The organism is Sphingomonas sp. R86520 (assembly GCF_042466285.1).
Taxonomy (GTDB): Bacteria; Pseudomonadota; Alphaproteobacteria; order Sphingomonadales; family Sphingomonadaceae; genus Sphingomonas.
Window position 1 is genome coordinate 2,615,570 of record NZ_JAXHBZ010000001.1, and the last position, 115,343, is coordinate 2,730,912.

Below are 115,343 nucleotides of genomic sequence, written 5' to 3' on the forward strand. Positions count from 1 at the left end.
TCGTCACGTTGGCGATCGCATCCTTCAGCCGGTTGTAGAAATACGTCGCGGCGATGCTGACCCCCGGCGCAGGCGTCAGCGTCACGCCGCCTTCGACCCCGGTCAGCCGCTCCGGCGACAACACGGCATTCGCCGCCGTCGCATCGTTGCCGACGCGGAACGGGCGATACAGTTCGTTGAGCGTCGGCAACCGCCACCCGCGATAGCCGGCGGCGCGCACCGTAATCGCGTCGAGCGGCTTGTACGCGATCCCCGCACGCCCCGTCGTCTCGCTGCCATTGCGGTCGGCGTAGCGCAGATTGGTCAACGCGGTGCCGCCCGCCAGCGGGCGTTCGGACAAATAGCCGCCGTCGATCGACCACCAGTCAATCCGCCCGCCGAGGCTGAAGGTGAAGTCGCCCGCGACCAGGCTGCCGTCGGCGAACACGCCGGTCGTCGTCGTGCTTCCGCCCGCCTCGCGCCGCCGTGTCGGCACAGTGTTCACGAAGGTATAGAGTTCCTGCGTCTTGCCGCTGACGTCGCGGATATCCGAGCCGAGGCGCAACGTGATGCTCTCGCCCAAGGGCGGCGCAATCTCGATCCGTCCGCCAAGCCCGGTCGCCGGCGTATTATACTGGTTCAGCGACTGGATCGCGGTCGTCCGCGTGGCATTGATGCTGTTGAAGCTGCTCGCGAACGCCCGCGTCTGCAGATAGGCAAGCGCCGAATACCCCCAGTTCCCGCGGCCGATCAGGCGGATGCTGGCGTCGGCGCCTTCGCTCTTGTTGTCGGTAAAGTCGCTGCCTCGGTCGCGCCTGTCGGTGAACGCGCTCGCATTCATCTGCAATTCGGTCTTCGCACCGACACCCACGACGGTCCGCAGCGCACCCGAGGCCTGCTCGTACGGTGCCGCCCGATCGACGATGCCGCGGCTTTCCTCGACCGTCGGGGTAAAGCCATCGCCGCGCGCATACGCGCCCGACAACGTCGCGAACCCCGATCCACGAACCAGTGCTGCGGATCCTTGCGCGTCGACCGAGTCGCGGCTGCCGTATGCGACGCTGCCCTGGAACGGCGTCAGTTGATCGGGAGTCGCGCTCTCCAGCTCGACGGTGCCGGCCAGTGCACCGGGTCCCTGGTACCCGCTACCGCCGCCGCGCGTGACGCGGATCCGTCCGAGCCGGCCAGTGGCATACGCCGGAAACGCGATCCATCCGCCGAACGGATCCGCCTGCGGTACGCCGTCGAAGATCAGCAGCGCGCGGCTCGACGCATTGCCGCCGATCCCGCGCAGCGAAATACCCTGGCTGGTCGGGTTGGCACTGCGAGAATCAGATCGGCGGAACTGCTGGAGCCCCGCGACATCGGCCAGCACGCTCTCCAGCCGGTTGCTCGCATTAGCCTGGATCCGATCGCGATCGATCGTGACGATGTCGTACGCACGATCGCCTGGCGCATCGGCAAGCCCGCGCCCGGTGACGACGATGTCAGCCGACTGGTCAGCAGGCGCGACGGTCGTTTGCGCGACCGCGCTCCCGGACGAAATCAAGACGAAGGCGAGCGTGGAGAATGAGATACGGATCATCACCGCCGCATGGCAGCTTTTCCGCTCGCCCGGAATACACCTCCGAGGTCAGGCCGCGCCGAGTTTCGCCGCGTTGCGGGCAATCGCCGCCGCACCCGTCAGAACAACCGCATCTTCCACGAACCCCGTCGGCGTCTGGCCATACTGCGACATCGCCGCCATCCTCGCGCGCCAGCCGGGATAGGATGCCGCCACGGCGGTCAGGCCGCCGACGGCCGCGCCCAGCCAACGCTGACGACGCGGCACGAGCGCGGCGCCCGCGATCGCCGACGTCACGAATCGCGCGGCAAGGCCGATCGGAACGATGCGGTCCGGGGCGGTCTTCTGCTTGTCCCCCGCCATCTCACCGATCGCCAGCGCCAGCGCGCCCGCCGCGACGGCGGGATGCGACAGCAGTTTCGGTGCGCCGTTGTCGGTGGGCAGTTCGTCCCGAGCGGCTGCAATGGCCACCGCAGCGAGCGGCGTCATCGCACGCTGGCCACCGACAAGGCCCATCAGGAAGGATGCGAGCATGGTGATCTCCGAAAAACAGGTTCGTCGCACTAACGCGCGCGGGGCCGGCCGGGGTCCGCCGCCGATCTCGTTGATTCGGCAAGGAAACCGCCAGGCCCGTCGGTCGTTCATCGCGGTATCTTCCAAAGCTTCAGGACACAGATCGATGAGATTCGATGGTAAGATCATACTGATCACCGGCGCCGCGTCGGGCATCGGTGAGGGTGCCGCACGTCGCTTCGCCGCGGAGGGCGCGACGCTCGTACTCGGCGACAAGGACGCGGACGGCCTCGCGAAGGTCGCCGCCAGCCTCGACGGCACGACCGTCGAAACGCTCGAAACCGACGTCTCCGACATGGCCGCTTGCGAGGCGCTGGTCGCCCGCGCGGTCGACAAGTTCGGCCGCATCGACGTGCTCGTCAACGATGCCGGCGTCGACCATCTCGGCAAGCTCGACGAGGGCGACCTCTCCGAATTCACCAAGGTCATCGAGACCGACCTCTACGGCGTCGTCCATATGAGCCGTGCCGCGATCGCCACCTTGCGCGCGAACAAGGGCTGCATCGTCAACGTCTCGTCCGTATCGGGCCTGGGCGGCGACTGGAATCACAGCTTCTATTGCGCCGCCAAGGGTGCGGTCACCAACTTCACCCGCGCGCTCGCGATGGACGAGGCGAAGCACGGCGTCCGCGTCAACGCGGTCAACCCGTCGCTCACCTACACCGCGCTCACCGCGGGCATGAAGGACCAGCCCGACCTGATCGCGAAGTTCGAGGAGCGCATCCCGATGGCACGCGGCGCACAGCCCGAAGACATCGCCGGCGCCATAGTGTTTTTGGCTAGCGCCGACGCGCACTATATAACCGGGGTCAACCTGCCGGTCGACGGCGGCCTGTCCGCCTCGAACGGCCAACCAGCGCTCTCCTGAGCGCGAGAGGATCACCATGACCGACTACAAGAAGACCGAGGAGGCGATCGCCAAGCTCACTCCCGAGCAGTTCCACGTCACGCAGCAGAGCGGCACCGAGCGGCCGGGCACCGGCGAATATCTCAACACGCGCGAGCCCGGTCTCTACGTCGATATCGTCTCGGGCGAGCCGCTGTTCGCATCCGCCGACAAGTTCGATTCGCATTGCGGCTGGCCGAGCTTCACCAAGCCGATCACGCCCGAGCACGTCGCCGAACTCCACGATCGCAGCCACGGCATGGTCCGTACCGAAATCCGTTCGGCGGGTGCCGACAGCCATCTCGGCCACGTGTTCGAGGATGGCCCGCAGGACAAGGGTGGCCTGCGCTACTGCATCAACTCGGCGTCGTTGCGGTTCGTCCCGCGCGCCGAGATGGAAGCCAACGGGTACGCAGCCTACCTGCCGCAGGTAGACGCGGCAGGCTGACGATGACGCGTGACGGTGTGCCGCACAGGCACACCGTCGCGTCTTCGATGACGCTTTCCTTCAGCCCCGGGTGGCGAGCTTGGCACCCAGCGCCGTGACCAGCCCGAACACCGCATGGTTCACGCTGTGCATACCGATCGTCTTCGCATCGGCCTGCCACTCTGGCGGCTTCACGCCCAGCAACGGCCCCGTGATCCAGTGCATCGCCGCATAGAACGCTGCGCCGAACATCAGGCCCGAGACGATGACCGATGCTTCCTCGTCGACCGTCGCGGCATAAACCGCACCCGCCGCCGCAGACAGCAACAGGTGACCGCTCTGCGTGACCGCCTGCTCGCGCGCCGACGGCAGGGCATCCGCGGCCGGCGTATCGATGCCGAGTTTATCCGCCGTCTTGCGTTCGAGCGCGACGATCTCTGACGGTTCCCCGCTCTTGCGCTCCCCCGCCATCAACAGCGCGGTGATACCGAGCCCGGCTACCAAGCCCCCTGCGATCGCGCCGGCCATACGTCGTGAATCCATCGTCTGCTCCTGAAGTTCTGCCGTCCACAACGCGCGGATCGCGATTCGGTCCGCACGGCCTGGCGGCGCGATCATCTTTACGAATCATTGGCTTAGCGATCGGAACAGCAGCCTCCCGAGACTGTTTTGGTACCAGGACCCTTCGCGTCGCCCGCTTCCACCGCGAGCCCGACACCCCGATCCGACGAGGACCATCATGCCGATCCAGACGACCGACGACCTCCAAATCACCTATAACGATACCGGGCCGCGCGACGGGAAGCCGGTCCTGCTGATCCACGGCTGGCCCGACGATGCATCGACCTGGGACGAGGTCGTCCCCGCGCTCAACGCAGCCGGGTTGCGGACCATCGTGCCGACACTGCGCGGTTTCGGCGAAACCCGGTTCGTCGGGAATGCGCCGCGCACCGGGAACAGCGCGATCCTGGCGATGGACATGATCGCGCTGATGGACGGGCTCGGGATCGAGACATTCATGATCGCCGGGCATGATTGGGGCTCGAACACCGCGGAGGCGCTCGCGGTCGGCTGGCCCGACCGTGTCGAGCGGATGGCGATGCTCGCCACCCCGCCCCGTCTCGGCGGCATGCCGACGCCGCCCTTCGAGCAGGCCCAGCGCCAATGGTATCACTGGTTCATGGCCACCGCGCGCGGTGCGCAGGCCGTTCGCGACGACCACAAGGGTTTCGCGCACATCCACTGGGTCAATTGGTCGCCCCCCGGCTGGTTCGACAAAGCGACCTTCGACCGCGTCGCACGCTCGTTCAAGAACCCAGACTGGGCCGACGTCACGCTGCACAGCTACCGCGCGCGCTGGAACGAGGCCGAACCCGATCCGCGCAGCCAGTGGCTTGAGGACAAGGTGAAGGCGACCAAGACGCTCTCCTTGCCGACGATGTATTTCCAGGGCGCGGTCGACGGCGTGAACCCGCCATCGGCGAGCACGGCGGTACCGGCCAAGTTCACCGGCCCGTTCGCGTTCGTGACGCTCAACGGCGTCGGCCATTTCATCCAGCGCGAAGCCCCCGACGCGGTTGCGCGCCATCTCATCCAGCTTTTCACCGGCAATCCCGCCGACTTGTCCGACACCACCGACCGGAGCCTCACAATGTCCAAGACCAAGCCCTTCCTCGCCGGCGCTGCCGCGATCGCCGTCGTCGCCGCCGCGGCGATCGGTGTCGCCAGCGCGCAGACCACGGCGCAGACCAGCGGTCGCCCGCTCACCCAGGTCGCGCAGTTCGATCACCAGGCAACCGGCGTCGCCGTCACCGCCGACGGCCGTCGCTTCGTCAACTTCCCGCGCTGGACCGACGACGCGCCGATCTCGGTCGCCGAAGTGATGATGGACGGCTCGCTCAAGGCCTATCCGGACGCCAAGTGGAACAGCTGGCGCAACGCCAAGTCCGCCGAGATGCCGGTCGGCGATTACTTCGTCTGCGTGCAGTCCATTGTCCCCGACGGCCACGGCAACCTGTGGGTGCTCGATCCCGGCGCGCCCGGTAATGAGAAGATCCTCGAAGGCGCGCCCAAGCTGGTCAAGGTCGACCTCGCCACCAACCGCGTGACCAAGGTCATCAAGGTGCCGCTCGACGTCGCGTTGCAGGGCACCTACCTCAACGACATCCGCTTCTCGCCCGACGGCAAGACCGGCTACATCACTGATTCCGGGACGCGCGGCGCGATCATCGTCATCGATCTCGAAACCGGCAAGGGCTTCCGCGCGCTCGACGGGCACGGGTCGACGCAGATCGACAAGACCGTGAAGGTGATGACCGACGGCAAGCCGCTCGTCCGCCCCGACGGTCGCCAGCCTGCCTTCGCCGCGGACGGCATCGCGATCTCCAACGACGGCAAGACGCTCTATTACCAGGCGCTCACCGGCAAGACCCTCTATTCGATCGACACCGCCCTGCTGCGCGACGGCGTCAGCGAGGCGACGCGGGCCGCGGGCGTGAAGACCGTCGCGCAGACGCACGTCGCCGACGGCCTGTGGATGAGCAAGGCAGGCACGCTCTACCTGACGTCGCCGGTGAACAACGGCATCACACGGCTGGTCGGCGATCATGTCGAGCCGGTGCTGACCGACGCCCGCCTGCGCTGGCCCGACACCTTCTCGGAAGGCCCGGACGGCCGCATCTACGTCACCGCCAGCCACATCCAGGACACCAACTGGTTCAAGCCCGGTGCGCCCGCGTCGCTCAAGACCGCGCTGTTCTCGTTCGCACCCGCAAAGTGAGGCCCGACATGACCTATCTCCGCTACAGCAACGACATCGAGACGATCCAGCCCGACGAGCAGAAATCGATCGACGGCATCATCCAGGGCATGTCGCAACAGACCGAAACCGTCGAGAAGCGCGAGGGCCATGCGGTCCGCGCGAGCCACGCGAAGAGTTCGGCGTGCGTGATCGGCGAACTGATGATCGCGCCCGGCCTGCCGCCCGAACTCGCACAAGGCGTGTTTGCAACGCCCGGCACGCACCCCGTCGCGATCCGCTTCGCGCAAGGGCCGGGCGAGACGCTCGGCGACCGCGTCTCGACGCACCGCGGCATGGCGATCAAGATCTTCGACGTACCCGGCGAAAAGCTGTCAGGCCATGATGCCGACACGCAGGATTTCGTGTTCGCGACGGGCACGACCTTTCCCTCCGGCACCGCGCAGGGCTTCCTGAGCGACGCCAAGAAGATCGGGGCCGCAGTCCCGTTGCCCGAGGGCTTCAAAAGCGCCGTGTCGAGCCTCGCACGCAACGTGAACAAGGCGCTGCACGCGGTCGGCACCGAAAGCCCCAAGGCGGACTTTTTCGGCCACCCGTTCAGCCATCCGCTCGCCGAACCGTATTTCAGCCAATGCCCGATCCGCTACGGCGATTACGTCGCCAAGCTCGGTGCTTTCCCCGCCTCGCCCGAACAGGCCGCGCTGAAGGACTGGGAACTCGACCCGAAGCAGGACGAGGACGGTTTCCGCCACGCCGCCGTCCGCTATTTCGGCGAGCACGACGCAGTATTCGAACTGCGCGTGCAGCTCTGGGCGAACGCGGACACGCAGCCGATCGAAGACACCTCGGTCGACTGGCCCGAGGAGGAGAGCCGCTACCTGACCGTCGCGACGATCCGCATTCCGCGGCAGGAGGCCTATAGCGCCACCCGCGTCCGTTATTTCGACGAAGTGATGACGTTCCGCCCGGCGCACAGTCTTGCGGCGCACCGCCCGCTGGGCTCGGTGATGCGCGCCCGCCTACAGGTCTATCACGCGCTGTCGAAGCTGCGGCACGACGAGAACGGCATCAAGGCGGAAAACACCGCGACGGTCGACCAGATACCCGCCTGAGAAAAGGGTCCCTTCGGGGACCCGGCTTGCGCTGCAGGCAAATAAAAACCCCGCTAGTCCATAGGACTAGCGGGGTTTTCAATGGTGGGCGTGGCAAGGATTGAACTTGCGACCCCTGCGATGTCAACACAGTGCTCTACCACTGAGCTACACGCCCGCCGGAGGGCTCCACTAGCCGCGCTCTTCGCGGCGTGCAAGCCCTCAATGCATGCCCGTCACATTATCCATCTCGAACAGCCGATCCACCTCCGCGACCAGGTCGCGCAGGTGGAAGGGTTTGGACAATACGCGTGCCTGCGGCATCGCCCGGCCGGCCTTAAGCGTGACCGCCGCGAAGCCGGTAATGAACATCACGCGCAGGTTCGCGCACATCTCGCCCGCCTTCTGCGCGAGCTCGATGCCGTCCATTTCGGGCATCACGATATCGGTCAGCAACAAATCGAAGGTCTCGGTTTCGAGCAGCGGGATCGCCGCAGTCCCCCGATCGACCGCCGTCACGGCGTAGCCCGAGCGTTCCAGCGCGCGCGTGAGATACTCGCGCATGACCTGATCGTCCTCGGCCAACAATATTCGCAACATCGATCCTAAGTCCTGGTTTCACGCCTACATTTCGATGAAGGCTCTACGCCGAAATTGGTTAACATTTCCAGGCCGATTGCCGTCGCCGGGCGCGACCTCTAGCGTGGGGCGATGCATCTTTCCTCCTTCGAGCGCCTGGGCGCGATGCCGCCTGTGAGCCCGGTGGTGCTGTCGGTCCCGCATGCGGGGCGTGATTATCCGCTCGCGTTGAAATCTGCCTTGCGCGTACCGCTGGCGGGGTTGCTCCCGCTCGAGGACCGTCTTGTCGATGCGGTGGCACGCGCCGCGCGGACCGACCAGACGGCTATCGTCCAGACCCGCGCGCGCGCCTGGATCGACCTTAACCGGCGCGAGGACGAGCGTGATCCGTTGCTCGACGAAGGCGCACCGACGACCCCGCTCGCCCAGCAATCCGCCAAGCTCCGAAGCGGTCTGGGCCTTGTCCCACGCCGGGCATCGGGCGCGGGCGACCTGTGGGCGCGCCGGTTTACCGACGCGGACGTCACCGCGCGGATCGTAGGCGATCATCGTCCCTTTCACGACGCACTGGCCGCAGCGCTCAAGGCAGCACACGACCGATTCGGCGTGGCCGTGTTGCTGGACGTGCATTCGATGCCACCGCTCGCGCCGGGCGGATCACGAATCGTTCTCGGCGATCGGTTTGGCCATGCCGCCGCACCACGCTTCGTCGAACGGATCGAAGCGACGTGCACCGCGCGGGGTTTTTCGACGGCGATCAACGTACCCTATGCGGGCGGCCATATCCTCGAGCGTCACGCGCGTCCGGCCGCGAACGTCCATGCGGTCCAGTTCGAGCTGGACCGCACGCTGTATCTGGATCGCAAGCTGTACGCGCCCGGTGCCGGATTCGCCCGCGTCGTCGATCTACTGCGCGCGGTATTGGCCGCGCTGACCGACGAAGCCTTGTCCATCCCGTCGGCCGCCGCCGCCGAATAGCCCGCGCCTAACCGATCGCCGCGTCCAGCAGTTCCTCGATCCGGCCCGCCCGTTCGACCGGGTCGGCGATACTCTCGGTGGCAATCCATCGACCGTTCTTGTCGACCAGATCCTCGGTCGGCTTCGCAGCGGTTCGGTTGTATGGGGTAAGCGCGATCGCGGCCGGCCCCGCGTCGATCCGTCGAATCTCTGCTGTCCGGGCGAGCATGCGGATGCGCGCAACCTGTAACAGGCGATGTGCAGACTCCGGCAGGCTTCCGAAACGGTCTTCCAGCTCAGCCTCGAACAGGTCGAGCTCTGCGATGCTCTCGAGCCGAGCGAGCCGCCCATAGAGCGACAGCCTGATCTCGATTTCGGGAATCCACGTCTCGGGCAGGCTCCCTCCTAATTCCAGATGCAGTTCCGGAGACCAATCATCCTGGACGAGTTCGCCGTCGTGCTCGATCCGCGCCAGCCGAAGGGCACGGCCGAACAGGTGCTGGTACAGGTCTATCCCGATCAGCTTCATGTGTCCGGCTTGCGCCTCACCGACCAGATCGCCGGCACCGCGAAGATCGAGGTCGCGCGCGCTGATCGCGAAGCCGGCGCCCAGCCGATCGAAGGCCTGCAGCGTCCGCAATCGCTTGAGGGTAGAATCTGCAATCGTCGCTTCGCCGTCGGTGAGCAGCATAACCTGTCCCCGCCGTCCGCTGCGACCGACCCGTCCTCGCAACTGATGCAGCTGCGACAAGCCAAAACGATCCGCATGATGCACGATCATCGTGTTCGCGCGCGGCACGTCGAGCCCCGCCTCGATGATGTTGGTCGCCAGCAGTACGTCGCCGTCGCCTGCGGCAAACGCCACCATCGCCTCGTCGATTTCACCCGCGGGCATCTTCCCATGCGCCTGAACGACCCCCAGTTCCGGCACCAGCGCGGCGAGTTTGGCGGCGAGTGGCGCCATGTCATCGATCCGCGGCACCACGACGAAGCTCTGTCCCCCTCGCGCGCGCTCGCGTCGCAGCGCGGCACGCACTGTCGCATCGTCGAAGCGCGACACGGCCGTACGGATTGGCTGGCGGCGCGCCGGCGGCGTGGCGATGACCGAGACGCCCTGCAGACCGATCATCGCGGACTGCAGGGTACGCGGGATCGGCGTGGCACTCAGCGTCAGGACATGCCCTGCCCCCAGCGCGTGCAGCTTCGCCTTGTCGGCCGCCCCGAACCGCTGCTCCTCGTCGATCACGACCAGGGCCAGATCCTTGTACGCGACACCTTTGCCGGCGATCGCGCCCGTACCGATCACGACGCCGATCGAACCATCCGCGAGCCCCGCCCGCACGCGCGCCTTTTCCGCGGTACTCGAAAGCCGCGAGAGGCCGGCGACGACAACGCCGCTTCCCTGGAACCGCTGCGCGAAGGTTTCGATATGCTGGCGGACCAGAACCGTCGTCGGCGCCGCGATCGCCACCTGTCGCCCGGCCAGCGCAACCGCCGCCGCAGCGCGTAACGCGACCTCGGTCTTGCCGTAGCCGACATCGCCGATCACCAGTCGGTCCATCGGCTTGCCGCTCGCGAGGTCCGCGAGCGTCGTGGTGATCGCCCGAGCCTGATCGGGCGTCTCGGTGAAGGCGAACCCCGCCGCGAACCGTTCATAGCCGGCGCGGTCGGGCTCGATCGGATCGGTCGTCCGGGCATCACGCTCGACCGCGATCGCCGCCAGATCGCGCGCGCTCTGCGCAATCGCCGCATCGATCGCGCCGCGCCGCTTCTGCCAGGACGAACCGTCCAGCGAGTCGAGCGTCACTGCATCGGCTTCCGCCCCGTATCGCCAGATCCGATCGGCCTCGTGAACCGGCACGAGGCGTCGGCCTTCCTTCGCATATTCCAGGACGATGGCATCGTCGTCGGAATCCGGAAGGGTCTCCAGTCCACGGACCACGCCGATCCCAAAGTCCTCGTGGACGATAACGTCTCCGCACCGCAACTCGCTTTGCAGGCCAACCAGCGTGGATCCACTGCTGGCGATCTCGTCGCCACGCGCTCTGCCGCCCAACAGGTCTCCGCCAGCAACGACTGCGACGCCGTCGACGACGAAGCCCCGGTCGATCGGCGCCACGAGCAGCATTGCGGTTCCGGGTTTGGCCGTCAGCACGTCGGCCCAGCCTTCGATCGGCACGAACGCCGTCTTCAATGCGCGTTCGAGCCGCGGTTGCAGGAAGCGCAGATCGCGCCGCGACCCGACGACGAGCAGGCGCCCGTCTGCAAGAACGTCCTTGGCGAACCGTGCGAATGCTCGGGTCGGATCGCGACGTTCGACGAACCTGGGCGTCATCGCATCCGAGGATGCGAAAGAGACGGCCTCGCGCTTGCCTGTTTCTGCTGCCCAAGCCTTGTCGTCGAGCAGATCCGAGGCTGCACGACGGCGCGGCAACCCGTCCGCAGCGATGGCAAGGAACCGACTACGTCGTTTTGACGCCTCACGATCGAACGCGATCGCTGCGTCGGGTAGATGCGTGAGGAGCGAGACGCCCTTCTCGACCACCGGCTCGGTCGCTCGCCCGATTTCAACCACCTCGACGTCACCCTGGCCGAGTTGCGAGACCGGGTCATATTCGCGCAGGCCAGTGATCTTGCCGTCGGCAAACTCGATGCGGACAGGGTTTTCACGGTCCGCCGGGAACACGTCGATGACGCCGCCGCGCACCGCGATCTCTCCGGGTTCGTCGACCCGGTCATCCGTGAGGTAACCGATGTCTGCCGCGATCTCGGCAAAGGCGTCGGCATCAAGCGGATCGCCGACCGCCAGCCGCGGCGGAGCCATATCGAACATCTCCGGCGACGGATAGCGCACCGCGGTCGCCTCCGCCGTCGTTACCATCAGGATAGAGCCAGACGTATTCTGGATCGCCTCGCGCAGTCGCCGCAATGCCTCGACCCGACGCCCCACGTTGGCGGGCGACGCCGGCGCATCATCACCTGGCAAGGCATCGCTCGACGGCACGTGTACGACGGTCGCATTCGGCGCGAGCGCAGTCGCGATTGCAGCGATCTCGGTCGCGCGCTGATCGTCTGCCGCGACGTAGACGAGATTGCCGTCAGACAACCGCTCGACGATCGGTGCGGCCATGGCCGGCGCCTCATTCTCGTGTTCGACTGTTCGACCTACCTGAAGCACCGATACGCATCCTTCTTTCGAGGATGAACGTGGTTCTCGGCGTACGCGTTCCGGCAGTGCTATCCTCGATCAGTCATTTCGATCACCATTCGAACGACCCGACGACGTCACGTTTGCCGACCAGGAACGCATCCGCCACGAGGCGTAGCGGAGTCACGTCGACATCGCTCGACCGCGATCGCACGAGGTTCGCGAACCTCGCGTAGAGACGCGGATACTCGGCGTCCGGCGCCTCCGTGATCGCGCCGTCGATGTCCAGTATAGATCCGCCCATCCGCAACGTCAGCGTGCCGCCATCGGTATCCACCACGATGTCCCATTGCTGCGGGCCTTCATGAAGAAAATCGAACGTCGCCGTAACCGGAACGGCGCCGCAGGTCAGGCTCAGGTCCGCATAAAGCGGGGACATACGCCCTTCCGGCACGCGCAGATCCGCGCGTTGCACCCCCCAGTCCCCGGGCAGGATCGCGGTTGCGATCGAGAGGGCGTTGATACCGGGATCGAACACGCCGAACCCGCCGGCTTCCAGGATCCAGTCCTGTCCCGGATGCCAGCGACGAATATCCTCACGCCAGTCGATGGTCACGCGCTCGACCGCGCGACCGGTCAGCCACGCTCCCGCGGCCTCGACGCCTGCCGCCTCGCGCGAATGCCAGGTGGCAAACAGCGTCCGCTTCGCAGCGATGGCATGCGCCTCGATCCGGGCGATCTCCGACAAGGTCGCCGCGGGTGGCTTTTCCATCATCACGTCCAGCCCGGCATCGATCGCCGCCATCGCAATCGACGCCCGCCCCATCGGTGGCGTGCAGATCGACACGGCATCCAGCGCATGGCCAGCCGCGAGCAATTCGCCGATATCATGGTAGTTAGGCAAACCATCAACCACCGCGTTACGGCTGACCGCGGCCACGAGCTCGAACCGCGGGTCTCGTGCGATGGCGGGTAGATGCTGGTCTCGGGCGATCTTGCCGACGCCGATTATGGCCAGTCGGATCGGCCGGTCAGACGACACATCATTAGCCATACGAAACCTCATTTATCTTACATATACATTGTAACGCGTGGCCGGGGCGCTATCAACACGTTAACACCTAACCCGACCGAGCGCGGAAATCCCGCTCCGTCAACGGTTTGCAACGGAGCGGACGACATGACTGACAAGATCGACACCGGCTCGACTGGCCATAGTCAGAGCGGATTGCGATCGCGCGCATGGTTCGACGACCCGAGCAACCCCGACATGACCGCGCTCTACATCGAGCGCTACCTGAATTACGGACTCAGTCTCGAAGAGCTTCAGTCGAACCGGCCGATCATCGGGATTGCCCAGACCGGTAGCGATCTGGCGCCCTGCAACCGCCATCACCTTGTCCTCGCACAGCGTGTCAGGGACGGTATCCGCGACGCCGGCGGTATTCCGATCGAGTTTCCGATCCACCCGATCCAGGAGACCGGCAAGCGTCCGACTGCCGGGCTCGACCGCAACCTCGCATATCTCAGCCTGGTCGAGGTGTTGCACGGCTATCCGATCGATGGCGTCGTGTTGACGATCGGTTGCGACAAGACCACGCCGGCGTGCCTGATGGCGGCGGCAACCGTCAACATTCCGGCGATCGCGCTGTCCGTCGGACCGATGCTCAACGGCAATTACAATGGCCAGCGGACCGGCTCGGGCACGATCGTCTGGAAGGCGCGCGAATTGCTCGCGGCCGGCGAAATCGATTACAAGGGCTTCATCGCGCTGGTCGCCTCGTCCGCGCCGTCGACCGGATTCTGCAACACGATGGGCACCGCGACGACGATGAATTCGCTGTGCGAGGCGCTCGGCATGTCGTTGCCGGGATCGGCGGCGATCCCCGCGCCGCACCGCGACCGTCAAGAATGTGCCTGGGAGACGGGCCGGCGGATCGTCGAGATGGTGGCCGCCAACCGCCGCCCCTCCGACGTGCTCACGCGGCAGGCCTTCCTCAACGCGATCCGCGTCAATTCGGCGATCGGCGGATCGACCAACGCCCCGATCCACCTCAACGCGATCGCGCGCCATGTCGGCGTCGAGCTTACGCTGGAGGACTGGGAGAACCATGGCGCGGACGTGCCTTTCATCGTCAACCTTCAACCCGCCGGCGAATATCTTGGCGAGGATTTCTACCGCGCGGGCGGCGTGCCGGCGGTGATGGGGCAATTGCTGGCGAAGGGCATGATCGACGGCTCCGTGCTGACCGTGAACGGCAAGACGGTCGAGGAGAATATCGGCGGGCAGACCACGCGCGATGTGGACGTCATCCGGTTGCTCGATGCGCCGTTGCTCGCCAATGCCGGGCTCACGGTCCTGCGCGGCAACATGTTCGACGCGGCGGTGATGAAGCTGAGCGTCGTGTCGGACCAGTTCCGCGAGATGTACCTCAGCAATCCCGATGATCCCGAGGCGTTCGAAGCGACTGCAGTCGTGTTCGACGGTCCGGAAGATTATCACAAGCGGATCGACGATCCCGCGCTGGGTATCGACGAAAGCTGCATCCTGGTGATGCGCGGTACCGGGCCGATCGGCTATCCGGGCGGCGCTGAGGTCGTCAACATGCGACCGCCCGCAGCGTTGATCCGCGCCGGGATCCACGCGCTGCCGTGTCTCGGCGACGGGCGCCAGTCGGGCACGAGCGGCAGTCCGTCGATCCTCAATGCCTCGCCCGAAGCCGCGGCGGGCGGCAACCTCGCGTTGCTGCAGACCGGCGACCGCATCCGCATCGACCTGCGTGCCAACCGTGCGGACATGCTGGTCGACGGTGCCGAGCTGGCGCGCCGTCGTGCCGCCGTGGATGCGGACGGGTATTTCTTCCCCGTGTCGCAAACCCCGTGGCAGGAAATTCACCGCGACATCGTCGGCCAGTTCGACGGCGGCGCAGTGATCGAGAGCGCGGTGAAGTATCAGCGCATCGCCGAGAAGGGTCTTCCCCGCGACAGCCATTAATCCGCCGGCTTGCCGATCATCGACGCTTCGTCATTCCCGGCCCCCGGGATGACGGAGCGTGGCGGAGATCTACGCGCCTATTCTTCGCCGATCAGCGTCAGCACGTCGCCGATGATCCGGGTCATGGCCACTTTCGCCGCGGCCGGATCGCGTGCGATGATCGCATCGGCCACCGCGGCGTGGTCGGCGATATTGGCCGAACGCCCCTTGATCCGGTTGGTGAAGCGGATCGAGGTGCGCAGCGCCGTTGCGACCACCGACTGAAACTGCGCGTAGAACGGATTCTTCGAGGCGCGCATGATCGCCACGTGGAACGCGATATCGGCCTCCAGCGGGTCGGTCAGCCCCGCCTCTCCCGCTTCCATCTGCTCCAGCCCACTGCGGATCGCCCGGACGTCGTCAGCGTCGCCGTACCGCGCCGCCAGCGCCGCCGCCTCGGGCTCGATTGCGACGCGCAACTGGTTGAAATGCCGCAGCAGTTCGACCGAGAATTTGCGCTCCAGCGTCCACCGCAGCACGTCGGTATCGAACAGGTTCCAGGAACTGGCCGGCTGCACCACGGTCCCCTGCCGCGGGCGAGCGCTGACGAGGCCCTTGGCCGTCAGCATCTTCACCGCCTCGCGAGTCACCGATCGGCTTACGCCGTGGGTCTTGGCGATCTCGGCTTCGGTCGGGAACGGACGGCTTTCATAACGCCCGGTCACGATCGCACGACCCAGCGTATCGAGCATGCCATGCGTAAGGTTGCGCCCGGAGATCGCGAGCACCGGGTAGATTTCGGAATCTGTCAAATCAGTAACCATCGGTGGATGGTTCTGACGCAATACGACGACGCTGTCACCCTGCCAAGCGACACGCTGGACATTAGATATTTGTCGTATAAATATTGGTCGCCGGGCCATCTTCTAGGCTAACCGGATGGAAGAGGAACCGCATGAGCCTGTCCGGCATCGATCTGATCGTCGTCATCGTCTACGCGATCGGCATATTTGGCCTCGCGCAATGGGTATCGCGCGACAAGGGCGGCAAGGCGAAGGACAGCTCCGACTATTTCCTCGCGTCGAAATCGCTGCCGTGGTGGGCGATCGGCGCGTCGCTGATCGCGGCCAACATCTCCGCCGAGCAGATCGTGGGCATGGCCGGCTCCGGCTATGCGATCGGCCTCGCGATCGCCTCGTACGAGTGGATGGCGGCGCTGACGCTGCTGGTCGTCGGCAAGTTCTTCCTGCCGATCTTCCTGCGCAACGAGATCTACACGATGCCGCAGTTCCTCGAACAGCGCTACGGCCCGTCGATCCGCACGCTGATGGCGGTCTTCTGGCTTGGCCTTTACGTGTTCGTGAACCTTACCTCGATCATCTGGCTCGGCTCGATCGCGGTCAACCAGGTCGCCGGGATCAACCAGGACATGGCGCTGATCGGGCTCGGCCTGTTCGCGCTGCTGTACCAGTTGAAGGGTGGCCTCAAGGCGGTCGCGCTCACCGATATCGTCCAGGTCACGCTGCTGGTCGTCGGCGGGCTGATCGTCTCCGCACTGGCGCTGCGCGAACTCGGCGGCGACACCGGCATGATCGGCGGCTTCTACCGGCTGACGAGCCAGGCGCCCGAGCATTTCCACATGATCCTGTCGAAAGACAATGCGTTCTACAAGGACCTGCCGGGCATCTCGGTGCTGGTCGGCGGGATGTGGATCGCGAACCTGAGCTATTGGGGCTTCAACCAGTACATCATCCAGCGCGCGCTGGCCGCCAAGTCGCTCGGCGAGGCGCAGAAGGGCATCGTGTTCGCGGCGTTCCTGAAACTGCTGATGCCGCTGGTGATCGTCCTGCCAGGCATCGCCGCGGTGATCCTCGCGCCCGGTCTCGCCAAGCCGGACCAGGCCTATCCGACGATGATGCGCCTGCTGCCCCCCGGCCTGCTCGGGCTGGTCTTCGCGGCGCTGATCGCGGCGATCGTGGCGTCGACCGCATCGAAGATCAACTCGATCGCGACGATCTTCACGCTCGATCTCTACGCCAAGCGCCGCGGCGCCACGTCGATCGCCGAGGACGGTTCGACCGTGGTCGCCGATCCGGCGGTCGAGCGTAACCTCGTCAAGGTCGGCCGGATCGCGGCAGCGGTCGCGATCGTGCTGGCGATGATCACCGCGCGGCCGTTGCTCGGCAAGTCGGACCAGGCGTTCCAGTATATCCAGGAATATACCGGGTTCTTCACGCCCGGCATCGTCGTGATCTTCATGCTCGGGCTGTTCTGGAAGCGCGCGACCGAGGCCGGCGCTCTGATCGCCGCGGTCGCATCGTTCGCGATCTCGCTGCTGCTGAAATACGCTGCGCCGGAAATTCCGTTCATGAACCGGATGCTGATCGCGTTCGTGATCGCGCTGGCACTGGCGGTGATCGCCTCGCTGGTTCGCCCGCAATCGAGCGCGGCCAACCGCATCGTCACGGGTGACGTCGACTATACGACGACCCGCGGGTTCAATATCGCAGCGGTAGGCGTGGTGATGATCCTCGTCGCTCTCTACGCAACGTGGTGGTGAGAATGCGTTCGTTCATCGCCGTCGACTGGGGCACGACCAACCGCCGCGCGTTCCTGATCGAGGAGGGCAAGATCGTCGCGACGGAGCGTGACGATCGCGGTGCGGCGAACGTCGCGGCGGCTGACTACGAGGCCGAAGTCGCCGGCATACGCGAACGGCTCGGCGACCTGCCGATGCTGCTCGCCGGGATGGTCGGATCGAACATCGGCTGGCGCAGTGTCCCCTATGTCGCTGCGCCCGCCGGACTTGCCGAGATCGCCACGGCGCTCGACCGGATCGACGACCGCACCGCGATCGTGCCGGGGCTGTCGTACCGTGACGGGCTGAACGCGGACGTCATGCGCGGCGAGGAGGTCCAGCTGCTCGGCGCCGTCGCGGCGGCGTTGGTGCCCGCAGACGCGTTGCTCTGCCAGCCCGGCACGCACTGCAAATGGGCGACGGTCGAGGACGGCAGGATCACGCGGTTCACCACCGCCATGACCGGCGAAATCTTCGCGCTGCTTCGTGCGCACGGCGTGCTGTCACGCCAACTCGGCCATCCGGTCGAGCCGGGCGCTGCCTTCCTCGAGGGCGTCGCGGAAGGCGCCAAACGCGATCTCGCTGCCAGCCTGTTCGCCATCAGGGCGCGCGGCGTCCTCGGTCTTGCCGACAACGCGCACGCCGCCTCGTTCGCCAGCGGCCTGCTGATCGGTGCGGATACCGCCGCCCGGATTACAGCGGGCGCAACCGTCCACATCCTCGCCGATGCGGCACTCGGCGCACTCTATGCCAGCGCGATCGATGCACTTGGCGGCCGGTCTCACCATATCGATAGTCAGGCCGCGTTCGTGGCCGGCATCACCCGCATCCAGGATCTCGCCGCATGACCAACCACCGCCAAGCCTTTGACGACGCCTTTGCCAAATGCCCGCTGATCGCGATCCTGCGCGGCGTGAAGCCCGACGAGGTCGAGGCGATCGGCGAAGCGCTGGTCGAAGCAGGCTTCACGATCCTCGAAGTGCCGATGAACTCGCCCGAACCGCTCGACAGCATCGCCCGGCTGGCGCGAACGCTGAGGGGTCGCGCAGTCGTCGGTGCGGGCACGGTGTTGCGCGTGGAAGACGTCGAGGCGGTCGGCGCGGCAGGCGGTACGCTGATCATCGCGCCGAACGCAAACACGCGCGTAATCGCGGCAGCGGCGGAACGCGGCTATGTCGCACTCCCCGGCATCGCCACGCCGACCGAGGCGTTCGCGGCGCTCGAAGCAGGCGCAGCGGCGTTGAAGCTGTTCCCCGCCGAGGCCGCGAGCCCGGCCGTGCTGAAGGCGATGCGCGCGGTGTTGCCGAAGGACACGCGCGTGCTGCCGGTCGGTGGCGTCGTGCCGGAGATCATGGCGGAGTGGCGCAAAGCGGGCGCCGCCGGCTTCGGCCTGGGCTCCGCGCTCTATGCGCCAGGGATGACCGCGGCCGACGTCAGCGCACGAGCGCGCGGATTTATCGAAGCATTGCAGGCGTAACCCTACGGCTACTGCCTTGGCACCGTCACTGGCACTGGCACTGGCACTGGCAACGGCAACGGCAACGGCAACGGCAACGGCACTAGTGGTACTCGCACGGCTAGAACTGGCACCGGCACCGGTCGGTTCTGCGCTAGCACTCGTTGCACTGGCACTACGGCAACCGCAGCCACACACCTCGCCAACCCCGCCCGTCACCCCAGCGAAAGCTGGGGTCTTTTGGTTCGGGTCTCCCGCCCGCTTACCGGGATACCCCAGCTTTCGCTGGGGTGAGGGAATGTGGTGAGTGGCGGCGGCGGTGGCACGGTCGCAGTCTCGCGGCGGCTTGGCGTCGCGGTCGCAGTCGAGCGGTGGCGCGGTGGCGCGGTGGCGCGGTGGCGCGGTGGCGCGGTGGCGCGGTGGCGCGGTGGCGCGGTGGCGCGGTGGCGGCGTCGCAGTGGAGAATGACGATCCATAGCGTAAGACGATGTACGTCGGTGATGCATCAAATGGTCCGCAAGGCCCAGGTTCCCCCCGCTATCGTCTTCGCGGCACGTTGCGGTTAGGGGAACTTGATGATGTTCGCCGACCAGGAACGAGACCTCGCCACGCTGGCCGCCGCCGACCGGTATCGATCGCTCCGACCACGTACGGGCGTCGACTTCGCCTCGAACGACTATCTTGGGCTCGCCGGATCGGACCGACTGCGGGCTGCGATGATCGAGGCTTTGGCGCGCGGCGTACCGGTCGGCTCGGGCGGCTCGCGGTTGCTGCGCGGGAATGCGCCCGAGCACGAGTCGCTTGAGGCGGAGGCGGCACGGTTCTTCGAGACCGAGGCGGCGTTGTTCTTTGCGAGCGGCTATATCGCCAACACGATCCTGTTCGCGACGTTGCCGCAGCGCGGCGACCTGATCGTCCACGACGCCCTGATCCATGCGAGCGCACACGAGGGCATGCGACTGACGCGAGCGACCTGCGCCAGCGCGGCGCATAACGACGCTGATGCGTTCGAAGATGCAATCGCGCACTGGCGCGCGGGCGGCGGCGCCGGTCGCGTATGGATCGCGGTCGAGAGCCTTTACAGCATGGACGGCGACCAGGCACCGCTCGCCGACCTCGCGCGCGTCGCGGATCGCCACGACGCGATTTTGCTGATCGACGAAGCGCACGCGACCGGGGTGTTCGGTACCGATGGGCGCGGGTTGGCCGAAGGGCTCGACGGGCGCGAGAACGTCATCACCTTGCGCACCTGCGGCAAGGCGCTCGGCTGCGAGGGTGCGCTGCTATGTGGCCCCGCGGTCATGCGCGAGTTCATCGTCAATCGTGGCCGCGGGTTCATCTTCTCGACAGCCCCGTCGCCGCTGATGGCGCTGGCGGTCGGCGAGGCGTTGCGGATCGTTGTCGACGAACCGGCGCGTCGGGACCGGCTTTGGGATCTGATCGCGGCGGCCGAGCGCGTGCTCGCGCCGTACGGTGTGGCGGCGACCGGGTCGCAGATCCTGCCGCTGGTGCTCGGCGATGCCGCGACGACGATGCGCGTCGCAGGCGCGATCCAGGCGGCCGGGTTCGACGTGCGCGGTATCCGCCCGCCGACTGTGCCCGAAGGGACGTCGCGGTTGCGGATATCATTGACGCTGAACGCGACGCTAGCCGATATCGATGCTTTGGGCGAGGTCATGGAAAAGGCGCTGCAATGACGATCATCGTCACCGGAACGGACACCGATATCGGCAAGACAGTGTTCGCCGCCGGCCTGACTACAGCGCTCGGCGCGCGCTACTGGAAGCCGGTGCAGGCCGGTCTCGCGGACGGCAGCGATGCGGCTTCGGTCGCGGCGCTCGGCGTCCCCGCAGACCGCGTCCTACCCGAGGCATACCGGCTGACGACGCCGTGCTCACCACATCTCGCCGCAGAGATCGACGGCGTGACCATCGATCCCGACCGGCTCGCGCTGCCCGAAGTCGAAGGGCCGCTGGTGGTCGAGGGCGCAGGCGGCGTGATGGTGCCAGTGACGCGCGACCTGATCTTCGCGGACCTGTTCGCGCGTTGGGGAAAGCCGGTCGTGCTCGTCGCCCGCACCGGTCTCGGCACCATCAACCACAGCGTGCTGTCGATCGAAGCGCTGCGCAGTCGCGGCGTGCCGATCCTCGGCATCGCGTTCGTTGGCGACGCGGTCGAGGATAGCGAGGCGATCATCGCCGCGCTCGGGAAGGTCCGCCGGCTCGGCCGCCTGCCCCGCCTCGATCCGCTGAACGCCGCGACCCTGGCCGAGGCGTTCGCTGCGAATTTCGACCTGGAGGCATTCCGGTGATCGACTCTCCCGTCTGGCATCCCTTTACGCAGCACGGCCTGCACGAGCCGATTCCGCTCGTCACGCATGCCGAGGGCGCGGCGCTCTACACCTCGGACGGGCGGCGGATCGTCGATGCGATCTCGTCCTGGTGGGTCACCACGCATGGCCACGCCAACCCGAAGATCATGGCCGCGATCGCCGGACAGGCCAGCAAGCTCGACCAGATCATCTTCGCCGGCTGGACGCACCAGCCCGCCGAAGACCTTGCGCGCAGCCTGACCGCGATCATGCCGCCCGAGCTTACGCGCGTGTTCTTCTCGGATTCCGGCTCGACCAGCGTCGAGTGTGCGCTGAAGATGGCGCTCGGCTACTGGCTCGACCGCGGCGAGGATCGCCACCGCATCCTCGTACTCGAACACGGCTATCACGGCGACACGATCGGCGCGATGTCGGTGGGCGCGCGCGGGGTCTACAACCGCGCCTATGCACCGCTGCTGTTCGACGTCGGCACGATACCCTTCCCCGCCGCGGGGCACGAACAGGTGACGCTCGACGCGCTGGAGAAAGCCTGCGCCGCACACCCGGCCGCGTTTATCGTCGAGCCGTTGCTGCTCGGTGCAGGCGGCATGCACATCTACCCGGCGCACATCCTCGCCGAAATGCGACGCATCTGTACCACGCACGGCGTCCTGTTCATCGCCGACGAGGTGATGACCGGCTGGGGCCGCACCGGGACGCTGCTCGCCTGCGAACAGGCAGGCGTGATGCCCGACATTCTTTGCCTGTCGAAGGGCCTGACCGGCGGCGCGATCCCGCTCGCGGTGACGATGGCAACCGAGCCGATCTACCAGGCGCATTACGGCACCGACCGTGCGCGGATGTTCTTCCACTCGTCGAGCTACACCGCCAACCCGATCGCCTGCGCCGCCGCCAATGCGAACCTCACCATCTGGCGCGACGAGCCGGTGCGTGCGCGGATCGCCGACCTCGCCGCCCGCCAGGCTTCGCGACTGGAGGCACTCGCCCAACATCCCCGCATCGCCAACGCGCGCGCGATCGGCACCATCACGGCGGTCGAACTGCGCGGCGAGGACGGCTATCTCGCGCAGATCGGCCCACGGCTGCTCGCGTTCTTCGGCGAGCGCGACCTGCTGCTCCGGCCACTTGGCAACGTCGTGTACGTCATGCCGCCCTATTGCATCGACGACGGCGATCTCGACCGGATCTATGCCGCCATCACGGAAGCCTGTGATACGCTCTGACCGCAATGGGACAGCCCTCGCCAACGTTTTTGCTGCAGTGCAGCAACGAATGCCCTATATGGTACGTTCAGACGTGATCGCGGCCGAGTACGCTTTGCGACGAAAGGCTCGATCTTTGAGAAATATAGCCGAGACCATCGCCCGCATGGCGCGTGCCGGTGCGATGCCTTCTTCCCCTTCGACCGGGGCAAGTCGACTGACACCGATGACCGGTTTCGGGACCAATCCCGGCGCGCTGCTCGGCCACGCGTACATACCCGACGACCTTCCGGCGATGGCGCCGCTGGTAGTGGTGTTGCATGGTTGCACGCAGACCGCCGCCGGCTACGACCAGGGTGCCGGCTGGTCGCAACTCGCCGACCGCGAGGGCTTTGCGCTGCTGTTCCCCGAACAGACGCGCGCGAACAATCCCAATCTCTGCTTCAACTGGTTCGCGTCCGAAGACATCGCGCAAACCGGCGGCGAGGCGGAGTCGATCGCGCAGATGACCGACACGATGATCGCGCGCCACGGTCTCGACCGCCAGCGCGTCTACGTCACCGGCCTGTCGGCGGGCGGCGCGATGACCATGGCGATGCTCGCGACCCGGCCGGACCTGTTCGCGGGCGGCGCGGTGATCGGCGGGCTCGCATACGGCACGGCCACCGGCATGTCGCAGGCGTTCGACCGGATGGGCGGCCATGACCGGTCGAGCGACACCGACCTCGCCGATGCCGTCCGCCGCGGCGCGCGCGGCCATGACGGCCCCTGGCCGACGCTGTCGATCTGGCACGGCACGGCGGATACGACCGTCAGCATCGCCAATGCGGAGACGATCGGTCGCCAGTGGCGGAGCTTGCACGGCGCCGTCGCCACGGTCCGCGAAGACCGGACCGCGTCGCGCACCCGCCGGATCTGGACGGCCGCCGACGGCCGCGACGTCCTCGAAGAATGGATCGTACCCGGCATGGGCCACGGCACCCCGATCGATCCCTCGCGCGGCGACCGGCTGGGCCAGGCGGGACCGTTCATGCTCGACGTCGGCGTATCGAGCACCGCGATGATCGCCAAGTCCTGGGGCTTGGTCACGCCCGTTAAGGTGGACGCCGGTGCGGCGTCGTCCCCCGAGCGGGTTGCCAAGATCGCCATCCCGGATTGCGCTAAGCCGGTCGCGGAGACGCCACCTGCGGCACCGACCGGTATCCAGGCCACGATAGAGACCGCGCTGCGCGCTGCAGGACTGATGCGGTAGAGTTTCAGCAGGACCGTCACCCCAGCGAAAGCTGGGGTCTCCCGTTTGGTGGGCGGCGCGACCCGGAACGGGGAGATCCCAGCTTTCGCTGGGATGACGGGGAGTGGGGTGTCCTCTGTCCGTCCCCTTATTCCTTCCCGACCGATCACACGACTTCGATCCTCCCGTGCAATGCGGGCGGCAGGAGTGACATCCGCTTGTGCCCCTCCGCTACTTCGACCTTACGAGAAGGATGGGTAGCAGTCATCGACTTGCCCAAGAACCGCGGTAAAGCCATGGTATGACGACCGCCCTACCCCGCCCCTGGCGCACCGAATTCGCCGCGACGGCGCGGCTCGCCTGGCCCCTGGTCGCGACCAACCTCGCACAGGCGCTGGTCGGTGCGACCGACGTCGCGATGCTCGGGCGGTTAGGCGCCGACACGCTGGCTGCTGCCACGCTTGGCCTCAACCTCTACCTCGTCTTCCTCGTCTTCGGCATGGGCCTTACCACCGCCGCCGTCCCGATGATCGCGCGCGAACGCGGCGCGCGGCCGCATGCAGTGCGCGATATTCGCCGCACCGTGCGCCAGACGATCTGGGTCGCCGCCACGCTCTGCGTCCCGTCCTGGATCATCCTGTGGAACGCCGAGGCGATCCTCGTACACCTGCTCGATCAGGATCCGACACTCGCGCATGAGGCGGCACGGTTCGCGCGCACGGTGATGTGGGGAATGCTTCCGAGCCTGGCCTTCCTCGTGCTGAGGGCCTTCGTCGCAGCGCTCGAACGACCAGGCTGGTCGCTGGTCGTGATGGTCGGGCTGCTGGCGATGAACGCCGGTCTCAACTGGCTGCTGATCTTCGGCCACGCGGGCCTACCCGCGCTCGGCCTGCTCGGCTCCGGCATGGCCAGCAGCATCGCCAATGCACTCAGCTTCGTCGCGATGGCATTGGTCATCATGTATGCGCGACCGTTCCGCCGCTACCGCCTGCTCGGCCGGTTCTGGCGCGCTGACTGGCCGCGATACCGCGCGGTGTGGAAACTAGGCCTGCCGATCGCGGTGACGCTCGGGTTCGAATCGACCGTGTTTATCGCGGCCGTCTTCCTGATGGGGCTGCTCGGCACCGTACCGCTCGCCGCGCACGCAATCGCGATCCAGATCGCCAGCGTCACCTTCATGGTGCCGCTCGGCATCGCGCAGGCCGCCACGATCCGTGTCGGACTCGCCTCGGGCCGCGGCGACCGCGCCGGCATCGGCCGCGCCGGCTGGGCCGCGTTCGCGATCGGCGAGGGCTTCATGGTCCTGACTGCAGCGTTGCTCGTGCTGGCGCCGCAACTGCTGATCGGCATCATCCTTGACGTCGACGCGCCCGCCAATGCGCCGGTAGTAACACTGGCCATCTCGTTGCTGGCGGTGGCCGCGGTGTTCCAGGTTGCAGACGGCGCGCAGGTGATCGGCGCGGGCATGTTGCGCGGGCTGGGCGACACCACCGTGCCGATGATCTTCGCCGCGATCGGCTATTGGGGGATCGGAATCGGGGTCGGCGCATGGCTCGCGTTCGGCCGAGGCTGGGGCGGCGTCGGCATCTGGACCGGGCTTGCCACCGGACTGGCAATCGTCGCAGTGCTCATGATGATGAGGTGGCATGCGCGGGAACGACTGAGCCTCGGTTAAGGCTCCACCCACCGCTTTCTGTCATATTGATGATCCGTAAGTGGTTTCAACGTGTTAACATGTGTTAAACCGCTGGAGACTGACCCATGCCTGATCCAGACCGTCCCGATCCAGAGCAGATCGTTGCATTCGGACCGCTGACGCAACGCGACGTGTTCGCGCTCGGCAATGATCTTTCGCGCGTGTATCCGATCGACGAGGTGCCCTGCTTCGGTACGCTGCTCGGCGCGATCGACGAGGCGGATCGAGCCTTTCGCCGGCAACGCGATGCCAGCCAACCGCTTGCCATCTCCACCCATCAAGGTGCACCATCGGGGCGATAGCGGCGCGCGACACCCGCTGATTCCAGCGGAGACCGACCGATGACGACATTGCCTGCCGAATTGCTGCTACTCGGCTGGTCCACCGTCCTGCTGTTCGCCTATGTCATGATCCAAGGTCAGACGGCGACCCGCGACCGCGGGCTCGACTGGAACGCCGGCCCGCGCGACGGCGAGCAGAAGCCGCTTGGCGAGATGGCCGGTCGGGCCGAGCGAGCGCTAAAGAATTTCCAGGAGACCTACCCGGTCTTCGTCGCGCTAGCGCTCGGGCTCGCCGTCACCGATCGCACCGGTGGGCTTGGTGCGATCGGTGCGGGCGTCTGGTTCGTGGCGCGGATCGTCTACATCCCGCTCTATCTGTTCGGCATCCGCTACGTCCGCAGCCTGAGTTGGCTGGCGTCGATCCTCGGCCTGCTGTTGATGCTGATCCGCTTCCTCTGACGGCTCAGCCGCGTAACGTGCGGATGATCGCCGAGAAATCGAGGCCACCATTCCCGGCCTCTGCGAACGCCTCGTAGCGTTCGGCCGCCTTCGCGCCCATGGGCGTATCCGCGCCAGCATCCTCCGCCGCCGCCATCGCCAGCCGCAGGTCCTTCAGCATCAGCGCCGCCGCGAAACCGCCCTGATAGTCGTGATCGGCGGGCGTATCGGGGCCGATCCCCGGCAGCGGCGCGTAGGTGGTCATCGACCAGCTCTGACCCGACGACACGCTGGCGATATCGTAGAAAGCCTGCGCATCGAGCCCGAGTTTCTCGGCCAGCACGAACGCCTCGCAGGTCGCGATCATCGTCGCGCCCAGGATCATGTTGTTGCAGATCTTCGCCGCCTGCCCCGCGCCGTTCGCGCCGGCGTGGATCACCGCCTTGCCCATGTCCGCGAGGATGACGCGCGCGCGCTCGAACGCGGCAGCGGACCCACCAACCATGAAGGTCAGCGTGCCCGCGTTGGCCGCACCAATCCCGCCGGAGACGGGCGCGTCGACCGCGACCAGTCCCTTGGCCTGTGCGGCGGTGGCAACCTGCTTGGCAGTGGCGACATCGATCGTCGAGCAGTCGATCAGGATCGCGGAGGGCGACGCGACGCCGAACAGCGCGTCGTACACCTCGGCGACATGCTTGCCGGCCGGCAGCATCGTGACGATCGCCTCGGCGCCGTCGACCGCTTCGGCAGCGGACGCGACCGCCAGGCAACCGGCGGTCTCCGCCTTTGCCATCGCGTCGGCGCTGAGATCGAACGCGCGGACATCATGCCCCTTCTTGGCAAGGTTCGCGGCCATCCCGCCGCCCATGTTGCCGAGCCCGATAAATGCGATCCGTGCCATTGCTTAATCCTCTTTAACGATCGTCATCCCAGCGAAAGCTGGGATCTTCATGGGGCTGGCGTTTCGACCGCCAAGCGGGAGACCCCAGCCTACGCTGGGGTGACGTGGTTGATACGGACGGTTGTCTTGCTACTTCCCCGTCCAGTTTCCGGCGCGCTTCTCCACGAACGCAGCCATGCCTTCGCTTTGGTCCGCCGTTCCGAACAACCCGTGGAACAGCCGCCGCTCGAACTGCACGCCCATCGCCAAGCCAGTCTCGAACGCCGCGTTGACCATCTCCTTGTTCGCCAGCACCGCCAGCGGTGCCATCGCGGCGATGGCGGCGGCGGTCTTCACCGCCTCCTCGACCAGATCGTCCGCCGGCACGACCCGCGAGACGAGGCCGGCGCGCTCGGCTTCGGCGGCGTCCATCATCCGCCCGGTCAGGCACATCTCCATCGCCTTGGCCTTGCCGACCGCCCGCGTGAGCCGCTGCGATCCACCCATTCCGGGGGAGACGGCCAGCTTGATCTCTGGCTGGCCGAACTTGGCGGTATCCGCGGCGAGGATGAAGTCGCACATCATCGCCAGCTCGCACCCGCCGCCGAGCGCATAGCCGGCGACCGCCGCGACGACGGGTTTGCGCGTCCGCGTGAAATTCTCCCAGCCGGCGAAGAAGTTGCTCGCGTACATGTCCGCGAAGCCCTGGCTCTGCATCTCCTTGATGTCCGCTCCCGCCGCGAACGCCTTGGCCGAACCGGTCAGCACCGCGCAGCCCTGCGACGGATCCGCATCGAACGCGGCGAACGCGGCGATCAGGTCGGCCAGCACCTGCGAATTGAGTGCGTTCAGCGCCTGAGGCCGGTTCAGCGTAACGAGCGTAACGCCACCGCGCTGCTCGACTAGGATCGTTTCGTATTCGGCCATTCAATCTCTCCAATTCCGTCACCCCAGCGAAAGCTGGGGTCTCCTGATAATGATGAGACCCCAGCGTCCGCTGGGGTGACGTGTTTCTTTCCACTCAGCCCGGCGTCCAAGCCTCATCCTCTGGCAACGGCGCGAAGATCTGGTCGATCACGTGATCGGTCACATCCGCGGGCGTCGCCGGATCCCAGCGCGGCGCATTGTCCTTGTCGACGATCACCGCGCGGACCCCTTCGAGGAAATCATGCCGCTGCACGACATGCGCGCCGACCGCATATTCCTGGCGCATCTCATCCGCGAAGCTCGCCATCGCCGCGCCCTCGCGAAGCAACCGGAGCGACACCTTCATCGTCTGCGGCGACTTGGTCCTGAGCGTGGCCAGCGTCTGCGTAGCCCACTCGCCACCATCGGCGTCGAGCGCCGCGTAGATATCTTCCAGCACGTCGGATGCGAACAGCCGGTCGATCTGATCTTTCTGCGCGAGGATGCGTGCCTCGGGAACCGGCGCCGCCAACGCGTTCAGCACCCCCGCGATATCCTGCGGCGTCTCGGCAATCCGCGCCTTGGCGGCGTCGAGCGCATTGCTAGCCAGATACTGCGTCGCCAACCCCAGCGCGAGGCACTCCGCACCACCGAGCCGGTGCCCGGTCAGCGCGAGATACTGCCCGATCCGCCCTGGCAGTCGCGACAGATACCAGCCGCCGCCGACATCGGGAAACAGTCCGATTCCCGTCTCCGGCATCGCAAACTTCGTGTTTTCCGTCGCGACGCGGAACCGGCACGGCAGCGCCAGCCCGACACCGCCGCCCATCGTGATCCCGTCCATGACCGCGACGATCGGCTTGGCATAGGTGAACAACCGGTGGTTCATCCGATACTCAGCATGAAAAAACGCCCGCGCCTCGACACCGTCGGTCGCGCCCGAAGCGGCGAGCATGCGGATATCCCCACCCGCGCAAAACCCGCGACCCTCGGCATGATCAATCACGATCGCCTCGACCGCCAAATCGTCACGCCATGTCTCCAGCGCTTCGAGCACGCCTTCGCACATAGCCAGATTCAGCGCGTGCAACGCCTTGGGCCGGTTCAGTCGTATCCGGCCGATCGGCCCTTCGATGTTAGCGATGAGGTCGTTCATAAGATCCCCACCCCGGCGGAGGCCGGGGCCCAGTTGGAAAGGTGGATGTAACGGAGGACTGCGAGTAGCCAATTTGCGTCCCCCAACTGGGCCCCGGCCTCCGCCGGGGTGGTGGCTGTGCGGGGGTTCTTCGTACGGGTCATTGCCGCGTCAGTTCTCGGCCGACGATCATCCGCATTACCTGGTTCGTACCCTCGAGGATCGAATGTACGCGCAGGTCTCGCCAGAAGCGTTCGATCGGGTAGTCCTGCAGATACCCATAGCCGCCGTGCAGCTGCAACGCGCGGTCGACTACCGACGAGCCGGTGTCCGTCGCGAGCCGCTTCGCCATCGCCGCGAACTTGGTCTTGTCGGGTGCGTTCGCCGTCACCTTCGCCGCCGCGATGTAGAGCAGCGCGCGCGCCGCTTCCAACTCGGTCGCCATGTCCGCCAGCATGAACTGCGTGTTCTGGAAATCCGCAATCGCCTTGCCGAACTGTCTCCGGTCCTTGGTGTACGCGATCGCCTCATCGAGACATCGCTGCGCCCCACCCAGCGAACACGCACCGATATTCAGCCGCCCGCCATCGAGCCCCATCATCGCGATCCGGAAGCCATCGCCCTCGCCGCCGACCATGTTCGCGCCCGGCACGCGGACGCCGTCGAAGATCACCTGCCGCGTCGGCTGCGAATGCCAGCCGAGCTTCTTCTCGTTCGCCCCGAACGACACGCCCGGCATGTCCTTCTCGATCACCAGGCACGAGATGCCCTTCGGGCCCTCCTCACCGGTGCGGACCATCGTCACATAGACCTCGTTCTCGCCCGCGCCCGAGATGAACTGCTTCGAGCCGGTCACGATCCAGTCGTCGCCATCGCGCACCGCGCGTGTCTTGAGTGCCGCCGCATCCGAGCCCGAGCCCGGCTCGGTCAGGCAATAGCTGCCGAGCCGGTCCATCGTCACCATGGTGGGAAGGTACTTGTTCTTGACCGCGGCCGATCCGAACCGATCGATCATCCACGCCGCCATGTTATGAATGCTGATGAACGCGCTGGTCGAAGGACAGCCATACGACATCGCCTCCATGATCAGCGCCGCCTCGAGCCGCCCGAGTGCGATCCCGCCGCCCTCCTCGCTGACATAGATCGCCGCGAAGCCGAGTTCCGCCGCCGCCTTGATCGTCTCGCGCGGAAAAATGTGCTTCTCGTCCCACTCGGCCGCATGCGGGGTAATCCGGTCGGCGGTAAAGCGCCGCGCCAACTCCTGGATCTCGCGCTGGTCGTCTGTCAGGTCGAACTGGTTCATCATCTGTCCTTCAGCGAGCGGCGCCGGTTCCGGTCGTCCGCTCATGTCCTCTCTTAGCGAAACACCACGGTGCGCTTGCCATTCAGCAACACGCGCCGCTCGGCGATCCATCCCACTGCCCGCGCCAACACTTGAGCCTCGCTGGCGCGCCCGATCGCGATCAGATCCTGCACCGTAGCGCGGTGGTCGACCCGCTCGGCCGCCTGTTCGATGATCGGGCCTTCGTCGAGATCGCTGGTGACGAAATGCGCGGTGGCGCCGATCAGTTTCACGCCGCGCGCATGCGCCTGGTGATACGGCCTGGCGCCCTTGAAACTCGGCAGGAAACTATGGTGGATGTTGATGCACCGCCCGGCCAGCCGATCGACCAGGTCCGCGCTCAGCACCTGCATATAGCGCGCGAGCACCAGCAGGTCGGCCCCGCTCGTCTCGAACAGGTCGATCATCGCAATCTCCTGCGCGGCGCGGTTGCCCGTATCGACAGGGAGATGATGGAACGGCAGCCCATGCCACTCGGTCAGCCCCCGCAGAGTCTCATGGTTCGACACGACCCCGACCGGCTCGATCGGCAGCGCGCCGGTCGACCAGCGATGCAGCAGGTCGTTCAGGCAATGCGACGTCGTCGACACCGCGATCAACACGCGGGGACGCGCATCGGTCGCGACCAATGTCCAGTCGAGCGCGAACGTCTCACCGACCGCGCCTAGCCGCGCGCGCAAATCCGCCTCACCACCGTCCGCCCCTTGGAACACGACGCGCATGAAGAACCGCCCGGTCTCCAGGTCGGCATATTGCTGGCTGTCGAGAATGAAGCCGCCTGCCGCCGCGAGTTTGCCCGTCACCGCCGCGACGATCCCGACGCGATCCTCGCACGTGAAGGTGAGTATCTGCGCACTCATGCGCGCGTCTCGATCAGGTCCCATTGGTTGCCGTATAGATCGGCGAACACGACGACCCAACCATAGGTTTCGCGGCGCGGCTCTTCCCGAAATGCCACGCCCCGCGTCCGCATTGCATCGTACGTCGCGCGGAAATCGCCGACCTCGAGGAAGAACGCCACGCGTCCGCCTGCTGCCTTGCCGGTCGCGTCGACCTGTTCGTCACCGACCGCGACTGCAAGCACCAGGTTCACGCCACCGCCTGGCGGCGCGACACGCACCCAGCGCTTGCCGCCGCCGAGATCGCTGTCCTCCGCCAGCCCGAACCCGAGCATATCGACGAAATACCGGATGGCTTCGTCGTAGTCGCGAACGACGAAGGCAACCGATGCGAGCCGCATCACCCCATCGTCGGAATGACGAACGCGTCGGTGTTGCGCGCCGGGCCGCCGTCCTCGGCCATCGCCGGCAGTGCAGACCCATCCGGCCAGCGCTGCGTGACCGTCTTGACCTTGGTCCAGAACTTCACGCCTTCCATACCGTGCTGATTGGTGTCGCCGAACGCCGAGCGTTTCCACCCGCCAAAGGTGTGATACGCCACCGGCACAGGGATCGGCACGTTGATGCCGACCATGCCGACGTTCACCCTTGCCGCGAACTCCCGCGCCGCATGGCCGTTGCGCGTGAAGATCGCGACGCCGTTGCCGTATTGGTGCTCGCTCGGCAGGCGCACAGCCTCCTCGAAATCGGCGGCGCGGACGATCTGGAGGACGGGTCCGAAGATCTCTTCCTTGTATGCCGACATCTCGGTCGTCACGTGATCGAACAGCGACGGCCCGATGAAGAAGCCCTTCTCATGCCCCTGCAACGCGAACCCGCGGCCATCGACGACCAGTTCCGCGCCCTCGTCGACGCCGGTCTGGATCCAGTTCTCGATCCGGGTGCGATGCGCCGCATTCACGACCGGGCCGTAATGCGCGTCGTTGTCGGTCGACACGCCGACGCGCAACGCCGCGATCGCCGGAATCAGTTTCTCCCGCAAAGCCAAGGCGGTCTTCTCGCCGACCGGCACCACCACCGGCAGTGCCATGCAGCGCTCGCCCGCAGAGCCGAACGCCGCGCCCGACAGATCGGCGACGACCTGGTCGAGGTCGGCGTCGGGCATGACGATGCCGTGGTTCTTCGCGCCGCCCATCGCCTGGACGCGCTTCCCCGCCTCGACGCCGCGGCGGTACACGTAGTGCGCGATGTCGGACGAACCGACGAAGCTCACCGCAGCGATTGCCGGATGATCGAGGATCGCGTCGACCATCTCCTTGTCACCGTGGACGACCTGGAAGATACCCTCGGGCAGCCCCGCCTCGACGAACAATTCGCCGAGCCGCACCGGCACCGACGGATCGCGCTCACTGGGCTTGAGGATGAACGCGTTGCCGGTGGCGATCGCGACGCCAGACATCCACAGCGGGATCATCGCCGGGAAGTTGAACGGCGTGATCCCCGCGCCGATGCCGAGCGGCTGGCGCATCGAATAGACGTCGATCCCCGGCCCGGCGCCCTGCGTGAATTCGCCCTTGAGGATGTGGGGGATGCCGCAGCAGAACTCGATCACCTCGAGCCCGCGCTGGATGTCGCCCTTCGAATCCGCGATCACCTTGCCGTGCTCGGACGAGAGCAGCCGCGCCAGTTCGTCCATGTTGGCTTCGACGAGCCGCTTGAACTCGAACATGACGCGGGCGCGGCGCTGCGGATTGGTCGCGGCCCAGCCGGGCTGCGCCTTCTGCGCCGCGGCGACCGCCGCATCGAGGTCGACCGACCCAGACAGCCGCACACGCGCCTGCACCTCGCCCGAATTCGGGTCGAACACGTCGCCGAAGCGCTCCGCCTTGCTCGCCGCACCGCTCACGAAATTCTCGATCGTCCGCATGGCATCCTCTTCTTGTTGCGTGCACCGTCGGCCATAAGCGTTTCGCAGCCAAGTGTGGCTGTTTGCAGATTCGCTCTGCAGATATGCAGCATAGGGTGAGGCGTTCATGGATTGGGACGATGTCCGGTATTTCCTGGCCCTGGCGCGCACGCACCGGCTCGGGCCAGCGGCGAAACTACTCGGGCAGGACGCGACGACGGTTTCCCGGCGGCTGCAACGGCTGGAGCGGCGGCTCCAGACGACGCTGTTCGAGCAGACCGTCGCCGGCTACGCGCTGACCGAACGCGGATCCGCCCTGCTCGACCATGCCGAGACGATGGAGGCGTCCGCGCTCGGGATCCAGGAAGTGGTCGGCAATGATGCAGGGGTACTCGCGGGACCTATCCGATTAAGCGTCTCCGAAGGGTTCGGCAGCCGCATCCTAGCGCCCCGCCTCGCCTCGTTCACCAACCAGCACCCGCGCATCGCGGTGGACCTGATCGCCTCGACCGGCTTCCTCAATCCGTCGCGGCGCGAGGCGGACATCGCAGTGATGCTCGCGCGGCCGAAGAGCGGCCCGCTGGTGGCGCGCAAGCTCACCGACTATCATCTCGGGCTCTACGCCCACCTCGATCATCTTGCGCGGACGGGGCCGATCGCGTCCACCGCCGACCTGATGCGCCACCGGCTGATCGGGTACGTACCGGACATGATCTACGCCCCCGAACTCCGCTATCTGGCGGAGATCGACGGGCGCCTCGACGCCTCTATACGCAGTTCGAGCATCGTCGCGCAGGCCGAACTGATCGCGGCGGGAGCGGGCTGTGGTATCCTGCCGTGCTTCATCGGCGACCAGATACCGGGCCTGGTCCGCGTCCTGCCCGAAGCGGTGGACATCGCGCGCTCCTTCTGGCTGGTCGTCCACCGCGACGTCCGGCGGATCGCGCGGATTGACCGGTTCATCGCCTGGCTGGACGCGACCATCGGCGAATTGAAGCCGTTGATGATCGGTGCGGGTTCTCCCCGGATTGCCGCTCCGAACTGAGCGCCGTATAGCCTATGTTGCACGGCAGCATCGCCGACCCGGAGCACCACGTTGATCCCCAAACTCTATCACGACATGATCGACTGGATCGGCGACGGTACCGGCCTGCCCGACACAATCCTGCACGTTCACGCGGGCATGCTGCTGCTGATGATCGCGCGGCTGATCACGCGGCGGTCGTTCGGGACGTTCATTCCGTGGTACGTCGTCGCGGCCGGCGAGGCGTTCAACGAGATCATGGACCGGCTGAATTTCGGCTCCTGGCGCTGGGAGGATACCTCGCTGGATATCCTCAACACGTTGCTCTGGCCGACGGTGATCTGCCTCGGGGTGCGATTGCGGCCGATGATCGTGCAGCGGGTGACGGTAAAGCCGGGTTCGGTCGGCAGTGCCTTTGTCCAGCCGGCAGAACCAGTCATCTGACTGATCCCCCGCGAAAGCGGGGGCCCAGTGCCACAAACGATATCGTCCGCTACCCTGGGCTCCCGCTTTCGCGGGAGAACCGAATGTATCGGCGCTTTAACCGAGCGCGATGTAGCGTTGCAGGTGGTAGTCCTCATCGCCGAGCTGGTGATCGATCATGACCAGGCGCTTGGCATAGTGCGACACCGCATATTCCCACGTCATGCCGATGCCGCCGTGGAGCTGGATCGCTTCCTCCGCGACCAGCGCGCCAGTCCGCCCGATCGTATATTTCGCTGCCGACAGTGCCCGTTCGCGCGCCTTCGCATCGTCACTATCGAACGCCGAGGCCGCATTGATGACGGCGGAGTGCGCCTGCTCGATCTCCAGCAACACGGTCGCCATACGGTGCTGGAGCGCCTGGAACTTGCCGATCGGGATACCGAACTGTTTCCGGTCGCGGAGGTAGCCTAGCGTAGCCTCCTTCACGAACTCCATCGCCCCGACCGCCTCGGCCGACAGCGCGAGCAACCCGGCCCCGACCGCGGCATCGACGATCGCACGCCCCTGCCCGTCACCGCCGATGCGCGCATCGCTACCGAGCGTCACGCCGTCGAACGTGACCTCCCCCGCACCGCCGCCCTCGACGACGTTGTAGCCGCGAACCGATACCCCAGCCGCATCGGCAGGAACGAGGAATACGAGCGGGTCGTCCTGCTCGACCGTCACGACGAACACCGACGCGGCACCCGCCTGATGCACGACTGCCTTGGTCCCGCTGAGCGTCCAACCATCGCCACTCTTCGTCGCGGTCACCGGCGTCCCCGCATCCTCATGCGCAAACGCAGCGATCGTCTCGCCCGACACGATCGCGGCGAGCGTCTCGTCCTGCCCGCCGGCCACGGCCAGCGCACGGCCCGCCATCAGCGCGCCCAGGAACGGCTCGACCACCAGCGCGCGGCCGAGTGCCTCGAACACCACCATGATGTCGAACCCGCTGCCGCCGAAGCCGCCTGCCGCCTCGTCGAACAGGGCAGACACGATGCCAAGTTCGCTCAACTGCCGCCAGATCGCCGGATCATATCCCGCCTCGCTGTACGCGCCCGCGTTACGCGTCTCGATCGAGTACCCATCACGCAGTGCCCGCACGAGCGTGTCGGCCAGCATGCGGCGATCGTCGGTGTGTTCGAAGTTCATGTGATCACAGACCCAGGATGGCTTTGGAAATGATGTTCTTCTGGATCTCGTTCGATCCGCCGAAGATCGACAGCTTCCGGTTGTTGAAATAGCTCGGTGCCGCGGTCGCAGCGTCGTCGGGCCCGACCGGCTCGCCGTTCCACCCGGCTTCCAGAGCTTCGGGTATGTAGGGTGCGGCGTAGGAGCCGTACGCACGGCGGGTGAGCGAGGTGATCTCCTGGCGGATCTCGGTGCCCTTGATCTTGAGCATCGAGCTCTCCGCGCCCGGGACCCCACCGCCCGCAACTGCCGCGAGCACACGGAGGTTGGTGGTCTGCATGTTGGCCAAGTCGATCTCGACCCGCGCCATCCTGGCCGCGAACAACGGATCGTCGGCGAGCGCACGACCGCCCTTCTTCTGCTCCTGCGCAACCTCCTTCAGCCGCTCGAACGAGGCGATCGAGAAGCCGACACCAGCGATGTTGGTGCGCTCATAGGTCAGCAGATACTTGGCGTAGGTCCAGCCCATATTCTCCTCGCCGACGAGGTTGGCGACAGGCACCTCGACATCGGTGAAGAACACCTCGTTCACCTCCTGCTCGCCGTCGATCAGCGTGATCGGGCGGACTTCGATGCCGGGCGTCTTCATGTCGATCAGCAGGAACGAGATACCCTCCTGCTTCTTCGCGGTCGCATCGGTGCGGACGAGGCAGAAGATCATGTCGGCATGCTGGCCAAGCGTCGTCCACGTCTTCTGGCCGTTGACGACATAGACGTCGCCATTCCTGACCGCGGTCGTCTTGAGCCCGGCGAGGTCGGAGCCTGCACCCGGTTCGGAATAGCCCTGGCACCACCAGTCGGAACCGTCGAGGATGCGCGGCAGCCACTGCCTCTTCTGCTCTTCGGAGCCATATTTGATCAGCACCGGGCCGAGCATGTTCACCCCGAACGGCACGACGCGAGGCGCATGCGCGAGCGCGGATTCATTGTCGAAGATGAACCGCTGGATGACGTTCCAGCCCGGACCGCCCCACTCCTCGGGCCAATGGTTGGCCAGCCAGCCGCGTTCGTCGAGGATGGCATGCCACTCTTCCATGTCAGCCTTGCGCAGGCGCCGGCCCTCACGGACCAATGTCGACAAGCGAGCGGGCAGTTTGTCGCGGAAGAATGCGCGAACTTCTTCGCGGAACGACTCTTCCTCGGGCGTGAAGCTGAGATCCATGACCATGTGACTCCTGATGTTGGAGCCCATGTGCCACAGTCGCCCACGGAATTGAAGGACCGGTATGGCGTAAATCGTACGATGTGCAGGGAGTATGCCGCAGGTTAATCCACGCGGTATCGTTGCACTTGATCCTCCCCTGCCAGGGGGAGGTGGCGCCGTAGGCGACGGAGGGGAGGACACGGAACAGCTGGTATCGCTTACCTCCCCCTCCGTCTGGCAAGCGCCAGCCACCTCCCCCTGGCGGGGGGGGATAAGATTGTCAGAACCGGTAGCTGATCCACCCCGCCAGGAAGTCGGAGCTCTTATACCCGGCGTTGCTCAGCGCAGGTCCCGCGATCAGATGCTCGTAGCGCCCGGTGAACGACAACCGCGTGGTGAAGGGATAAACCGCCTGGAACCGGATCGTGTCCGCGATCTTGCGCCCGCCGACATTCTGCGTGCCTGCAAACGCCGTTCCGTTCGCGCGGTACACCGCGTCGGTCGTCGTATCGCGCCACGACAGCTGATACTCCGCCGTCACGCGCAGCTTCTTGAACGCGCTGAAGGTGAAATTCGGCGCCAGCGCCATCAGGTTGGTCGGCGTCGCGAACAGCTGATAGCTGTAATAGATGTTGTTGCCGAACGGCGCGAGCGCGTTGCGCAGCGTGCTGTTGCCATACGCCCCGCCCCCGCTCGCATAATCGGCATGGACGCCGACGCGCGGCGCGGTCTTGCCTTCGCCGAGCTGATACGTCTGCGCGAGCAGCACCAGCCATGCCTTGATCGATCGGTCGTCGTAGCTGCCGCCCTGATAGTTGATCGTCCAATCGAGGTTCACGGGTCCGGCGTCGCCGTAGATGTGCACCCCGTAGAAATTGCGCACCTCGCGCGCGGTATCCGTGCCCCATACCGCCGCGCGGTTGCGTAGCCGCCAGACGAACGGATCGACGTAAAGCTTCGATTCGCCGAACAGCGTTTCCGGCACGACGATACCGGTCGAGATGCCCGAGAAACGCCGCGCGTTTTCCGATCCCTCGTCGCCGGTACCACCGGTGCCATATTGCGTCGGCTTGAAATCGAACACGTCCGCACGCACGCCAGCGGTGCGTGCCCAGGCGCGGAAGCCGTTGAAGCCGAAATACAGCGTGTTGTTGTCGCGCGGCACGACCAGCAGGTTCGGTCCGTCGGCGAATGTCTGGCGGCCATAGCGGATCCCGACGTCCACATCGGCGACCGTCCCCGTCACATCGACGAACGCCTGCTGCACCGCCAGCTTGTTGCGCAGGTTCGGCAGCACCGTGCCCAGGTTCTCGCCTTCCAGCGTGCCGTGCGCCAGCTCGCCGTACAGCCTGAAATGCTCGCCGAGATGCAGGTCGGCGCCGCCGAACAGGCGCAGGATGTCCTGCCGTTGCGTCTCGCTGTCGCGCAGATTGGGGTTGGTGACGTGGTTGACGCGCAACCGCGCCTCACCCGACAGCGTCAGGTACACGTCGCCGTCGCCCGCGATCGAGATGAACTTCAGCTGGTCGACCAGATCCTTGCGCTTCTTCGGATCGCGCAGCTTCGACCAGTCCTCCGCCCAGCGCGAATGGTTATAGCCGCCCGAGGTTACACCATCGCCAATCGCGGCATTGGGGTAGCTCTCGGCGATCGGCGAGGCATCGACCACGTTCGCGGCTTCCTTGGCCGGACGGCCGGTGGGGTTCGCAGGCGCGGCCTGTGCAGAGGCGGTGGTGGAGAAAGTCAGCGCCAGAATCGCGGACGCGGCAAAGCCGGCCGCATACGCCGTGCGGCGGATCGTCATCGGGGTCATATCGAATTTCCGGTACAGGACGCGGAGCCGGACGAACCGGCCCCGTAAACGTCAGCGGGCGGGCGCAGCCTCAAGGGGTGCGGGCACGAACTCGGGCAGCTTGCCCGACAGCGCGGCATCGAGCTTGTCGCGGTCGAGACCGCCTTCCCAGCGGGCGACGACGATCGTCGCGACCGCGTTGCCGATGAAGTTGGTCAGGCTGCGGCACTCGCTCATGAAGCGATCGACACCGAGGATCAGCGCCATGCCCGCGATCGGCACCGTCGGCACGATCGACAACGTCGCGGCCAAGGTGATGAAGCCCGCGCCGGTAACGCCCGCCGCACCCTTCGAAGAGATCATTGCGACAACCAGCAGAAGCAGTTCCTGCCCCAGCGTCAGATGCGTGTTGGTCGCCTGGGCGATGAACAGCGCCGCCAGCGTCATGTAGATGTTGGTGCCGTCGAGATTGAACGAATAGCCGGTCGGTACGACCAGCCCGACGATCGACTTCTCGCAGCCTGCCGCCTCCATCTTCAGGATCAGGTTCGGCAGCGCGGCTTCCGACGACGAAGTGCCGAGCACCAGCAGCAGTTCCGCCTTCAGATAGCGGAGCAGCTTGAAGATCGAAAAACCGGTGAGCTTGCCGACCGTACCGAGCACGAGGAACACGAACAGCGCCGAGGTGAGATAGAAGGTCGCGACCAAGGCGCCGAGATTGGCGAGGCTGCCGATCCCGTATTTGCCGATCGTGAACGCGATCGCACCGAACGCGCCGAGCGGGGCTGCGCGCATCAGGATGCCGACGAGACGGAACACGATCAGGCTGAGGCGCTCGAGGAAGTTCAGCACCGGCTTGGCGGGCTCACCGACCAGGCTCAGCGAAATGCCGAACAGGATCGCGATCAGCAGGATCTGCAGGATGTTGCCGTCGGTGAACGCGCTGACCATCGTGTCCGGGATGATGCTCATCAGGAACCCGGTGATCGTCGTCTCGTGCGCCTTGTGCGAATATTCGGCGATCGAGGCGGCATCGAGCGAGCCGACGTCGACGTTCATGCCCGCACCCGGCTGGATCACGTTGGCGACGATCAAGCCGACGATCAGCGCCAGCGTCGAGAAGAAGAGAAAGTACGCGAACGCCTTGCCAGCGACGCGACCGACCGAGCCCAGTTCCTTCATCCCGGCGATACCGGTGACCAGCGTCAGGAAAATCACGGGCGCGATGATCATCTTCACCAGCTTGATGAAAGCGTCGCCGAGCGGCTTGAGCGCCGCGCCGTACGTCGGATAGAAATGCCCGAGCGCCGCGCCGAGCACGATCGCGACCAGCACCTGCAGGTATAGCTGCCCGGTCCAGCGCTTGCGTCGCGGCGTTTCCGCTACGGCATAGGTTTCGGATGGTGTCACTGTCATCTCCTGCACGCGGCGCACTCTCTAAGGTGCGTCCCCAATGTGCGGTTTATGCGCCGTCATCTCCCCATCCGACAAGAGTCACGATAAGCGACTACAACGAGTTGATTTATCGGCATTTTTTATCATACCCGACATTCGACTCACCGAAAGTTGAGCGCAAATCGACATGGCCGAAGATTGCGTTGTGTGGTAATCCGCACAGATGAGTGTCCGTGCGCCTTTTGTTGCTCGATCGTCGCGGCCAGCATCGCCGCGGTCCTCGGTGCGCGGCCTCCCCTTCATCGTTGCGATCATACTTGCTGCGCTGTTCGTCGCTGCATTCGCCCAGGTCTATGCCAATCGGGCCGCCAGCGACGCGACCACCACGGTTCGCTTGCGCGCGCTACAACAGACACGTGACAACCTTCGATTGCTGGAGGCGGCGCTGCAGACGTTCCGCCTCCTGCCGATCATGCTGGGCGAATATCCGGACGTTCGTGCCGCGTTGGCATCAGGCAAGGTCGACGATGCGCTGAACGCAAAGCTCGCGCTCCTCGCCGCGCGAACCGGCGCGCCGGTAATCTACGCTTTGGATACCAGGGGCATCACGATCGCGGCGTCGAACGCCGGGCGCCCGGACAGCTTTCTCGGGCAGGATTACCGCTTTCGCGACTATTACACCAAGGCGATGCGGGAAGGCTCGACGGAGTTCTTCGCGCTCGGGACCGTCAGTGGTCGCGCCGGCGTCTATCTCTCGCGCCGGATTGACCGCGGGGGCGTGCCACTGGGCGTCGTCGTGGTGAAGGTCGAGTTCGAGAAGATCGCGCGTGCCTGGATCCAGGACCACATGGCGACCTTCGTCGTCGATCGCGATGGCGTGATCCTGATCGCGAGCGACCCCGCGCTTCAGTTTCGGACGGTCTCTCGTCTGCCTGCCGAACGCCGCGCTGCCGTTGTCGAGGCTCGCCAATTCGGCAGGTCAACGCTTTCGCCAGCGCCCCTGCGCGTGGCGGGCGACCGCTCGCTCCTGCCTGGCGGAGCGCCGGCGGTCGCGGTATCGCTGCCGGTTCCGGCTACCGGCTGGCGGCTCGTGCATATGGAACCTCTCGACGGTGCATGGCGCATTGCCGTTGCCCGCACCCGCACCGCTACGGCGGTCGTCGCGTTATTGCTCGCAAGCGCGATGCTGGCCGCCGGGTGGATGCTCGCGCGGCGCCGTCGCGCCGGACGCTCGCGCGCGCTGCTCGAATCCGAAGTCGCTCGACGCACCGCCGAGTTGCGCGCGACCGCCGACCGCCTTCAGATCGAGATCGAGCAACGTAAGGCTGCCGATCAACGCTTCCGCCAGGCGCGCGAGGAACTCGCCCACGCCAACCGCGTCGGCTCGATCGGCACGATCACCGCGAGCGTCGCGCACGAGATCAACCAGCCGGTCGCCGCGATCCGCACCTTTGCCGACAACGCCGCCGCCTTCCTCGCACGCGGTCGTCAGGACCGGGCGGAGAGCAACCTGCTCGCGATCGTCGATCTGACCGGTCGGATCGGCACGATCACCGACGGGCTGCGACGCTATGCCCGGCGTGGCGCGGGCTCGATCGGCCCGGTCCCGCTCGACGCGGCGATCGACGGCGTTCGGCTGCTGATCGCCGACCGCTTTCGGGTGCAGGGCGTCGCGCTCGACCTACCGACGGGCCCCGAAGCACGCGTCACCGTCATTGCCGGCCGGGTCCGCCTGGAACAGGTGCTGGTGAACCTTCTCCAGAACGCCCTCGACGCGGTCGGGCGCGTGCCAACCGCCCGTGTCGGCGTCACCGCCGAACGCCGAGGCAGCACGATCATACTTCGGGTCTCGGACAACGGGCCCGGTATCGACCCGGCGATCGTCGACGACCTGTTCACGCCGTTTGCGACCAGCAAGCCTGAAGGCCTCGGCCTCGGTCTCGGCATCGCGCGCGACATCATGACCGAGTTCGGCGGCACGCTCGAACTCATCTCCACGCCGACGGGCGCAACCTTCGAAATGATCCTGAAAAGCGCATGACCGAACAGACCATACTCCTGGTGGACGACGACGACGTGCTGCGCAGCGCGCTCGAGCAGTCGTTCGAACTGGCCGGCCTTGCGGTCATCGCGGAACGGGACCCGGTAGCGGCACTCGCGCGGATCGATGCAGGGTTCGATGGTGCCGTCGTATCGGACATTCGCATGCCGAGAATGGATGGTCTCGAACTCTTCCGCCGCATTTCGACGATCGACCACGAGATTCCCGTCTTGCTGATGACCGGACACGGCGACGTCGCGATGGCGGTTGCGGCGCTCAAGACCGGCGCGTTCGACTTCATTCCAAAGCCGTTCGCGACCGACCATCTCGTCGCTAGCACCCGTCGAGCGCTGGAGATGCGGCGGCTGGTGCTCGACAACCGCCGGTTGCGGAGCGCGGTGGAAGACAGCATCGGCAGCGACCTGCTGATCGGCGACACGCCGGTGATGGTTCGCCTGCGTGACACCATGCGGCAGATCGCGCAGGCCGATATCGACGTCCTGATCGAAGGCGAGACGGGGACGGGCAAGGAACTGGTCGCCATCCTGTTGCATCGCTGGAGCAGCCGGCGGTCGCGGCCGTTCGTCGCGGTCAACTGCGCGGCGTTGCCCGAAGCCGTGGCCGAGATCGAGTTGTTCGGCCACGAAGCCGACGCCATCCCGCAATCGCGGCTCGCACGGACCGGACGGATCGAGGCATCGCACCGCGGCACGTTGTTCCTCGACGAGATCGAGAGCACGCTGCCGCCCTTCCAGGCCAAGCTGTTGCGTGTGCTGGAGGAACGCGAGATCATGCCGATCGGCGCCGCACAACCGCGTGCGCTGGACCTGCGCGTGATCGCCGCTGCCAAACCCGGACTCGAACAGGCGGTGGCGACGGGCCGGTTTCGTGCCGACCTGCTCTTCCGGCTCGACGCGGTGCGATTGCGCGTGCCTCCGCTCCGTGAGCGTCGCGATGACGTGCCGTTGCTGTTCGGGCATCTGTTGCGGCAGGCGGCCGACAGGTTCGGCCGCGACGTGCCGACCGTCGACACGGCCACGCACGCTCATCTGGTCCATCACGACTGGCCGGGCAACGTCCGTGAGCTCGACAATCTGGCCAAGCGACTGGTGCTTGGCATCGGCGACGCGGCACCTGAAGAAGGCTCCGACGTTCCTCTTCCCGCCCGCGTCGACCGGTTCGAAGAGGCGACGATCCGCGCCACGCTACAACAGGTGAACGGCGACGTCCGTTCGGCACTGGCGGCGCTCGGCATTCCGCGAAAGACCTTCTACGACAAGCTGAAGCGGCACGACATCGACGTCGAAGCCTATCGTCCTATGCGGGGCTGAGCTTCGTCGCGAACCAGATCGTATGGCGCGCGCCGCCCTTGCGGGTCGCACGCGCGATGACCTCGTCGACCGCGAAGCCTGCTTCCACGAGGCGGTTGGAGAAGGGTTTGCTCGGCGCCGAGGACCATATCGCGAGCACCCCGCCGGGACGCAGTGCCGCGCGAGCCAGGACCAGTCCGCGCGCGCCATACAGCCGATCGTTGCCGGGGCGCGACAGTCCGTCGGGACCGTTGTCGACGTCGAGCAGGATCGCGTCCCAATCCCCCTCCGCAATCGCCGCGGCGACGTCACCTTCGACCATGCGGGTCCGCGGATCGGTCAGGCTGTCGCCGTGCAGCGCTGCCATCGGCCCGCGTGCCCACTCGATCACCGCGGGGACGATCTCCGCGACCGCCACCTCGGCGTCAGGGCCAAGCCGAGCCAGCGCCGCGCGAAGGGTAAAGCCCATGCCGAGGCCGCCGATCAGCATCCGCAAGCCCGGCCGGTCCCCCAGCCGGTCGCACGCCTGCTCCGCCAGCGCTTCTTCCGATCCGCTCAGCCGGCTGTTCATCAACTCGTTCGCGCCGAGCATGATCGAGAATTCGGCGCCACGTTGCAGCAGCCGCAGTTCGCCACCGTCCGGCACCTGCGCCGTCCCCAGGAGTATGCGCGGGACCATCAGGCGGACCAGGCCGCGATGTCGTCCTGCTCGCCGATCAGCGCGAGCCCGTGCGCGATCGAGGTCAGCTCGCCGCCGCTCATGATCGCCGCATCGCCGAACCGCTGGACGAAGATGTCGCGCACCCGCGGGATCAACGACGAGCCGCCGGTCAGGAACACCCGGTCGATATCGCCGCCGCCGACGTTCGCCACCGCCAGCGCGCGGTCGACGGTCGCCTCGATCCGCGCGACGTCATCGGCGATCCATCCCTCGAACTGCTCGCGCGTGACGTCCGCCTCGATCTCCAGCCCCGCCCCCGCAAAGTGGAAATGCGCATCCTCGCCGCTCGACAGCGCGCGCTTGAGCGAGCCGACCGCGTCGTACAGCGGATAGCCGAGTTCGTTCTCGATCACCGCGATCATCCGCCCGATCGCGTCCGGATCGACCGCGGTCTTCTGCAACCGCCCCAGCTCGGTCATCGTCTTGCGGTTGCGCATCAGCGCCAGCCGCGACCAGTCCGCGAAGTCGGCGAAATAGGCGCGCGGGATCTCCAGCTCCTTGCCGAACGACTTGTACGCGCCACCCTTGCCCAGCATCGGTAGCACCAGCCGGTCGAGGATCCGGTAGTCGAACCGATCACCGGCGATCCCGATACCGGCATGGCCGAGCGGCGTGCAGCGTCGCGCGGCACCCGGCTCGGCCACTCGCACCACCGAAAAGTCGCTTGTACCACCACCGAAATCCGCCACCAGAATGGTCGCCGGCTCGGTCAGCCGCGTGGCGTAGCTATAGGCGGCGCCCAGCGGTTCGTAGACGTAATGGATCTCGGCACCAAAGCCCTTGAACATCGCGTCGTAGCGGGTCCGCGCGAGCGACTCATCAGGCCGCGCACCGGCATATTCGACCGGGCGCCCGACGACGATCCGGTGTGGCCGCGTGTCGAGCTTGCCGCCCGCGTGCGCGATCAGCTTTTCGAGGAACAGCTGGCCCATCTCCTCGAACCGGTATCGCTTGTCGAAGACCGAGGCCTGCTCGAACGTCTTCATCGCCGCGACCGACTTGAACGACTGGATGAACCGGCTGTCGAGCGGGTATTCCATATATTCGGCGATCGCCCACGGCCCAGCATCCGACGCGAGCCCCTTGCCGCTGTCGTCCTGCCAGAAGCACAGCGCCGATCGGAACACCGGGCTCGTCTCGGCCGGCGCTTCGAACGTCACCAGTTCGGGTGTCCCGCCGGGCGTCCCGATCGCCACGACGCTGTTGGTCGTGCCGAAATCCAGCCCCAGCGCGGGGCCGCCAGCGTCCATCTGCATCGCGTCGTCCTTTGATGAACGCGCGCCTATGCCGATGCGGGGTGTGGGATGGCAACCGCTAAAGTCGGTTCCGGGGCAGATGGCGCGTGCTTAGCGACGCTTCAACCGGACCAGAGCCGCATCGAGTGCGGACAGGAAACTCGACCGGTCGGTCTTCGAGAATGGCGCCGGTCCGCCGATCACGTCGCCGCCAGCGCGCAGGTCAGCCATGATCGCGCGCGTGGCGATCGCGCCGCCGATCGAGCTGGTGGTGAACGGCTTGCCGGTGTTCGCCAGCACGGTCGCGCCGGCCTTCACGCAACGGTCGGCGAGGAGAATGTCGGCGGTGATCACGACCGACTTCGCGTCGGCCTGTTCGGCGATCCAGTCGTCGGCCGCGTCGAACCCGTCGCTGACCACGACGCGCGAGATCAGCGGGTGGACGGGGATGCGGAAATGGTTGTTGGCGACGATCGTCACGGGCACCTCATGGCGCCACGCGACCTTGTAGATCTCGTCTTTGACGGGACATGCGTCGGCGTCGACGAGGATGCGGATCGCGGTTGCAGGCAAGTTCGTCATCGACATTTCACGAACCACCCTACCCGTCCAGTCATCCTGACGAAAGTCAGGATCCAGGATAAGCAGAGCGGCGATAATTACCCGGGATCCTGACTTTCGTCAGGATCCCGGAGTTGGATGCGGTTGGTACCGTCCCATCCCCGTTCGCCCCGAGCGAAGTCGAAGGGTGTGCCCCAAACGGGGATGCTTCGACTTCGCTCAGCACGAACGGAAGGCGGGTCGCTCAGCTACGTTCGCGATTACCACGATACGGCGGCTTCCGCGCAGGAGCCGGACCGCCGCGCGGTGCCGCACGGTGCAGCGTCGAGCGTGGGCCGCTTGCATTGCTGCGACCTCCGCCGCCGCCGTCATGCCGTGCACCGCTCTCCGGCGCACCCTGCATCGCCTCGATCGCCACGCCGCTCTCTTCCTCGCCAGCCTGCGCCGTACGCTGGATAGCCGCCGAGAAGCGCGACGCCACCGCGCGCGGAATCTCGAACGCCGTCTCGTTCGGGCCGATCCGGATCGCACCGATCTCGGACTTGGTGATGTGCCCGCGACGGCAGATCAGCGGCAGAATCCAGCGCGGATCCGCGTTCTGGCGACGACCGATGTCCATCCGGAACCAGACGGTGTCCTCGAAGCCCGCGCGCGGCCCCTGCGAACGATCGTCGCTCACCGACTGCTTGCTCTGATCGATCAGGTCCTCGGCCTGCGGCATCGTCGAACGGTGCATGTGCACCAGCGCGGCGGCGATATCCTCCGGCGTCTTCTCGGCCATAAGGCGGACGGCGAGTGCGCGATCCTCCTCCTCGACCTCGACCGGCTGCAACAGCATGCCGATCAGCCGCTCGTGGTCGTTCTTGCGGATGTCTTCCGCGGTCGGGGCGTTGACCCACTCCGCGTTGATCTTCGCACCACGGAGCATCATTTCGACACGACGACGGCGTGGGAACGGCACGATCAGGACGGCGGTGCCCTTCTTGCCCGCACGGCCGGTACGACCCGAGCGATGCTGGAGCGTCTCGGCATCGCGCGGCAGCTCGACGTGAACGACGAGGCTCAGCGTCGGCAGATCGATACCGCGTGCAGCAACGTCCGTGGCAACGCAGACACGCGCACGACGGTCGCGCAGAGCCTGAAGCGCCGCGTTACGCTCGTTCTGCGAATGCTCGCCCGACAGCGCCACGGCGGCAAAGCCACGCTCGACCAAGCTGGCATGCAGATGGCGCACATTGTCACGCGTCGCGCAGAACAGCATCGCCGTCTCCGCCTCGTGGAAGCGCAGCAGGTTGATCACCGCATGCTCGATTTCGGACGGCGAGACCGTGACGGCCTGGTACGAGATATCGCCATGACCGCGATCCTCGCCGACGGTCGAAATCCGCAGGGCGTCCTTCTGGTAACGCTTGGCAAGCGCGACGATCGGCCGCGGCATCGTCGCCGAGAACAGCAGCGTGCGGCGCGATTCAGGCGACGCGTCGAGGATCTGCTCGAGGTCCTCGCGGAAACCCATGTCGAGCATCTCGTCGGCCTCGTCGAGCACCGCGACCTTCAGAGCCGACAAGTCGAGCGCGCCACGCTCGAGGTGATCGCGCAGACGGCCCGGCGTACCGACGACGATATGCGCGCCATGTGCGAGCGAACGACGCTCCTTCGAGGCGTCCATCCCGCCGACGCAGGTCGAGATGCGCGCACCGGCCTTGGCGTAGAGCCACATAAGCTCGCGGCTGACCTGGAGTGCGAGTTCGCGAGTCGGCGCGATGCAGAGGACGAGCGGCTTGTGCGGTGCTGGCAGGCGCTGGACGCCGTCCTCACCCGGTTCGCCGAGCAGTTCGCCGGCCATTGCCAGGCCGAACGCAACGGTCTTGCCCGAGCCGGTCTGCGCGGACACGATCAGGTCGCGACCAATCGCATTGTCCTCGATCACGTGGCTCTGGACGGGGGTAAGCGCGGTATACCCACGCGCGGCGAGCGCTTCGGAAAGAAGCGACGGAATATTTGTAAAAGGCATGTACGTCCTAATTGGTGGCCGGCTTACGCAACGGCAAGGCACTGGCAAGGTTGTCCCTACAGGACTTGACCCGCGGCCCACCCGCTCGCCCATGCCCATTGGAAGTTGTAGCCGCCGAGCCACCCTGTGACATCGACCGCTTCGCCGACTGCATACAGCATTGGTACGCGTTTGGCTTGCATTGTTTGCGAGGAGAGTTCCGCAGTGCTGATTCCGCCCGCGGTGACCTCGGCCTTGGCATAGCCTTCCGATCCATTTGGCGTGAATTGCCAATGGCTTAGCGCACGTTCAGCGTCCTGGAGCTTGCGATCGGTGAGCGCCGAGATTTCACTCGTCATGCCCAATCGCTCGCTCAAAGTCTCCGCGAGTCGGTCAGGAAGCGTGCCGCCGATCAGCTTTCGGAGGGTTGCGCGCGGCGTGGTACGCTTGGCGGCGGGCAGCCAGCCGGACTCGCGATCGGGCAGGAAATCGATGCCGACGGGCTGACCGTTGCGCCAGTAAGACGACACCTGGAGGATGGCGGGCCCGGACAGACCGCGGTGCGTGAACAGCGCCGCTTCGCGAAACGCGGTCTTGCCGGCGGTCGCAACGACTTCAGCGGCGACTCCCGACAGTTCGCGGAACAGCGTCTCGTCGCCGCCGAGCGTGAGCGGGACGAGTGCGGGGCGTGGCTCGACGATCTTCAATCCGAACTGGCGTGCGAGGTCATAGGCGAACCCAGTCGCGCCCATCTTCGGGATCGATGGCCCACCGGTGGCGATGACGAGCGCCGGTGCAGTGACAGTGCGGCCGTCGAGCGAGACACGGTAGCGGCCGTCTGCGTGATCCACGCCGGTGACAGCGCGTCCGAGCGACAGGTCGACCCGCCCCTTGTCGCATTCGTCGAGCAGCATATCGACGATCTGCCGCGCCGAGCCGTCGCAGAAGAGTTGCCCGAGCGTCTTCTCGTGCCACGCGATGCCGTAGGATTCGACGAGCGCGAGAAAATCCTGCGCGGTGTACCGGCCAAGCGCGGACTTGGCGAAGTGCGGGTTGGCGGAGATGTAGCGGTCCGCGGCGGTGTGGACGTTGGTGAAATTGCACCGCCCCCCGCCGGAGATCAGGATCTTCTTGCCCACCTGGTCGGCGTGATCGACGAGCAGGATCTTCCGCCCGCGCTGGCCGGCGACGGCAGCGCACATGAGGCCGGCGGCGCCTGCCCCGAGGATTATCGCGTCGTATTCGGACAAGTGTCGCTCCGTGCGGCCCAGGTCAGCAGCCACCAATTAGAATGTTTCCCCGCGAAGGCGGGGACCCAGACTGGGCTCCCGCCTTCGCGGGAGAACAAGAAGGGGGGGCCGCTGTAGCGCGTTCGGGATCAGCCACATAGATAATGATCTACTGTTGTATAGCCTTCCAACACCCCGGAGAGGCACCTCCCCGGCGGAGGCCGGGGCCCAGTTGGGAGACGCCAGTTACGTAAGTTTCGCCTTGTTACAGCAACCTTTCCAACTGGGCCCCGGCCTTCGCCGGGGTGGTGGCAACGGAGATGGTGACGTGTGGAAGAGCCACAGTCTCCGATGGCGCCGTTGAACATGGCGGAGCGCCAGCCCCCTTCTACTCCCTCTCCCCTCCGGGGAGAGGGCCGGGGTGAGGGGCAGCCAAGCAGTGCACCACCCGGAACAGCCCCTCACCCAACCCTCTCCCCGCAGGGGAGAGGGCTCTTCTTTCACCTTACCGCAGCTTCGCAATATTCAGCGAGTCCTCCTTCGCCCGAACCTTCACCGACTCCTCGCTCCGCGTCAGCGCCTTGGCGATCGCCTTCAGCGCCATGCCCTTTTTGGCAAGCGTGTGCAGCTTCTGGATTTCGTCCTGGGTCCACGCCTGGCGATGCCGTTCGAATTTCGCCTCAGCCATCACTCGATCTCCAGAATTTCGATCGCGTCGGCCTTACCCGCAAACGCAACCGTCTCGCCCACCGCAGCCCCCATCAGCGCGCGCGCCAAGGGTGCCGAAAACGCCAGCAGATCCGCCCCCGGCTCGGCCTCGTCGCCACCGACGATCGAAATCACCCGCTCCGCCCCGTTCATTCGCACCCGAACGCGCGAGCCGATCCCGACCTCGTCCTCTTCGGGCGAAGGCGCAATTTCGGCAGTCGTCTGCCGCGTGTGCCAATAGCGCAAATCGCGAAGAAGCACCTTCCGCGCCTCCTCGTCGGTCTCCGTCGCAACCGCAACCTCGATCGCTACGACCCGCTCGTCGATCAGCTGCAGCCCCCGCGCCGTGACCAGATTAGGGCCCGGCGCGATCGGCTGTTCGAACTTCGGCTCGAGATGTTCCTCGTCACTCTCGCGACGAAACGCGACGCTCATGCCCCGACTTCGAACATAAGGCTTACTTCAGGCACGCGACGATGCCGGCGATCGCCGCCAGCGTCCCGTCGACATTCTTCACCTTGACGACGTCCAGTCCAAGCTGCTCCGCGGGATAGTCGTTCCCGCCCGGGAAGATCGCGTCGCCGATGAACATCATCTTGTCGAGTGCGATTCCGCTCGCGTCGCTGAGCTTCTTCAGGCCATACGCCTTGTCGACACCCTCGCGGGTGATGTCGATCGAGGTCGCGCCGCCCATGTTGATCGACAGACCCGGCAGGCGTGTCTGCAGATCGGCCTGGATAACCTTGCGCTTGGCAAAGTCGGGATCCCAGCGGTGCTTGGCGTCGATCGGCGCTTCCTGGCCGAGCGCGGAGAACGTGATCTGGCTGCCACGATCCTCAATCCGCTCGCCCCAGGTCTTCTCCGGAACGAAGCCCGTCGCTTCCAGCGCCTCGTCGAACGCCTTCAGGATCTTCTGCTTCTCGTCCTCCTCGAACAGCTCGGCATACACCGCACGCCATTCGTCATCGAACCGGTACAGCTTCGTGCCCGTCGTCGGCATCAGCCACAGCTTCGTGCGATCCGCCCGCTCGGGCAACCGCGACGCGACCTGCTTTTCGAACTGCGGCCAGTCGCCGCCCGAGATCACCGCGACGTGCGCGACGTCGAGCAGGTTCGCCAGCGCCTCGCCCATCGGCTCCTGCAAGGGCTGCTTGCTTTCGGCCAGGGTTCCGTCGAGGTCGAAGGCAACGAGGTCTTTCATGCGGGCACTCCGGTGAGGATGAATGTGTCGATCGCGTGAGCGACGCCATCGGCATCGTTCGCGCTGGTGATCTCGTGCGCGACGTCGCGAACGGCTTGCGGTGCGTTGCCCATCGCGATCGCCAGCTTGGCGCGCTTGAGCATCGCGATGTCGTTGGCCTGGTCGCCGATCGCTGCGGTTTCGGTCAACGAGATCCCGAACGCGTCCGCCAGTTCCTCGATCCCGCTGCCCTTGTTGCCGGCCACCGGCGTGATGTCGAGATAATAGGTTTGCGACTGGACGATCGTTGCCTGCGTATCGAACTTTGCCGCGACCTTCGCGTGCAGGTCGCGCAACAAATCCTCGTCGTCGCTGACGAACGTGACCTTGTCCGCCTTGGCGAGCAGAGCGGTGAAGTCGGAGACGATCACGGGGTCCTGCGCCGAGGCCTTGCGCTCGCTGCCGACATGCCCGCCCTGATCGGTGCTGGCATACCAAATGTCGTCCGCGAAGAACCACGTATCCACGGCTGCATCGCCGACGATCTCCATCGCGCCGCGCACGACATCGACGTCGATCATGTGATGCTCGATCACGGTACCGTCGCGCTTGAACACGATCCCACCATTGAACGCACCCATAGGCTCGTCGATGCCCAGCAATTCCGCGATCGGCATCATCCCCGAGCGCGGCCGCGCGCTGATGATCGTGAAGCCGAGGCCAGCCGCCTTAAGCCGCTTGACTGCATCCACGGTAGCGGGCGCGACCTTTTTGTCCTTGTCGACGAGCGTGCCGTCTACATCAGAAACCAGGAGCTTGATCGCGCCGCTTGCTGCACCACTCACTGGGGCATCTCGACGTGACCGCCAAAGCCGAAGCGCATCGCCGACAACAGCTTGTCACCGAACGTGTGCTCGACGCGGCTGCGATAGCGGGCGTAGAGCGCGGCACTCAGCACGTTGGCCGGCACCTTCTCCTCCATCGCCGCGTCGATCGTCCACTGGCCCTCGCCCGAGTCCGCGACGCTGCCGCTATAGCCTTCCAGCGTGCCGTCATTCGCCAGCGCGATCGCCGACAGGTCGAGCAGCCAGGACGAGATCACGCTGCCGCGACGCCACACTTCGGCGACGTCGGTCAGGTTGATGTCGAAACGCTCTTCCTCGACGACATGCTCGCCGGACTTGCCCTTGAGGATGTCGAAGCCCTCGGCATAAGCCTGCATCAGGCCGTATTCGATGCCGTTATGGACCATCTTGACGAAGTGCCCGGCGCCCGATGGGCCTGCGTGGATATAGCCTTTCTCGGCGCGCGGATCGGCCTGTCCCTCGACGCGGCCCGGCGTGCGGACGATCGTTCCCATGCCCGGCGCCAGCGTCTCGAAGATCGGATCGAGCAGGTCGACCGTTTCCTTGTCGCCGCCGATCATCATGCAATAGCCGCGCTCCAAGCCCCACACGCCGCCCGACGTGCCGACGTCGACATAGTGAATGCCCTTCTCGGCCAGTTCCTTCGCGCGGCGGACGTCGTCCTTGTAGAAGCTATTGCCGCCGTCGATGATGATGTCGCCTTCATTGGACTTCGCGGCGATCGCCTGAACGGTGCTCTCAGTCGGCTCGCCAGCCGGGACCATCACCCACCAGATCGCCGGGGTGTCGAGCTTCTCGCGCATGTCGTCGAGCGAGTCCGCACCGATCGCGCCATCGGCGGCGAGCTTCTTCACGGCGTCGGCATCGCGGTCGAACGCGACGATCTCGTGGCCATTCTTCATCAACCGGCGCGCGATGTTGCCGCCCATCCGGCCGAGGCCGATCAGTCCGATCTTCATGGGGAATTCCTTGCTTACCCCCTCTCCCCGCCGGGGAGAGGGTTGGGGTGAGGGGCAGTTGGGGAGGGTAGCGCTCGCGGCTTCCCTCACCCCGGCCCTCTCCCCGAAAGGGAGAGGGCACAGAAGTTTACGCCGTCGCGGGCTGCTTCTTCGCGATCGAGCCGAGCAGGTCGTCGAACGCCTTCACGAACGAGGCGACGCCCTCCTCGACCAGCTTGCCAGTCACGCCATTGAGATCGAGGCCGAGCCGCTCGGCTTCGGCCAGCGTGCGCTTGGCGCCCTCGACATCCTGCGTGATCGTCTCCGCCGCGGTGCCGTGGTCGCGGAACGCGTCCATCGTCTTGGGCGGCATCGTATTGACGGTGTCCTTGCCGATCAGCGTGTCGATATACAGCGTATCGGGGTAGCTCGGATCCTTCACACCGGTCGACGCCCACAGCAGCCGCTGCGGCTGCGCACCCTTGGCGGCAAGCGCCTGCCAGCGATCCGACTTGAGGAAGTCGAGATACCATTGATACGCCATCTTCGCGTTGGCGATCGCGACCTTGCCGCGGACCGCCTTCAGCGCCTCGGCCTCGGCATCGCCCTTCTCAAGACGCGCATCGATCTCCTTGTCGATCGATGAGTCGATCCGGCTGACGAAGAAGCTGGCCACGCTGGCGATCTTGTCGATCGGCTGCCCCTGCTTGACGCGCTCTTCCAGACCCGCCGCATAAGCCTCGGCAACGCGAATGTACGCGTCGAGCGCAAACAGCAGCGTGACGTTGACGTTGATCCCGCTCGCGATCGTCGAAGAGATCGCCGGACCGCCCGCGAGCGTCCCCGGGATCTTGATCATCAGGTTCGGCCGGTCGACCATCCCCCACAGCTTCTTCGCCTCAGCGATCGTTGCGTCGGTATCGTCCGAAATGTACGGCGACACCTCCAGGCTGACATATCCGTCCTTCGCGTCGAGCTTGTCGTAGACCGGCTTCAACGTCTCTGCAGCCGCCTTGATGTCCTGGATCGCCAGATGCTCGTAGCGGTCGATCGTCGCCGCGCCGGTATGCTGCTTGTCGTACTCGGCCAGCGTCGCGTCGTAAGCATTGCCGTGACCCATCGCCTTTTCGAAGATCGACGGGTTCGACGTGACGCCGGTCAGGCCGTCCTCGTCGACCAGCTTCTGGAGACCACCGGCCTCCAGGAACTTCCGGTCGACGAAATCTAGCCATACCGCCTGGCCAAAGCCTTCGAGATCGTTGAGCGCACCCATCACTTGGTCTCCATCACTTGGCGGGCGACCTTGACGACATTGTCGACGGTGAACCCGAACTTGTCCTGCAGCTTGGCGAGCGGTGCCGAAGCCCCGAAGGTCGACATCGTCACGGTCGCGCCATCGAGGCCGACATAGCGGTCCCAACCGATCGACCCGGCCATCTCGACCGCAACGCGCGCGCGCACTTCACGTGGCAACACGCTTTCCTTGTACGCGGCGTCCTGCAGTTCGTAACGATACCAGCTCGGCATCGACACGACCCGGCTCTTCACGCCGTCCGCAGTCAGCTTTTCGTGCGCCTCGACGACCAGCGACACTTCGCTGCCGGTCGCGATCAGGATCACGTCGGGCGTGCCGTCGCTATCGGCGAGGACATAGCCGCCCTTCTCGAGCCCATCGGCGCTCGCGTACTTGGTCCGGTCGAGCGTCGGCAAAGCCTGGCGCGACATGATCAGCGCGGCTGGAGTGCTGGCGTCCTTCAGAACCGCCTTCCACGCCGCGACGACTTCGTTCGCGTCGCTCGGACGGATCGTGTCGAGACCGGGAATCGCGCGCAACGTGGCGAGATGCTCGATCGGCTGGTGCGTCGGGCCGTCCTCGCCGACACCGATCGAATCGTGCGTGAACACCCAGATCGCGCCGACCTCCATGATCGCGGACAGGCGCACCGGCGCGCGCATGTAGTCCGCGAACACCAGGAAAGTGGAGCCGTACGAACGCAGATGCGACAGCGCCATGCCGTTGACGATCGCGCCCATGCCGTGTTCGCGGATGCCGAAGTGGAAGTTCCGGCCGGCGTAATTCTCCGCCTCGAACGAGGGCTGACCCTTGATATCGGTCTTGGTCGACGGCGCGAGATCGGCCGAACCACCGATCAGCCACGGCACCTTGCCCGCGATCGCGTTGAGCACCTTGCCGCCCGAATCGCGACTGGCAACGCCCTTAGCATCCGCCTCGAAGGTCGGAATGTCGGCATCCCAGCCCTCGGGCAGTTCGTCCTTGAGCAACAGGTCGAGCTCGGCGGACAGCTCGGGATAGGCACCGCGATACTTGTCGGTCAGCTCGACCCACTCGTCGCGCAGCTTGGCGCCACGCTCGGCGATCGCACCGTTGAAATGCTCGATCACGCCGTCCGGCACGTAGAACGACTTGTCCTCGGGCCAGCCATACGCCTGCTTGGTAAGGCGGATATTCTCCTCGCCGAGCGGCTCGCCGTGCGCCTTCTCACTGCCCGCCTTGGGGCTTCCGTAGCCGATCACCGAATGCACGACGATGAAGGTCGGCTTGTCGGTGGTCGCCTTGAACGTCTCGATCGCGCGGCTCAGCGCGGCGGTGTCGTTCGCATCGTCGATGTGGATAACGTTCCAGCCATAGGCGTCGAAGCGCAGGCCGACATCCTCGTCGAACGCGAGATCGGTCGCGCCCTCGATCGAGATGTGGTTGCTGTCGTAGATCCAGCACAAATTGCTGAGCTTGAGGTGCCCGGCAAGGCTCGCGGCCTCGGCCGAAACGCCCTCCATCATGTCGCCGTCGCCACAGATCGTGTAGACGTCATGGTCGAACAGCGTGAAGCCGTCCTTGTTGTAGCGCGCCGCGAGCCAGCGCTCCGCGATCGCCATACCGACCGAATTGCCGCAACCCTGGCCGAGCGGACCCGTGGTGGTCTCTACACCGGTGGTGTGGCGGTATTCGGGGTGGCCCGGGGTCTTGGACGACAGCTGGCGGAACTGCTCGATGTCCGCGAGGCTGACAGCCTCCTTGCCGGTCTTGTTACCCTCGGCGTCAATCTCCTCGATCTTGGCGAGGTGGATCAGCGAATAGAGCAGCATCGACGCATGCCCGACCGACAGCACGAAGCGGTCGCGGTTGGGCCAGTCGGCGTGCTTGGGATCATAGCGCAGAAATTTCGACCAGAGCGTGTAGCCGACCGGCGCCAGCGCCATCGGCGTGCCGGGGTGACCGGAATTGGCCTTCTGCACCGCGTCCATCGACAACGTGCGAATGGTATCGATCGCGAGGCGTTCGGGCGAACCGTCCTCGTGCAGGTTCGGGTCCGCCTTGGTGGCAGGGGCGGTTGCGGTATCGGACATGAAGGTAAAGCCTCGCTCTAGACTGTGACCGAACGCCGCGCATCCGATCTGGTTGCCAAGATAGGAAGCCTTTAGGCCGATGCACCCGCCCGTTCCAGTCGCGTAACGATGCCGTCCGTAGCAATATACGCGGCCGCGACCTCGTCGAGGAACAGCCCGTGGCCGAGAATGCCAGGGATCGCGGCGAGCATGGCGGCGGTGGCGCGAGGGTCTTCGAGTGCGTGGAAGTGACAGTCGATTACGAGATTGTCCTGATCCGTCCGATAGTTGCAACGAATCTCCGGCGCGGCGCCCAAGCCGGCAAGCACGCGCATCACATAGCTCCCGGCGAACGGCAGCACTTCGATGGGCAGCTTGGCGGCACCGATCTGCTCAACGCGCTTTGACCGATCGGCGATCACGATCATCCGTGCCGATGACGCGGCGACGACCTTCTCCCGCAACATCGCGCCCCCTGCCCCCTTGATCGCGAAGCACCGCGAGTCGATCTCGTCCGCGCCGTCGATCGTCAGGTCGACGCGAGCGATGTCGGCGAAGTCGAGCACCTCGATCCCGACGTCCCGCGCGAGCACGCCGCTTGCGTCGGAGGTGACCACCGCACGGATTTGCAGCCCCGCGGCAACACGCTCGCCAAGCGCCCGGATCGCGAACGCCGCGGTCGACCCGGTGCCGAGGCCGACCAGCATCCGGTCCTGCACTTCGGCCACCGCTGCAACAGCCGCCGCCCGCTTGTCGTCATCGATCGAAACCATCGGCCCACCCCATCCGTCATGCCGGGCTCGTTCCGGCGTCCACGCTTCAACACATTCGAGAAGGTTTAGTTTGCGGGACTCGCGAGCGAAGCAACACCTTGCGGAGGCCGAAGACGTGCATCGGGTGAGGTGCTCCCTGTCCAGTTCTCCCGCGAAGGCGGGAGCCCAGTCTGGGTCTCAGCCTTCGCGTGGGAACAATCTCGGACACGCCAACCAAGTGACCGACCGGATGCCGCTCACCCGCAATCATCCAGGTTACTCTATCCAACGCTATTTTTCCCGTCCGCTTTTCAACTGACACACTTCTGGTACATCCCCGTGGTTTAGGCCTGCCCACACCTGTTCGCGAGCGGATACCAGACTTGATAGCCACACGATTCACTGCGCGACGGTGCGCCCTCCTCATGGCGCCTGCTCTGGTCGCTCTTGCCGGCTGCTCAGGCGGCGACGACAAGGCGCAAGGGAAGGGCAAGGCTGGTCAGCCCGGCCAAGGCACGCCGACCGTCGGCTATGTCGTCGTCCAGCCCTCCAGCGTCGCAATGACCACCGAACTCAGCGGGCGCACCACCGCGTTCGAGAGTTCGGACGTGCGGCCCCAGGTGACCGGCATCATTCGCCGCCGCTTCTTCACCGAAGGGTCGCTCGTCCAGAAGGGTCAACCGCTCTACGAGATAGACCAGCGCCTCTATCGCGCCGCGACCAACGAGGCGCAGGCGAACCTGCAAAGTGCGCAGGCCAACCAGCAGGCGCAGAAAGTGCTCGCCGATCGCTACAAGCCGCTCGCCGAGATGGAAGCGATCAGCAAGCAGGATTACACCAACGCGATCGCCACCTCGCGCCAAGCGACGGCCTCGGTCGCGCAGACCCGCGCCGCGCTGGAAACCGCACGAATCAACCTGAAGTTCACCACCGTTCCCGCGCCGATCACCGGCCGCATCGGGCGCTCGCTGTTCACCGTCGGCGCGCTCGTGTCCGCGACGCAGACCGATCCACTGGCGCAGATCCAGCGGCTCGACCCGATGTTCGTCGACATCCAGCAATCCTCGGGCGACCTGCTCGCGCTCAGGCGTTCGCTCGGTCAGAACGGCATCGTCCCGACCCGCGCCGAAGTCCGCCTCACGTTGGAAGACGGCAGCGACTATGGTGCCACTGGCTCGGTCGAGTTCGCCGAGGCGCTCGTCAACACCGAGACCGGCACCGTGACGCTGCGCGCGCGCTTTCCCAATGCGCAGGGTCTGCTGCTGCCCGGCATGTTCGTCCAGGCGAAGTTCGCGCAGTCGATCAACCAGCGCGCGTTCCTGGTGCCCCAAGCCGGCCTCGCCCGCGACGCAAAGGGTAACGCCACGGTCTATGTTATCGAGGCGAACAACAAGGCGGTACAGAAGACCGTCAAGGCCGACCGTACGCAGGGCGCCTTCTGGGTGGTCACCAGCGGGCTCAACGCCGGCGACAAGGTCGTCACGCAGGGCCTGTCGAAGATCGCTCCGAACCAGAGCGTGAAGCCAGTGCCCGAAAACGCCGCGCAACGCATTGAAGCGCCCAAGAACGATTCCTCGGGTGGCCAGTCCAGCCAAAAGAAGGCCGGCTAAGCCCTTATGTTATCCCGTGTCTTCATCGATCGCCCGATCTTCGCCTGGGTGCTTGCGATCATCGTGATGCTTGGCGGAATCGCCGCGATCATGAGCCTGCCGATCGCGCAGTACCCCGACGTCGCGCCTCCGCAGGTGACCGTTCGCGCGACCTTCCCCGGGGCCAACGCGCAGACCATCCAGAACAGCGTCACGCAGGTCGTCGAGCAATCGCTGACCGGCATCGACGGGCTGATTTATTTCAGTTCGTCGTCCAGTTCGCGGGGGTCGGTGACTATAACGGTGACTTTCGAGAAGGGCACCGATCCCGACATCGCGCAGGTCCAGGTGCAGAACCAGGTCCAGCAGACGCTGTCCCGCCTCCCCACGCAGGTGCAGCAGCAGGGCCTCGTGGTGCGCAAGTCGAACCCGGACAACCTCCTGATCGTCGGCGTCTATGACGAGACCGACAAGCTGACCAACCAGGACGTCTCCGACTATCTCGTCTCGAACCTGCAAGACCCGCTCGGCCGTATTCCCGGGATCGGCGACAGCAACGTGTTCGGCGCGCAGTACGCGATGCGGATCTGGCTGAACCCGAACAAGCTCGCCAGCTACCAGTTGATCCCGAGCGACGTCACGACCGCGATCCAGTCGCAGAACACCGAAGTCGCCGCCGGCGAGCTCGGCGGCCAGCCGCAGCCCGACACGCAGATGCTCAACGCGACCGTCACCGCACAGTCGCGCCTGCAGACGCCCGAGCAGTTCGCCAACATCATCCTGAAGACCACCAACGACGGCGCGACGGTCAAGCTGCGCGACGTCGCCCGGATCGAGCTGGGTGCCGAGAACTACAACGCCCGCAGCCGCGTCAACGCGCATCCCGGCGCCGGTATCGCCGTGCTGCTCGCGCCTGGCGCCGACGCGCTGAAGACCGCCGAACTGGTCAAGGCGTTCGTCGCGCAGTCCGCCAAGAGCTTCCCGCCCGGTCTGAAGTTCGCCTACGCCAACGATACGACGGACTTCATCAAGCTGTCGATCGACGAGGTCGTGAAGACGCTGATCGAAGCCGTCATCCTCGTCGTCATCGTCATGTTCGTGTTCCTGCAGAGCTGGCGCGCGACGCTGATCCCGACGATCGCCGTCCCGGTCGTGCTGCTCGGCACGTTCGGCGTGTTCTATCTCGCGGGCTTCTCGATCAACACGTTGACGCTGTTCGGGCTCGTGCTCGCGATCGGTCTTCTCGTCGACGACGCGATCGTCGTGGTCGAGAACGTCGAGCGCCTGATGGAGGAAAATCCCGAGATGACGCCTCGGGAGGCGACGATCGAGTCGATGAACGAGATCACCGTCGCGCTGGTCGCGATCGCGCTGGTGCTGTCGGCGGTGTTCCTGCCGATGGCGTTCTTCGGCGGCTCGACCGGCGTGATCTACCGCCAGTTCTCGCTGACGATGGTGTCGGCGATGGTCCTGTCGGTGCTGGTCGCGCTGATCCTCAGCCCTGCGCTTACCGCGACGCTGCTGAAGCAGAAGAAAAAGGACGCCGACGGCAACCCCGAGCAGAGCTGGGGCGAGCGCAAGTTCCCGGCGGTGACGCATTTCTTCCGCAACGCCGGGGACAAGTTCAACACGACCTTCGACAAGGGCATCCGGAAATACTCGGGCGCGGTGCAGTCGGTGATCGACCGCAAATGGCTGTTCCTGCTGATCTACGTAGCGATCGTCGCGTTGCTCGCGGTGATGTTCCTGCGCCTGCCGACCGGCTTCCTGCCGACCGAGGACCAGGGCACCGGGATCGTCCAGTTCCAGCTTCCCGCCGGCGCCACGCAAGGCCGTACCTTCGCGCTGCAAAAGCAGATCGAGCAATATTACTACAAGAACGAGAAGGCGAACGTCGGCACGATGTTCACCGTCAGCGGCGGCGGTGGTGGCGGCGCGAGTGGCCAGAACACGGGGCAAGGCTTCGTCGCGTTCGCACCCTGGGACGACCGCAAGGGCAAGGAGAACACTGCCGACGCGATCACCAAGCGGGCGTCTCAGGCGTTCGCGGGCTTCCGTGATGCGCAGGTCTATTCGCTCGTCCCGCCGGCCGTGCGTGGTCTCGGCTCGTCGAACGGCTTTACGATGGAGCTGCAGAATACCGGCAGCCTGACCCAGGTCGAGTTCAACGCCGCTCGCGACAAGCTGCTCGCGCTCGCCCGTGCCGACTCGTCGCTGACGTCGATCCGCCTGACCGAACTGCCCGACGTCGCCACGCTGCGCGTCGACGCCGACCAACAGAAATTGTCGACGCTCGGACTGACCCAGGCAAACGTGAACTCGACGCTGTCGACCGCGTGGGGCGGCAGTTACGTCAACGACTTCATCGACCGCGGCCGCGTGAAGCGCGTCTATGTCCAGGGCGACGCCCAGTTCCGCGCCTCACCGTCCGACCTGAGCCAGTGGTTCGTGCGCGGCTCGAACGGGCAGATGGCGCCGTTCTCGTCGTTCGCCAAGACCAGCTGGGGCCAGGCGCCGACGACACTGTCACGCTTCAACGGTATCGCCTCGTACGAGATCCAGGGTGCCGGCGCGACCGGGGTCAGCTCGGGCGATGCGATGGCCAAGATCGCCGAGCTTGCCGGCCAGATTCCCGGCACCTCGGTAGCCTGGTCGGGCCTGTCCTATCAGGAGCGCCTGTCTTCGGGCCAGGCGCCGGTCCTGTACGGGCTGTCGCTGTTGGTCGTGTTCCTGTGCCTTGCCGCCTTGTACGAGAGCTGGTCGATCCCGATCGCCGTGCTGCTCGTGATTCCGCTCGGCCTGGTCGGCGCGATCCTCGCGGTCACGCTGCGCGGCCTGATCAACGACGTGTATCTCCAGATCGGCCTGCTCACGACGATGGGGCTGGCGGCGAAGAACGCGATCCTGATGATCGAGTTCGCCGAGCAGGAGGAGAAGAAGGGCAAGCGCGTCATCGAGGCGGCCCTGTCCGCAGCGAAGATCCGACTGCGGCCGATCCTGATGACCTCGTTCGCGTTCATCCTCGGCGTGCTCCCGCTGGCGCTCTCCACCGGCGCCGGCGCGAACAGCCGCATCGCGATCGGCACCGCGGTGGTCGGCGGCATGCTGACCGCGACGATCCTGGCGATCTTCTACATCCCGCTGTTCTTCGTCCTCGTTCGCCGCGGCGCCCGCGACGGCATCGCCAAGCTGCGCGGCAGGCCGACCGGCCATCAGGGTGGCCATCACGACCAAGCCGACGGCGATCACGACGAACCGCAGGGTCCACCCGAACAACAGGGCCCACCTGAACAACAGGGCCCTCACCGGCCGGAGCCCGCATGATGCGCTCGCTAGTCCTGATCCTCGCCGCCTCGACCGCCCTTGCCGGCTGCTCGCTGGCCCCGAAATACGCGCGGACCGAACTCCCTACCCCGCCGTCATGGCCGGTCGGCGACGCCTATCTTCGCCAGTCCGAGGCGGCGTTGCCAGCGTTCACCTACCGCGACGTGTTCAAGGATCCGCGTCTCCAGCAGATCATCGTCCAGGCACTGGCCAACAACCGCGACCTGCGCGTCGCCGCCGCCAACATCGCCGCCGCCCGCGCGCAATACCGCATCCAGCGCGGCGACCTGTTCCCGCAGATCGACGGCAGCGGCCGCTACACCTATTCGGGCGGCGGCAATGGCGCGAGCAGCACCGCGACCAGTGGCACGGGTAGCGGCACGGGCACTGGCGCAGGCACAGGCACGGGAACCGGCACGGGGACAGGAACCGGCACGGGCACCGGCGGCACCGGGACGGGTACCGGGACCGGAACGGGGACCACCGGATCGGTCATCAGCACGTCCAGCTCGCACAGCGCCTTCTCGGTCGACCTCGGCACGACCGCGTTCGAGCTCGACCTGTTCGGCCGCATCCGCTCGCTGACCGGCGCCGCGCTCGATCGCTATTTCGAGACCGAGGCGGCCGCGCGCACGACCCGCCTGACGTTGGTCGGCGACATCGCCGATGCCTGGCTCACCTACGCGTCGGACCGGAGCCTGCTCAAAATCGCGCAGGACACCGTCGCGAGTTCGCAGCGCAGCGTCACGCTCACCGACGCACGCCTCAAGGGCGGCGTCGCACCACGCACCGATCTCCGCCAGGCCCAGCAGATCCTGTTCACGGCACAGAGCGATCTCGCCGCGCAGAAGACCGCGCTCGCGCAGGATATCAACGCGTTGCAGCTCCTCGTCGGCGCACCGGTGAATACCGCCCTGCTCCCTGCCTCGATCGAGCAGGCGCTACCGACCGTCGCCACGTTGCCAGCCGGGCTCGACAGCAGCATCCTGCTGCGCCGCCCCGACGTCGTGCAGGCCGAATATGAACTGCGCGCCACCAATGCGGAGATCGGCGCGGCGCGCGCGGAACTGTTCCCGAAGATTTCGCTGACCGGCATCCTCGGCTTCGCCAGCAGCGCGCTGTCGTCGCTGTTCGCGGGCGGCGCGTTCAACTATTCGGTCGCGCCGTCGATCAGCTACCCGATCTTCCGTGCAGGGGCCGGCGTCGCCAACGTCGCCTATACCAAGGCGCAGCGTGACGCTGCGCTGGCGACCTACGAGAAATCGATCCAGACTGCGTTCCAGGAAACCGCCGACGCATTGGCACGCCAGGGCACGATCGCGGATCAGCTTCAGGCCAACGTCAATTTCGCGGCGGCGGCGCAGGACACGTTCCGGCTGTCCGACGCGCGGTATCGCGGCGGTATCGACACGTTCCTGAACTCGCTCGATGCGCAACGTTCGCTCTACACCGCGCAACGCAACCTGGTCGCGACGCAGCTGGTCGGCGCGAGCAACCGCGTGACGCTGTACCGCGTGCTGGGCGGGGACTCGACGTTGGAAGCGACCGCCAATGGTCCGCAGCCGGTGACGGCGAGCGGGGCGCCGCGACCAGAAGGCAGCTAAGCTCCGGTCAGCCGAGCCCGTCGACATGACCCTCGGCCATCTACACCCTCGGCGATCTGCAGCGTAGCCGTCGACGGGGACGCGAGCCGCCGGGGGCGGATGGACGGTAAATTTCGACGACCTTCAACATCTTACGATATCGGCAAGATATTTAAGTCACATTGGGTGTATGTACGCCCCCCTACCCGTTGCGGATCGCCGAGCGCAGGATCGATCGCCCGCTCCTGCGCTGTTCGGACTTAGCGCGGACCCGCGCGAGCGGGTCGCCGACTTGCTGGATCGCAAGCTTGCCCAGGTCGCGGTGGCATGGCCGTTCGCGGTGGCGGCCCAGATGCTCACCTGCGCCCTGCTGATCGCGATCGCCTTGACGGCGGCGGCGTCGGCTGGCCTGGCGGAGCTCGTCCCGGTCGTCGGCAGCCACGGCGCGATCCTGGCGGTGGTGTCCGCCGCGATGTTGGGCCTGCTGCGCGTTCCTGCCGCGCGAGAGTGGCCGGCGTATCAGCGCAACCGCATCCTGATGTCCGGCGTGGCGGCGATCGCGGCGACGTTGCTGTCGATGCTGTGGGCGAGCGCGCACGTACCGACCGGATCGCTGCAACTCGGATGCTACGTCGCGGTCGCCGGCGCGATCGTCGTCACCGCCGCCAGCGTTCACACCGTGCGCGCCGCGACGCTCGGCTTCGGGATCGGGGTCGTCGCGATGCTGGCATCGCGTGCCGGGATCGGTGTCCCACTGGCCATCGCGGTCGCATTCCTCGGCTGTCTCGTGGTCGCCACTCACCGTCTCGCGCGAAACGATCATGCACTGGACCTCGACCGTGCCGAACAGGCGAGCGCCGGATGCCTGGCGGTCAAGATGATCGCGGAGTTCGAGGGGCACGGCACTGGCTGGTTCTGGGAAGCCGATCGCCAGGGCAGGATCACCTATCTTTCCAGCAAGGTCGCAGACGAACTGGATCTCGCAGGAGAGGCCGTCGGCCAGTCGCTCGTCGACCTGTTCCGCATGGATAGCGATGCGCCGGGTACCGAGCGCACGCTTGCCTTCCACATCGCGTCGCGGACCTCGTTCGCGGACTATTCGGTCTGTGCCGCCGCCGCACCGACGTGCGGGCGATGGTGGTCGATCTCCGGCCGCCCGGTGATCGACGAACTGGGGCGCTTCCAGGGATTCATCGGCTCGGGCCGCGACCTGACCGAACAAAGGAAGTCGGAAGCCGAGATCACCCGCCTCGCCTTGTTCGACGGCCTGACCGGGCTCGCCAATCGCCAGCGGATGCGGCTGTCGCTCGACAAGACCCTCACGCAGAATGCCGGCTCCTACCGCGCGACGTCGCTGTTCCTGATGGATCTCGACCGCTTCAAGGCGGTCAATGACACGCTCGGTCATCAGGCCGGCGACCAGTTGCTCAAGCAGGTCGCGCAACGCCTGCAGCGCGGCGTCGCCGATGCCGGGCTCGTCGGGCGACTGGGCGGCGACGAGTTTCAGGTCGTGCTGCCGGAGATCGACAACCGCGAAACGCTGGCCGCGCTTGCCCGCGAAGTGATCGGCTCGCTGTCCGAGCCGTATTTCATCGGTGGCACGTCGGTGACGATCGGGTGTTCGATCGGCATCGCGATCGCGCCCGACGATGGCGCCGATCCGGAAACGCTGGTCCGCAATGCCGATCTCGCGCTGTACGCCGCCAAGGCCGACGGGCGCGGCATCCACCGTTTCTACTCGGACGACATGCTCACGGGTGCCAGGACCCGCAAGCTGCTGGAGGACGACCTGCGCGCGGCGGTGGCCGTCGGCGCGTTCCACCTCTGCTATCAACCCGTCGTCAGCACGAAGACCACGCGGATCGTCGGCTACGAAGCGCTTATTCGCTGGGACCACCCGGTCCGCGGACTCGTATCGCCCGCCGACTTCATTCCGGTGGCGGAGGAATGCGGGCTGATCGAGGCGATCGGCGAATGGGTGCTGCGGACCGCCTGCATGGAGGCGGCGCGGTGGCCCGGTACCGTCCGCGTCGCCGTCAACGTCTCGCCGATCCAGTTCGCCAACCCGGCACTGCCGGCGCTCGTCGCCAGCGCGCTGGGACAGTCGGGGATCGCCGCCGGTCGCCTCGAGCTGGAGATCACCGAAGGCGTGTTCCTCGACGAGACCCGGTCCTCCGAACAGATGTTCAAGGCGCTGAAGGCGGTCGGCGTGCGGCTTGCGCTCGACGACTTCGGGACCGGCTATTCGTCGCTCGGCTATCTGCGCAACGCGCCGTTCGACAAGATCAAGATCGACCAGTCGTTCGTGAAGGGTGCCGCCGAGCTCGGCAACCGCAACGCCGCGATCATCAAGGCGATCGTCACGCTCGCCGACACGCTCGGCATGGAGACGACGGCCGAAGGTGTCGAGATCCAGGACGAGATCGACCTCGTCCGCGACCTCGGGTGCAGTCACATCCAGGGCTATGTCTATGGCCGGCCGGTCCGTGCGGACGAGGCGTTGCGTCAACTCGGCCTGGAGAACGGCATGGCGACGGCCAGCGGCTTCAAGGTCAGCCGCGCGACCCGGCACAAGATGCTGCGCTCGGCCCGCATCATGATCGGCGGCGTGCGCGGCGACGTCCGGATCCGCGACATCTCGACGTCGGGGGCGATGCTCGACGGGATCACCATCGACGGCAACCCCGACGGCATGGCGATGGAAATCGAACTGGTCGAGGACCAGATGCTCGGCGCGCGCATCCGCTGGGCCCGCGGCGGCAGGGCCGGCATCGAATTCGACGCAGCGTTCAATCTCGAAAGGCTCAACCAGACGCAAGGCTATCGCACCCGCCGCGCCGGGTGAGGCACCGGCCGCCGACGCCGATCGCCGCGCGAGCCCGGTACGGCTCCGCTCCCCGGCGCAAGACCGAACGGCAATGGCCGTCGGCGACGTCGCGGTTCCGCCGTTCGGCGTGCCCTTCCGGTGGTACGCAAACGATCGTCGGCACCGAATCTCCGGGAACCAACCGCCCCTCGCCACCGTCTTTGCCTGATGTCCCATCCTCCGATCAAAGCGCTGGCCTTCGACGTGTTCGGTACCGTGGTCGACTGGCGTTCGGGCATCGCCCGCGACGCAGCCCCCGTTCTCGCCCGCCTCGGTCGCACCGATATCGACCCGCACGCGTTCGCCGACGGATGGCGCAAGCGTTACCAGCCTGCGCTGGAGGAGGTCCGTAGCGGCCGACGTCCGTTCGTCATTCTCGACATCCTGCACCGTGAGGCACTCGAAGACCTGCTTCGCTATCACGGTATCGACCCGGGCGACCTCGGTGAGGACGCGCTGGCGGACCTCACTTATGCCTGGCACCGGCTCGACCCGTGGCCGGACTCCGTCGAGGGCCTGACCCGCCTGAAACGCCGGTTTCCGATCGTCACGCTCAGCAACGGCAACATCGCGCTGATGCTGGCAATGGCCCGCCGCGCAGGCCTGCCCTGGGATGCGATCCTCGGTGCCGAGGTCAGCGGGGTCTACAAGCCGCTTCCCGAATCCTATCTGGCCACCGCGCGGATGCTCGGGATCGCGCCCGGCGAACTCTGTCTGGTCGCCGCCCATCACAGCGATCTCGCCGCTGCCCGCGCCGCCGGATTGCAAACCGCCTATGTCGATCGCCCGATGGAATATGGCGGCCGCGCGGCACCCGATGCCAAGGCGGCGCAGGACTGGGACCATGACGTCGACGGCTTGGTCCGGCTTGCCGTCGAACTAGGCGGATAACGCCCTTCGCTCGTCCGAACCGGTGGCTATCACGGCGATCACTGGCTATCGGGATCGACGCGGACACGGGCGCGCAAGGACTTGAGATGACGAGCAATATCGCGGCGAAGGCGGACTTTCTGACCGGTGGTGGCGAGATGGCCGCCATCATCCGCGCGCATGACTGGTCGCAGTCCCCGCTCGGTCCGATCGAGGACTGGCCGCAGTCGCTGCGGTCGATCGTCGCACTCATGCTCTCGTCCGAATTCGCGATGTTCATTGCCTGGGGCCCCGAACTCGGCTTCCTCTACAATGATCATTACGCGCGCCTTCTGCACAGCAAGCATCCGCAGGCCATGGGTCGGCGGTTCGAAGACGTCTGGGCCGACGTCTGGACGGATATCAGTCCCCTCGTCGCCAAGGCGCTGGCAGGCGAAGCCACGTTCTTCGAGAACATGCCGCTCGTCACCAACCGCAAGGGGTATGACGAGCATACCTGGTTCACCTTCTCCTATTCGCCCGTCCGCGACGAAAGCGGCGCGATCGCGGGGATGTTCTGCTCGACCTACGAAAGCACCGAGCGCGTCCTTACCGAGCGAGCACTGCGCGACGAACGCGAGCGGATGGGCCAGATGTTCGCGCAGGCACCGACGTTCATGGCGATGCTGCGCGGTCCCGAGCACCGGTTCGAACTGAGCAATCCAGGCTATGACAAGCTCGTCGGCCATCGCCCGGTCCTGAACCGTACGGTTGCCGAAGCACTGCCCGACGCGGTCGAACAGGGATTCCTCGACCTCTTGGACACCGTGTATGCGACGGGCGAGGCGTTTACCGCGGAGGGCATGCTCTACGCCGTGCAGGCCGAGCCGGGCGGCGCGGTCGACGATCGCTATGTCGACTTCGTCTATCAGCCGATCCGCGATGCGACCGGCGCGGTCGTCGGCGTGTTCGTCGAAGGGGCCGACGTCACCGATCGCAAGCGGCTCGAGCGCGATCTGCAATCGCTGAACGCCGACCTCGAACAACGCGTCCGCGATCGCACGCAGGAACTGGTCGACGCGCAGGAGGCGCTCCGCCAGGCGCAGAAGATGGAGGCGGTCGGCCAGCTGACCGGCGGCATCGCGCACGACTTCAACAACCTGCTGCAGGGCATCACCGGCAGCCTGGAGATCGTCCAGCGCCGTGTCGCGCAAGGACGTGTCGCAGAACTCGATCGCTTCATCTCGGGCGCGACGACGGCCGCCAACCGTGCCGCCGCCCTGACCCACCGGCTGCTCGCCTTCTCGCGTCGCCAGCCGCTCGATCCGCGCCCGGTCAAGGTCAACCCGCTGGTCGCCTCGCTCGAGGATTTGCTTCGTCGCACCACCGGCGAGCAGATCGATTTCGAACTCGTCCTGGGCGCGGGCGTGTGGACGACGCTCTGCGATCCGAACCAGCTCGAGAATTCGTTGTTGAACCTCGTCATCAACGCGCGCGATGCGATGCCCGACGGCGGAACGCTGACGATCGAGACCTGCAACGCGGAACTCGACGACCATTTCGCCGCAAGCCAGCGCGACGTTCGCCCCGGCCGTTACGTCTGCATTTGCGTATCCGATACCGGCACCGGCATGTCCGCCGACACGATCGCCAAGGCGTTCGAGCCGTTCTTCACGACCAAGCCGATCGGACAGGGCACCGGGCTCGGCCTGTCGATGATCTATGGTTTCGCGCGCCAGTCGGAAGGCTATGCGAAGATCTACAGCGAAGTCGGCGAGGGCACGACGGTCAAGCTGTATCTGCCGCGGCATCACGGCGAAGCGGAAGCCGACGCGGCGCTGCCCGAACTCACCCAGGCCCATGTGACCGACGCGGGCGAGATCGTGCTGGTGGTGGAGGACGATCCCGTCGTCCGCGCGCTGATCGTCGAAGTGCTGGGCGAACTCGGCTATCGCGCGGTCGAGGCACATGATGGGCCGGCGGGGCTCGAACGCCTGCGAACGATGGCGCGGATCGACCTGCTGGTGACCGACATCGGCTTGCCCGGGTTGAATGGCCGCCAGGTCGCCGACGCCGGCCGTGCGCTGCGTCCCGGGCTGCGGGTGCTGTTCATGACCGGCTATGCGGAGAACGCCGCACTGGCTTCGGGCTTCCTCGAGCCGGGCATGTCGATGATCACCAAGCCCTTCGCGATGGAAGCGCTGGCCACGCGGATCCGGACGATGATCGAGGGCTGAGACAGAATACGCGTTTCCCAATCACGGCCACTCCGGCGAAGGCCGGGACCAAGTGGAAAGGCGGCAGTCACAGCGCGCAGCGTTCAGGTGGCGACGTCCCCCGACCGGCCCGCGGCCTCCGCCGGGGTGGTGAAGTCTTGGCAGGGTGACGCTCTCGTTCTGTAAGAGGACGAACGCCCCACTCCCGTTCCCCCGCGAAGGCGGGGGTCTAGTACTTGAGCAGGACGACGTTCGTGTCTCCTGGGCCCCGCCTGCGCGGGGCAACTAGAGCGGTCACCCATATCTGTGCCCCACTTCCACCCCCTCCGCCCGAAGCAACATTTGCCACTTACCATCCCGAAATAATTTTTCGTTCCCGCCTCGTTCCCTTGCACATCACGAACCCCGCAGAACTCCACGCGTCGCGTGGCGGGTGCTCGACGGACCCTATCGCGAACGCGACGAACCGAGCCTTCGACAAGCCTTTCACCCCCTTGCGTCGACTCGCGCTTTGGCACAATCTCTTGGGGTTGCGTTCGGGGGCGGACCCAATCGCTGGTAGAACATCCCTCGCATAGTCCTATGCGAACCGATCATGTGCGCGCCTTCCACCGCCGCGATGATCACTTTTTGTTCTCCCGTTAGGGGCCGTCCGATGGTAGCATGGCGACAGGCGACCGATTCGAACGAATACAGAACACTAGGAGCGGTTTCGATGGATTTCAGAGACAGCAGCCGGGATAGCGACATGACCACAGACACGATCGACCAAGCCACCGACGCCGCCGCAGTAGAGGCTCCCAAGGTCCCGCGCCCGTCGCAGGACAGCCACTCCGTGCGCGCGCAGATCTACCCGGTCGAGGTCGATCACAGCCGCGACGCGCTCCTGACCGAATTCGGCAAGGAGACGCTGAAGGACCGCTATCTGCTCCCGGGCGAAAGCTATCAGGACCTGTTCGTCCGCGTCGCCTCCGCCTACGCCGACGACGCCGGCCACGCGCAGCGCCTGTACGACGCGATCTCGAAGCTCTGGTTCATGCCCGCCACCCCCGTTCTGTCGAACGGCGGCACCGGTCGCGGCCTGCCGATCTCGTGCTACCTCAACTCGGTTCCCGACAGCCTCGGCGGCATCGTCGACACCTGGAACGAGAATGTCTGGCTCGCGTCGCGCGGCGGCGGCATCGGCACCTATTGGGGCAACGTTCGCGGCATCGGCGAGCCGGTCGGCCTCAACGGCAAGACCAGCGGCATCATCCCGTTCGTCCGCGTCATGGATTCGCTGACGCTCGCAATCAGCCAGGGTTCGCTGCGCCGCGGTTCGGCCGCCGTGTACCTCGACGTCTCGCACCCCGAGATCGAGGAATTCCTCGAAATCCGCAAACCCTCGGGCGATTTCAACCGCAAGGCTTTGAACCTCCACCACGGCGTGCTGATCACCGATGCCTTCATGGAAGCCGTGCGCAACGGCGAGGAATGGCATCTGCGCTCGCCGAAGGACCAGGCGATCCGCCAGACCGTCGACGCGCGCTCGCTGTTCCAGAAGCTCGTCGAGACCCGCCTGCAGACCGGCGAGCCGTACATCGTCTTCGCGGATCACGTGAACAAGGCGATGCCGAAGCATCACCGCGAGCTGGGCCTCAAGGTCTCGACCTCGAACCTGTGCTCGGAGATCACGCTGCCGACCGGCAAGGATCACCTCGGCAACGAACGCACCGCGGTCTGCTGCCTGTCGTCGCTTAACCTCGAGACGTGGGATCAGTGGAAGGACGAGAAGGGCCTGATCGAGGACGTCATGCGCTTCCTCGACAACGTCCTGCAGGACTATATCGATCGCCACGAGCCGGGCATGGAGCGTGCCGCCTATTCCGCGGGCCGCGAGCGGTCGGTCGGGCTCGGCGTGATGGGCTTCCACAGCTTCCTCCAGGCGCGCGGCCTCGCGTTCGAGGGCGCGATGGCGAAGTCGTGGAACCTGCGGATGTTCAAGCACATCAGTGCCCAGGCCAACGAAGCCTCGATGCAGCTCGCGATCGAGCGCGGCCCCTGCCCCGACGCTGCCGACACCGGCGCGATGGAGCGTTTCAGCTGCAAGATGGCGATCGCCCCGACCGCGTCGATCTCGATCATCTGCGGCGGCACGTCGGCCTGCATCGAGCCGATCCCGGCGAACATCTACACGCACAAGACGCTGTCGGGCAGCTTCTCGGTCAAGAACCCGTATCTCGAAAAGATGCTGAGCGAGAAGTCGAAGAACTCGGACGCGGTGTGGAACTCGATCCTCGAACAGGGTGGTTCGGTCCAGCATCTCGACTTCCTCTCGGTCGAGGAAAAGGACTGCTACAAGACGTCGTTCGAGATCGACCAGCGCTGGCTGCTCGAACTGGCGGCGGATCGCACGCCGTACATCGACCAGGCGCAGTCGCTGAACCTGTTCATCCCGGCGGATGTCGAAAAGTGGGACCTGCTGATGCTCCACTTCCGCGCGTGGGAGCTGGGCATCAAGTCGCTCTATTACCTGCGCTCGAAGTCGGTCCAGCGTGCGGGCTTCGCCGGCGGTGTGGAAGCGGACAACACCATCGACCTGCGCCAGATCGACGTCGAGTCGAAGGACTATGATGAGTGCCTTGCCTGTCAATAAGGTCTCTCGGCGGTCGAGCGTGACCCCGGCCCGCGACACGCGGACCGGGGGGCGCCTGACGCAACAAACCCCGGCCCGCGCCAGGCGGACCGGGGTTCGGGCAGTCTCGGCGGCGCGTTCGACACGCGCCGCGGGAGGCTCAGGCCTCTTCTTCGAACGTCACCGCCACGTCGGCGTTGGCGGAAAGCCGGACCTTGCCGTCTTCGATATCCGCCACCAGCCCGAGCGAGATGAAGTGATGATGCCCTTCATGGCTGCCCGTGCCCTCGACGACCTGCGGCCCCGAGTCCTTCTTGGTCAGCTTGATGCGGTTGCCTTCGACCTTGTCGACGGTGCCGACATGGACGCCGTCTGCACCGATGACTTCGGCATGTTCCTGGATCTGGGTTGCATCGACCATGGTCGTTCTCCTGTGTTGAGTTCGGGTGCTGAACGCACGCCGCGCGAGTTGGTCGCATGACGTACGGCAGCGCTATCATGTTTGCCGTCGCGGGCGTGCTCGGTCTTGTCGGAATCGCACTTCTCGTGCGGCTCCGCTCGCCGGACGTCACCGAGGGCCAGACCTACGCGTTCCGGATGATCGGCATCATGCTCACCTCGGGCGCGATCGTCCTCGCGATGTCCGCCGCCGCGATGTGGCAATGGAGCACCGCATGACGCCGCGCTCCAGAGCCCACCAGTTTCCCTGATCCGACCAGTTTCCCGATTTAAAACAATCTTCCGAAAGGCCTATCATGTCCCTCCTCGAAGCCCGCAAGCAGTACAAGCCGTTCGAATACCCTTGGGCGTTCGAATTCTGGAAGCGCCAGCAGCAGCTCCACTGGCTCCCCGAGGAAGTGCCGCTTGGCGAGGATTGCCGCGACTGGGCGCAGAAGCTCACCGATCACGAGCGCAACCTGCTCACCCAGATCTTCCGCTTCTTCACGCAGGCGGACGTCGAGGTGCAGGATTGCTACCACGAGAAATACGGCCGCGTGTTCAAGCCGACCGAGATCAAGATGATGCTGGCCGCGTTCAGCAACATGGAGACGGTCCACATCGCCGCCTACAGCCATCTGCTCGACACCATCGGCATGCCCGAGAGCGAATACGGTGCCTTCCTCGAATATAGCGAGCTGAAGGACAAGCACGACTATATGCAGAGCTTCGGCGTCGACAATGACGAGGATATCGCGCGCACGCTCGCGATGTTCGGCGGCTTCACCGAGGGCGTCCAGCTGTTCGCGTCGTTCGCGATGCTGATGAACTTCCCGCGCTTCAACAAGATGAAGGGCATGGGCCAGATCGTCACCTGGTCGATCCGCGACGAGAGCCTGCACTGCGAGGGCATCATCAAGATGTTCCACACCTTCTGCGCGGAACGCCAGTGCCTGACCAAGGCGGTCAAGGACGACATCGCCGACGTCTGCCAGACCACCATCCGTCTCGAGGACAATTTCATCGACCTCGCGTTCGAGATGGGCCCGGTCACCGGCATGACCCCCAAGGAGATCAAGAAGTACATCCGCTTCATCGCCGACTGGCGCATGACCCAGCTCGGCCTGAAGCCGATCTACATGATCGACGAGCACCCGCTGCCCTGGCTCGCCCCGATGCTCAACGGCGTCGAGCACGCCAACTTCTTCGAACAGCGCGCAACGGAGTATTCGAAGGCCGCGACCAAGGGCCAGTGGAACGACGTCTGGGACTCATTCGACAAGCGCCAGACCGCGAAGAAGGGGCCTGTGGCTAACGTGGATATGGGCGACAGCCGGGATATGTTCTCGTTGGCTGGCGTGGCGGCTGAGTGAGTAATATGCTTGCTGACGTTAGATATCAGGTTTTCGTATCATCTACATATGATGATCTGAGAGTTGAACGGCAGCAAGCGACTCAGGCCATATTAGAGATGGATCACATGCCGGCCGGAATGGAGCTCTTCCCGGCATCTGATCTTTCTCAATGGGAGCTTATAAAATCGGTAATCAATGAAAGTGACTACTATATAGTTATAGTTGGCGGTCGTTATGGCAGCATTAGTACCGATACAGGATTGAGTTTTACTGAGATGGAATACGACTACGCGGTGGCGAGCTCGGTTCCGGTACTTGGTTTCGTACGGAAAGACGTTTTATCGATTTCGGCACGCGATTACGAAACAGATGCCGCAAAGCGGCAAAAACTCGAGAACTTCCGGAATAAGGTTTTGAGCAGAATCTGCCGGCAATTCGACGAACCGGCAGAATTAGGTATGCTCGTGATGAAAAGCCTGATGAGTGAAACACGGACCAATCCAAGAGTTGGATGGGTTCGTGCAGATCAAGCACGTGGAAAAGAAGATTTAGCTCGTGAGCAATCTTTGCTTGAAGAAATCAAGCATAGAGACAAAACAATTCGGAAGCTCGAACGAGAGATCCGTGATCGGTCGGTGAGGTTAGAAGGTATATTGCCAGAACAGCTTTCTCAAGGATCTGACAAGTACGGCATCAGCGCGGTATTTCAGAACTCACGGAAGCAGATTACCTCGACCGACGTGCCACTTACATGGGATGAAATCCTGTCCGTGATAGGACCGACGATGTACGGTTATATTGTACGGAGACCACCAGCTGCGTATAATAAGCTGGTCGGACAATACTCTTTTGAAGCAAGCTTAATAGAATATATTAGAACAAAGATAATAAGCGACTGTGGAAATCGGCAAATAACCTTACTTCCTCATCAGATTGATACGATACTCATTCAGCTTAAGCAACTTGGCTTAATCGCAATGACGGAAAAAAAGGAAGATGACGGCGAAGATTTTCGGGGATATTCATTAACCGCTGCCGGTGAAGAAAGGCTTACCCGGATAAAGATCCAACTGCTCGGTGATTCATAATCTTCCCATATATCTATCTGATCTATTCTGCCGGATACCGTCGCCGGGTATGTAAAACCGTCAGCACGTCGATCTTGCCTTCGGAAGCAAGTGCGTACACGATAAGATACGGCAGTCCGACGACCGAAAATTCGCGTGTCCCATCGACTAGCCCTGCACGACCTAGCAACGGGAACTGTCCGAACATCATCGCCGTCTGGACGATGCGGACCACCACGCGTTCTGCGGCCCTTGAGTCCTTCTGGGCAATCCAATCGCGGATCGCGAACAGGTCGTCTCGCGCTTGTGGCGTGAAGTTAACGATCAATCGTCAGGTCGCGTAGCACCTGTTCGACCGGGATCATCGCGGAACGGTCTTGCGCCTGCATCAGCCCGCGCTCAATCTTCGCACGCTTCCAGCTATCATAGCCGTGTTCAACCCTGCCGGGATCGGCTTCCAGCTTTTCGAACTCGTCGACGTGCGTGGCCATGACACTAGCATAGCGTAAATTTCCCCTTCCGTCAGCCCATCCCACACCAGGGCGAGCGCTTGCCGCCGCCATAGTGGCGCGCGAGGCCGTGGCGGACCAGGACCGCGCCCAGCGACACCCCGTCGCGCTCGACGATGCGCAGCTTGCGGCCGTAGCGGTCGACGTCGCGCTTGATCGGGGTCAGCGTGAAGGGGCCGGCGTTGAGCAGTGCCTGCATCTTCAGCGTTGCCGCCTGCCCCAGCCGCGCCTCTCGGGCGCAGCGCGGCGGGTGGGTTTCCGGGGTGTCGATGTCGGCGATGCGGATCTTGGTGCCGGCCATCCAGAAGGTGTCGCCGTCGACCATGCAGTCGATCCGCTTGACGTGGCCGCAGATCGTGAAGCGTGCCGACACCGGCTTCCCGCCCGACAAGGCGGCGGCGGCCGCCGCGACCGTGGATGCGGCGCTGGCGACGCCCGCCGCGGTGGTCAGGGTCCCGGCGGCGCTGGTGGCTGCGCCTGCAGCGGCGGCGGAGGAGGATGACGCCTGCGATGCGGCAGCGTCCGCCGCCTTGCTCCACCCTCCCGGTACGCGGAGATGCCCGGCGGGCCAGGCGATGCCGAACCCGGTCGGCCATTCGACCTTCAACCCCGGCGGCACCAGCGCCGCCCAGTCGATCTGGCGGATCACCGGCACCATCAGGCCTAGCAATACCCCGTAGAACACCAGGCGGAGTTGCAGCATGATGCCCGGCGCGGCGCCGCGGCCCGCGCCGCCGCGACGCGGGGCACCTGCGCGATCGCCACTGAGCAACCGCATGAAATCAAAGACATACTCCATCGTTCCCCGCGCGTACGCGCGCGCGCGAAGAAGTCACCGTGCACGGACCGCGACTTGCGGCGAGCGGAGTCGGAAACGAGGCGAACGCATCGTGAACATCGCATCGCGAGTCCGGGACGGAATCGGCGCGGGATCTACGTACCCGCGACCATGCGAGATCTGGCTGTCCTACACCGGTCCGACATGCGCAGTTCGCGCCATGCCAGCCTTGCCGCAGTCCAGCGTGCAGACGTGCACCAGCCTCCTAGGATGTCTGCCACACTCGCCCTAAGCGTTCCCTCGCGATCATCGTGCGAGCGTTTATACTTCCTATCCTTCACTCAGTAGCGCGCGGCTCCGACCGCTCCCGCGATCGTCGTGCGAGCGTCTATACTTTCTACACTTCACTCTTCGATGCCGATGGACGCCAGACGCACGAAGGGCGGGAAGTGCTGCCACTCCCCGCCCCCGTCACGTCATGCCATACCCGTTACCGGGCAAGGGCTTAGAAGTGCGTGATGATGCCGAGCATCGGACGGAAGCTCTGCGCGTCGCCGAAGGTGTTGACCTCGGCGCGGATGCGGAAGCCTGCGTTGCCGGTGATGCCCTTCAGGCCAATGCTCTGCGGACCGACTTCTGCGCCGATGCCGTAGGTGATCGCGCTGTAGTCGCGGTTGGTGACGCCACCGTTGGTCGAGTTACCCGAGAAATGGTCGAAGTTGACCCACTGGTAGCCGACCTTGCCGTAGATCAGGCCGCTGTCACCAGCGCGGAAGCCGAACCGGCCTGCTGCGCCATATTCCCAATCGATGTTGCCATCGATGCCCTTGATGACGTTGCCTTCAGCGCCGACGAAGACCGGGCCGAGCGGCACGTTCACGCCGAGCACGCCCTGGACCAGCGAGCCCGATGGCTTGTAGCCGCGACGGATCGAGTTGTCGGCGTTCAGCGCCTGCGGGATACCGTGGCCGCGCTCGTTGTCGAACTGCTCCCAACCGCCCATCACGCCGAAATACGGCTCGATGCCGAATGCCTTCGAGCCGTCCGGTGCCGATGCTTCGCCAGGTGCGGCGCTGTTGTCGGTGGGGGCCGGTGCCGACATGTCCTGCGCGAAGGCGGGGACTGCGACCGTTGCGGCGGCGAGGGCGATTGCCAGGGAAAGCTTACGCATGAGTTTGACCTTATACCGTGTGTTGCGTGGAACCCCGGCTGCACGGTGCGCCGGTTCGGTCCAGGCAAGCCAAACAGGCCGGCGGGCACATGGTTGCACAAAAAACGTCACATTCCGGGAACTGTTCCGGAGTGTTGCGTTGCAGCAACGGTTCCTGTCAGTTGGGTGAACGAACCACGGCATCAGGGTGGCATAAACGGCGGAAATGCAGCAGAATCTGGGCACATACCGCTCTGCTTGCCATTAAGCCTTAGTGTTTACGGCCTGGCAACACTCGTCGTGCGATGCACCATTGATGGGACTGTCGCGTCTTTTTCGCAGCCGCTGGTCGGCGCTGTTCTGGGCCGCCGGAATCCTGTGGACTGCCTATGACGTGGCCAACGACGCGCCGGCTCCTGCACCCGCCGCCGGCAATGCAAGCGTCTCGACGGACGCGACGGGCGAAACGTTCGACGCGCACGATCTCGCGGTTCTCGCGCACATGGGCGGGTAACGGCGACGCATCCCTTGCGGATGCGTCGCACGCGGCATTCAGGGCTTCAGCGCGACGTCGTCGGCATCGTCCAGGTCTTCGTCCTCGTCAATGCTGCCATCGTCGAGTTCGTCCTGCACGTCGTCCTCGTCCATGTCGTCCTCGTCCATCGTGACGGAGGCATCGGTCTCGCCGACCTCTTCGGAATCCATGCGGGTTTCGTCGATCGACTCGTCTTCCTTGTCGTCGTCGCCCAGGTCGGGATCCAGGTCGGTCAGCACGATGCCGTCGCTCGGCCCGTTGCGCGTCGCTTCGAGGATCTCGGCGCGCTGGCTCTCGTCATAGCCCTCTTCGTCGTAACCGTCGTCGCCCGAACCGGCACTCGGCACCTGATGTCCGCCCATCGTCACACTCCTCGTATCCAGGCTGCCCGCATGATGCAGGGCTTCCCTATGCGAACGGTGGACGTGCGCGCTGGTTCCTTCAAGCGCGACCGGGAGCGGTAGATGCGGGACGGAACAGCCGCCCGCGCTCGGTGATCAGGATGGCGACCAGCGCGGCCAGGCCGGCCAGCAGGAACCCGCCGACGAGGGGCACGGTCGTCCCGTTGAACGCCTGGCCGATCAGCGCCCCCAGCACCGCGCCGACGGTGACGCTGAGGAACCCCTGCACGCTCGACGCGGTGCCGGCGATCCGCCCCATATTCTCCATCGCCATCGCCGAGAAATTGGAGGTGGCCAGCCCGAAACAGCCGAGCGTCAGGGCCTGGAAGATCGCGAAACTCACCAGTGTCTCGAACCCGATCTCGATCGCGAACAGGTGCAGCAGCGACACCAGAATAAGGATCGACAGCGCGCCGTGGCTGATCAGCCGCGTGCCCAGCCGCATCACGATCCGCGAGTTGAGCAGGTTGCACGCCGCCATCGTCACCGACGTCGTCGCGAAGATCAGCGCCAGCAGCGTCGGACGGTGGAACACGTCGGCCATGATCTGCTGGATCGAATTGAGATAGCCGTACAGCGCCCCCATCAACGCGGTCGATGCAAGCGTATAGCCCAGCGAGTTGCGGTCGACGAGCGTCTGCCGCCAGTCGGCGAGTATCCGTCCGGGCGTGATCGGCAGGATGTTCTCGGGCGCCAGCGTCTCGGGCATCCGCAGGTAGAACCATATGAACACGCCGAGCGACAGGACCGCGATCGTCCAGAAGATCGCACGCCAGTTGCCGAACTGGAGCACCGTCCAGCCGAACGTCGGCGCCAGGATCGGCACGATCATGAACACCATGAACGCGATCGACATGACCCGCGCCATCGCCCGCCCGTGGTAACAGTCGCGGACCAGCGCGATCGTCGCGACGCGCGCCGCGGCGATCACCGCGCCGCCGAGCGCACGCGCGGCGAGCAGAAGCACGAAGCTGCCGGCAAGTGCGCAGGCGACATTGGCGACCGCATACAGCCCGAGCGACCAGAGCAGCACGGTACGCCGCCCATAACGATCGGCGAGCGGGCCGTGAATCAGCTGCGCGACGCCGAAGCCGATCACGAACGCGGTCACGACGAACTGCCGGCCATTTTCGGTTGCGACGCCGAGCGAGTCGCCGATCGCGGGCAACGCCGGCAGCATCGAGTCGATGCCGAGCGCAGTCAGCGACATCAGCGAGGCGACGAGCGCGACGAATTCGACAAAGCCGATGGGCGCGCCGCGCATCGCCGGCGCGTCGGGTTGGGGATCGTTGGGATGCATGATGCCGCCGCCTTTACCTGTTCGGCGCCGCGCGCGAAACCCGCTAACCCCAGCGGCGATCATCGCTGGATCGCCGGAACGCGGAATTGCACGATCTCGCGAAGCACCCTATCTGTATTGCAACGACAACACACTTGGGAGACCCTTATGTTCCGTCCTTTGCTCCTCGCGACCATCGGCCTGTCCAGCGTGCTGGCGCTGTCCGCCTGCAACCGCTCCGACGAAGGGACGACGGTGTCGATCAACGCCGACGGCGGCAACGTGCTCGGTGCGATCAACGGCGAGACCGGCGAGATGAAGATCGACGTGCCCGGCTTCCAGGGTTCGGTGAAGCTGCCGAAGATCAAGATCGACTCGAGCAATTTCGATCTGAACGGGGTGCGGCTGTATCCGGGATCGTCGATCAGAAATCTCAACATCGTCGGTAACGAAAAGTCCGATCACGACACTGGAGGCGGCCTTCGCGTTGCCTTCGCCAGCCCGGCGACTCCCGCCACCGTCCGCGACTGGTTTGCCGAGCGCCTGGGCAAGGTCGGCTACAAGGTTCACAGCGAAGGCGCGAACCTGATCGGCACGACCGACGAGAACAAACCCTTCCGCCTGGAACTCGCCCCCGATGGCGCGGACAGGGCGACCGGCACGATCGTCATCAGCGGGTAAGGGGTAAGACCCTCGATCCTCCCCCGCCAGGGGGAGGTGTCGCCGAAGGTGACGGAGGGGGAGGACAGGGAATAGATGTTTCTCTTACCGCCCCCTCCGTCAGGCTGACGCCTGCCACCTCCCCCTGGCGGGGGAGGATCGTTCGAATTGCGGACTGCCCCAGCCCAGGCATTTGGCACGTCGCCCGCGACCCGCTATATCGGCCCTCCCCAATCCGGACACGAACCATGCTCGACACGCCTGCCGCCCTAGTCCCGACTCTCAGCCTTGCCACCCAAGCGACCGACCCGGACGGCTTTGCCGCCGCGTTCGGCGAATCGTTCGAGCGGTACGGCTTCGCGATCGTCGCCGATCACGGCATCCCCGCCGACCTGATCGAGCGCGCCTGGGCCGAAACCAAGCTCCTGTTCGACCTGCCCGAGGACGAGAAGCGCGGTTATCATATTCCCGGCGGCGGCGGGGCGCGCGGCTACACGCCGTTCAAGACCGAGATCGCCAAGGACGCCAAGGTCGTCGACCTCAAGGAATTCTGGCACGTCGGTCGCGAACTGCCCGAGGGGCATCGCTATGCGGACACGATGGCGCCGAACGTCTGGCCGACCCGGCCGGAAGGCTTCAAGCCGGTCTTTCTCGAACTGTTCGACGCGTTCGACCGCGCCGGCGACAAGCTGCTGTCGGCGATCGCGCGCCACCTGAAGCTCAAGCCCGACTGGTTCGACCCGGCGGTGAAGGACGGCAACAGCATCCTGCGTTTGCTCCATTACCCGCCGATCCCCGCCGATGCCGAAGGCGTCCGCGCCGGCGCGCACGAGGACATCAACCTCATCACGCTGCTGCTCGGTGCCGAGGAAGCGGGCCTGGAACTGCTCGATCGCGCCAATGGTCGCTGGCTGTCGATCAAGCCGCCCGAGGGTGCGATGGTCGTCAACGTCGGCGACATGCTCCAGCGGCTGACCAACAACGTGCTGCCCTCGACCACGCACCGCGTCGTCAATCCGCCACCCGAGCGCCGTGGCCACTCGCGTTATTCGATGCCGTTCTTCCTGCATCCGGCACCGGATTTCCTGATCGAGACGCTGCCGGGCACGATCACGCCGGACAACGCGAACCGCTATCCGACGCCGATCACCGCGCATGATTATCTGTACGAGCGGCTAGTCGAGATCGGGCTGATCAAGAAGTAAGGGCAGCATGTTTCCCCGCGAAAGGCGGGGATCCAGACTGGGCTTCCGCCTTCGCGGGGGAACAACTTAAAGGGGGTTTGGCCCCCCCCCTTTCTCCACCCCGGCGGAGGCCGGGGCCCAGTTGGAAAGGTTGCAGTAACGACGCGCACCGCTTCGTTATCCCTGTCCCCCAACTGGGCCCCGGCCTTCGCCGGGGTGGCCCTTCTCTCGGGACAGTGAAGCGAGGCAAGCCCCCCACCGCTTTTCTCCCGACCTGATACCCAACAACCACGCTTCGCCCATTGGTCCCCGCGCCCGCATCCGCTAGACCGCGCGCGATGCCCCATCTCTATCTCGTCGACGGCTCCGGCTATATCTTCCGCGCCTATCACCGGCTGCCGCCGCTCACCAACAAGCATGGCGAGCCGGTCGGCGCGGTCTATGGCTACACGACGATGCTGTGGAAGCTCGCGGACGAGGTTCACGCCGCCGACGGCCCGACCCACATGGCGGTCATCCTCGACAAGTCGTCGAAGACCTTCCGCAACGATCTCTACGACAAGTACAAGGCGCAGCGTCCGCCCCCGCCCGAGGACCTGGTCCCCCAGTTCCCGATGATCCGCGACGCCACGCGTGCGTTCTCGCTTCCGTGCATCGAGACCGAGGGACTCGAGGCAGACGACATCATCGCCTGCTACGCGAAAGCCGCACTCGCGCAGGGCTGGGAAGTCACGATCGTCAGTTCCGACAAGGACCTGATGCAGCTGATCGAGCCCGGGCTCGACATGTACGACACGATGAACAACCGCCGGCTTGGCGCGGAGCATGTCGCGGAGAAGTTCCACGGCGTCTCGCCCGCGCAGCTCGGCGACGTGCTCGCGCTGATGGGCGACAGCGTCGACAACGTCCCCGGCGTCCCCGGCGTCGGCCCCAAGACCGCGGCCAAGCTGATCCTCGAACACGGCGATCTCGAATCCGTGCTCGCCGCGGCCGACGGCATGAAGAAGGGCAAGCTGCGCGACAACCTGATCGAGCATGCCGAGATGGCGCGGCTGTCGAAGGTTCTCGTCACGCTCAAATGCGACGTCGCGCTGCCCGAACCGCTCGAGGATCTCGAACTCAAGGGTATCCCCGACGCACCGCTGCGTGCGTTCCTGGAGCATCACGGCTTCAAGTCGCTGATCGCCAAGCTCTCTGCGGTCGCCGAAGCCCCTGTCGCGACGCCCACCAGCACCGCCGATCTCGACGCGGACGAGCCCTGCAAGCACGACGATTATGAAACCGTCGTCGACGAAGCTGCGCTTGATCGCTGGATCACGATCGCGACGCATCAGGGCTGGGTTGCGATCGACACCGAGACCACCGGCATCGACGCGACGCGCGCTGATCTGGTCGGGATCAGCATGGCGCTGCATCCGAACCTCGCCTGCTACGTACCTGTCGCGCATGGCGGCACGGATTTGCTCGCGGAAAACCCGGTCCAGCTCGATCGTGCACTCGTGCTAGCGAAACTGAAGCCGTTGCTGGAGAATCCGAGCGTCCTGAAGATCGGCCATAATCTCAAATACGATATGATCGTCCTGGGCCGCGCCTACGCCGCGGATAGCTCAGGGGGCGGCGGCGTGAACATCGCGCCGTTCGACGACACCATCGTGATGAGCTTCGATCTCGACGCCGGGCTGCACGGCCACGGCATGGACGAACTCGCCGCCACGCACCTCTCGCACACCTGCATCGCGTTCAAGGACGTCGTCGGCACCGGCAAGACGCAGCGGACCTTCAACGAAATCGACCTCAAGGCCGCTACGCGTTACGCCGCCGAGGATGCCGACGTGACGCTCCGCCTGTGGCGGCGGTTCAAGCATCGCCTGCCCGCGGAAGGCTCGACCCGCGTCTACGAGATGGTCGACCGCCCGCTCGTCCCGGTCATCGCGCAGATGGAGATGCACGGCATCAAGGTCGACGCCGCCAAACTGTCGAAGCTCTCGACCGAATTCGCCGGCCAGATGGCGAGCCTCGAGACCGAGATCCACGCGCTCGCCGGCGGACCGTTCACGATCGGCAGCCCCAAGCAGCTCGGCGACGTGCTGTTCGAGAAGATGGGCATCAAGGGCGGCCGAAAGGGCAAGTCCGGCGTCTATTCGACCGACGTCACCGAACTCGAACGGATCGCCGCCGACAAGGATTCGCCCGGCGCAGTGATCGCGCGGAAGGTCCTCGACTGGCGCCAGCTGTCGAAGCTGAAATCGACCTACACCGACGCGCTGCAGGCGCAGATCAACCCGGCGACGGGTCGCGTGCACACGTCCTATTCGCTGACCGGTGCGCAGACCGGCCGCCTGTCCTCGACCGATCCGAACCTCCAGAACATCCCGATCCGCACCGAGATCGGCCGCCAGATCCGCGACGCGTTCGTGGCCGAGCCCGGCAACGTCATCCTCGCTGCCGATTACTCGCAGATCGAGTTGCGGCTGGCGGCGCACATGGCGAACGTCCCTGCGTTGAAGCAGGCGTTCGCGAACGGCGACGACATTCACAGCCTTACCGCACAGGAACTGTTCGGCGAGGTCAACCGCGACACCCGCGGGCGTGCGAAGACAATCAACTTCGCGATCCTCTACGGCATCTCCCGCTGGGGTCTCGCCGGACGTTTGGACGTGTCGGCGGACGAGGCGCAGGCGATGATCGACCGCTATTTCGACCGCTTCCCCGGCATCTCGAACTATATCGTCGAGACCACCGAGAGCGTCCGCGCGAGCGGATTCACGACTACCTTGTTCGGCCGAAAGACTCATTTTCCCCGCATCCGATCGAAGGTCCAGCACGAACGCCAGGGCGCCGAACGCGCCGCGATCAACGCGCCGATTCAGGGCACGAGCGCCGATATCATCAAGCGCGCGATGGTCCGCATGGGGCCGGCGTTGCTCGAAGCGGGTCTGCCGAACGTCCGCATGCTCCTCCAGGTCCACGACGAACTCGTGTTCGAACTGCCGGAAGCTGACGTGGAAGCAGCCAAGCCGGTGATCGAACGCGTCATGGCGACCGCCGCCGAGCCCGCGGTGACGCTCGACGTGCCGCTCGGCATCGAGATCGGAACCGGCCTCAGCTGGGGCGCAGCGCATTGAACGCGCAGGGCGGCAGGCGGCCACGTCCGACTGACTCGCACCAGCGCGGCCGGCAAAGCGTTCGCTCCGACCGACGACGCGGCTTTGCCGCGGCGCGACCCGCGAACGGCGCGGCAGCGTGACCGAGGCCACGCAGGATATCGACACGCTCGCCAAGGGTGGTCGGACCAACATCGCGGGCTTCGTCCTCCGCCTCGCCGCGCGCATCCCGTTCCTGTTCATCGCCGGGCGGATCTACGGCCCTGACCTCGTCGGCCGCTTCGCGATCGCGGTCGTGGTCGTCGAACTCGCAGCCTTGCTCGCCACGCTCGGCCTGAAGCGCGGCCTCGCCCAGGCGCTCAGCAGCGCCGAACGCCCGCATGGCTGTGTCGTGTGGGATGCGATGGCAGTCGCGTTCGTCGCCTCGCTCATCGCCAGTGCGGTGCTCTGCACCTTCCCGCAGATCATGTATCCGAACAGCGCGATCACCGGGCTCGACCGGTTCCTGCCGCTGATCATCGTCGCGATCGCCTGGTCCGACGTCAGCCTCGCCGCGCTCGCCTACCGTCTTAACGTCAAGGCCGCCGTCACCGCGCGCGCCGTGGTCGAGCCGTGGACGATCTCGATCGCGGCCTGGGCCTTCTCCTATTTCACGATCCGCGACGGCCTCGTGCTCAGCTACGTCGCGTCGATGACCGCGGCGCTGATCGCCAGCCTCGTGCCGTTCCTGCGCAGCTACGGCATCCCGCGCGGCTGGAAACCCCAGCTCCGTCCATTGTATGCGCTCGCTCGCGCCAACGTGCCGCTCGCCGGTGCCGACATCCTCGAATGGGGCAGCCGCAACGTCGACCGCTTCATCCTCGGCGTGATGTTCGAGCCCAAGGTCGTCGGCATCTACTATATGGCTCAGCAGGTCGCGAGCCTGCCGCAGAAGCTCAAGACCAGCTTCGACCCGATCCTCGGTCCCGTCATCACCCACAGTCTCGCGATCAACGACCGCACGGCAATCGCCAACCAGGTCCGCCAGGTCGCGTTCTGGATCATGGCGGCACAAGGCGGCCTTGCGCTGATGGGCTCGATCCCCGGCGAAGCGGTGATGGGCGTGGTCGGCCCGCAGTTCGTCGCCGGCACCGCCGCGCTCGCGTTCCTGCTGACCGCCGAAGTTCTCGCCTCGACAGGGGCCGTTAGCGAATCTGCGCTCGTCTACATCGCCCGGCACCGCAACCTGATGATCTCGGCAGCGATGCTGGCGTTCCAGATCGGACTGAGCTTCGCGCTGATCTTCGCGATCCGCAAGCTCGGCTACCCGGTCAACTATCAGGCGGCGGGTCCGGCGATCGCGCTGATGCTGTCCGTCGCGCTGACGTCCGTGATCAAGGCCAAGCTGCTCGGCCATCTGCTCGGCGCAAGCGTGTCACCCTGGCGGTGGCCGCTGATCTGGGCGGCGGTCGCGGCGATCGTCGTGGGCGGCGCGTTTACCGCCCTGCCCAAGCGCTACGAGTGGGTCGAACTTGCGATCGGCGAGCCAGCGATCGCGGCCACCTATCTCTACATCCTGTGGAAATACGCATTCGGCCCCGCAGACCGCGCCCTGTTCGGCAAATCGCCGCCTGTCAGCGAGGCCATGCTGCCCAATGCAGGATCGCCGATCCGCTGAAACGATCAGTACGCGCGGGCGACCGCGAATTCGACGGCTTCGATCATGGCGTCCTTGGCGTCGCCATCGGCGAAACCGCCGATCGAGTCGATCGCGCGCTGACCGTAATGGCGGGCCCGGGCGAACGTGTCGTCGATCGCGCGGGTCGAGCGGATCAGGCGGATCGCGTGCTGCAGGTCGGAGTCGCTATCGCGTCGACCTTCGACCGCGTCCTTCCAGAACGCGCGATCCTCGGCTGATCCTCTCGCATAGGCCAGGATCACCGGGAGCGTCATCTTGCCCTCGCGGAAATCGTCGCCGGCGTCCTTGCCCATCGTATCCGCGTCCGAGACATAATCGATCGCATCGTCGACCAGCTGGAACGCGATGCCGAGGTTGCGGCCATACGCGTCGAGCGCAGCTTCCTCGGCGTCCGGACGATCGGCGACCACTGCCGCGATCCGGCAGGCGGCGGCGAACAACGCAGCCGTCTTCGCGCCGATGATATCGAGATAGCGTTCCTCGCCGAGATCGACCCGGCGCGCGGCGGTAAGCTGATTGACCTCGCCCTCGGCGATGACCGCGCTGGTCGAGGACAGGATCTTCAGCGCCTTGAGGCTGCCGGCCTCGACCATCAGTTCGAAGCTGCGGCTGAACAGGAAGTCGCCGACCAGCACGCTGGCGGGGTTCCCCCAGATGATGTTGGCGGTGCGCTTGCCGCGGCGCAGGTCCGAACCGTCGACGACGTCGTCGTGGAGCAGCGTCGCGGTGTGGATGAACTCGACCGCGGCGGCGAGCAGGTGATGCTGCGATCCGGTGTAATCGATGAGCCGTGCGCTCGCGAGCGTCAGCATCGGCCGCATCCGCTTGCCGCCGCCGGCGATCAGGTGCCCGGCGAGTTCGGGGATCAAAGGAATCTCGGACCGCATGCGCCCGACGATGACCGCGTTGACCTGCTCCATATCGCTGGTCACGAGCCTGACCATCGGGTCCAGCGAGGGCTGTGACTCGGGATTGGGACGAAGGGGGTCGAGGCGGTGGACGGTGGCGCTCATCTGCCCGAGCCTCTGACGCTTACCGCCTTGCAAAGCAACCCTTGCTGGGTCTTGCCGACCCCCTTGCCCCCGATCGCGCATCCTCACAAAAGGCACGCGAACCAACGAAAGGGTGCGTGGATGGCAGACGAACTGCTGAACGGATACCGCCAGAGTATCGACAATATCGATGCGGCACTGATCCACATGCTCGCCGAGCGCTTCAAGGTGACGCAGGCGGTCGGGCGGCACAAGGCGACGCATGGCCTGCCCCCCGCCGACCCGGGACGCGAGGAGCGCCAGATCGCCCGGTTGCGACAACTCGCGTCGGACGCACAACTGGATCCCGAATTCTCGGAAAAGTTCCTGCGCTTCATCATCGACGAAGTGATCCGACACCATGAACGGCTCGCGCACGACCACGATTGAGAAGGCAGATTCGTCGCCTTGGTTGGACGCGAGGTGGTGCGTGAGACGATCCGTGACGAAAACGTCATGCCGCCTCCACCTGTCGATCATCCGGACTGGCGCAAGCGGCGTCCGATGAGGGGTGTTCGTCGCATTGTGACCGGCTTGGCGGCGGCGATAGTGGCGGCTGTGGTTTTCATGGCCTGGCTCGGCTATTTCGGCGGACCGCTGTTCACCGACGTACCGACCCGGACCCCTTCCGCCCGCGCGCGCTTTGCCGTCGTCGTCCTGTCGAGCGACATCGGCTTCAACGCCGGCATCGGTCCCGACATCGCGGCGCGGCTGGCAGCGGACGGTGTGCCGGTGGTCGGCGTCAACATGCTCACCTACCTGCGGCGGACCAGAACGCCCGCGGAGATCACGGCCCTGATCGCGCGCGCCGAACAGCGCGCGTTACGGTTGGGGCATACCGACCGCGTCGTGCTGATCGGCCTGTCGTTTGGCGCAGACATGCTCCATGTCGGGCTGGTCGACCTGCCCGCGAGGCTGCGCGCGAACGTGGCGAAAGTCGTGCTGATCGTGCCCGAGAACACCGTGCAGTTCCGCGCATCGCCGAACGAGATTTTCGATTACTGGACGCCGACCTTCGCTGCGACGCCCAGCGCACGGCAACTTACCTGGGCGCCTCTGCTGTGCATTCACGGTAGCGAGGAAGCCGACAGCTTGTGTCCGCTGCTGAAGCAGCCCAATGCCCGGATCATGGCTTTGCCAGGGGGACATCCGCTTCACCGTGATGCCGACGCGCTTTACGCTACGGTCTCGCAATTCATATTCGCGCATTAAGGATCGATCGATGATTCCCGCATTGATGGCGCTCGCTATGGCCGCGACCAGTCCCGCCCCGGCCTCGTCGGTCGAGGGCATCTGGCACAATCCGAAGAACAGTGTGGCGGTGAAGACGGGTGCGTGCGGCGACAGATTGTGCGGCTGGGTGGTTCGCGCGACCAACGAGGCGCAGGCCGATGCCCGCGATGGCGGCACTCCCAAACTGATCGGGACCGCACTGCTGCGCGATTATCGGCGGAGCGGTCGCGGCAAATGGTCGGGGCAGATCTTCGTCCCCGACATGGGGCGCACGTTTGGATCGACGCTGATGCTCGTCGACGCCAACACGATCTCGGTGAAGGGGTGCCTGATCGGCGGCTTCCTCTGCAAATCGCAGATCTGGCATCGCGGTTGATGCCCGTGAGCCGGATACGCGACTGGATCGTCCATCGACGCGGGATGCTGATCGCGTTGGCGGTGCTGGTCTTGGCGGTGCTGGGATTCGCGGCGATCCACAAATTGACCGCCGAGATCCGTCTTTCCGAGGTACGTGCAGCGTTTGCAGCGCTCGGCTGGCCGCAGCTGTCGGTGTCGATCGGGCTGACCGTGATCAGTTACATCGCGCTGACCTTCTACGATACGATCGCGCTGCAGGTGATCGGCCACCCCTTGCGCTGGCGAACGGCCGCGGTGGCGTCGTTCACGAGCTATACGATCAGCCACAATCTCGGGCTGGCGATGCTGACCGGTGGCTCGGCGCGCTACCGTGTCTACAGCCGCGCGGGACTCGACGAGGCGGCGGTGGCGCGCGTCGTCCTGATCGCGGGGGTAACGTTCTGGGCGGGCGTGATCACCGTCGCGTGCCTGTCGATGGCAATCCATCCCGGCATGCTGCCGATCGTCAAATGGACGATGCCGCCGCTGCTGGAGCGGTGCATCGGCATCGCGATCCCGCTGGCGATGGTCGGGATCGTGCTGCGGTACCGGCGCGGCGGATCGCTCGGGTTGTTCGGCTGGCGGTTGCCGTTGCCCAACTGGCAGCAGGCGCTGGCGCTGGTGCTGGTTTCCACTGTCGACCTGGCGGCGGCCAGCGCGGCGCTGTTCGTGCTGCTGCCGAACGCGTCGCCCGAACTTTATCCGGTACTGTTCCTCGGCTATGCGGTGGCGATCGTCGTCGCGTTGATCAGCCATGTGCCGGGCGGGCTGGGCGTGTTCGAGGCGGTGATCATCGCGACGATGCCGCAGGACAATGCGACGATCCTCGCCGCCCTGCTCACCTACCGCATCATCTATTACGTCGCGCCGCTGATCCTGGCGGCGGTGTTGATGGCGTTTCACGAAGGTCGGCAGTGGCGAGGGCGCGGGGCGGGTCCGCTGACGATCGCGCTCCCGCTCGCGCCGCTCCTGCTCGGTGTGCTCGTGTTCATGAGCGGCGCGATGCTGCTCGTTTCGGGCGCGCTGCCCGCCGCGCCCGGCCGCATGGATACGCTGGCGACGATCCTGCCGCTGCCGATCAGCGAGATGGCGCACGTCGCGGCGAGCCTCGTCGGCGTCATGCTGTTGCTGGTGGCCCTCGGGCTGTACCGGCGGCTCGACGGCGCGTTCTGGGCGGCACGGACGTTGCTGGTGGCGGGCGCGCTGCTGTCGATCGCCAAGGGCCTCGATTACGAGGAGGCGACGATCCTGTTGCTGACCGCGGCCGCGCTGCAATGGACGCGCGCGGCGTTCTACCGGCGGACGCGGCTGACCGCCGAGCCGCTGTCGCCCGAATGGCTGGTCGGCGTCGGTGCCGCCATCGGCCTGTCGGTGCTGATCGGGTTCTTCGCCTATCGCCGCGTCGGCTATTCGAGCGACCTTTGGTGGCAGTTCGAGACCAACGCCAACGCCTCGCGCTTTCTGCGCACCAGCCTCGCGGTCGGGCTGTTGCTGATCGGCGCGGCGATCTGGCGGCTGTTCGCGGCGGCGCCGGTGCCGATGGTCCACGACGTGCTGCCCGATGACGTTGCGAAGGCGGCGCTGGCACATGCCGACCGCACCGACGCGATGCTCGCCTTCACCGGCGACAAGCGCTTCCTCGTGTCGGACAGCGGCGACGCGTTCCTGATGTACCAGGTGAAGGGCGCGAGCTGGATCGTGCTCGGCGATCCGGTCGGGCCGAGCGAGGCGTGGTCCGAACTGCTCTGGGCGATCCGCGCGCGTGCCGACGCCGCGCAAGGACGGCTGCTGCTGTACCAGATCGGCCTCAGGATTGTACCGATCGCGATCGAGATGGGACTGAAGCTCGTCAAATACGGCGAGGAGGCGACGGTCGAACTCGACCGCTTCACGCTCGACACGCCCGACATGCGCAGCGTGCGCAAGGCGAGCCGCGTCGCCGAACGTGCTGGCGCAGAATTCGCGGTCGTTCCCGCTGCCGACATGCCCGCGATCCTGCCCGAATTGCAGGCGATCTCCGACTGGTGGCTCGCCGACAAGGATCACGCCGAGAAGAGCTTCAGCGTCGGCCGGTTCGAGCCCGAATACATGGCGAAGTTCGACTGCGCGGTGGTACGGATCGAGGGACGGATCGTCGCCTTCGCCAATATCTGGGCGACCCCGAACGGCCAGGAATTGTCGGTCGACCTGATGCGCCACGCCGAATCGATGCCGCAGGGGGGCATGGACTTCCTGTTCACGCGGTTGATGCTGTGGGGGCACGAGCACGGCTATCGCAATTTCTCGCTCGGTATGGCGCCGCTGTCGGGGATCGAGGCGCGGCGTCTGTCGCCGACCTGGTCGAAGGTGGCGGCGTTCCTGTTCCGCCACGGCGAGCGCTTCTACGGGTTTGCCGGCCTGCGCGCGTACAAGGAGAAGTTTCGCCCAAACTGGACGCCGCGCTACATCGCCTCGCCGGGCGGCACGTCGCTGCTACGCGGGCTGATCGATTTGCAGGCTTTGGTGAGCCGGTAAGGCTTGGCCGACGCAATTGTTCATCCGGAACCAGTCGGCGGGCAAGCAAGCCTGTTTCCCCGCGAAGGCGGGGATCCAGCCTGGGCTCCCGCCTTCGCGGGAGAACAAGGAAGGGTGTGCCGCCGCGAATTGGTGGCTCGCCCTTAGAAAGAATACGCGCCAACCGGTTCCGGGGACCACCGATCCGCGCACCAGATCCTGCCGATTTCGCGCCACCGTGGATGCCGGAACCAGTCCGGCATGACGAAGAGTGCTTTAAACCGAATATCGAACTGTCCTAGGGCTCTCCCATGAGCTTCCTCCTGGCAATCGAAGGCGCCGACGGCGCGGGCAAGGCGACCGCCTCGGCGTTGGTGGTCGAGCAACTGCGCGCCGCAGGCCGCACCGCCGACGTCGTGTCGTTCCCCCGCTATACCGAAACGGTCGGTGGCTGGGCGCTGGGCGCGATGCTGGCGGGGACCTTGCCGCGTGGCACGTCGCCGAAGGCCGCGGCAGTGCTGTACGCGCTCGACCGGATGGAGTCGCATGGCCATCTGATGGCGACGATGGCAGCGAACGAGGTCGTGGTATTCGACCGCTATATCGCGTCGAACATGGCGTATCAGGCGGCGCAGGTGCCCGCTGACGAGGCTGACGCGATGATGGCGTGGATCGCCGACCTGGAGACGGGCTCGTTCGCGCTGCCGAAGCCCGATCTGTCGGTGTATCTCGACACCCCCGCCGCGATCGCCCGCGGGCTGATCCTGAAGAAGCGCAAGCGGTCCTACACCGACGATGCGTTCGACGCGTACGAGGCGGATACCGGGCTGCAGGACCGGGTCCGGACGAACTACGCGGCGATGGCCACGGCCGGGTTGCTGGGCCGCTGGGCGACGGTGTCGACGGTAACTGACGGCGCGTCGCGCTTGCCCGCAGAGATCGCGGCGGAGATCGTCGCCCTCCTTGCCTGACGCCGCTGCCCTCCACCCCGGCGAAGGCCGGGGCCCAATTGGAGAGGTCGCAGTAACGGCGTGAGACGCCCGCCAAGCGTCGTCCCCCATTTGGGCCCCGGCCTCCGCCGGGGTGGTGTACGGTTGCGCGTGCGCGCGTGTGTCACAAATCCCCCTATTCGTTTCAAAACTTCTCGTTATGTAGCTCGACTATATAACGAAGGGGTGATGACAATGCGCGGACGTGATTTCGGGCGGCTGAGCGCCGTGCTGCTGGCATCGGCATGCCTGCCGACGATCGCTCAGGCACAGACCAGCGCAGCCAATCCGGAACAGACGCGCACGGAGGGCAGCATTGCTCAGCCGAGCAGCGAGGCGGATACCTCGATGGAGGTGATCGTCACCGCCCGCCGCCGCGCGGAAAACGCGCAGAAGATCCCAGGCTCGCTGTCGGTCGTCGGTGGCGCCCTGCTCGACCGGTCTTACACCGTGAACACGCAGCAGCTGTCGCAGCTCGTCCCTGCGCTGAACTACAGCTCGGCGAACCCGCGCAACACCGCGTTCACGATCCGCGGTCTCGGCAGCAGCGTCGTCGCGGTCAGCCAGGCGAATGACGGGCTTGAGCCGGGCGTCGGTTTTTATGTCGACCAGGTCTATCACGCGCGCCCCGCCACCGCCGCGTTCGACTTCAGCGACATCGAGCAGGTCGAGGTACTCCGCGGGCCGCAGGGCACGTTGTTCGGCAAGAACTCGACCGCCGGCGCGATCAACATCACGACGCGCGCGCCGACCTTCACGACCGAGGGTGAGGCCGAGATCAGCTATGCGAGCTACAATTTCCTGCAGGTAAAGGGCGCCGTCTCCGGGCCGATCATCGGCGATACGCTCGCCGGCCGCGTGTCGGTGGTCAGCACGCGCCGCGACGGCGTGATCGACAACGTCGTCACCGGTCGCGACCAGAACACCATCGGCAACCAGGCGATCCGCGGCCAGCTGCTGTTCCGGCCTTCGGAAGTGTTCCAGGTGAAGGTCAGCGCCGACTTCACCAACTTCCAGAGCAACTGCTGCACGCAGGTCTATTACAACGTCGCCACCCGCCCGACGAGCGGTGCCAGCGGCGCTGTATTCCGCACCGCCACGCGTCAGTTCGGCGGCCCGACGGGCCTCGCCGCGCAGTTCAACTACGCACCGCCCAGCACCAATCCGTACGACCGCAAGACCGATATCGACGCGGCGCTCGGCGTCGACACGAACGAGGGCGGCGTCGGCGTGATCGCGGACTGGAACCTCGGCGGCGCCACGCTCACGTCGGTCAGCGCATGGCGGTTCTGGAACTGGGATGCGGCGAACGACCGCGACTACACCAGCATCCCGATCCAGATCGAACAGCACATCCCGTCGCGTCAGGACCAGTATAGCCAGGAATTGCGCCTCGCCTCGAACGGCGACCACAAATTGAGCTATGTCGGCGGACTGTATTTCTTCCGTCAGCGGGTGATCGGCCGGCCAATCTCGATCTACGGCCCCGCCGCCGCCCGATACCTGATCGGCACGACGACCACGACTCCGGTTCCCGTCGGCAGCCCCGCGCTTCCCGCCACCGCCGTCCCGAGCAACCTGCTCGACGGCTACGGCACCGACGGCCGCACCGATTTCCGGTCGGACAGCTATGCAGCGTTCGGCGAGGTCAACTGGAAGCCGGTCGATCGCCTGACGCTGACCGGCGGCCTGCGCTACACCTATGAGGAGAAGGAGGGCACGTACGACACCTTCACCTTCGGCGGCCTCCAGACCACCAACGCCGCACTGAACGCCGCCAAGCTGTCGATCCTGCGCGGCCAGAACTACGCCGCCAGCGACAAGGACGGTGCGCTGACCGGCCGCGCCAACATCGCCTACCAGGCGACAAATGGCATCCTCGCTTATGTCAGCTACGCGCGCGGCGAGAAGTCGGGCGGGATCAACATGTCCGGCCTGCCGCTGAACGACCAGAACCTGCCTGCGATCGGTACTGCCGTGGTGCGCCCCGAGAAGAATACCGCGTACGAAGTCGGATTGAAGACGCAGTTGTTCGACAACCACCTGATCTTCAACGTCGACGGCTATTATACGCGCGTCACTGATTTCCAGACGAACGTCACCGACACCCGCGCCGCCGCGGCATTGCGCACGTATCTCGCCAACATCCCGAAGGTGACGGTCCGCGGCTTCGAGGCGGACGCGACCGCGCTCGTGACGCGCAACCTGTCGCTGCGCGGGAGCGTCGCCTATGCCGATGGGAAGTTCAATTCCTACCCGGCGGCGCCCTGCCCGATCGAGCGGATCTTCAACACCGCCGCGTTCTGCGACCTTTCGGGTCAGCGACTGTCGAGCCTGCCGCGCTGGTCGTACACGCTCGGCGCGGACTACAACCAGCCGATCGCGGACATCGGCAGCGGCTTCGTCCATGTCGATTCGAACACGCGCACCCGCCAGTTCGGCGATCCCTCGGGGTCGGCGTTCACGGTCATCCAGGGCTATACGATCGTCAACGGCAGCATCGGCTTCCGCTCGAAGGAGGGCTGGGAGCTCGCTGTGTTCTCACGCAACCTGCTCAACAAGGACTACATCCAGAACGTGACGATCCAGGCGGGCAATTCGGGTCTCATCCTCGCCACGCCGAGCGACCCTCGCACGATCGGGCTTACCTTCCGCATCCGCCAGTAGCTATGAGGGGGGCCATGACGCTACCGCCGGACCCTGCCCTCCATGCCACGATCCTGCTCGCCAAGGACCAGACCGGCCGCGTCGGCGCCGACCGGATCGCGCTGCTCCGCGCGATCCGCGACGGCGGCTCGATCACCAGCGCGGCCAAGGTCGTGGGGCTGAGCTACAAGGCGGCGTGGGACGCGGTGCAGGTGATGAACAACCTGTTCGACCGCCCGCTCGTGCTGCCCGCCGCGGGCGGCAAGGACGGCGGCGCGAGTCCGATCACCGAGGCGGGCATCGCCGTGCTCGACGGCTATGCGGTCGCCGAAGCCGAACTCGCCAGCGCAATGGCGCGGATCGAGGCGAGCGTGTCGAACGGGCTGTCGTTGAAGCCGCTGCTATGGGGAATCGGGATGAAGACCAGCGCACGCAACGTGTTGCGGGGTACGGTGTCACGGGTGACGCCGGGGACGATCGATGCCGAGGTGACGCTGGCGGTTGCCGACGGCGTGGAGATCGTCGCGACCATCACGCGCGGCAGTGCCGAGGATCTCGGGCTGGTGCCGGGCGCGACGGCGCTCGCGTTGATCAAATCGAGCTTCGTGATCCTCGCGCGCGGTGACGAGAGCCTGCGGACGTCGGCGCGCAACACGCTCGCGGGGACCGTGATCGCGCGGGAGGACGGCGCGATCTCCAGCGAGGTGACGCTGGAGCTGACGCTGGGCAAGACGCTGACCGCGACGTTGACGCGGGAGAGTGCGGAGGCGCTGGACCTGCAGATCGGCACGCGGGCGCTGGCGTTGATCAAGGCGAGCCATGTGATCCTGGCGGTCGAGTAGCGCCGTTCACCCAACCCGACACCACCCCGGCGAAGGCCGGGGCCCAATTGGGAGACGTCGCGAACTGAGGCCGGTCCTCCGTTACCTCGACCTTTCCACTTGGGTCCCGGCCTTCGCGGGGGTGGTGCATACGGCTTCGGAAAAAGTTCGCGGATTTTCGGAAATTTTCTCCGCCACCCCCCGATTCCGCATTGCAGCATCGACGAACGTCATTACTTAGCACGCTAATGACTTCCCCCCGTGCAATCCTCGAGTCGTCCTACGCCCGCACCCTCCTGCCGCTCGCGCGGTTGTGGCGGCAGGCGGCGGATCGTGCGCTCAGCGACATGAACGTGTCGGCGTCGGTCGGCTGGGCGCTGGTCCAGGTCGGGCGGCTCGGCGACGATGTCCGCCAGACCGATCTCGCGAACGAACTCGACGTCACCGGTGCATCTTTGGTCCGCTCGATCGACCAGATGGTGGCCGCCGACCTGGTCGAGCGCCGCCGCGATCCCGCCGATGCGCGCGTCAGCCGCATTCGACTAACGCCGCACGGCCGGGCGTTGGTGACGACGATCGAGGCGAAGTTCGGTACGCTACGGCACGCGATGCTCGACGATGTTCCCGACGAGGATCTCGCGACCGCCTTGTGCGTCGCCGAACGGCTCGGCGCGCGATTCATGGCGGATCGCGCGCGATGAGCCTCACACGGTTCGGTGCGAAGGAGGCGCTCTTCTCGGTCAAATGCCTGATCGCGGCGCTGCTCGCTTATTATATTGCGCTACGGATCGGCCTTACCCGACCCTATTGGGCGGTGACGACGTCGTATATCGTGGCGCAACCGCTGGCAGGCGCGGTGCTGTCGAAGGCGGTGTTCCGCGTCCTGGGTACGGTGCTCGGCGCTGCCGCGGCGGTGGTCCTGGTGCCCAACCTGGTCAACGCCCCCGAACTCCTGTCGCTGAGCCTCGCGCTGTGGCTCGGCCTGTGCCTGTACATCTCGCTGCTCGACCGTACGCCGCGCGCGTACGTGTTCCTGCTGGCGGGCTATACCGCCAGCATCATCGGCTTTCCGTCGGTCGCGGCCCCTGATGCGATCTTCACGACTGCGGCGCTTCGCGTGCAGGAGATCACGATCGGCATCCTGTGCGGGAGCCTCGTCCACGGCTTCGTGTTCCCGCAGACGGTAACCGCGACGCTGCTCACGCGGATCGATGCGATTCTCAGCGATGCCGAGCGCTGGTCGCGCGACTCGCTGGCGGGCGCGTCGGATGCTGCACTCGACCGCGATCGGCGACGGCTCGCGCTCGACATTAACGAGCTGCATCAGCTGTCCATCCACCTGCCGTTCGACACCGCGCGGCTCCTGCCGCGCGTCCGCACGTTGCGCGCCTTGCAGGCCGAGCTGTCGATGCTGTTGCCGCTGGCGAGCGCGGTCGACGACCGCATCGTCGAGCTGTTGCGCGGCGCCGACGCGCCCCGGCCCGAGGCGCTCACGTTGATCGAGGACGTCCGGGAGTGGCTACGCGCTCCTCAGCCGTTGGCCGAACGCGGCGACACCGCCGACGCGCTGATCGCACGTGCGCGGGCGCTGGAGCCGGCGGTCGACGACACGCTGCTCTGGCGCGACGCGTTGCGCCTCAGCCTGCTGGCGCGGCTCGCCGAACTGATCGACGCGCACCGCAATGCGCGCGACCTGCGCGATCAGATGCGGTCGCCGTCGCGCACGCCGGTGACGCCTGCGGTGGCCGGGTTGCTCGCCCGCACCGCCAAGCGGCCGCTGCACCGTGACCGCGGCATCGCGCTAAGAGCCGCTGCAGGCACGATCGCGACTATCCTGCTCGGTTGCATGTTCTGGATCGGCACCGGCTGGGCTGATGGCGCAGGCGCGGTGCTGATCGCGGGCGTGTGCTGCGCGCTGTTCGGCAACAGTGACGACCCGGCGCCAGCGATCATGGCGTTCTTCTACGGCACGATCCTCGGCCTGGCCGTCGCGGCGTTTTATGCCTTCGCGATTCTGCCGCGCGTGACCGATTTCGTGACGCTGGCGGCGGTGCTGGCCCCGGCGATGCTGATCGGGGGGGTATTTCTCTCCCGACCGGGGACGATGCTCGTGACGCTCGGCGCGCTCCTCGGCGGGCTCAACACGGTGGGGCTCAACGACCGGTACGGCGGTGGTTTCGACACGTTCCTCAACGGTGGCATCTCGCAGTTGGTCGGCACGTTGTTCGCGGTCGTGACCGTCGGGTTGTTCCAGACGATCGGCGCGGACACCAGCGCGCGGCGGCTGATTCGCGCAGGCTGGCGCGAACTGGCACAGCGCGCGGAGGCCCCCGGCCGCCCCGATGCACAGGCCTGGGTCGCGCGGATGCTCGACCGGATCGGCCTGCTCGCCCCCCGCCTCGCGCTCCAGGGCGAGGATCCGGGCAAGCCGCTGCTTGATGCGCTGACCGATCTGCGCGTCGGCGTTTCGGTCGGCGAGCTGCGGCAGATGCGGCTGGATGGCAGCACGGACGAGGCGACGATGATCGCCCCCGTACTGCGCGGGATCGGCGCGCATTACCGTGCGCTTCGGCCCAACGAGCCCGTACCGCCCGAACCCGACCTGCTCGCCGGGATCGACGCGGCGATGGCCCGTTTCGCCGCCAGCACGCCCGATCGTCGCCGCACCGGCGTGCTCGCGTTGACCTCGCTGCGCCGCAACCTGTTCCCCGCAGCGCCAGCCTATGGGCTCATTTCCGGAGTGGCGGCATGACCGGCGAAATCTCGATCGGCGGCGTTTACCTGCCGAGTATCCTGCTGCTCGCGGTCGCCGCAGTCGTTCTTACCGCCATTGCCACGCGACTGCTCGCGTTCGCCGGCGCCTATCGAGCGGTAACGTATCGACCGCTCGTCGACCTCGCGTTGTTCTTCCTCATCCTCGGGCTGCTCGCCCTGCTCACCGGACCTTCCGCATGAACCCCCGTCTCAAGTCCTTGCTCGCCCCGCTCGGCCGATCCGCCGTCACCCTGATCATCGTCGCGCTCGCGGTGCTGGTCGCGCTGTGGCTGTGGCGCCGGTACGAGACGGACCCGTGGACGCGCGACGGGCATATCCGCGCCGACATCGTCCGCGTGACGCCCGACGTCGCTGGCCTCGTCACGCAGGTGGCTGTCCACGACAACCAGGCCGTGAAGCCCGGCGACATCTTGTTCGTGGTCGATCGCCCGCGGTTCGAACTCACGCTGGCGCAGTCCGACGCGTCGATCGCGAGCGCCCGTGCGACGCTGTTGCAGGCGCGGCGCGAGGCGCAGCGCGATCTGGCGCTCGGCGATCTGGTGGCGAAGGAAACGCACGAGCAGAACGTCGCACGTGTCGCCACCGCGTCGGCCGCGCTCGCCCAAGCGCAGAGCGCACGCTCGACGGCCGCGCTGAACCTTGCGCGCACGACGGTGCGCGCGACCGTGCACGGGATCGTCACCAACCTCGATCTCCACCCGGGCGATTACATCGCGATGGGCGCGCAGGCGATGGCGCTGGTCGACACCGATTCGCTCCGCGTCGAAGGCTATTTCGAGGAAACCAAGCTTGGCGCCATCCATCTCGGCGACCCGGTGATCGTCCACCTGATGGGCGAACCGCGCGCACTGCACGGGCGGGTCGACAGCATTGCCGCCGGTATCAACGACAGCGAGCGGACCAATACGACCAACCTGCTGCCCAACGTCAACCCGACGTTCAACTGGGTCCGCCTCGCGCAGCGCATTCCGGTGCGCGTGAAGCTGGTGCAGGTGCCCAAGGGCGTGTCGCTGATCGTCGGCCGCACCGCGACCGTGACGGTCGAGCCAAGGGTGGCTCAGCCGGGGGTGGCTCAGCCAGGGGTGGTTCAGCCAGGGGCGGCGACGTGATGCGCCGGATTGCGAGCAGGGCAGCGCCGATCGCACTGCTATCGCTCATCCTCGCCGCGTGCACCACGGCCGGTCCGAACTACGCGCTGCCCGATCGGGCTGCCGTGAACATACCGTCTGCGCAGGGCAAGTTCGACAGCGGCAGCGAGACGGCGTTCGTCGACGCCCCGCTGCCGGACCATTGGTGGCAGCTCTATGGCGACGCGCGGCTCGACGGGTTCGTGACCGAGGCGCTTGCCGCCAACACCGACCTGCGCGCGGCCGACGCCAATTTGCGGCGTGCCGATGCGGTGGTCGCCGAAGTCGCGGCGGGTCGCACCCTGTCGACCGCGTTGTCCGGCGGTACGTCGGTCGACCGGCCCTATACGTCCGGCGGCAACCTTCCCGGCACGCTCGATTACAATCTCGGCATCTCGCTCGCCTACCCGCTCGACCTGTCCGGCCGGATCCGCCGCGGGATCGAAGCTGCACAGGGCGACGCCGGGGCGGTCGCCGCCGCACGCGACAATGTCCGCGTGACCGTCGCGGCCGAGACCGCGCGCAGCTATGCCGCCGCGTGTACCGCCAACATGGTGCTTGCTGCCAACAACCGCGTGCTCGCGCTGCAACGCCAGACGCTCGGCGTAACGCAGCGACTGCAACGCGGCGGGCGCGGCACGGCGTTCGACGTGACACGCGCCAGGACCGCCGTCGACCAGAGCGAAGCGTTGATTCCCGCGCAGATCGCGACGCGCACCGCCGCGCTGTACCGGCTCGCCACGCTGATGGGCCGCGCACCTGCCGACTACCCGAAGGACGTGGCTGCCTGCGCGAAGCCGCCCACCCTCTCCCGCCCGCTGCCGATCGGCGACGGCAGCGCGTTGATCCGCCGCCGCCCTGACATTCGCGGCGCAGAACGCACGCTCGCCGCCGCGACCGCACGAATCGGGGTGGCGACCGCTAACCTTTATCCGCAAGTCAGCCTAGGCGGCTCGGCCGGGTTCACCGGACCGGCCTCGTCGCTCGGCTCCGGTAACGCGTTTCACATCGGGCTCGGGCCACTGATCAGCTGGAGCTTCCCCAACCGGATCGTCGTCCGTGCGCAGATCGCACAGGCCGGCGCGACGGCCGATCAGGCCCTCGCGCAGTTCGACTCGACCACGCTCGAGGCACTCCGCCAGACCGAGACCGCGCTGTCCGCCTATGCCCGCGAAGGCGATCGCAACGCCGCCCTCTCCCGCGCGCAGGCGAGCGCTGCGACCGCCGCCAACCAGGCCGGTACGCTCTACCGCTTCGGCCGCACCGACTTCCTGTCGCTGCTGACCGCGCAGGCTGCGCTGACGACGGCGCAGGCGAACCTTGCCGCGTCCGACGCGCTGCTGATCGATCGCCAGGTCGACGTGTTCAAGGCGCTTGGCGGGGGGTGGCAGGCATGAGGTTGCGCCGGCGCGGGCTCGCGTCGATCAACAGCGAGATCCGCGACGGCATCATGCCCGCCGCCGATACCATATCGCGCGTTGCCCGTGATATCGGCGCGCCCATTCATACGCCGCGCAACTACCGCATCACGGCGCTGATCATCGCCTGCGCGTTGTTCATGGAGCAGATGGACTCGACGGTGCTGGCGACCGCACTGCCGACGATGGCGCGCGATTTCGGCGTGCCGGCGACCAGCATGAGTTCGGCGCTGACCTCGTATCTGCTGGCGCTCGCGATCTTCATTCCCGCCAGCGGCCGGCTCGCCGACAAGTTCGGCTCGCGCACCATATTCCGCGCGGCGATCCTGATCTTCGTCGGTGGATCGATGCTCTGTGGTCAGGCGACCAGCCTGCCGTTCATGATGGGCGCGCGCTTCCTGCAAGGGCTCGGCGGCGCGATGATGATCCCGATCGGCCGCCTCGTCCTCCTGCGCAGCGTCGCGAAGGAGGACCTCGTCCAGGCGATGTCGTGGCTGATCATGCCGGCGCTGATCGGTCCGATCCTGGGGCCCCCGGTCGGCGGTGCGATCGTCACGTATCTCGACTGGCGCTGGATCTTCTACCTCAACGTGCCGATCGGCCTGCTCGGGGTGGTGCTGGTGACGCGCTACATCGGCGAGGTGCGTGAGGACAAACCGGCGAAGTTCGACGTCCCCGGCTTCATCCTGTCGGGCGTGTCGCTCGGCTGCCTGTTGTTCGGCTTCGAGATGACCAGCCGGACCGGCGAACTGACGCGCGCGATTCTGCTGATCGCGGTCGGGCTGGTCGCGGGCGTTGCGTATATCCGCCATGCGAAGCACCGCAGCGACCCGATCCTCGACCTGTCGCTGATGCGTATTCCGACGTTTCGCCTATCGGTGATCGGCGGATCGCTGACCCGCATCACGCAGGGCGCGCAGCCGTTCCTGCTGCCGATGATGCTGCAGTTGGGCTTCGGCATGACGGCGGCGGCGAGCGGGGCGATTACCATTGCAGGCGCGATCGGATCGTTGGCCATGAAGGGTCTCGCCCCGCGTGTGCTCAAGCGTTTCGGGTTTCGGAACAGCCTGATCGTCGGCGGTCTCTGTGCGAGTTCGGGCTATGCGGTTGCCGGGCTATTTCGTCCCGATTGGCCGATCCCGGCGATCTTCGGCGTGCTGATGGTCTCGGGCTTCTTCATGTCGTTCCAGTTCTCGGCCTACAACACGATCGCGTATGACGAGATTCCGTCGTCGCGGATGAGCAGCGCGACGAGCTTCTACGCCACGTTCCAGCAGCTTATGCTGTCGCTCGGCATCTGCGTCGGCGCCGCATCGCTGCATGTCGGGATGCTTGGAACGGGGAGCACGCGTCCTGCGCTGGCGGACTTCACGCTGGCGTTTTTGGTCGTGACGGCGGTGTCGGCATCGGCAACCATCTGGAACCGCCGGTTCGCGGTGGAAGCGGGCGCGGACCTGAGCGGCCACCGGTCCTGATAGCCGCGCCTGCCCAGGGCGAATTCTCAGCCGCCATGGGCCGGTAATGACGGGCGCGAAAGCACCGACACATGCTCGCCTGGCTCGACGAACATGCCGCGCGACAATGCCCAGCGCCCCGCCTTCTCACTGGCCGTCAGCATCGCGAGGACCGGACTGAGCAGAAAACCCAGCGTCACCGGTGCGAGCCACGCCGCCGTGATCGGCGCGAACGGCGTGACGAACAGCAACGCGACACCCACCCCTACATGCCACCGATAGCGCGGCATGACGTCCCGCAGCGACAACCCGTGCGCGTCGCGGTTCTGAGGCGCCCAGCCGGACTTCCGCCCCACCAGGATGCCAGCGAGATCGATCGTCTGCGTCAACGCGATCACCGGCGCGGACAGCATGGAGAACGGGACGTCCACCAGCACCGATCGCACGATCCCGCGCCGTCCGCCAAAGCCCGCCCGCCGCTCGGCGTTCGACATTGCCCAGATCACGCTGAGAATCTTGGGCCCGAACAGCAGCAACAGCGTGACGGTCAACACCTGTAGCGAGGTTTGCGCCTCGAGCATGTTCGTCTCGCCGATCAGCGCCTGCATCACGCTCGTCGCGATCATCAGCAGCCATACGGGCGAGGTGATGAATGCCGAGGCCCCCATCAGCAATTGCAGCCGGTTGATCCAGTGGAAGCCGGACGCGCCGAGCAAGCTCAGATGCTGGATATTCCCCTGCGCCCAGCGCCGATCGCGCACCGCGGCGTCGATCAGCGTCGGCGGATATTCCTCGAACGTCTCTTCGGTCATCAGCATGTGCACGCGCCAGCCGCGCCGTCGGAGCAACGCCGCCTCGACCATGTCGTGGCTCATGATCACGCCACCGAACGGCGCGCGACCGGGGAGGTCCGGCAGACCGCAGCTCGACGCAAACGCCTCGATCCGGATCAGCGCGTTGTGTCCCCAGAAGGTCGCTTCCGAGCCCGACCACCAGACCAGGCCGGCGGTGGAGATCGGGCCGTAGAGGCGGCTGGCGAACTGCATCCAGCGTTGAAAGAACGTCACGCCGTTGATGACCGCGGGCACGGTCTGGAGCAGCGCCACCGCCGGCCGCCGTTCGAGCACCTGCGCCATGCCGATGATCGTGTTGCCGCCCATCAGGCTGTCCGCATCGAGCATCAGCATGTAGCGATAGCCACCGCCGAACCGCCGGATCCACTCTGCGACATTGCCGGGTTTGCGACCGACGTTCACGGTGCGCCGACGGTAATAGAGCGCGCAGTCGAGCGTTGGTGCCAGCGCCGCCCATGCCGCGACCTCGGTTACTTCCGCCGCATCGCTGGAGTCGCTCAGGATGAAGAAGTCGAACCGGTCGGCGACCCCGCCATCGGCGATTGCGCGTGCCATCCACGCGATCCGCTCGAACACCGCGTCGATGTCCTCGTTGTGCACCGGCATCAGGATCGCGGTGCGCCCCCCGAGCGGCTCCGACTGGCGCGGCGTCGGCACGAAGCCTGGATGACTCCCGCTGATCAACAATGCGAAGCCGATTGCCGCGTTCATGAATCCGAACGCGATCCAGGCGAACAACGGGAAGAACAGCATCAACAGCATTCCGTCCCACAGACTGAATCCGTCGGACAGGAGCGTCTCCTGCATCGACGACGACGCTGCGGTGGCCAGCAGGCCGGTCATCAGCACCAGGATGATCCGGCGTGCGAGCATATCGTCCGACGACACGACCCTGCCGGGCCCCGGTTCCGGCGCGGACCATGGTGGAGGCGGGCCGTCGAACCGTTGTGCCGGCATTGCGATCGGCGTCTCGCCGGGCATCATGGCAGGGAGCGCCGACATCAGAAGACCGGCGTCAGGACGGTTTCGCTGAGGGCTCGATTACTGCGCGTGAGGAACAGCCTGACGTCGGCAGGGCCCTGCGCGTCCGGAGCGACGTCTGCCGTAACCCGCCAGCGGTTTTTCTGGCCGACAACGGGATAGGCGGCGTTCGCCAGCACCTTGCCGCGAACCACGTCGATCTTTGCGCTAACGCCGCTCTGCCGGTCGAGCCCGGCCAAACCTTCGCCGACGAAATCAACGACGATTTTGCGCGCGCCCTTCACCGGTTCGGCGCCCGGTCTGCCGGCGATGCCCTGCCAGCAGTCCACGACGTGCGCTGCGGCTGCGACCGTCGGGTCGGTCGATGTCCAGCTGAGCGTATAGTCGAACTGCAGGCGCTGACCTGCTTTTGCAGGCGCCGCGGGCATCCAGAACGAGACGATGTTGTCCACCGTCTCGCTTGTGGTCGGAAAGGCGTACAGCATCACAGCGCCCTTGCCCCAATCGCCCTGTGGCTCGATCCAGAGGTTCGGGCGACGGTCGTAGAACGCGCCGTCATCCTGGTAATGATCGAAGTTCCGATCGCGCTGGATCAGGCCAAAGCCTTTCGGTGCCTGGTCCACAAAACTGTCGAGCGTGTCGTGCGGCGGGTTGTTCAGCGGGCGCCAGATGCGTTCGCCCGTGCCGGTGAAAAGTGCGAGGCCGTCCGAATCGTGAATCTCGGGACGCCAGTCGACCGCGGCGGCGCGGTTGCCTTCGCCGTACCAGAACATGCTCGTCGCAGGCGCGATGCCGAGCCGTTCGATGTCGCGGCGGACGTTGAGCACGGACGAGACCCGCTGCTCGACGCCCGCGCCGGCGACGTGGCGCGACTGGATGCGGTAGGCGCCGGTGACGCTGGCGCCGTCCATCAGCGCATAGATGGTGTACGCGTCCGCGCCGGTCCGCTCGATCCAGAATTCGGTGAAGTCGGGAAATTCCTCGCGGCCGGGCAGCCCGGTGTTGATCGCAAGCCCGCGCGCGGACAGGCCATATTGGTCCTGCGCGCCGGCGGTCCGGAAATAGGAGGCTCCCTGGAACGCCATCCAGTCGCTGGTCCCGCCCGGCGCCATCGCCCGGAAACCGGCGATGCCGAGCGCGGCGGCGTGACCTTCTTCGGCCTCGAACAGGTCGCGCGAGAACTCGATGCGACGCGCCTGACCGGCCTCGACGACGTTGATCGCTACCGGCATCGGCGCATAGCGACCGAGCGGGAACAGGCGGATCCCGCCGGCGAGCGTCTTGTCCGCGCGGAAGCGGATGCTGCCGACCTTGTCGTAATCGATCGCCTCGGCGGCGGCGACCTTGGCGGGCGCGCTGTACGGCTTGGTCGCGAGCGTCGCGGCGCGCGCCTGCAGCGCCTCCCACGAGAACGGCTCGGCCTTGCCGGGCACCGTGCGCATCGCAGCGGCGGCCTGCGGGAGAACACCCAACAGACCCAGCGCGGTAACTACTTCGCGTCGACCGATCATGCAGAGCGCTCCCTCGTCGTCATTATGCTGCAATGCGGTAGCATAGGCACACGTTCCACGCGCGTCGACACGCCCCGGCTAGGGCGCGGCCCGTCGCGCCGCGCGTTGCCAGCGGGCGCTGATCCTGACCGGGTCGTGGATATGGCCGCCGACGACCACCAGTACCGCGCCGGCACTCACGCACAGGAAGCCGATCGTGGCGAGCAGGAACGCCAGCGCGCCGGTCTGCGGGTAAAGGCGGGCGAGTGTGTGGATCGCGGTGGCGGCGATCGCCAGCGACAGGATGCCGCTTACACGGAGACTGAGATCGGTGCGGAGGCGGCGAGCGTCGGTCATGCGACACGTCAGCTATCGCCTGCCGCATAAGCGTTCGAGATTGGTTTTGAGGGGGAGCCATAGTGTTGGCGTAGTGCGCAACTCCGTCATCCCGGCGAAAGCCGGGACCTCGCGCGGCAGGGGCGACGCGTCGCTGGAGACCCCAGCTTTCGCTGGGGTGACAGTTTGGCGCTAAGGTGACTGCATGGGTTGGGCTTTATTACAGGCGAACCGACCGCTTCCTCGTTCTCCCGCGAAGGCGGGAGCCAGTCTGGATCCCCGCCTTCGCGGGGAAACATACTATCCTCCGGGCTCAGGCGTCGACCAGCAGCCGGTATCCAATCCCGAGTTCGTTCGCGATGACCGTGCCGACTCCCCCCGTCCCTTCCAGCTTCTGGCGGAGGTTGCGCACGACAATGCGGAGATATTCGATCCGGCGGTCGTGATCGGTCGGCCACGCGGCCTCGAGTATCCGCTGATGCGTCACCACCCGGCCCGGATGCGCCGCCAACGCCGACAGCACGTCGAACTCCTTCCGCGTCAGATGCGCCTCTTCGTTCCCGCGCCGGACAAGGCGGTGTTCGAAGTCGATCTCCACCCCGTGCGCGCGCAGGACCGTGGGCCGAGACGTCGCCTCCCCTCGACCGCGCAGCGCGACTCGAAGGCGGGCAAGCAGTTCCTCGGTATCGAACGGCTTGGTGACATAATCCTCGGCCCCGAGATCGAGCGCAGCGACCTTCTGGTCGGTCGCCTCGCGTGCAGACACGACGAGGATGATCGGATCGCCGAGCTTCTTCAGCAGCGGCACCAGTTCAAGCCCGTCGCGATCAGGCAGCCCGAGGTCGAGCAATACCGCGGTCAACGGCCGGCTCGCCGCGATGCGCAACGCCTCACGCGCGTCGACCGCTTCCTCGACACCGTACCCCGCACGCTCCAGTGTGTTCTTCAACAACCGCCGGATGTGCAGTTCGTCGTCGACGATCAGGACCGTCTGCGCGCTCATAGATTCGCTCCATCGGTGTCGCGGACGAGCAGGGCCACGGGAAAGCACAAACTGAACTGCGCGCCGGTCAGGTCTTCGCGGTTGCTGGCTTCGACGGTCATGCCCATCGCTTCGGCGAACGCCTTGACGATCGCAAGCCCGAGGCCGGTCCCGCCGATCGCGCGGTCGGAGCCTTCGAGGCGGCGGAACGTCTCGAACACCTCCTTCTCGCGGCCGGGGGGCAAGCCCGGCCCGTGGTCGATGACCGACAGCCGCAGCATCCCGAACCGGTGTTCCGCGCGCACGACGATCGGCGTGCCGGGGTCGGCATAGCGCCCCGCATTGTCGAGCAGGTTGAGCAGGCAATGGTGGAGCAGTTGCGGATCGACGCGGACCAAAGGCAGGTTCGGGGCGACGTCGAGTTCGATCGCATGACCCTCGAGCACGCGCTTCGTATCGTGCACCGCGCCCGCGACCGCGTCGGTGAGGTCGGTCGGTTCGAGCCGCAACCGGAGCGCGCCCGCCTCGACCCGCGCCATGTCGAGCAGGTTGCCGACGAACCGGTTGAGCCGCGCCGCCTCGGTCTCGATCGTGTCGATCAGCTCGGGCGTGACGCCGCGGTGTAGTTCCGCCGCCGCCGCCATCACTGACGTCAGCGGCGTGCGCAGATCGTGGCTGACCGACGACAGCAACGCCTGCCGCAACCGATCGCGTTCGCGCACCGCGTCGACATCGCGCATCTCGACCTCCAGCCGCGCGCGTTCGAGCACGAGGGAGGCCTGGTCGACGAGGCTCATGAGCAACGGCAACTGGTCCGATCGTACCGGATCGCCCCCCGCCTCACGCGCGAGGCCGAGCACCGCCAGCGTCCGCTCGCCCGATCGCAATGGCTGGAAGAACCACTCCGACGCCGCCAGCGTGCTCGACCCGCGGCCCGCCGGAGCGCCGCTGTCATAGGCCCATTGCGCGGCGGCCATCTCCATCGTCTCGAGCCGGTAATCCGCGCCGTTCGCCGCCTGCACCGCGAGACCAGTATCCTCCGCGACGAGGATCACCGCCCGCACGCCGAACAGCCGTCCGATCTCCTCGCAGATGGCGCGGGCGAGCGCGACCGGGTCGTTGAGCGAGGTCAGTTGCTGCAGGAATCCGGCTAGTGCTGCGTTGGTGCGCGCGCTGGCGGCGGCGATGTCGGCCTGCGCGCGGACCCGTGAGGTGAGCTGGCTGGTCACGAAGGCAATGCCCAGCAGCACGAGGATCGAGATCACATTCTCGGGATTATTGATCGTCAGCGTGCCGGTCGGCGGCAAGAAGAAGAAATTGTACGCGAACGACGAGGCGATCCCGGCGAACAGCCCGGTGCGCAGGCCGAACAGGCTCGCCGCGGCCATCACCGGCAACAAGTACAGCAGCGCGACGTTGCCGAGGTTGAGGATGTGGAACAGCGCGCTCGCCACGCCGGTGACACTCGCCACCATCGCCGTCGTCCAGGCGTAGCCCGCCTTACTGCCCCATCCGCCTGTCCGCACGCGCGTGCCGCGGGGCGCGGTGGGCGGGTCCATTGGGAGGACATGGACGGCGATCCCCGGCGTCTCGCGGACCATCTGGTCGACGACCGAGCCGTGGCGGAGTTCGAACCAGCGCGAGCGGGTCGACTTGCCGACCACCAGCTGCGTCGCGCGCGCCTCGGTCGTGAAGGTCTTCAAGCCGTCGACCACCGACGTCGCGGGGACGGTCGCGACGTCGCCGCCGAGCTGGGTCGCGAGGTTGAAGACCGCGGCGAGCTGGCGGTGCTCGGGCTCGCCGAAGGTCTGCGCGCGGGGGGTTTCGATGTATACTGCGGTCCAGGGCGCGTGCATCGCGTCGGCGATCCGCTTGGTGGCGCGGACGAGGCCGAGCGCGCCGGGGAGTTCGCTGATCGCGACGACGATCCGCTCGCCGCCCGCCCAGGTGCCGCCGACGCCTAATGCGCGGACGTGTTCGAGCATCTGCGCATCGACGGCTTGTGCGGCGCGACGGAGCGCGAGTTCGCGCAGAGCCGACAGGTTCGATTTGGAGAAGAAATGCGCGAGCGCTCGCGTGGCTTCGTGGGGAAGGTAGACCTTGCCCGCCTTCAGCCGCTCGATCAGTTCGTCGGGCGGAATGTCGACGACTTCGATCTCGGCGGCCTCGACGATGCTGTCGGGGACGGTCTCGCGGACGCGGACGCGGGTGAACGAGGCGACGACGTCGTTGAGGCTCTCGATGTGCTGGATGTTGATCGTCGAATAGACGTCGATGCCCGCGGCGAGCAGTTCCTCGACGTCCTGGTAGCGTTTGGGGTGGCGGCTGCCGGGCGCGTTGGTATGCGCGAGTTCGTCGACTAGGACGAGCGTCGGCGCGCGCTCCAGGATGGCGTCGAGGTCCATCTCGTCGAGCGTGCGGCCTTCGTACGGGATCGCTCTGCGCGGGACGATCTCGTGGCCTCTGGTGAGCGCTTCGGTTTCGACGCGACCGTGCGTCTCGACCACGCCAATGACGACATCGACGCCCGCGCGGCGACGTTCAGCGCCCTCGGAGAGCATCTCGTAGGTTTTCCCCACACCGGGAGCGGCGCCGAGGAAGATCTTCAAACGGCCGCGACCCTCCTGCGACGCCTGTCGCAGAAGGGCCTCGGGTGATGGCCGCGTGTCGTCGTTCAACGCGTTGCGTCGAGGGCGCGGTTGAGGGCGAGGACGTTGATGCGCGGCTCGCCGAGGATGCCGAGCAGCGGACCGTCGACGTTGGCGGTGACCAGCGCGCGGACCTTGTCGGCGGGCAGACCGCGGGTGCGGGCGACGCGGGCGACCTGTGCATAGGCCGAGGCCGGCGACAGGTCGGGATCGAGACCCGAACCCGAGGCGGTGGCGAGATCGGCCGGGAGTGGCCCGGTCACGCCTTCCGCGCGGCGCTTGGCGACGTCGGCCTTGGTGCGATCGACCAACGCCTGGCTGGTCGGGCCGTAGTTCGAGCCCGACGAGGCCAGGCCGTCATAGCCCTTGCCGGCGGCGGAGGGGCGCGTCTGGAAATAGCGATCGGTGGTGAACGCCTGGCCGACGACGGTCGAGCCGATCGCCTTGCCGTTGGCCATGACGAGGCTGCCATTGGCTTGGCTGGGGAAGATGGCCTGTCCGATCCCGGTCATGGCGAGGGGATAGACGATCCCGAGCAGCAGCGCGAACAGGATCGTCATGACGAACGCCGGGCGAAGGGCGGAGGTGAAATCGGAGGTCATTGGATGCTTCCTTCTGCCGTAACGCGAGCTTGTGCCGCGCCCCCGGCTTGTGCCGCACCGCCTGCTTCTGCCGTCACCCCAGCGAAAGCTGGGGTATCGTGCCGCGCACGGCGCACTTTGCGGAGGGAGACCTCAGCTTTCGCTGGGGTGACGGGGTGGAGTGGGGCGGTGGCGGCGGTGAGGCCCCGCTGGGAACACGTTGCACGTTGCGACCATCCACCCAGCACCTCCCCGGCGAAGGCCGGGGTCCAATTGGGCAACGTCGCCAACTGCGGGTGAGCGTCGTTACTGCGACCTCTCCACTTGGGCCCCGGCCTTCGCCGGGGTGGTGCTGGCTCGTGGTGCAACGGAGCGTGAGCTGACGACGGGCTAGGCTTGGTCATCATGCCAGCCCCAAGGCACCGACCAGAAGGTCGATCAGCTTGATCCCGACGAACGGCGCGATCAGCCCCCCCAGACCGTACACCGCCAGGTTCCGCGCCAGCAGGGGCCCCGCCGCCATCGGCTTGTACGCCACACCCTTGAGCGCGAGCGGCACCAGCATCGGGATGATGATCGCGTTGAAGATGATCGCCGACAGGATCGCACTTTCGGGCGAGCCCAGCCGCATCACGTTCAGCACGCCGAGCCCAGGATAGAGCGCGACGAACATCGCCGGGATGATCGCGAAATACTTGGCCACGTCGTTCGCCACCGAGAAGGTCGTCAGCGCACCGCGGGTCATCAGGAGTTGCTTCCCGAGGCCGACGATCTCGATCAGCTTGGTCGGATCGCTGTCGAGGTCGACAATGTTGCCGGCCTCGCGCGCCGCCTGCGTGCCGGTGTTCATCGCCACGCCGACGTCGGCTTGAGCCAAAGCCGGTGCGTCATTGGTGCCGTCGCCGCACATCGCGACCAGACGTCCGCCCTGCTGTTCCTTGCGGATCAGGTCGAGCTTGTCCTCTGGCGTCGCCTGCGCGAGGAAATCGTCGACGCCGGCTTCGGCCGCGATCGCGGCGGCGGTGAGCGGGTTGTCGCCGGTGATCATCACCGTGCGGATGCCCATCGCGCGCAGCTCGCCGAAACGCTCGCGGATACCGGCCTTCACGACGTCCTTGAGGAAGATCGCGCCGAGCAACCGGCCATCGCGTGCGACTGCCAGCGGCGTGCCGCCGGCGCGGGCGATCTCGTCGGTAATCCGGCGCAGTTCGGTGGCGGCGGCGGTTGCCCCTGCCCCCGGATTGGCCTTCAGGATCGAGTCCACGGCGCCCTTCTGGATCAGCGAGCCGCCGACGATCACGCCCGAGATTCGCGTCTGCGCCGTGAACGGGATGACCTCCGCATCGCCCGGCAGTGCGCTGGTCGTCACGCCGAATTTTTCGCGCGCGAGGACGACGATCGAGCGGCCCTCGGGCGTTTCGTCGGCGAGGCTGGCGAGCAACGCCGCTTCGGCCAGGTCCTCGTCACGCGTGCCGCCGACCGAGCGGAACTCACTCGCCTGGCGATCGCCGATCGTGATCGTGCCGGTCTTGTCGAGCAGCAGCACGTCGATATCGCCCGCCGCCTCGACCGCACGCCCCGACTTGGCCAGCACGTTGAAGCGCACCAGACGATCCATCCCCGCGATCCCGATCGCCGACAGCAACGCGGCGATCGTCGTCGGGATCAGCGTGATCAGCAGCGCGGCCAGGATCGCGACCGGCACGCGGCCACCCGCATAGCTCGCGAAACCCGGAATAGTGCCGACCGCGATCAGGAAGATGATCGTCAGCCCGACGAGCAGCAACGTCAGCGCGATCTCGTTCGGCGTCTTCTGCCGCTCGGCGCCCTCGACCAACGCGATCATGCGGTCGAGAAAGCCTTCGCCGGGGTTGGCGGTGACCTTCACGCGGATCTCGTCGGAGATGACGCGCGTGCCCGCGGTCACCGCCGAGCGATCGCCGCCGGCCTCGCGGATCACCGGCGCGCTTTCGCCGGTGATCGCGGCTTCGTTGACCGAGGCGACGCCCCAGACGACTTCGCCATCCGCGGGGATCAGGTCGCTCATCGTCACCAGGACGATGTCGCCCGCGCGGAGCATGCTGGCGGGGACGGACTCGACCTGGTCGCCCTTCATGCGGCGGGCGGTCAGTTCGGCCTTGGTCGCGCGGAGCGACGCGGCCTGCGCCTTGCCGCGCCCTTCGGCGAGTGCTTCGGCGAAGGTACCGAACAGCACCGTCAGCCACAGCCAGATCACCAGCTGGATCTTGAAGCCGACCGAGAGCCCGTCGCCGCCGACGTTGACGAGGATCGTCAACAGCGTGGCGACACAGGCGGTGACGAACATCACCGGGTTGCGGATCAACTGCCGCGGATCGAGCTTGCGGAAAGCGTCGCCGATCGCGGGAACGATCAAGTCGGCTGTGAACAGCGACTTGGTAGGGGTGCGTGCCATTTTGGCTTGTCCCGTCAGAAGGTTTTGCCGCTGATCATCGCGAGATGATCGGCGATGGGACCGAGCGCGAGGCTCGGCAGGAAGGTCAGGCCACCGATGATCAGGATGATCCCGACCAGCAGGCCGACCCACAGGCCACCCGTCGTCGGGAACGAGCCTGCGCTCTCCGGCGTGTACTTCTTGGCGGCGAGACCGCCGGCGATGGCGAGCATCGGCACGATGATGAAGAAGCGGCCAAGCCACATCGCGACGCCCAGCAGACCGTTGTAATACGGCGTGTTGGCGGTGAGCCCGGCGAACGCCGACCCGTTGTTACCGACCGCGCTGGTGAAAGCGTAGAGGATCTCGGTGAACCCATGCGGACCCTTGTTGAGCGGCCCCGCAAGCCCGTCCGGCAGCACGGCGCTGAGCGCGGTGAAGCCCAGGATGACGAGCGGCAGGATGGCGATCGCCAGCACCGCCAGTTTCACTTCTCGCGATTCGATCTTCTTGCCGACATATTCGGGCGTGCGGCCGACCATCAAGCCTGCGACGAACACGGCCAGGATGGCGAACAGCAGGAAGCCGTAGATGCCCGCGCCGACCCCGCCGATGACGACTTCGCCGAGCTGGATGTTGAGCAACGGGATCATGCCGCCCAGCGCCGTGAAGCTGTCGTGCATGCTGTTGACCGCACCGCACGACGCGGCAGTGGTGACGACCGAGAACAGGGCCGATGCGGCGATCCCGAAGCGGACCTCCTTGCCTTCCATGTTGCCGCCCGCCACGCCGATGTTGTGCAGGATCGGGTTGCCCGCGGCTTCCTGCCAATAGGTGACGGTGACGCCGGCGAGGAACAGCACGAGCATCGCCGAGAGGATCGCCCAGCCCTGTTTGGTGTTGCCGACGGCTTTGCCGAACGTCCAGGTCAGGCCGAAGCCGATCAGGAATATCGACAGCATCTGCACGAGGTTGACGAGCGCGGTCGGGTTCTCGAACGGATGCGCCGAGTTCGCGTTGAAGAAGCCGCCACCATTGGTGCCGAGCATCTTGATCGCTTCCTGGCTCGCCACGGGCCCGAGCGTCAGCGTCTGCTTGAGCCCTTCGAGCGTGGTGATGTCGACTGTGCCGGCCATCGTCTGCGGCACGCCGCTGGCGATGTAGAAGAGCGTCACGACGATGCAGATCGGCAGCAGCACGTACAGCGTGACGCGCGTCATGTCGGCCCAGAAATTGCCGATCGTCGCACTCGACCTGCGCGCGAACCCGCGGAACAGCGCGAACGCCAGCGCGATGCCGGTGGCCGCCGACAGGAAGTTGTGGATCGTCAGGCCGAACATCTGGCTGAAGTTCGACACGGTGGATTCGCCACCATAGCTCTGCCAGTTGGTGTTCGTCGTGAAGCTGATCGCGGTGTTGAACGCGAGATGGGGGCTGAGCCCCGCCAAGCCCTGCGGATTGCCGGGTAGGACACCCTGCAGACGCAGCACCGCGTAGGTCAGCGCCATCAGCATCGCGTTGAACATGATCATGTGCAGCGCGTAACGGCGCCAGCCCTGCTCCTGTTTCGGGTCGATGCCGCTGAGCTTGTAGAAGCCGGTCTCGACGGGGCCGAGGATCGCGTGAATCGGCGTGCGGCGGCCTTCGTACAAGGCGAACAGCCACAGGCCGACCGGTTTGGTCAACGCCAGCAGGATGCCGACGAAGCCCAGGATGAGGATCCATCCTTCGAATGTCATGAGGACGCGCTCCTAAAAGCGTTCGGGACGGATGAGCACCGCCACGAGGTAAAACAGCAGCCCAAGCGCGACGATCGCGGCGAGCCAGAGGTCGAGGGTCATGATGGTGTCCTCATGGGCTCAGGCGTTGTCGCACAGGCGGACATAGGCCAGCGTCGCCGCCACCAGTCCGACCATGAACGCTATCCAGAGTAGATCCTGCATCGGTCGATCCTTCAGAAGGCGGCGGTGAGCGAGGCGACGATCGTGCCGTCGGCGATCGATCCGGTTCCGTCCTGGCCGCGGCTGAAGCTAGGCTGGAGATACGCAGCACTGCGACGCGTGATGTCGGTGTCGACATAGCTCACGTTCAGCGTCAGATTTTTATACGTAGTGTCCGCACCGAGCGACCAATCCCAATAGTCGCCGGTCGGCGCCGCACTGGTCGCGTTGGGGCCGAGGCCGTCATTGCCCCAGCTATGGCCGATATGCGCCTTCGCGGTGACCGGCGTTCCGGGAAGCGCGAACGCGCCGTCGCCGGTCAGGTAGAGATTGTCGGTCTTGGCGCCGGGGTTGGTGTAGACACCCGCCGCCGCATCGGCGCCGGTGCGATACCATTTGCCGAGTGCCTGCTGCTTCGGCGCATAGAAGGCGCTCGCGGTCAGCGTCGCCGGGCCGGTCGTGCCGCTGAGCTTCAAATAGGGCTCGGCGTAATCGGTCTTCGAGG

At 66.0% G+C, this 115,343-nt stretch carries 98 protein-coding genes and 1 tRNA gene (2 of these 99 running past the window's edge); 49 read left to right on the top strand and 50 right to left on the bottom strand.

Going from position 1 to position 115,343, the window contains the following annotated elements:
• Positions 1 to 1,564, bottom strand: the 5' portion of a protein-coding gene (locus tag SJY41_RS11900; RefSeq protein ID WP_380781946.1) for a TonB-dependent receptor. The gene continues 500 nt to the left of window position 1, outside the view; the window shows 1,564 of its 2,064 coding nt (coding positions 1-1,564); the start codon lies at positions 1,562 to 1,564; the stop codon falls past the left edge of the window.
• A 48-nt stretch (positions 1,565 to 1,612) separates the two neighbouring features.
• On the bottom strand, positions 1,613 to 2,077 hold the full coding sequence (locus SJY41_RS11905) for a DUF4126 domain-containing protein (protein ID WP_380781948.1): 465 nt from the start codon (positions 2,075 to 2,077) through the stop codon (positions 1,613 to 1,615).
• 145 nt (positions 2,078 to 2,222) lie between these two features.
• Here SJY41_RS11905 and SJY41_RS11910 point away from each other — a divergent pair, with 145 nt between their 5' ends.
• Positions 2,223 to 2,984 carry an SDR family NAD(P)-dependent oxidoreductase gene (locus SJY41_RS11910; RefSeq protein ID WP_380781950.1) on the top strand — a complete coding sequence of 254 codons (762 nt, stop codon included), beginning with the start codon at positions 2,223 to 2,225 and terminating at the stop codon, positions 2,982 to 2,984.
• A gap of 16 nt (positions 2,985 to 3,000) precedes the next feature.
• On the top strand, positions 3,001 to 3,450 hold the full coding sequence (msrB, locus tag SJY41_RS11915; protein ID WP_380781952.1) for a peptide-methionine (R)-S-oxide reductase MsrB: 450 nt from the start codon (positions 3,001 to 3,003) through the stop codon (positions 3,448 to 3,450).
• Between the two features lie 60 nt (positions 3,451 to 3,510).
• Here the strand turns inward: msrB and SJY41_RS11920 are convergent, their stop codons facing one another.
• Positions 3,511 to 4,047 carry a hypothetical protein gene (locus SJY41_RS11920; protein ID WP_380781954.1) on the bottom strand — a complete coding sequence of 179 codons (537 nt, stop codon included), beginning with the start codon at positions 4,045 to 4,047 and terminating at the stop codon, positions 3,511 to 3,513.
• 121 nt (positions 4,048 to 4,168) lie between these two features.
• Between SJY41_RS11920 and SJY41_RS11925 the strand changes: the two genes are divergently transcribed.
• Both SJY41_RS11925 and SJY41_RS11930 read left to right on the top strand, forming a co-directional pair.
• The gene (locus tag SJY41_RS11925) at positions 4,169 to 6,208 is read left to right on the top strand and encodes an L-dopachrome tautomerase-related protein (protein ID WP_380781956.1); all 2,040 of its coding nucleotides are present in this window, start codon (positions 4,169 to 4,171) and stop codon (positions 6,206 to 6,208) included.
• A gap of 8 nt (positions 6,209 to 6,216) precedes the next feature.
• Positions 6,217 to 7,299: a catalase family protein gene (locus tag SJY41_RS11930; protein ID WP_380781958.1), complete on the top strand. Its 1,083-nt coding sequence runs from the start codon at positions 6,217 to 6,219 to the stop codon at positions 7,297 to 7,299.
• 82 nt (positions 7,300 to 7,381) lie between these two features.
• On the opposite strand, the gene SJY41_RS11935 is transcribed toward SJY41_RS11930, so the two are convergent.
• Positions 7,382 to 7,456: transfer RNA gene (locus tag SJY41_RS11935), tRNA-Val, on the bottom strand.
• A 44-nt stretch (positions 7,457 to 7,500) separates the two neighbouring features.
• Positions 7,501 to 7,878 carry a cell cycle two-component system response regulator CpdR gene (cpdR, locus tag SJY41_RS11940; RefSeq protein ID WP_380781960.1) on the bottom strand — a complete coding sequence of 126 codons (378 nt, stop codon included), beginning with the start codon at positions 7,876 to 7,878 and terminating at the stop codon, positions 7,501 to 7,503.
• A 111-nt stretch (positions 7,879 to 7,989) separates the two neighbouring features.
• Between cpdR and SJY41_RS11945 the strand changes: the two genes are divergently transcribed.
• Complete coding sequence (locus SJY41_RS11945) at positions 7,990 to 8,835, top strand: N-formylglutamate amidohydrolase (protein ID WP_380781962.1); 846 nt, start codon at positions 7,990 to 7,992, stop codon at positions 8,833 to 8,835.
• 7 nt (positions 8,836 to 8,842) lie between these two features.
• On the opposite strand, the gene SJY41_RS11950 is transcribed toward SJY41_RS11945, so the two are convergent.
• Together SJY41_RS11950 and SJY41_RS11955 are read right to left on the bottom strand one after the other, a co-directional pair.
• A complete protein-coding gene (locus tag SJY41_RS11950) occupies positions 8,843 to 11,944 on the bottom strand; it encodes a TRCF domain-containing protein (RefSeq protein ID WP_380781964.1) in 3,102 nt (1,033 codons plus the stop codon).
• Positions 11,945 to 12,074: 130 nt separating this feature from the next.
• Positions 12,075 to 13,016: a Gfo/Idh/MocA family protein gene (locus SJY41_RS11955; RefSeq protein WP_380781966.1), complete on the bottom strand. Its 942-nt coding sequence runs from the start codon at positions 13,014 to 13,016 to the stop codon at positions 12,075 to 12,077.
• Between the two features lie 126 nt (positions 13,017 to 13,142).
• On the opposite strand from SJY41_RS11955, the gene SJY41_RS11960 reads away from it, so the two are divergent.
• Positions 13,143 to 14,957 carry an IlvD/Edd family dehydratase gene (locus SJY41_RS11960; protein WP_380781968.1) on the top strand — a complete coding sequence of 605 codons (1,815 nt, stop codon included), beginning with the start codon at positions 13,143 to 13,145 and terminating at the stop codon, positions 14,955 to 14,957.
• A 77-nt stretch (positions 14,958 to 15,034) separates the two neighbouring features.
• Here the strand turns inward: SJY41_RS11960 and SJY41_RS11965 are convergent, their stop codons facing one another.
• Complete coding sequence (locus SJY41_RS11965) at positions 15,035 to 15,688, bottom strand: FadR/GntR family transcriptional regulator (RefSeq protein ID WP_380784131.1); 654 nt, start codon at positions 15,686 to 15,688, stop codon at positions 15,035 to 15,037.
• A gap of 203 nt (positions 15,689 to 15,891) precedes the next feature.
• Between SJY41_RS11965 and SJY41_RS11970 the strand changes: the two genes are divergently transcribed.
• The 11 genes from SJY41_RS11970 (at position 15,892) to SJY41_RS12020 (ending at position 26,171) form a co-directional block, all read left to right on the top strand.
• Positions 15,892 to 17,496 (top strand): sodium/sugar symporter, encoded by a 1,605-nt coding sequence (locus SJY41_RS11970; protein ID WP_380781970.1) that lies wholly within the window; start codon positions 15,892 to 15,894, stop codon positions 17,494 to 17,496.
• 2 nt (positions 17,497 to 17,498) lie between these two features.
• Positions 17,499 to 18,362 carry a 2-dehydro-3-deoxygalactonokinase gene (locus tag SJY41_RS11975; RefSeq protein WP_380781972.1) on the top strand — a complete coding sequence of 288 codons (864 nt, stop codon included), beginning with the start codon at positions 17,499 to 17,501 and terminating at the stop codon, positions 18,360 to 18,362.
• Positions 18,359 to 18,991, top strand: a complete 633-nt coding sequence (locus tag SJY41_RS11980; protein WP_380781974.1) for a 2-dehydro-3-deoxy-6-phosphogalactonate aldolase — start codon at positions 18,359 to 18,361, stop codon at positions 18,989 to 18,991. The genes SJY41_RS11975 and SJY41_RS11980 overlap by 4 nt, the downstream gene beginning before the upstream one ends.
• A gap of 286 nt (positions 18,992 to 19,277) precedes the next feature.
• Complete coding sequence (locus SJY41_RS11985) at positions 19,278 to 19,448, top strand: hypothetical protein (protein ID WP_380781976.1); 171 nt, start codon at positions 19,278 to 19,280, stop codon at positions 19,446 to 19,448.
• Between the two features lie 97 nt (positions 19,449 to 19,545).
• Positions 19,546 to 20,667 (top strand): 8-amino-7-oxononanoate synthase, encoded by a 1,122-nt coding sequence (locus tag SJY41_RS11990; RefSeq protein WP_380781978.1) that lies wholly within the window; start codon positions 19,546 to 19,548, stop codon positions 20,665 to 20,667.
• A complete protein-coding gene (bioD, locus tag SJY41_RS11995) occupies positions 20,664 to 21,281 on the top strand; it encodes a dethiobiotin synthase (protein ID WP_380781979.1) in 618 nt (205 codons plus the stop codon). The genes SJY41_RS11990 and bioD overlap by 4 nt, the downstream gene beginning before the upstream one ends.
• Positions 21,278 to 22,525, top strand: a complete 1,248-nt coding sequence (locus SJY41_RS12000; RefSeq protein WP_380781981.1) for an adenosylmethionine--8-amino-7-oxononanoate transaminase — start codon at positions 21,278 to 21,280, stop codon at positions 22,523 to 22,525. The genes bioD and SJY41_RS12000 overlap by 4 nt, the downstream gene beginning before the upstream one ends.
• A 115-nt stretch (positions 22,526 to 22,640) precedes the next feature.
• Positions 22,641 to 23,756: an alpha/beta hydrolase family esterase gene (locus tag SJY41_RS12005; protein ID WP_380781983.1), complete on the top strand. Its 1,116-nt coding sequence runs from the start codon at positions 22,641 to 22,643 to the stop codon at positions 23,754 to 23,756.
• A 280-nt stretch (positions 23,757 to 24,036) separates the two neighbouring features.
• On the top strand, positions 24,037 to 25,410 hold the full coding sequence (locus SJY41_RS12010; RefSeq protein WP_380781985.1) for an MATE family efflux transporter: 1,374 nt from the start codon (positions 24,037 to 24,039) through the stop codon (positions 25,408 to 25,410).
• 86 nt (positions 25,411 to 25,496) lie between these two features.
• The gene (locus SJY41_RS12015; protein WP_380781987.1) at positions 25,497 to 25,733 is read left to right on the top strand and encodes a hypothetical protein; all 237 of its coding nucleotides are present in this window, start codon (positions 25,497 to 25,499) and stop codon (positions 25,731 to 25,733) included.
• Positions 25,734 to 25,772: 39 nt separating this feature from the next.
• Positions 25,773 to 26,171: an MAPEG family protein gene (locus tag SJY41_RS12020; protein ID WP_380781989.1), complete on the top strand. Its 399-nt coding sequence runs from the start codon at positions 25,773 to 25,775 to the stop codon at positions 26,169 to 26,171.
• A 4-nt stretch (positions 26,172 to 26,175) separates the two neighbouring features.
• On the opposite strand, the gene mmsB is transcribed toward SJY41_RS12020, so the two are convergent.
• The 7 genes from mmsB to SJY41_RS12055 all read right to left on the bottom strand — a co-directional run bounded on the left by mmsB (position 26,176) and on the right by SJY41_RS12055 (position 33,179).
• On the bottom strand, positions 26,176 to 27,051 hold the full coding sequence (gene mmsB, locus SJY41_RS12025) for a 3-hydroxyisobutyrate dehydrogenase (protein WP_380781991.1): 876 nt from the start codon (positions 27,049 to 27,051) through the stop codon (positions 26,176 to 26,178).
• Positions 27,052 to 27,180: 129 nt separating this feature from the next.
• A complete protein-coding gene (locus tag SJY41_RS12030; RefSeq protein WP_380781993.1) occupies positions 27,181 to 27,957 on the bottom strand; it encodes an enoyl-CoA hydratase in 777 nt (258 codons plus the stop codon).
• 94 nt (positions 27,958 to 28,051) lie between these two features.
• On the bottom strand, positions 28,052 to 29,092 hold the full coding sequence (locus tag SJY41_RS12035) for an enoyl-CoA hydratase/isomerase family protein (protein WP_380781995.1): 1,041 nt from the start codon (positions 29,090 to 29,092) through the stop codon (positions 28,052 to 28,054).
• A 139-nt stretch (positions 29,093 to 29,231) separates the two neighbouring features.
• Complete coding sequence (locus tag SJY41_RS12040; protein WP_380784132.1) at positions 29,232 to 30,374, bottom strand: acyl-CoA dehydrogenase family protein; 1,143 nt, start codon at positions 30,372 to 30,374, stop codon at positions 29,232 to 29,234.
• Between the two features lie 53 nt (positions 30,375 to 30,427).
• Positions 30,428 to 31,273, bottom strand: coding sequence for a formyltetrahydrofolate deformylase (purU, locus tag SJY41_RS12045; RefSeq protein ID WP_380781997.1), 846 nt, complete (start codon positions 31,271 to 31,273; stop codon positions 30,428 to 30,430).
• Positions 31,270 to 31,653: a VOC family protein gene (locus SJY41_RS12050; RefSeq protein WP_380781999.1), complete on the bottom strand. Its 384-nt coding sequence runs from the start codon at positions 31,651 to 31,653 to the stop codon at positions 31,270 to 31,272. Before SJY41_RS12050 ends, purU begins: the two co-directional genes overlap by 4 nt.
• Positions 31,653 to 33,179, bottom strand: coding sequence for a CoA-acylating methylmalonate-semialdehyde dehydrogenase (locus SJY41_RS12055; RefSeq protein ID WP_380782001.1), 1,527 nt, complete (start codon positions 33,177 to 33,179; stop codon positions 31,653 to 31,655). The genes SJY41_RS12050 and SJY41_RS12055 overlap by 1 nt, the downstream gene beginning before the upstream one ends.
• Positions 33,180 to 33,285: 106 nt before the next feature.
• On the opposite strand from SJY41_RS12055, the gene SJY41_RS12060 reads away from it, so the two are divergent.
• Positions 33,286 to 34,203, top strand: a complete 918-nt coding sequence (locus SJY41_RS12060; protein ID WP_380782003.1) for a LysR family transcriptional regulator — start codon at positions 33,286 to 33,288, stop codon at positions 34,201 to 34,203.
• 51 nt (positions 34,204 to 34,254) lie between these two features.
• Positions 34,255 to 34,626: a hypothetical protein gene (locus SJY41_RS12065; RefSeq protein ID WP_380782005.1), complete on the top strand. Its 372-nt coding sequence runs from the start codon at positions 34,255 to 34,257 to the stop codon at positions 34,624 to 34,626.
• A 96-nt stretch (positions 34,627 to 34,722) separates the two neighbouring features.
• Here SJY41_RS12065 and SJY41_RS12070 read toward each other — a convergent pair whose 3' ends face one another.
• From SJY41_RS12070 to SJY41_RS12085, 4 genes are all read right to left on the bottom strand, one after another.
• Entirely contained in the window at positions 34,723 to 35,802 is a 1,080-nt protein-coding gene (locus SJY41_RS12070; protein ID WP_380782006.1) for an acyl-CoA dehydrogenase family protein, read from the bottom strand.
• Between the two features lie 4 nt (positions 35,803 to 35,806).
• Positions 35,807 to 37,003, bottom strand: coding sequence for an acyl-CoA dehydrogenase family protein (locus SJY41_RS12075; protein ID WP_380784133.1), 1,197 nt, complete (start codon positions 37,001 to 37,003; stop codon positions 35,807 to 35,809).
• Between the two features lie 262 nt (positions 37,004 to 37,265).
• Positions 37,266 to 38,789, bottom strand: a complete 1,524-nt coding sequence (locus SJY41_RS12080; RefSeq protein ID WP_380784134.1) for an alginate export family protein — start codon at positions 38,787 to 38,789, stop codon at positions 37,266 to 37,268.
• Positions 38,790 to 38,849: 60 nt separating this feature from the next.
• Positions 38,850 to 40,193: a dicarboxylate/amino acid:cation symporter gene (locus SJY41_RS12085; protein ID WP_380782008.1), complete on the bottom strand. Its 1,344-nt coding sequence runs from the start codon at positions 40,191 to 40,193 to the stop codon at positions 38,850 to 38,852.
• A 262-nt stretch (positions 40,194 to 40,455) separates the two neighbouring features.
• Between SJY41_RS12085 and SJY41_RS12090 the strand changes: the two genes are divergently transcribed.
• Positions 40,456 to 42,213: an ATP-binding protein gene (locus tag SJY41_RS12090; RefSeq protein WP_380782010.1), complete on the top strand. Its 1,758-nt coding sequence runs from the start codon at positions 40,456 to 40,458 to the stop codon at positions 42,211 to 42,213.
• Positions 42,210 to 43,544 (top strand): sigma-54-dependent transcriptional regulator, encoded by a 1,335-nt coding sequence (locus SJY41_RS12095; protein ID WP_380782012.1) that lies wholly within the window; start codon positions 42,210 to 42,212, stop codon positions 43,542 to 43,544. The genes SJY41_RS12090 and SJY41_RS12095 overlap by 4 nt, the downstream gene beginning before the upstream one ends.
• On the opposite strand, the gene SJY41_RS12100 is transcribed toward SJY41_RS12095, so the two are convergent.
• From SJY41_RS12100 to rpiA, 13 genes are all read right to left on the bottom strand, one after another.
• On the bottom strand, positions 43,531 to 44,202 hold the full coding sequence (locus SJY41_RS12100) for a spermidine synthase (RefSeq protein ID WP_380782014.1): 672 nt from the start codon (positions 44,200 to 44,202) through the stop codon (positions 43,531 to 43,533). The genes SJY41_RS12095 and SJY41_RS12100 overlap by 14 nt on opposite strands.
• Positions 44,202 to 45,494: an Hsp70 family protein gene (locus SJY41_RS12105; RefSeq protein ID WP_380784135.1), complete on the bottom strand. Its 1,293-nt coding sequence runs from the start codon at positions 45,492 to 45,494 to the stop codon at positions 44,202 to 44,204. Before SJY41_RS12105 ends, SJY41_RS12100 begins: the two co-directional genes overlap by 1 nt.
• A gap of 96 nt (positions 45,495 to 45,590) precedes the next feature.
• Positions 45,591 to 46,061 carry a YaiI/YqxD family protein gene (locus SJY41_RS12110; RefSeq protein ID WP_380782015.1) on the bottom strand — a complete coding sequence of 157 codons (471 nt, stop codon included), beginning with the start codon at positions 46,059 to 46,061 and terminating at the stop codon, positions 45,591 to 45,593.
• Positions 46,062 to 46,284: 223 nt separating this feature from the next.
• Positions 46,285 to 48,054, bottom strand: a complete 1,770-nt coding sequence (locus SJY41_RS12115; RefSeq protein WP_380782017.1) for a DEAD/DEAH box helicase — start codon at positions 48,052 to 48,054, stop codon at positions 46,285 to 46,287.
• A 56-nt stretch (positions 48,055 to 48,110) separates the two neighbouring features.
• On the bottom strand, positions 48,111 to 49,283 hold the full coding sequence (locus SJY41_RS12120; RefSeq protein ID WP_380782018.1) for an NAD(P)/FAD-dependent oxidoreductase: 1,173 nt from the start codon (positions 49,281 to 49,283) through the stop codon (positions 48,111 to 48,113).
• 484 nt (positions 49,284 to 49,767) lie between these two features.
• Positions 49,768 to 49,950, bottom strand: a complete 183-nt coding sequence (locus SJY41_RS12125) for a hypothetical protein (protein ID WP_055881387.1) — start codon at positions 49,948 to 49,950, stop codon at positions 49,768 to 49,770.
• Complete coding sequence (locus SJY41_RS12130; protein WP_380782020.1) at positions 49,950 to 50,405, bottom strand: GreA/GreB family elongation factor; 456 nt, start codon at positions 50,403 to 50,405, stop codon at positions 49,950 to 49,952. The genes SJY41_RS12125 and SJY41_RS12130 overlap by 1 nt, the downstream gene beginning before the upstream one ends.
• Positions 50,406 to 50,427: 22 nt before the next feature.
• Complete coding sequence (locus SJY41_RS12135; protein ID WP_380782022.1) at positions 50,428 to 51,171, bottom strand: HAD-IIB family hydrolase; 744 nt, start codon at positions 51,169 to 51,171, stop codon at positions 50,428 to 50,430.
• Positions 51,168 to 51,995 carry a Cof-type HAD-IIB family hydrolase gene (locus tag SJY41_RS12140; RefSeq protein ID WP_380782024.1) on the bottom strand — a complete coding sequence of 276 codons (828 nt, stop codon included), beginning with the start codon at positions 51,993 to 51,995 and terminating at the stop codon, positions 51,168 to 51,170. The genes SJY41_RS12135 and SJY41_RS12140 overlap by 4 nt, the downstream gene beginning before the upstream one ends.
• Entirely contained in the window at positions 51,992 to 52,975 is a 984-nt protein-coding gene (gnd, locus tag SJY41_RS12145; RefSeq protein ID WP_380782026.1) for a phosphogluconate dehydrogenase (NAD(+)-dependent, decarboxylating), read from the bottom strand. The genes SJY41_RS12140 and gnd overlap by 4 nt, the downstream gene beginning before the upstream one ends.
• Before the next feature lie 127 nt (positions 52,976 to 53,102).
• Positions 53,103 to 54,227: a transaldolase gene (gene tal, locus SJY41_RS12150; protein WP_380782028.1), complete on the bottom strand. Its 1,125-nt coding sequence runs from the start codon at positions 54,225 to 54,227 to the stop codon at positions 53,103 to 53,105.
• Positions 54,227 to 56,320, bottom strand: coding sequence for a transketolase (gene tkt, locus SJY41_RS12155; RefSeq protein ID WP_380782030.1), 2,094 nt, complete (start codon positions 56,318 to 56,320; stop codon positions 54,227 to 54,229). The genes tal and tkt overlap by 1 nt, the downstream gene beginning before the upstream one ends.
• A gap of 71 nt (positions 56,321 to 56,391) precedes the next feature.
• Positions 56,392 to 57,072, bottom strand: a complete 681-nt coding sequence (gene rpiA / locus SJY41_RS12160) for a ribose-5-phosphate isomerase RpiA (protein WP_380782032.1) — start codon at positions 57,070 to 57,072, stop codon at positions 56,392 to 56,394.
• Positions 57,073 to 57,476: 404 nt separating this feature from the next.
• Here rpiA and SJY41_RS12165 point away from each other — a divergent pair, with 404 nt between their 5' ends.
• From SJY41_RS12165 to SJY41_RS12195, 7 genes are all read left to right on the top strand, one after another.
• Complete coding sequence (locus tag SJY41_RS12165; protein WP_380782034.1) at positions 57,477 to 58,661, top strand: efflux RND transporter periplasmic adaptor subunit; 1,185 nt, start codon at positions 57,477 to 57,479, stop codon at positions 58,659 to 58,661.
• 6 nt (positions 58,662 to 58,667) lie between these two features.
• Positions 58,668 to 61,964, top strand: coding sequence for a multidrug efflux RND transporter permease subunit (locus tag SJY41_RS12170; protein WP_380782036.1), 3,297 nt, complete (start codon positions 58,668 to 58,670; stop codon positions 61,962 to 61,964).
• On the top strand, positions 61,961 to 63,568 hold the full coding sequence (locus tag SJY41_RS12175) for an efflux transporter outer membrane subunit (protein ID WP_380782037.1): 1,608 nt from the start codon (positions 61,961 to 61,963) through the stop codon (positions 63,566 to 63,568). The genes SJY41_RS12170 and SJY41_RS12175 overlap by 4 nt, the downstream gene beginning before the upstream one ends.
• 169 nt (positions 63,569 to 63,737) lie before the next feature.
• Positions 63,738 to 66,392 carry a putative bifunctional diguanylate cyclase/phosphodiesterase gene (locus SJY41_RS12180; RefSeq protein WP_380782039.1) on the top strand — a complete coding sequence of 885 codons (2,655 nt, stop codon included), beginning with the start codon at positions 63,738 to 63,740 and terminating at the stop codon, positions 66,390 to 66,392.
• A 189-nt stretch (positions 66,393 to 66,581) separates the two neighbouring features.
• Complete coding sequence (locus SJY41_RS12185; RefSeq protein ID WP_380782041.1) at positions 66,582 to 67,304, top strand: haloacid dehalogenase type II; 723 nt, start codon at positions 66,582 to 66,584, stop codon at positions 67,302 to 67,304.
• Between the two features lie 86 nt (positions 67,305 to 67,390).
• Positions 67,391 to 69,499, top strand: coding sequence for a PAS domain-containing protein (locus SJY41_RS12190; RefSeq protein WP_380782043.1), 2,109 nt, complete (start codon positions 67,391 to 67,393; stop codon positions 69,497 to 69,499).
• 694 nt (positions 69,500 to 70,193) lie between these two features.
• Complete coding sequence (locus SJY41_RS12195) at positions 70,194 to 72,113, top strand: ribonucleoside-diphosphate reductase subunit alpha (RefSeq protein WP_380782044.1); 1,920 nt, start codon at positions 70,194 to 70,196, stop codon at positions 72,111 to 72,113.
• A 139-nt stretch (positions 72,114 to 72,252) separates the two neighbouring features.
• Here SJY41_RS12195 and SJY41_RS12200 read toward each other — a convergent pair whose 3' ends face one another.
• Positions 72,253 to 72,513, bottom strand: coding sequence for a DUF2171 domain-containing protein (locus SJY41_RS12200; protein WP_380782046.1), 261 nt, complete (start codon positions 72,511 to 72,513; stop codon positions 72,253 to 72,255).
• A 56-nt stretch (positions 72,514 to 72,569) separates the two neighbouring features.
• Between SJY41_RS12200 and SJY41_RS12205 the strand changes: the two genes are divergently transcribed.
• From SJY41_RS12205 to SJY41_RS12215, 3 genes are all read left to right on the top strand, one after another.
• Positions 72,570 to 72,770 carry a hypothetical protein gene (locus SJY41_RS12205; RefSeq protein ID WP_380782048.1) on the top strand — a complete coding sequence of 67 codons (201 nt, stop codon included), beginning with the start codon at positions 72,570 to 72,572 and terminating at the stop codon, positions 72,768 to 72,770.
• A gap of 77 nt (positions 72,771 to 72,847) precedes the next feature.
• On the top strand, positions 72,848 to 73,903 hold the full coding sequence (locus tag SJY41_RS12210; RefSeq protein WP_380782050.1) for a ribonucleotide-diphosphate reductase subunit beta: 1,056 nt from the start codon (positions 72,848 to 72,850) through the stop codon (positions 73,901 to 73,903).
• A gap of 5 nt (positions 73,904 to 73,908) precedes the next feature.
• Positions 73,909 to 74,973: a DUF4062 domain-containing protein gene (locus tag SJY41_RS12215; protein WP_380784136.1), complete on the top strand. Its 1,065-nt coding sequence runs from the start codon at positions 73,909 to 73,911 to the stop codon at positions 74,971 to 74,973.
• Positions 74,974 to 74,995: 22 nt separating this feature from the next.
• Here SJY41_RS12215 and SJY41_RS12220 read toward each other — a convergent pair whose 3' ends face one another.
• The 4 genes from SJY41_RS12220 to SJY41_RS12235 all read right to left on the bottom strand — a co-directional run bounded on the left by SJY41_RS12220 (position 74,996) and on the right by SJY41_RS12235 (position 77,410).
• Positions 74,996 to 75,280: a type II toxin-antitoxin system RelE/ParE family toxin gene (locus SJY41_RS12220; RefSeq protein WP_380782052.1), complete on the bottom strand. Its 285-nt coding sequence runs from the start codon at positions 75,278 to 75,280 to the stop codon at positions 74,996 to 74,998.
• On the bottom strand, positions 75,270 to 75,443 hold the full coding sequence (locus SJY41_RS12225; protein WP_380782054.1) for a hypothetical protein: 174 nt from the start codon (positions 75,441 to 75,443) through the stop codon (positions 75,270 to 75,272). The genes SJY41_RS12220 and SJY41_RS12225 overlap by 11 nt, the downstream gene beginning before the upstream one ends.
• 31 nt (positions 75,444 to 75,474) lie before the next feature.
• On the bottom strand, positions 75,475 to 76,260 hold the full coding sequence (locus SJY41_RS12230; protein ID WP_380782056.1) for a thermonuclease family protein: 786 nt from the start codon (positions 76,258 to 76,260) through the stop codon (positions 75,475 to 75,477).
• Positions 76,261 to 76,744: 484 nt separating this feature from the next.
• Positions 76,745 to 77,410: an outer membrane protein gene (locus SJY41_RS12235; RefSeq protein WP_380782058.1), complete on the bottom strand. Its 666-nt coding sequence runs from the start codon at positions 77,408 to 77,410 to the stop codon at positions 76,745 to 76,747.
• Between the two features lie 295 nt (positions 77,411 to 77,705).
• On the opposite strand from SJY41_RS12235, the gene SJY41_RS12240 reads away from it, so the two are divergent.
• Positions 77,706 to 77,903 (top strand): hypothetical protein, encoded by a 198-nt coding sequence (locus tag SJY41_RS12240; protein ID WP_380782062.1) that lies wholly within the window; start codon positions 77,706 to 77,708, stop codon positions 77,901 to 77,903.
• Between the two features lie 38 nt (positions 77,904 to 77,941).
• On the opposite strand, the gene SJY41_RS12245 is transcribed toward SJY41_RS12240, so the two are convergent.
• Positions 77,942 to 78,286: a DNA primase gene (locus tag SJY41_RS12245; RefSeq protein ID WP_380782064.1), complete on the bottom strand. Its 345-nt coding sequence runs from the start codon at positions 78,284 to 78,286 to the stop codon at positions 77,942 to 77,944.
• Positions 78,287 to 78,365: 79 nt separating this feature from the next.
• Positions 78,366 to 79,625: a multidrug effflux MFS transporter gene (locus SJY41_RS12250; protein ID WP_380782066.1), complete on the bottom strand. Its 1,260-nt coding sequence runs from the start codon at positions 79,623 to 79,625 to the stop codon at positions 78,366 to 78,368.
• Positions 79,626 to 79,772: 147 nt separating this feature from the next.
• Here SJY41_RS12250 and SJY41_RS12255 point away from each other — a divergent pair, with 147 nt between their 5' ends.
• From SJY41_RS12255 to SJY41_RS12270, 4 genes are all read left to right on the top strand, one after another.
• Complete coding sequence (locus SJY41_RS12255) at positions 79,773 to 80,285, top strand: hypothetical protein (protein ID WP_380782068.1); 513 nt, start codon at positions 79,773 to 79,775, stop codon at positions 80,283 to 80,285.
• A gap of 227 nt (positions 80,286 to 80,512) precedes the next feature.
• On the top strand, positions 80,513 to 81,469 hold the full coding sequence (locus SJY41_RS12260) for an isopenicillin N synthase family dioxygenase (RefSeq protein ID WP_380782070.1): 957 nt from the start codon (positions 80,513 to 80,515) through the stop codon (positions 81,467 to 81,469).
• Between the two features lie 317 nt (positions 81,470 to 81,786).
• Positions 81,787 to 84,573 carry a DNA polymerase I gene (gene polA / locus SJY41_RS12265; RefSeq protein ID WP_380782072.1) on the top strand — a complete coding sequence of 929 codons (2,787 nt, stop codon included), beginning with the start codon at positions 81,787 to 81,789 and terminating at the stop codon, positions 84,571 to 84,573.
• A 118-nt stretch (positions 84,574 to 84,691) separates the two neighbouring features.
• A complete protein-coding gene (locus SJY41_RS12270) occupies positions 84,692 to 86,209 on the top strand; it encodes a lipopolysaccharide biosynthesis protein (RefSeq protein ID WP_380782074.1) in 1,518 nt (505 codons plus the stop codon).
• Between the two features lie 5 nt (positions 86,210 to 86,214).
• On the opposite strand, the gene SJY41_RS12275 is transcribed toward SJY41_RS12270, so the two are convergent.
• Positions 86,215 to 87,243, bottom strand: coding sequence for a polyprenyl synthetase family protein (locus SJY41_RS12275; RefSeq protein WP_380782076.1), 1,029 nt, complete (start codon positions 87,241 to 87,243; stop codon positions 86,215 to 86,217).
• Between the two features lie 120 nt (positions 87,244 to 87,363).
• Here SJY41_RS12275 and SJY41_RS12280 point away from each other — a divergent pair, with 120 nt between their 5' ends.
• The 13 genes from SJY41_RS12280 to SJY41_RS12340 all read left to right on the top strand — a co-directional run bounded on the left by SJY41_RS12280 (position 87,364) and on the right by SJY41_RS12340 (position 102,634).
• A complete protein-coding gene (locus tag SJY41_RS12280; RefSeq protein ID WP_380782078.1) occupies positions 87,364 to 87,651 on the top strand; it encodes a chorismate mutase in 288 nt (95 codons plus the stop codon).
• Between the two features lie 66 nt (positions 87,652 to 87,717).
• Positions 87,718 to 88,473, top strand: coding sequence for an AcvB/VirJ family lysyl-phosphatidylglycerol hydrolase (locus SJY41_RS12285; protein WP_380782080.1), 756 nt, complete (start codon positions 87,718 to 87,720; stop codon positions 88,471 to 88,473).
• A 10-nt stretch (positions 88,474 to 88,483) separates the two neighbouring features.
• On the top strand, positions 88,484 to 88,870 hold the full coding sequence (locus tag SJY41_RS12290) for a DUF2147 domain-containing protein (RefSeq protein WP_380782082.1): 387 nt from the start codon (positions 88,484 to 88,486) through the stop codon (positions 88,868 to 88,870).
• 5 nt (positions 88,871 to 88,875) lie between these two features.
• Complete coding sequence (gene mprF, locus SJY41_RS12295) at positions 88,876 to 91,404, top strand: bifunctional lysylphosphatidylglycerol flippase/synthetase MprF (RefSeq protein WP_380782084.1); 2,529 nt, start codon at positions 88,876 to 88,878, stop codon at positions 91,402 to 91,404.
• Between the two features lie 290 nt (positions 91,405 to 91,694).
• Positions 91,695 to 92,354 carry a thymidylate kinase gene (locus SJY41_RS12300; RefSeq protein ID WP_380782086.1) on the top strand — a complete coding sequence of 220 codons (660 nt, stop codon included), beginning with the start codon at positions 91,695 to 91,697 and terminating at the stop codon, positions 92,352 to 92,354.
• A gap of 213 nt (positions 92,355 to 92,567) precedes the next feature.
• The gene (locus SJY41_RS12305; protein WP_380784137.1) at positions 92,568 to 95,039 is read left to right on the top strand and encodes a TonB-dependent receptor; all 2,472 of its coding nucleotides are present in this window, start codon (positions 92,568 to 92,570) and stop codon (positions 95,037 to 95,039) included.
• A gap of 14 nt (positions 95,040 to 95,053) precedes the next feature.
• Positions 95,054 to 95,860, top strand: coding sequence for a TOBE domain-containing protein (locus SJY41_RS12310; RefSeq protein WP_380782087.1), 807 nt, complete (start codon positions 95,054 to 95,056; stop codon positions 95,858 to 95,860).
• A 227-nt stretch (positions 95,861 to 96,087) separates the two neighbouring features.
• Positions 96,088 to 96,540: a MarR family winged helix-turn-helix transcriptional regulator gene (locus SJY41_RS12315; protein ID WP_380782089.1), complete on the top strand. Its 453-nt coding sequence runs from the start codon at positions 96,088 to 96,090 to the stop codon at positions 96,538 to 96,540.
• Positions 96,537 to 98,591 (top strand): FUSC family protein, encoded by a 2,055-nt coding sequence (locus tag SJY41_RS12320; protein WP_380782091.1) that lies wholly within the window; start codon positions 96,537 to 96,539, stop codon positions 98,589 to 98,591. Before SJY41_RS12315 ends, SJY41_RS12320 begins: the two co-directional genes overlap by 4 nt.
• Positions 98,588 to 98,794: a DUF1656 domain-containing protein gene (locus tag SJY41_RS12325; protein WP_380782093.1), complete on the top strand. Its 207-nt coding sequence runs from the start codon at positions 98,588 to 98,590 to the stop codon at positions 98,792 to 98,794. Before SJY41_RS12320 ends, SJY41_RS12325 begins: the two co-directional genes overlap by 4 nt.
• On the top strand, positions 98,791 to 99,723 hold the full coding sequence (locus tag SJY41_RS12330; protein WP_380782094.1) for a biotin/lipoyl-binding protein: 933 nt from the start codon (positions 98,791 to 98,793) through the stop codon (positions 99,721 to 99,723). Before SJY41_RS12325 ends, SJY41_RS12330 begins: the two co-directional genes overlap by 4 nt.
• A complete protein-coding gene (locus tag SJY41_RS12335; RefSeq protein ID WP_380784138.1) occupies positions 99,723 to 101,138 on the top strand; it encodes an efflux transporter outer membrane subunit in 1,416 nt (471 codons plus the stop codon). The genes SJY41_RS12330 and SJY41_RS12335 overlap by 1 nt, the downstream gene beginning before the upstream one ends.
• Complete coding sequence (locus SJY41_RS12340) at positions 101,135 to 102,634, top strand: DHA2 family efflux MFS transporter permease subunit (RefSeq protein WP_380782096.1); 1,500 nt, start codon at positions 101,135 to 101,137, stop codon at positions 102,632 to 102,634. The genes SJY41_RS12335 and SJY41_RS12340 overlap by 4 nt, the downstream gene beginning before the upstream one ends.
• Positions 102,635 to 102,660: 26 nt before the next feature.
• Here SJY41_RS12340 and mdoH read toward each other — a convergent pair whose 3' ends face one another.
• From mdoH to SJY41_RS12390, 10 genes are all read right to left on the bottom strand, one after another.
• Positions 102,661 to 104,469: a glucans biosynthesis glucosyltransferase MdoH gene (gene mdoH, locus SJY41_RS12345; protein WP_380782098.1), complete on the bottom strand. Its 1,809-nt coding sequence runs from the start codon at positions 104,467 to 104,469 to the stop codon at positions 102,661 to 102,663.
• Positions 104,469 to 105,959, bottom strand: coding sequence for a glucan biosynthesis protein (locus tag SJY41_RS12350; RefSeq protein ID WP_380782100.1), 1,491 nt, complete (start codon positions 105,957 to 105,959; stop codon positions 104,469 to 104,471). Before SJY41_RS12350 ends, mdoH begins: the two co-directional genes overlap by 1 nt.
• Before the next feature lie 78 nt (positions 105,960 to 106,037).
• Complete coding sequence (locus tag SJY41_RS12355; protein WP_380782102.1) at positions 106,038 to 106,295, bottom strand: hypothetical protein; 258 nt, start codon at positions 106,293 to 106,295, stop codon at positions 106,038 to 106,040.
• 292 nt (positions 106,296 to 106,587) lie between these two features.
• Positions 106,588 to 107,277 carry a response regulator transcription factor gene (locus SJY41_RS12360; protein WP_380782104.1) on the bottom strand — a complete coding sequence of 230 codons (690 nt, stop codon included), beginning with the start codon at positions 107,275 to 107,277 and terminating at the stop codon, positions 106,588 to 106,590.
• Positions 107,274 to 109,934, bottom strand: a complete 2,661-nt coding sequence (locus tag SJY41_RS12365; RefSeq protein ID WP_380782106.1) for a DUF4118 domain-containing protein — start codon at positions 109,932 to 109,934, stop codon at positions 107,274 to 107,276. Before SJY41_RS12365 ends, SJY41_RS12360 begins: the two co-directional genes overlap by 4 nt.
• Positions 109,931 to 110,506 (bottom strand): potassium-transporting ATPase subunit KdpC, encoded by a 576-nt coding sequence (kdpC, locus tag SJY41_RS12370; RefSeq protein ID WP_380782108.1) that lies wholly within the window; start codon positions 110,504 to 110,506, stop codon positions 109,931 to 109,933. Before kdpC ends, SJY41_RS12365 begins: the two co-directional genes overlap by 4 nt.
• A gap of 382 nt (positions 110,507 to 110,888) precedes the next feature.
• Positions 110,889 to 112,919, bottom strand: a complete 2,031-nt coding sequence (gene kdpB / locus SJY41_RS12375; protein ID WP_380782110.1) for a potassium-transporting ATPase subunit KdpB — start codon at positions 112,917 to 112,919, stop codon at positions 110,889 to 110,891.
• 14 nt (positions 112,920 to 112,933) lie between these two features.
• Entirely contained in the window at positions 112,934 to 114,637 is a 1,704-nt protein-coding gene (gene kdpA / locus SJY41_RS12380; protein ID WP_380782112.1) for a potassium-transporting ATPase subunit KdpA, read from the bottom strand.
• Between the two features lie 12 nt (positions 114,638 to 114,649).
• A complete protein-coding gene (gene kdpF, locus SJY41_RS12385) occupies positions 114,650 to 114,739 on the bottom strand; it encodes a K(+)-transporting ATPase subunit F (RefSeq protein WP_055875324.1) in 90 nt (29 codons plus the stop codon).
• A gap of 113 nt (positions 114,740 to 114,852) precedes the next feature.
• On the bottom strand, positions 114,853 to 115,343 hold the 3' portion of the coding sequence (locus tag SJY41_RS12390) for a TorF family putative porin (protein WP_380782114.1). 358 nt of this gene lie beyond the right edge of the window; the window shows 491 of its 849 coding nt (coding positions 359-849); the start codon falls outside the window, past its right edge; its stop codon occupies positions 114,853 to 114,855.

What these genes read in the sequence shown, in the direction of transcription:
- SJY41_RS12125 (WP_055881387.1), bottom strand. Translation starts at nt 49,950, where the DNA reads ATGGCTGAGGCGAAATTCGAACGGCATCGCCAGGCGTGGACCCAGGAC.
- SJY41_RS12055 (WP_380782001.1), bottom strand. Translation starts at nt 33,179, where the DNA reads ATGCGGACGATCGAGAATTTCGTGAGCGGTGCGGCGAGCAAGGCGGAG.
- SJY41_RS12320 (WP_380782091.1), top strand. Translation starts at nt 96,537, where the DNA reads ATGAGCCTCACACGGTTCGGTGCGAAGGAGGCGCTCTTCTCGGTCAAA.
- SJY41_RS11950 (WP_380781964.1), bottom strand. Translation starts at nt 11,944, where the DNA reads ATGGCCGCACCGATCGTCGAGCGGTTGTCTGACGGCAATCTCGTCTAC.
- SJY41_RS12240 (WP_380782062.1), top strand. Translation starts at nt 77,706, where the DNA reads ATGGGACTGTCGCGTCTTTTTCGCAGCCGCTGGTCGGCGCTGTTCTGG.
- SJY41_RS12165 (WP_380782034.1), top strand. Translation starts at nt 57,477, where the DNA reads ATGGCGCCTGCTCTGGTCGCTCTTGCCGGCTGCTCAGGCGGCGACGAC.
- SJY41_RS12170 (WP_380782036.1), top strand. Translation starts at nt 58,668, where the DNA reads ATGTTATCCCGTGTCTTCATCGATCGCCCGATCTTCGCCTGGGTGCTT.
- SJY41_RS12350 (WP_380782100.1), bottom strand. Translation starts at nt 105,959, where the DNA reads ATGATCGGTCGACGCGAAGTAGTTACCGCGCTGGGTCTGTTGGGTGTT.
- SJY41_RS12285 (WP_380782080.1), top strand. Translation starts at nt 87,718, where the DNA reads ATGCCGCCTCCACCTGTCGATCATCCGGACTGGCGCAAGCGGCGTCCG.
- kdpA (WP_380782112.1), bottom strand. Translation starts at nt 114,637, where the DNA reads ATGACATTCGAAGGATGGATCCTCATCCTGGGCTTCGTCGGCATCCTG.
- cpdR (WP_380781960.1), bottom strand. Translation starts at nt 7,878, where the DNA reads ATGTTGCGAATATTGTTGGCCGAGGACGATCAGGTCATGCGCGAGTAT.
- SJY41_RS12100 (WP_380782014.1), bottom strand. Translation starts at nt 44,202, where the DNA reads ATGGTCCCGCGCATACTCCTGGGGACGGCGCAGGTGCCGGACGGTGGC.
- SJY41_RS12185 (WP_380782041.1), top strand. Translation starts at nt 66,582, where the DNA reads ATGTCCCATCCTCCGATCAAAGCGCTGGCCTTCGACGTGTTCGGTACC.
- SJY41_RS12355 (WP_380782102.1), bottom strand. Translation starts at nt 106,295, where the DNA reads ATGACCGACGCTCGCCGCCTCCGCACCGATCTCAGTCTCCGTGTAAGC.
- SJY41_RS11910 (WP_380781950.1), top strand. Translation starts at nt 2,223, where the DNA reads ATGAGATTCGATGGTAAGATCATACTGATCACCGGCGCCGCGTCGGGC.
- SJY41_RS11960 (WP_380781968.1), top strand. Translation starts at nt 13,143, where the DNA reads ATGACTGACAAGATCGACACCGGCTCGACTGGCCATAGTCAGAGCGGA.
- SJY41_RS12095 (WP_380782012.1), top strand. Translation starts at nt 42,210, where the DNA reads ATGACCGAACAGACCATACTCCTGGTGGACGACGACGACGTGCTGCGC.
- SJY41_RS11905 (WP_380781948.1), bottom strand. Translation starts at nt 2,077, where the DNA reads ATGCTCGCATCCTTCCTGATGGGCCTTGTCGGTGGCCAGCGTGCGATG.
- purU (WP_380781997.1), bottom strand. Translation starts at nt 31,273, where the DNA reads ATGAGTGCGCAGATACTCACCTTCACGTGCGAGGATCGCGTCGGGATC.
- tal (WP_380782028.1), bottom strand. Translation starts at nt 54,227, where the DNA reads ATGGGTGCGCTCAACGATCTCGAAGGCTTTGGCCAGGCGGTATGGCTA.
- SJY41_RS12310 (WP_380782087.1), top strand. Translation starts at nt 95,054, where the DNA reads ATGACGCTACCGCCGGACCCTGCCCTCCATGCCACGATCCTGCTCGCC.
- SJY41_RS12325 (WP_380782093.1), top strand. Translation starts at nt 98,588, where the DNA reads ATGACCGGCGAAATCTCGATCGGCGGCGTTTACCTGCCGAGTATCCTG.
- bioD (WP_380781979.1), top strand. Translation starts at nt 20,664, where the DNA reads ATGACGATCATCGTCACCGGAACGGACACCGATATCGGCAAGACAGTG.
- SJY41_RS12130 (WP_380782020.1), bottom strand. Translation starts at nt 50,405, where the DNA reads ATGAGCGTCGCGTTTCGTCGCGAGAGTGACGAGGAACATCTCGAGCCG.
- SJY41_RS11925 (WP_380781956.1), top strand. Translation starts at nt 4,169, where the DNA reads ATGCCGATCCAGACGACCGACGACCTCCAAATCACCTATAACGATACC.
- SJY41_RS11955 (WP_380781966.1), bottom strand. Translation starts at nt 13,016, where the DNA reads ATGGCTAATGATGTGTCGTCTGACCGGCCGATCCGACTGGCCATAATC.
- kdpF (WP_055875324.1), bottom strand. Translation starts at nt 114,739, where the DNA reads ATGACCCTCGACCTCTGGCTCGCCGCGATCGTCGCGCTTGGGCTGCTG.
- polA (WP_380782072.1), top strand. Translation starts at nt 81,787, where the DNA reads ATGCCCCATCTCTATCTCGTCGACGGCTCCGGCTATATCTTCCGCGCC.
- SJY41_RS12110 (WP_380782015.1), bottom strand. Translation starts at nt 46,061, where the DNA reads ATGACGAACTTGCCTGCAACCGCGATCCGCATCCTCGTCGACGCCGAC.
- kdpC (WP_380782108.1), bottom strand. Translation starts at nt 110,506, where the DNA reads ATGACCTCCGATTTCACCTCCGCCCTTCGCCCGGCGTTCGTCATGACG.
- rpiA (WP_380782032.1), bottom strand. Translation starts at nt 57,072, where the DNA reads ATGGTTTCGATCGATGACGACAAGCGGGCGGCGGCTGTTGCAGCGGTG.
- SJY41_RS12190 (WP_380782043.1), top strand. Translation starts at nt 67,391, where the DNA reads ATGACGAGCAATATCGCGGCGAAGGCGGACTTTCTGACCGGTGGTGGC.
- SJY41_RS11965 (WP_380784131.1), bottom strand. Translation starts at nt 15,688, where the DNA reads ATGCTCGATACGCTGGGTCGTGCGATCGTGACCGGGCGTTATGAAAGC.
- SJY41_RS12205 (WP_380782048.1), top strand. Translation starts at nt 72,570, where the DNA reads ATGACGTACGGCAGCGCTATCATGTTTGCCGTCGCGGGCGTGCTCGGT.
- SJY41_RS12315 (WP_380782089.1), top strand. Translation starts at nt 96,088, where the DNA reads ATGACTTCCCCCCGTGCAATCCTCGAGTCGTCCTACGCCCGCACCCTC.
- SJY41_RS12195 (WP_380782044.1), top strand. Translation starts at nt 70,194, where the DNA reads ATGGATTTCAGAGACAGCAGCCGGGATAGCGACATGACCACAGACACG.
- SJY41_RS12250 (WP_380782066.1), bottom strand. Translation starts at nt 79,625, where the DNA reads ATGCATCCCAACGATCCCCAACCCGACGCGCCGGCGATGCGCGGCGCG.
- SJY41_RS12105 (WP_380784135.1), bottom strand. Translation starts at nt 45,494, where the DNA reads ATGGACGCTGGCGGCCCCGCGCTGGGGCTGGATTTCGGCACGACCAAC.
- SJY41_RS12275 (WP_380782076.1), bottom strand. Translation starts at nt 87,243, where the DNA reads ATGAGCGCCACCGTCCACCGCCTCGACCCCCTTCGTCCCAATCCCGAG.
- SJY41_RS12215 (WP_380784136.1), top strand. Translation starts at nt 73,909, where the DNA reads ATGCTTGCTGACGTTAGATATCAGGTTTTCGTATCATCTACATATGAT.
- SJY41_RS12020 (WP_380781989.1), top strand. Translation starts at nt 25,773, where the DNA reads ATGACGACATTGCCTGCCGAATTGCTGCTACTCGGCTGGTCCACCGTC.
- SJY41_RS12305 (WP_380784137.1), top strand. Translation starts at nt 92,568, where the DNA reads ATGCGCGGACGTGATTTCGGGCGGCTGAGCGCCGTGCTGCTGGCATCG.
- SJY41_RS12175 (WP_380782037.1), top strand. Translation starts at nt 61,961, where the DNA reads ATGATGCGCTCGCTAGTCCTGATCCTCGCCGCCTCGACCGCCCTTGCC.
- SJY41_RS12010 (WP_380781985.1), top strand. Translation starts at nt 24,037, where the DNA reads ATGACGACCGCCCTACCCCGCCCCTGGCGCACCGAATTCGCCGCGACG.
- SJY41_RS12030 (WP_380781993.1), bottom strand. Translation starts at nt 27,957, where the DNA reads ATGGCCGAATACGAAACGATCCTAGTCGAGCAGCGCGGTGGCGTTACG.
- SJY41_RS12360 (WP_380782104.1), bottom strand. Translation starts at nt 107,277, where the DNA reads ATGAGCGCGCAGACGGTCCTGATCGTCGACGACGAACTGCACATCCGG.
- SJY41_RS12035 (WP_380781995.1), bottom strand. Translation starts at nt 29,092, where the DNA reads ATGAACGACCTCATCGCTAACATCGAAGGGCCGATCGGCCGGATACGA.
- SJY41_RS12280 (WP_380782078.1), top strand. Translation starts at nt 87,364, where the DNA reads ATGGCAGACGAACTGCTGAACGGATACCGCCAGAGTATCGACAATATC.
- SJY41_RS12200 (WP_380782046.1), bottom strand. Translation starts at nt 72,513, where the DNA reads ATGGTCGATGCAACCCAGATCCAGGAACATGCCGAAGTCATCGGTGCA.
- SJY41_RS12040 (WP_380784132.1), bottom strand. Translation starts at nt 30,374, where the DNA reads ATGAACCAGTTCGACCTGACAGACGACCAGCGCGAGATCCAGGAGTTG.
- mmsB (WP_380781991.1), bottom strand. Translation starts at nt 27,051, where the DNA reads ATGGCACGGATCGCATTTATCGGGCTCGGCAACATGGGCGGCGGGATG.
- kdpB (WP_380782110.1), bottom strand. Translation starts at nt 112,919, where the DNA reads ATGGCACGCACCCCTACCAAGTCGCTGTTCACAGCCGACTTGATCGTT.
- SJY41_RS11990 (WP_380781978.1), top strand. Translation starts at nt 19,546, where the DNA reads ATGATGTTCGCCGACCAGGAACGAGACCTCGCCACGCTGGCCGCCGCC.
- SJY41_RS12300 (WP_380782086.1), top strand. Translation starts at nt 91,695, where the DNA reads ATGAGCTTCCTCCTGGCAATCGAAGGCGCCGACGGCGCGGGCAAGGCG.
- SJY41_RS11930 (WP_380781958.1), top strand. Translation starts at nt 6,217, where the DNA reads ATGACCTATCTCCGCTACAGCAACGACATCGAGACGATCCAGCCCGAC.
- SJY41_RS12085 (WP_380782008.1), bottom strand. Translation starts at nt 40,193, where the DNA reads ATGACAGTGACACCATCCGAAACCTATGCCGTAGCGGAAACGCCGCGA.
- SJY41_RS12290 (WP_380782082.1), top strand. Translation starts at nt 88,484, where the DNA reads ATGATTCCCGCATTGATGGCGCTCGCTATGGCCGCGACCAGTCCCGCC.
- SJY41_RS12075 (WP_380784133.1), bottom strand. Translation starts at nt 37,003, where the DNA reads ATGGATCTCAGCTTCACGCCCGAGGAAGAGTCGTTCCGCGAAGAAGTT.
- SJY41_RS12210 (WP_380782050.1), top strand. Translation starts at nt 72,848, where the DNA reads ATGTCCCTCCTCGAAGCCCGCAAGCAGTACAAGCCGTTCGAATACCCT.
- SJY41_RS12330 (WP_380782094.1), top strand. Translation starts at nt 98,791, where the DNA reads ATGAACCCCCGTCTCAAGTCCTTGCTCGCCCCGCTCGGCCGATCCGCC.
- SJY41_RS12135 (WP_380782022.1), bottom strand. Translation starts at nt 51,171, where the DNA reads ATGAAAGACCTCGTTGCCTTCGACCTCGACGGAACCCTGGCCGAAAGC.
- SJY41_RS11920 (WP_380781954.1), bottom strand. Translation starts at nt 4,047, where the DNA reads ATGATCGCGCCGCCAGGCCGTGCGGACCGAATCGCGATCCGCGCGTTG.
- SJY41_RS12015 (WP_380781987.1), top strand. Translation starts at nt 25,497, where the DNA reads ATGCCTGATCCAGACCGTCCCGATCCAGAGCAGATCGTTGCATTCGGA.
- tkt (WP_380782030.1), bottom strand. Translation starts at nt 56,320, where the DNA reads ATGTCCGATACCGCAACCGCCCCTGCCACCAAGGCGGACCCGAACCTG.
- SJY41_RS12335 (WP_380784138.1), top strand. Translation starts at nt 99,723, where the DNA reads ATGCGCCGGATTGCGAGCAGGGCAGCGCCGATCGCACTGCTATCGCTC.
- SJY41_RS12255 (WP_380782068.1), top strand. Translation starts at nt 79,773, where the DNA reads ATGTTCCGTCCTTTGCTCCTCGCGACCATCGGCCTGTCCAGCGTGCTG.
- SJY41_RS12060 (WP_380782003.1), top strand. Translation starts at nt 33,286, where the DNA reads ATGGATTGGGACGATGTCCGGTATTTCCTGGCCCTGGCGCGCACGCAC.
- SJY41_RS12230 (WP_380782056.1), bottom strand. Translation starts at nt 76,260, where the DNA reads ATGGAGTATGTCTTTGATTTCATGCGGTTGCTCAGTGGCGATCGCGCA.
- SJY41_RS12340 (WP_380782096.1), top strand. Translation starts at nt 101,135, where the DNA reads ATGAGGTTGCGCCGGCGCGGGCTCGCGTCGATCAACAGCGAGATCCGC.
- SJY41_RS11945 (WP_380781962.1), top strand. Translation starts at nt 7,990, where the DNA reads ATGCATCTTTCCTCCTTCGAGCGCCTGGGCGCGATGCCGCCTGTGAGC.
- SJY41_RS12070 (WP_380782006.1), bottom strand. Translation starts at nt 35,802, where the DNA reads ATGAACTTCGAACACACCGACGATCGCCGCATGCTGGCCGACACGCTC.
- SJY41_RS12225 (WP_380782054.1), bottom strand. Translation starts at nt 75,443, where the DNA reads ATGGCCACGCACGTCGACGAGTTCGAAAAGCTGGAAGCCGATCCCGGC.
- SJY41_RS11975 (WP_380781972.1), top strand. Translation starts at nt 17,499, where the DNA reads ATGCGTTCGTTCATCGCCGTCGACTGGGGCACGACCAACCGCCGCGCG.
- SJY41_RS11980 (WP_380781974.1), top strand. Translation starts at nt 18,359, where the DNA reads ATGACCAACCACCGCCAAGCCTTTGACGACGCCTTTGCCAAATGCCCG.
- SJY41_RS12180 (WP_380782039.1), top strand. Translation starts at nt 63,738, where the DNA reads ATGTACGCCCCCCTACCCGTTGCGGATCGCCGAGCGCAGGATCGATCG.
- msrB (WP_380781952.1), top strand. Translation starts at nt 3,001, where the DNA reads ATGACCGACTACAAGAAGACCGAGGAGGCGATCGCCAAGCTCACTCCC.
- SJY41_RS12115 (WP_380782017.1), bottom strand. Translation starts at nt 48,054, where the DNA reads ATGCCTTTTACAAATATTCCGTCGCTTCTTTCCGAAGCGCTCGCCGCG.
- SJY41_RS12080 (WP_380784134.1), bottom strand. Translation starts at nt 38,789, where the DNA reads ATGACGATCCGCCGCACGGCGTATGCGGCCGGCTTTGCCGCGTCCGCG.
- SJY41_RS11970 (WP_380781970.1), top strand. Translation starts at nt 15,892, where the DNA reads ATGAGCCTGTCCGGCATCGATCTGATCGTCGTCATCGTCTACGCGATC.
- SJY41_RS12235 (WP_380782058.1), bottom strand. Translation starts at nt 77,410, where the DNA reads ATGCGTAAGCTTTCCCTGGCAATCGCCCTCGCCGCCGCAACGGTCGCA.
- SJY41_RS12260 (WP_380782070.1), top strand. Translation starts at nt 80,513, where the DNA reads ATGCTCGACACGCCTGCCGCCCTAGTCCCGACTCTCAGCCTTGCCACC.
- SJY41_RS12050 (WP_380781999.1), bottom strand. Translation starts at nt 31,653, where the DNA reads ATGCGGCTCGCATCGGTTGCCTTCGTCGTTCGCGACTACGACGAAGCC.
- gnd (WP_380782026.1), bottom strand. Translation starts at nt 52,975, where the DNA reads ATGAAGATCGGACTGATCGGCCTCGGCCGGATGGGCGGCAACATCGCG.
- mdoH (WP_380782098.1), bottom strand. Translation starts at nt 104,469, where the DNA reads ATGTCGGCGCTCCCTGCCATGATGCCCGGCGAGACGCCGATCGCAATG.
- SJY41_RS12245 (WP_380782064.1), bottom strand. Translation starts at nt 78,286, where the DNA reads ATGGGCGGACATCAGGTGCCGAGTGCCGGTTCGGGCGACGACGGTTAC.